This window comes from Odoribacter laneus YIT 12061 (assembly GCF_000243215.1).
Lineage (GTDB): Bacteria > Bacteroidota > Bacteroidia > Bacteroidales > Marinifilaceae > Culturomica > Culturomica lanea.
The window spans coordinates 71,005-180,090 of sequence record NZ_JH594597.1 but is presented as its reverse complement, the minus strand read 5'-3'; the positions used below and the strand labels follow the sequence as shown (position 1 = coordinate 180,090).

87 protein-coding genes and 3 tRNA genes are annotated in these 109,086 nt (G+C 40.5%); 47 read left to right on the top strand and 43 right to left on the bottom strand.

Annotated elements, in window-relative coordinates:
* The first annotated feature begins 273 nt into the window (after window positions 1-273).
* From HMPREF9449_RS13060 to scpA, 3 genes are all read left to right on the top strand, one after another.
* Entirely contained in the window at window positions 274-732 is a 459-nt protein-coding gene (locus tag HMPREF9449_RS13060) for a lipocalin family protein (protein ID WP_009137735.1), read from the top strand.
* A gap of 262 nt (window positions 733-994) precedes the next feature.
* Window positions 995-2,869 (top strand): methylmalonyl-CoA mutase family protein, encoded by a 1,875-nt coding sequence (locus tag HMPREF9449_RS13055; RefSeq protein ID WP_009137734.1) that lies wholly within the window; start codon window positions 995-997, stop codon window positions 2,867-2,869.
* A gap of 82 nt (window positions 2,870-2,951) precedes the next feature.
* The gene (scpA, locus tag HMPREF9449_RS13050) at window positions 2,952-5,108 is read left to right on the top strand and encodes a methylmalonyl-CoA mutase (protein WP_009137733.1); all 2,157 of its coding nucleotides are present in this window, start codon (window positions 2,952-2,954) and stop codon (window positions 5,106-5,108) included.
* Between the two features lie 241 nt (window positions 5,109-5,349).
* On the opposite strand, the gene HMPREF9449_RS13045 is transcribed toward scpA, so the two are convergent.
* Both HMPREF9449_RS13045 and HMPREF9449_RS13040 read right to left on the bottom strand, forming a co-directional pair.
* Entirely contained in the window at window positions 5,350-6,069 is a 720-nt protein-coding gene (locus HMPREF9449_RS13045; RefSeq protein WP_009137732.1) for a pirin family protein, read from the bottom strand.
* A gap of 190 nt (window positions 6,070-6,259) precedes the next feature.
* On the bottom strand, window positions 6,260-6,979 hold the full coding sequence (locus HMPREF9449_RS13040; RefSeq protein WP_009137731.1) for an RDD family protein: 720 nt from the start codon (window positions 6,977-6,979) through the stop codon (window positions 6,260-6,262).
* A 116-nt stretch (window positions 6,980-7,095) separates the two neighbouring features.
* Between HMPREF9449_RS13040 and HMPREF9449_RS13035 the strand changes: the two genes are divergently transcribed.
* The 6 genes from HMPREF9449_RS13035 to HMPREF9449_RS13010 are packed head-to-tail and all read left to right on the top strand — an operon-like array spanning window position 7,096 to window position 13,102.
* A complete protein-coding gene (locus tag HMPREF9449_RS13035; protein ID WP_009137730.1) occupies window positions 7,096-8,049 on the top strand; it encodes a stage II sporulation protein M in 954 nt (317 codons plus the stop codon).
* Window positions 8,036-8,872, top strand: a complete 837-nt coding sequence (locus tag HMPREF9449_RS13030) for a hypothetical protein (protein ID WP_009137729.1) — start codon at window positions 8,036-8,038, stop codon at window positions 8,870-8,872. The genes HMPREF9449_RS13035 and HMPREF9449_RS13030 overlap by 14 nt, the downstream gene beginning before the upstream one ends.
* Complete coding sequence (locus tag HMPREF9449_RS13025; protein WP_040611946.1) at window positions 8,862-9,575, top strand: hypothetical protein; 714 nt, start codon at window positions 8,862-8,864, stop codon at window positions 9,573-9,575. Before HMPREF9449_RS13030 ends, HMPREF9449_RS13025 begins: the two co-directional genes overlap by 11 nt.
* Entirely contained in the window at window positions 9,572-10,735 is a 1,164-nt protein-coding gene (locus HMPREF9449_RS13020) for a DUF4350 domain-containing protein (protein WP_009137727.1), read from the top strand. Before HMPREF9449_RS13025 ends, HMPREF9449_RS13020 begins: the two co-directional genes overlap by 4 nt.
* 3 nt (window positions 10,736-10,738) lie before the next feature.
* Entirely contained in the window at window positions 10,739-11,731 is a 993-nt protein-coding gene (locus HMPREF9449_RS13015; RefSeq protein ID WP_009137726.1) for an AAA family ATPase, read from the top strand.
* Between the two features lie 42 nt (window positions 11,732-11,773).
* Entirely contained in the window at window positions 11,774-13,102 is a 1,329-nt protein-coding gene (locus HMPREF9449_RS13010) for a DUF58 domain-containing protein (protein WP_009137725.1), read from the top strand.
* Here the strand turns inward: HMPREF9449_RS13010 and HMPREF9449_RS13005 are convergent.
* Both HMPREF9449_RS13005 and HMPREF9449_RS12995 read right to left on the bottom strand, forming a co-directional pair.
* The gene (locus tag HMPREF9449_RS13005) at window positions 13,095-14,396 is read right to left on the bottom strand and encodes an MFS transporter (protein WP_009137724.1); all 1,302 of its coding nucleotides are present in this window, start codon (window positions 14,394-14,396) and stop codon (window positions 13,095-13,097) included. The two genes, HMPREF9449_RS13010 and HMPREF9449_RS13005, sit on opposite strands and share 8 nt — an antisense overlap.
* Before the next feature lie 269 nt (window positions 14,397-14,665).
* Window positions 14,666-15,301, bottom strand: coding sequence for a lactate utilization protein (locus tag HMPREF9449_RS12995; protein ID WP_009137723.1), 636 nt, complete (start codon window positions 15,299-15,301; stop codon window positions 14,666-14,668).
* Between the two features lie 326 nt (window positions 15,302-15,627).
* On the opposite strand from HMPREF9449_RS12995, the gene HMPREF9449_RS12990 reads away from it, so the two are divergent.
* Genes HMPREF9449_RS12990 through HMPREF9449_RS12980 form a run of 3 tightly spaced genes read left to right on the top strand, consistent with a single transcriptional unit; the run spans window position 15,628 to window position 18,975 of the window.
* The gene (locus tag HMPREF9449_RS12990; RefSeq protein WP_009137722.1) at window positions 15,628-17,301 is read left to right on the top strand and encodes a SulP family inorganic anion transporter; all 1,674 of its coding nucleotides are present in this window, start codon (window positions 15,628-15,630) and stop codon (window positions 17,299-17,301) included.
* 3 nt (window positions 17,302-17,304) lie between these two features.
* Window positions 17,305-18,483: a porin gene (locus HMPREF9449_RS12985; RefSeq protein WP_009137721.1), complete on the top strand. Its 1,179-nt coding sequence runs from the start codon at window positions 17,305-17,307 to the stop codon at window positions 18,481-18,483.
* A gap of 45 nt (window positions 18,484-18,528) precedes the next feature.
* The gene (locus tag HMPREF9449_RS12980; protein ID WP_009137720.1) at window positions 18,529-18,975 is read left to right on the top strand and encodes a DUF2059 domain-containing protein; all 447 of its coding nucleotides are present in this window, start codon (window positions 18,529-18,531) and stop codon (window positions 18,973-18,975) included.
* 92 nt (window positions 18,976-19,067) lie between these two features.
* Here HMPREF9449_RS12980 and HMPREF9449_RS12975 read toward each other — a convergent pair whose 3' ends face one another.
* From HMPREF9449_RS12975 to HMPREF9449_RS12960, 4 genes are all read right to left on the bottom strand, one after another.
* A complete protein-coding gene (locus HMPREF9449_RS12975; protein ID WP_009137719.1) occupies window positions 19,068-21,191 on the bottom strand; it encodes a type IA DNA topoisomerase in 2,124 nt (707 codons plus the stop codon).
* Between the two features lie 82 nt (window positions 21,192-21,273).
* Window positions 21,274-21,642: a YccF domain-containing protein gene (locus HMPREF9449_RS12970; RefSeq protein WP_009137718.1), complete on the bottom strand. Its 369-nt coding sequence runs from the start codon at window positions 21,640-21,642 to the stop codon at window positions 21,274-21,276.
* An 80-nt stretch (window positions 21,643-21,722) separates the two neighbouring features.
* Entirely contained in the window at window positions 21,723-22,535 is an 813-nt protein-coding gene (gene tatC / locus HMPREF9449_RS12965) for a twin-arginine translocase subunit TatC (protein ID WP_009137717.1), read from the bottom strand.
* 15 nt (window positions 22,536-22,550) lie between these two features.
* Window positions 22,551-22,730 (bottom strand): Sec-independent protein translocase subunit TatA/TatB, encoded by a 180-nt coding sequence (locus tag HMPREF9449_RS12960; protein WP_009137716.1) that lies wholly within the window; start codon window positions 22,728-22,730, stop codon window positions 22,551-22,553.
* A 134-nt stretch (window positions 22,731-22,864) separates the two neighbouring features.
* On the opposite strand from HMPREF9449_RS12960, the gene HMPREF9449_RS12955 reads away from it, so the two are divergent.
* Window positions 22,865-24,283, top strand: coding sequence for an amidophosphoribosyltransferase (locus tag HMPREF9449_RS12955; RefSeq protein WP_009137715.1), 1,419 nt, complete (start codon window positions 22,865-22,867; stop codon window positions 24,281-24,283).
* A 137-nt stretch (window positions 24,284-24,420) separates the two neighbouring features.
* A complete protein-coding gene (locus HMPREF9449_RS12950) occupies window positions 24,421-27,519 on the top strand; it encodes a glycoside hydrolase family 2 TIM barrel-domain containing protein (RefSeq protein WP_009137714.1) in 3,099 nt (1,032 codons plus the stop codon).
* Between the two features lie 193 nt (window positions 27,520-27,712).
* Here the strand turns inward: HMPREF9449_RS12950 and cydB are convergent, their stop codons facing one another.
* From cydB to HMPREF9449_RS16295, 3 genes are all read right to left on the bottom strand, one after another.
* Window positions 27,713-28,831 (bottom strand): cytochrome d ubiquinol oxidase subunit II, encoded by a 1,119-nt coding sequence (cydB, locus tag HMPREF9449_RS12945; RefSeq protein WP_009137713.1) that lies wholly within the window; start codon window positions 28,829-28,831, stop codon window positions 27,713-27,715.
* A gap of 66 nt (window positions 28,832-28,897) precedes the next feature.
* Entirely contained in the window at window positions 28,898-30,448 is a 1,551-nt protein-coding gene (locus HMPREF9449_RS12940; protein WP_009137712.1) for a cytochrome ubiquinol oxidase subunit I, read from the bottom strand.
* Window positions 30,449-30,452: 4 nt separating this feature from the next.
* Window positions 30,453-30,644, bottom strand: coding sequence for a DUF4492 domain-containing protein (locus HMPREF9449_RS16295; RefSeq protein ID WP_261795518.1), 192 nt, complete (start codon window positions 30,642-30,644; stop codon window positions 30,453-30,455).
* 216 nt (window positions 30,645-30,860) lie between these two features.
* On the opposite strand from HMPREF9449_RS16295, the gene HMPREF9449_RS12935 reads away from it, so the two are divergent.
* Together HMPREF9449_RS12935 and HMPREF9449_RS12930 are read left to right on the top strand one after the other, a co-directional pair.
* Window positions 30,861-31,967 (top strand): AI-2E family transporter, encoded by a 1,107-nt coding sequence (locus HMPREF9449_RS12935; RefSeq protein ID WP_009137710.1) that lies wholly within the window; start codon window positions 30,861-30,863, stop codon window positions 31,965-31,967.
* Complete coding sequence (locus HMPREF9449_RS12930) at window positions 31,960-32,544, top strand: hypothetical protein (RefSeq protein ID WP_009137709.1); 585 nt, start codon at window positions 31,960-31,962, stop codon at window positions 32,542-32,544. Before HMPREF9449_RS12935 ends, HMPREF9449_RS12930 begins: the two co-directional genes overlap by 8 nt.
* A 70-nt stretch (window positions 32,545-32,614) precedes the next feature.
* Here the strand turns inward: HMPREF9449_RS12930 and HMPREF9449_RS12925 are convergent, their stop codons facing one another.
* The 3 genes from HMPREF9449_RS12925 to HMPREF9449_RS12915 all read right to left on the bottom strand — a co-directional run bounded on the left by HMPREF9449_RS12925 (window position 32,615) and on the right by HMPREF9449_RS12915 (window position 37,688).
* Window positions 32,615-34,090, bottom strand: a complete 1,476-nt coding sequence (locus HMPREF9449_RS12925) for a sulfatase family protein (RefSeq protein ID WP_232211440.1) — start codon at window positions 34,088-34,090, stop codon at window positions 32,615-32,617.
* 296 nt (window positions 34,091-34,386) lie between these two features.
* Window positions 34,387-36,777: an endopeptidase La gene (lon, locus tag HMPREF9449_RS12920; RefSeq protein WP_009137707.1), complete on the bottom strand. Its 2,391-nt coding sequence runs from the start codon at window positions 36,775-36,777 to the stop codon at window positions 34,387-34,389.
* 647 nt (window positions 36,778-37,424) lie between these two features.
* A complete protein-coding gene (locus HMPREF9449_RS12915; RefSeq protein WP_009137706.1) occupies window positions 37,425-37,688 on the bottom strand; it encodes a type B 50S ribosomal protein L31 in 264 nt (87 codons plus the stop codon).
* Between the two features lie 378 nt (window positions 37,689-38,066).
* Here HMPREF9449_RS12915 and HMPREF9449_RS12910 point away from each other — a divergent pair, with 378 nt between their 5' ends.
* From HMPREF9449_RS12910 to HMPREF9449_RS12890, 5 genes are all read left to right on the top strand, one after another.
* Window positions 38,067-39,497, top strand: coding sequence for a RapZ C-terminal domain-containing protein (locus tag HMPREF9449_RS12910; protein WP_009137705.1), 1,431 nt, complete (start codon window positions 38,067-38,069; stop codon window positions 39,495-39,497).
* Between the two features lie 83 nt (window positions 39,498-39,580).
* Window positions 39,581-40,324: a nucleotidyltransferase family protein gene (locus HMPREF9449_RS12905; protein ID WP_040612001.1), complete on the top strand. Its 744-nt coding sequence runs from the start codon at window positions 39,581-39,583 to the stop codon at window positions 40,322-40,324.
* On the top strand, window positions 40,312-41,112 hold the full coding sequence (pgeF, locus tag HMPREF9449_RS12900) for a peptidoglycan editing factor PgeF (protein ID WP_009137703.1): 801 nt from the start codon (window positions 40,312-40,314) through the stop codon (window positions 41,110-41,112). Before HMPREF9449_RS12905 ends, pgeF begins: the two co-directional genes overlap by 13 nt.
* A 32-nt stretch (window positions 41,113-41,144) precedes the next feature.
* Window positions 41,145-41,528: a CidA/LrgA family protein gene (locus HMPREF9449_RS12895; protein WP_009137702.1), complete on the top strand. Its 384-nt coding sequence runs from the start codon at window positions 41,145-41,147 to the stop codon at window positions 41,526-41,528.
* On the top strand, window positions 41,506-42,198 hold the full coding sequence (locus HMPREF9449_RS12890) for an LrgB family protein (RefSeq protein ID WP_009137701.1): 693 nt from the start codon (window positions 41,506-41,508) through the stop codon (window positions 42,196-42,198). The genes HMPREF9449_RS12895 and HMPREF9449_RS12890 overlap by 23 nt, the downstream gene beginning before the upstream one ends.
* 98 nt (window positions 42,199-42,296) lie before the next feature.
* Here HMPREF9449_RS12890 and HMPREF9449_RS12885 read toward each other — a convergent pair whose 3' ends face one another.
* From HMPREF9449_RS12885 to sppA, 3 genes are read right to left on the bottom strand one after another with little or no spacing between them, the layout of a single operon-like run.
* Complete coding sequence (locus HMPREF9449_RS12885) at window positions 42,297-43,112, bottom strand: purine-nucleoside phosphorylase (RefSeq protein WP_009137700.1); 816 nt, start codon at window positions 43,110-43,112, stop codon at window positions 42,297-42,299.
* A complete protein-coding gene (lpxK, locus tag HMPREF9449_RS12880) occupies window positions 43,093-44,142 on the bottom strand; it encodes a tetraacyldisaccharide 4'-kinase (protein ID WP_040611940.1) in 1,050 nt (349 codons plus the stop codon). The genes HMPREF9449_RS12885 and lpxK overlap by 20 nt, the downstream gene beginning before the upstream one ends.
* Window positions 44,143-44,170: 28 nt before the next feature.
* Complete coding sequence (gene sppA / locus HMPREF9449_RS12875) at window positions 44,171-45,967, bottom strand: signal peptide peptidase SppA (RefSeq protein WP_009137698.1); 1,797 nt, start codon at window positions 45,965-45,967, stop codon at window positions 44,171-44,173.
* Between the two features lie 345 nt (window positions 45,968-46,312).
* On the opposite strand from sppA, the gene murA reads away from it, so the two are divergent.
* Window positions 46,313-47,620, top strand: a complete 1,308-nt coding sequence (gene murA / locus HMPREF9449_RS12870; RefSeq protein ID WP_009137697.1) for a UDP-N-acetylglucosamine 1-carboxyvinyltransferase — start codon at window positions 46,313-46,315, stop codon at window positions 47,618-47,620.
* A 230-nt stretch (window positions 47,621-47,850) separates the two neighbouring features.
* Window positions 47,851-48,831, top strand: coding sequence for an IS30-like element IS4351 family transposase (locus tag HMPREF9449_RS12865; protein ID WP_009136301.1), 981 nt, complete (start codon window positions 47,851-47,853; stop codon window positions 48,829-48,831).
* 34 nt (window positions 48,832-48,865) lie between these two features.
* Here the strand turns inward: HMPREF9449_RS12865 and folK are convergent, their stop codons facing one another.
* From folK to HMPREF9449_RS12845, 4 genes are all read right to left on the bottom strand, one after another.
* Complete coding sequence (gene folK, locus HMPREF9449_RS12860) at window positions 48,866-49,354, bottom strand: 2-amino-4-hydroxy-6-hydroxymethyldihydropteridine diphosphokinase (RefSeq protein WP_009137696.1); 489 nt, start codon at window positions 49,352-49,354, stop codon at window positions 48,866-48,868.
* Window positions 49,355-49,387: 33 nt separating this feature from the next.
* Window positions 49,388-50,059 carry a DUF4290 domain-containing protein gene (locus tag HMPREF9449_RS12855; protein ID WP_009137695.1) on the bottom strand — a complete coding sequence of 224 codons (672 nt, stop codon included), beginning with the start codon at window positions 50,057-50,059 and terminating at the stop codon, window positions 49,388-49,390.
* Window positions 50,060-50,239: 180 nt separating this feature from the next.
* Window positions 50,240-52,504 carry an ATP-dependent helicase gene (locus HMPREF9449_RS12850; protein ID WP_009137694.1) on the bottom strand — a complete coding sequence of 755 codons (2,265 nt, stop codon included), beginning with the start codon at window positions 52,502-52,504 and terminating at the stop codon, window positions 50,240-50,242.
* Between the two features lie 111 nt (window positions 52,505-52,615).
* Entirely contained in the window at window positions 52,616-55,036 is a 2,421-nt protein-coding gene (locus HMPREF9449_RS12845) for a TonB-dependent receptor (protein ID WP_009137693.1), read from the bottom strand.
* 198 nt (window positions 55,037-55,234) lie between these two features.
* On the opposite strand from HMPREF9449_RS12845, the gene HMPREF9449_RS16930 reads away from it, so the two are divergent.
* Together HMPREF9449_RS16930 and HMPREF9449_RS12840 are read left to right on the top strand one after the other, a co-directional pair.
* Window positions 55,235-55,369 (top strand): hypothetical protein, encoded by a 135-nt coding sequence (locus HMPREF9449_RS16930; RefSeq protein ID WP_261795515.1) that lies wholly within the window; start codon window positions 55,235-55,237, stop codon window positions 55,367-55,369.
* A gap of 183 nt (window positions 55,370-55,552) precedes the next feature.
* Window positions 55,553-55,637 (top strand) — tRNA-Leu (locus HMPREF9449_RS12840).
* A gap of 691 nt (window positions 55,638-56,328) precedes the next feature.
* Here HMPREF9449_RS12840 and HMPREF9449_RS12835 read toward each other — a convergent pair.
* A complete protein-coding gene (locus HMPREF9449_RS12835; protein WP_009137692.1) occupies window positions 56,329-57,459 on the bottom strand; it encodes an acyltransferase family protein in 1,131 nt (376 codons plus the stop codon).
* A 661-nt stretch (window positions 57,460-58,120) separates the two neighbouring features.
* Here HMPREF9449_RS12835 and HMPREF9449_RS12830 point away from each other — a divergent pair.
* Complete coding sequence (locus HMPREF9449_RS12830) at window positions 58,121-60,430, top strand: ABC transporter permease (RefSeq protein WP_009137691.1); 2,310 nt, start codon at window positions 58,121-58,123, stop codon at window positions 60,428-60,430.
* Between the two features lie 75 nt (window positions 60,431-60,505).
* Here the strand turns inward: HMPREF9449_RS12830 and HMPREF9449_RS12825 are convergent, their stop codons facing one another.
* Genes HMPREF9449_RS12825 through HMPREF9449_RS12805 form a run of 5 tightly spaced genes read right to left on the bottom strand, consistent with a single transcriptional unit; the run spans window position 60,506 to window position 64,869 of the window.
* Entirely contained in the window at window positions 60,506-61,234 is a 729-nt protein-coding gene (locus HMPREF9449_RS12825; RefSeq protein WP_261795517.1) for a phosphoadenylyl-sulfate reductase, read from the bottom strand.
* Between the two features lie 46 nt (window positions 61,235-61,280).
* Window positions 61,281-62,159, bottom strand: a complete 879-nt coding sequence (locus HMPREF9449_RS12820; protein ID WP_009137689.1) for a phosphate ABC transporter ATP-binding protein — start codon at window positions 62,157-62,159, stop codon at window positions 61,281-61,283.
* Complete coding sequence (locus tag HMPREF9449_RS12815) at window positions 62,156-62,998, bottom strand: PstA family ABC transporter permease (protein ID WP_009137688.1); 843 nt, start codon at window positions 62,996-62,998, stop codon at window positions 62,156-62,158. Before HMPREF9449_RS12815 ends, HMPREF9449_RS12820 begins: the two co-directional genes overlap by 4 nt.
* Window positions 62,999-63,003: 5 nt before the next feature.
* Window positions 63,004-63,894, bottom strand: a complete 891-nt coding sequence (pstC, locus tag HMPREF9449_RS12810) for a phosphate ABC transporter permease subunit PstC (RefSeq protein WP_009137687.1) — start codon at window positions 63,892-63,894, stop codon at window positions 63,004-63,006.
* Between the two features lie 15 nt (window positions 63,895-63,909).
* On the bottom strand, window positions 63,910-64,869 hold the full coding sequence (locus HMPREF9449_RS12805) for a PstS family phosphate ABC transporter substrate-binding protein (RefSeq protein ID WP_009137686.1): 960 nt from the start codon (window positions 64,867-64,869) through the stop codon (window positions 63,910-63,912).
* Between the two features lie 510 nt (window positions 64,870-65,379).
* Between HMPREF9449_RS12805 and HMPREF9449_RS12800 the strand changes: the two genes are divergently transcribed.
* Window positions 65,380-65,982, top strand: coding sequence for an HAD family hydrolase (locus HMPREF9449_RS12800; protein WP_009137685.1), 603 nt, complete (start codon window positions 65,380-65,382; stop codon window positions 65,980-65,982).
* A 19-nt stretch (window positions 65,983-66,001) separates the two neighbouring features.
* Here the strand turns inward: HMPREF9449_RS12800 and HMPREF9449_RS12795 are convergent, their stop codons facing one another.
* Both HMPREF9449_RS12795 and HMPREF9449_RS12790 read right to left on the bottom strand, forming a co-directional pair.
* The gene (locus HMPREF9449_RS12795) at window positions 66,002-66,973 is read right to left on the bottom strand and encodes a polysaccharide biosynthesis protein (RefSeq protein WP_009137684.1); all 972 of its coding nucleotides are present in this window, start codon (window positions 66,971-66,973) and stop codon (window positions 66,002-66,004) included.
* A 34-nt stretch (window positions 66,974-67,007) separates the two neighbouring features.
* Complete coding sequence (locus tag HMPREF9449_RS12790) at window positions 67,008-68,357, bottom strand: MATE family efflux transporter (RefSeq protein ID WP_040611997.1); 1,350 nt, start codon at window positions 68,355-68,357, stop codon at window positions 67,008-67,010.
* Window positions 68,358-68,686: 329 nt separating this feature from the next.
* Between HMPREF9449_RS12790 and HMPREF9449_RS12785 the strand changes: the two genes are divergently transcribed.
* The 3 genes from HMPREF9449_RS12785 to mtnA all read left to right on the top strand — a co-directional run bounded on the left by HMPREF9449_RS12785 (window position 68,687) and on the right by mtnA (window position 72,042).
* A complete protein-coding gene (locus HMPREF9449_RS12785) occupies window positions 68,687-70,018 on the top strand; it encodes a S28 family serine protease (RefSeq protein ID WP_009137682.1) in 1,332 nt (443 codons plus the stop codon).
* A gap of 303 nt (window positions 70,019-70,321) precedes the next feature.
* On the top strand, window positions 70,322-70,999 hold the full coding sequence (locus HMPREF9449_RS12780) for a class II aldolase/adducin family protein (RefSeq protein WP_009137681.1): 678 nt from the start codon (window positions 70,322-70,324) through the stop codon (window positions 70,997-70,999).
* The gene (gene mtnA, locus HMPREF9449_RS12775; RefSeq protein ID WP_009137680.1) at window positions 70,996-72,042 is read left to right on the top strand and encodes an S-methyl-5-thioribose-1-phosphate isomerase; all 1,047 of its coding nucleotides are present in this window, start codon (window positions 70,996-70,998) and stop codon (window positions 72,040-72,042) included. The genes HMPREF9449_RS12780 and mtnA overlap by 4 nt, the downstream gene beginning before the upstream one ends.
* Window positions 72,043-72,045: 3 nt before the next feature.
* On the opposite strand, the gene HMPREF9449_RS12770 is transcribed toward mtnA, so the two are convergent.
* Complete coding sequence (locus tag HMPREF9449_RS12770; protein WP_009137679.1) at window positions 72,046-73,278, bottom strand: 3-deoxy-D-manno-octulosonic acid transferase; 1,233 nt, start codon at window positions 73,276-73,278, stop codon at window positions 72,046-72,048.
* Window positions 73,279-73,469: 191 nt separating this feature from the next.
* On the opposite strand from HMPREF9449_RS12770, the gene HMPREF9449_RS12765 reads away from it, so the two are divergent.
* Entirely contained in the window at window positions 73,470-74,072 is a 603-nt protein-coding gene (locus tag HMPREF9449_RS12765) for a hypothetical protein (RefSeq protein ID WP_009137678.1), read from the top strand.
* A 316-nt stretch (window positions 74,073-74,388) separates the two neighbouring features.
* Window positions 74,389-75,675: a methionine adenosyltransferase gene (gene metK / locus HMPREF9449_RS12760; RefSeq protein ID WP_009137677.1), complete on the top strand. Its 1,287-nt coding sequence runs from the start codon at window positions 74,389-74,391 to the stop codon at window positions 75,673-75,675.
* 150 nt (window positions 75,676-75,825) lie between these two features.
* On the opposite strand, the gene HMPREF9449_RS12755 is transcribed toward metK, so the two are convergent.
* Window positions 75,826-76,533 carry a zinc metallopeptidase gene (locus HMPREF9449_RS12755; protein WP_009137676.1) on the bottom strand — a complete coding sequence of 236 codons (708 nt, stop codon included), beginning with the start codon at window positions 76,531-76,533 and terminating at the stop codon, window positions 75,826-75,828.
* A 200-nt stretch (window positions 76,534-76,733) separates the two neighbouring features.
* On the opposite strand from HMPREF9449_RS12755, the gene HMPREF9449_RS12750 reads away from it, so the two are divergent.
* Window positions 76,734-78,092 carry a sigma-54-dependent transcriptional regulator gene (locus HMPREF9449_RS12750; protein WP_009137675.1) on the top strand — a complete coding sequence of 453 codons (1,359 nt, stop codon included), beginning with the start codon at window positions 76,734-76,736 and terminating at the stop codon, window positions 78,090-78,092.
* Between the two features lie 151 nt (window positions 78,093-78,243).
* Window positions 78,244-78,450, top strand: a complete 207-nt coding sequence (locus HMPREF9449_RS12745; RefSeq protein ID WP_040611933.1) for a hypothetical protein — start codon at window positions 78,244-78,246, stop codon at window positions 78,448-78,450.
* 57 nt (window positions 78,451-78,507) lie between these two features.
* Here HMPREF9449_RS12745 and HMPREF9449_RS12740 read toward each other — a convergent pair whose 3' ends face one another.
* The 8 genes from HMPREF9449_RS12740 to HMPREF9449_RS12700 all read right to left on the bottom strand — a co-directional run bounded on the left by HMPREF9449_RS12740 (window position 78,508) and on the right by HMPREF9449_RS12700 (window position 88,920).
* Window positions 78,508-79,398 (bottom strand): FimB/Mfa2 family fimbrial subunit, encoded by an 891-nt coding sequence (locus HMPREF9449_RS12740; RefSeq protein ID WP_009137674.1) that lies wholly within the window; start codon window positions 79,396-79,398, stop codon window positions 78,508-78,510.
* Window positions 79,399-79,400: 2 nt separating this feature from the next.
* A complete protein-coding gene (locus tag HMPREF9449_RS12735) occupies window positions 79,401-80,648 on the bottom strand; it encodes a hypothetical protein (RefSeq protein WP_009137673.1) in 1,248 nt (415 codons plus the stop codon).
* A gap of 11 nt (window positions 80,649-80,659) precedes the next feature.
* The gene (locus HMPREF9449_RS12730) at window positions 80,660-81,757 is read right to left on the bottom strand and encodes a DUF5031 domain-containing protein (RefSeq protein WP_009137672.1); all 1,098 of its coding nucleotides are present in this window, start codon (window positions 81,755-81,757) and stop codon (window positions 80,660-80,662) included.
* A gap of 12 nt (window positions 81,758-81,769) precedes the next feature.
* Window positions 81,770-82,741 carry a hypothetical protein gene (locus tag HMPREF9449_RS12725; protein ID WP_147640193.1) on the bottom strand — a complete coding sequence of 324 codons (972 nt, stop codon included), beginning with the start codon at window positions 82,739-82,741 and terminating at the stop codon, window positions 81,770-81,772.
* 97 nt (window positions 82,742-82,838) lie between these two features.
* Window positions 82,839-83,975: a hypothetical protein gene (locus HMPREF9449_RS12720; RefSeq protein WP_009137670.1), complete on the bottom strand. Its 1,137-nt coding sequence runs from the start codon at window positions 83,973-83,975 to the stop codon at window positions 82,839-82,841.
* Between the two features lie 34 nt (window positions 83,976-84,009).
* The gene (locus tag HMPREF9449_RS12715) at window positions 84,010-85,434 is read right to left on the bottom strand and encodes an OmpA family protein (protein ID WP_009137669.1); all 1,425 of its coding nucleotides are present in this window, start codon (window positions 85,432-85,434) and stop codon (window positions 84,010-84,012) included.
* An 11-nt stretch (window positions 85,435-85,445) separates the two neighbouring features.
* Window positions 85,446-86,000, bottom strand: a complete 555-nt coding sequence (locus tag HMPREF9449_RS12710; protein ID WP_009137668.1) for a DUF3575 domain-containing protein — start codon at window positions 85,998-86,000, stop codon at window positions 85,446-85,448.
* Between the two features lie 1,285 nt (window positions 86,001-87,285).
* The gene (locus HMPREF9449_RS12700; RefSeq protein ID WP_009137665.1) at window positions 87,286-88,920 is read right to left on the bottom strand and encodes an LruC domain-containing protein; all 1,635 of its coding nucleotides are present in this window, start codon (window positions 88,918-88,920) and stop codon (window positions 87,286-87,288) included.
* A gap of 423 nt (window positions 88,921-89,343) precedes the next feature.
* Between HMPREF9449_RS12700 and kdpF the strand changes: the two genes are divergently transcribed.
* The 12 genes from kdpF to clpB all read left to right on the top strand — a co-directional run bounded on the left by kdpF (window position 89,344) and on the right by clpB (window position 105,198).
* Entirely contained in the window at window positions 89,344-89,424 is an 81-nt protein-coding gene (gene kdpF, locus HMPREF9449_RS17050) for a K(+)-transporting ATPase subunit F (RefSeq protein WP_071987207.1), read from the top strand.
* Between the two features lie 68 nt (window positions 89,425-89,492).
* Window positions 89,493-91,190, top strand: coding sequence for a potassium-transporting ATPase subunit KdpA (kdpA, locus tag HMPREF9449_RS12695; protein ID WP_009137663.1), 1,698 nt, complete (start codon window positions 89,493-89,495; stop codon window positions 91,188-91,190).
* A gap of 50 nt (window positions 91,191-91,240) precedes the next feature.
* The gene (gene kdpB, locus HMPREF9449_RS12690) at window positions 91,241-93,280 is read left to right on the top strand and encodes a potassium-transporting ATPase subunit KdpB (RefSeq protein WP_009137662.1); all 2,040 of its coding nucleotides are present in this window, start codon (window positions 91,241-91,243) and stop codon (window positions 93,278-93,280) included.
* Window positions 93,281-93,356: 76 nt separating this feature from the next.
* A complete protein-coding gene (locus tag HMPREF9449_RS12685) occupies window positions 93,357-93,938 on the top strand; it encodes a K(+)-transporting ATPase subunit C (protein ID WP_009137661.1) in 582 nt (193 codons plus the stop codon).
* Window positions 93,939-94,042: 104 nt separating this feature from the next.
* Window positions 94,043-94,783 carry a hypothetical protein gene (locus HMPREF9449_RS12680; protein WP_009137660.1) on the top strand — a complete coding sequence of 247 codons (741 nt, stop codon included), beginning with the start codon at window positions 94,043-94,045 and terminating at the stop codon, window positions 94,781-94,783.
* Window positions 94,784-95,189: 406 nt separating this feature from the next.
* Window positions 95,190-96,317, top strand: a complete 1,128-nt coding sequence (locus HMPREF9449_RS12675; RefSeq protein WP_009137659.1) for a hypothetical protein — start codon at window positions 95,190-95,192, stop codon at window positions 96,315-96,317.
* A gap of 77 nt (window positions 96,318-96,394) precedes the next feature.
* Entirely contained in the window at window positions 96,395-98,113 is a 1,719-nt protein-coding gene (locus HMPREF9449_RS12670; protein WP_009137658.1) for a sensor histidine kinase, read from the top strand.
* Between the two features lie 164 nt (window positions 98,114-98,277).
* Window positions 98,278-100,434: an elongation factor G gene (locus HMPREF9449_RS12665; protein WP_009137657.1), complete on the top strand. Its 2,157-nt coding sequence runs from the start codon at window positions 98,278-98,280 to the stop codon at window positions 100,432-100,434.
* Between the two features lie 218 nt (window positions 100,435-100,652).
* Window positions 100,653-100,868 carry a hypothetical protein gene (locus tag HMPREF9449_RS12660; RefSeq protein ID WP_009137656.1) on the top strand — a complete coding sequence of 72 codons (216 nt, stop codon included), beginning with the start codon at window positions 100,653-100,655 and terminating at the stop codon, window positions 100,866-100,868.
* Window positions 100,869-100,883: 15 nt separating this feature from the next.
* Window positions 100,884-101,609: a 16S rRNA (uracil(1498)-N(3))-methyltransferase gene (locus HMPREF9449_RS12655; protein ID WP_009137655.1), complete on the top strand. Its 726-nt coding sequence runs from the start codon at window positions 100,884-100,886 to the stop codon at window positions 101,607-101,609.
* Window positions 101,610-101,680: 71 nt separating this feature from the next.
* A complete protein-coding gene (locus tag HMPREF9449_RS15980; protein WP_009137654.1) occupies window positions 101,681-102,343 on the top strand; it encodes a DUF4159 domain-containing protein in 663 nt (220 codons plus the stop codon).
* A 263-nt stretch (window positions 102,344-102,606) separates the two neighbouring features.
* Window positions 102,607-105,198 carry an ATP-dependent chaperone ClpB gene (gene clpB / locus HMPREF9449_RS12645; RefSeq protein ID WP_009137653.1) on the top strand — a complete coding sequence of 864 codons (2,592 nt, stop codon included), beginning with the start codon at window positions 102,607-102,609 and terminating at the stop codon, window positions 105,196-105,198.
* 84 nt (window positions 105,199-105,282) lie between these two features.
* On the opposite strand, the gene HMPREF9449_RS12640 is transcribed toward clpB, so the two are convergent.
* The gene (locus HMPREF9449_RS12640; protein ID WP_009137652.1) at window positions 105,283-106,272 is read right to left on the bottom strand and encodes an aldo/keto reductase; all 990 of its coding nucleotides are present in this window, start codon (window positions 106,270-106,272) and stop codon (window positions 105,283-105,285) included.
* A 3-nt stretch (window positions 106,273-106,275) separates the two neighbouring features.
* The gene (locus HMPREF9449_RS12635; protein ID WP_009137651.1) at window positions 106,276-107,550 is read right to left on the bottom strand and encodes an anaerobic sulfatase maturase; all 1,275 of its coding nucleotides are present in this window, start codon (window positions 107,548-107,550) and stop codon (window positions 106,276-106,278) included.
* Between the two features lie 280 nt (window positions 107,551-107,830).
* Between HMPREF9449_RS12635 and HMPREF9449_RS12630 the strand changes: the two genes are divergently transcribed.
* Window positions 107,831-108,376 carry a carboxymuconolactone decarboxylase family protein gene (locus HMPREF9449_RS12630; protein WP_009137650.1) on the top strand — a complete coding sequence of 182 codons (546 nt, stop codon included), beginning with the start codon at window positions 107,831-107,833 and terminating at the stop codon, window positions 108,374-108,376.
* Window positions 108,377-108,854: 478 nt separating this feature from the next.
* Here the strand turns inward: HMPREF9449_RS12630 and HMPREF9449_RS12625 are convergent.
* Together HMPREF9449_RS12625 and HMPREF9449_RS12620 are read right to left on the bottom strand one after the other, a co-directional pair.
* A tRNA-Leu gene (locus HMPREF9449_RS12625) sits at window positions 108,855-108,939 on the bottom strand.
* Between the two features lie 15 nt (window positions 108,940-108,954).
* Window positions 108,955-109,027, bottom strand: a tRNA-Gly gene (locus HMPREF9449_RS12620).
* Window positions 109,028-109,086: the final 59 nt, after the last annotated feature.

Sequence of the window (109,086 nt, the reverse complement as noted above, 5' to 3'; positions counted from 1 at the left end):
GAACGTTTTTTATAGTTGAAATTTGAATGATAAAAAGAAAAGACAACTTTTTTGAAAAAAAGAAAGCAATCATATTATTCCTTCATACAATGCTTATAATCAGTTCGTTTTTATATACATTTATACTCACTGTTATTATAAAAATTTATCCTTTCAATCTATCTTTTTTGGCTTTTAACACACTAATAAAACGTTCGTTAATATGTGTGAATCGGAAGTATTAATAACTTCTTTTTAATTTTTACGTACATAGGAAAAAATCTTTTAGCGCATATGACGAATAATATTGATAACAGAACTGTTGCAAGGCTTGATCTGAAGCGTTACATGGGGAAGTGGTATGAAATTGCCCGTTTTAATCATCGTTTTGAAAGAGGAATGGATGGAGTGACGGCTGAATATAGTTTACAGGAAGATGGGAAAATAAAAGTATTGAATCGGGGTTGGAAAAAAGGGGCTTGGCATCTTATCAAAGGAAAAGCCAAATTACCGGATAAATCTCAGCCCGGAAAGTTGAGAGTTTCTTTTTTCCCTTTTATTTATAGTGATTATTATGTCATGGAATTGGATGAGGAGCATTATTCTTATGCTATTGTAGGCAGTTCTTCGGATAAATATTTATGGATATTGAGTCGGACGAAGGAATTGAGTGGAAATTTATTGACCGACTTATTGACTAGAATTCGGGAACGTGGTTATGATACCGAGAAATTAATTTTTGTCATTCAATAGATTTTTAAAAATTTACAGTTAATCATTCGAATTTATCAAATATACAGAAGAAGCTGTTCGGGGAGAACAGCTTTTTTTATGAGAAGATTTTAACAGGAAGAAGGAGAGAGAGATGTTTATCTGGTTGAGAAATAAAAATTTGGAGGTTGGAGTCAAACGTTGTAAATAAGGAAAAAAGGCACTAAATAATTTTTTTAATCCTTTAAAAGACTTAAATTTGTTCGTTTTTTACAATAAACAGTTACAGTTAAATATATAAATTATGGCAGAAAATGTAAATCAGAAGCTTTTCAGTGAGTTTGCGCCTAACACTATGCAGGAGTGGGTGGACAAAGTTACTGTCGACCTGAAAGGGGCCGATTTCAATAAAAAGCTCGTATGGAGAACCAATGAGGGTTTTAATGTTCAGCCGATGTATCGGTTAGAAAACATGAAAGACCTTAAAAATCTCGAGTGTTTGCCGGGAGAGTTCCCGTTTGTAAGAGGCAATAAAAAGGATAACAATGATTGGTATGTGCGGCAGGATATCCGGGTAGAAGACATTGCCGAAGCCAATAAGAAAGCATTAGACGTATTAAACAGAGGAGTAAATTCGTTAGGATTTGTTTTCACGGGTTGTCGTGAGTTTTCAAAAGCTGATATGGAGGCTTTGTTGAAAGATATCTGTTTAGAATGTGTCGAAATCAATTTTGTGTGCGAATGTAAAAAATGCTCTATTGTAGATGCGTTTATGGCGGTAGTGGAAGAACGGGGAATTGATCCGGAAAAGATACAGGGAGGTATAAATATCGATCCGTTGACAAATTTGACTTTAAAGGGAAAGATTTGTTGTGAGAATCCTTTTGGTGCTCCTCTGGAAAACACCAAAAAAATGGCTGCTTATAAAAATTTCAAGACCATAGAAGTAGGAGGATATGTATTCAATAATTCCGGTGCTTCTATTGTACAGGAGTTGGGATTTAGTTTGGCTGCAGGAGTAGAGTATCTGGATAAGTTGACAGAAGCTGGAATGAGTGTAAATGAGATTGCTCCCCGCATTCGTTTCCATTTTGCTACGAGTTCCAAATATTTTATGGAAATTGCTAAATTACGGGCAGCCCGTTATTTATGGGCTCATATTGTAAAAGCTTACAATCCTTGTTGTGATTCTGTTTGTAAAATGAATACACATGCAGAAACTTCAGAATGGAATAAGACTGTGTATGATCCGAATGTGAATATGTTGCGTACACAGACAGAAACAATGTCTGCCGTATTGGGTGGGGTCGATTCTTTTACAGTACATCCGTACGATGATATTTATGAATGTGAACCTTCTGAATTAGGCGAACGTGTTGCCCGCAATCAGCAATTGTTACTGAAAGAAGAGTCACATTTTGCCCGTATCGTAGATGTGGCCGGAGGTTCTTATTATATTGAAGAGCTGACGGAAAATATAGCTGAAGCTGCCTGGAAATTATTTTTACAGGTACAAGAAGAAGGCGGTTATATAGAAGCTTTCAAGAAAGGTTTTATTCAAGCTGCTGTAAAAGCAACGGCTCAAGCCAGAGATTTGGCGATTGCTCAGCGGAAAGAGAATTTTGTGGGCACCAATCAGTTCCCCAATTTCAATGAAAAGATAGAAAAAGCGATTTGTTCTTGTGTGTTAGAACCAGAAGATCACGCTGTCGAAGGGGCTACAGTAGAAACCTTAAAACCTTATCGGGGTACACAGGCGTTTGAAGCATTGCGTTTAAAAACGGATATGTATGCTGCTAAGAACGGTCGTCCCGTAGTATATATGTTCCCGATGGGAAATCTGGCTATGCGGAAGGCAAGGGCTCAGTTTGCCTGCAACTTTTTCGCTTGTGCCGGATTCCAGGTAGTGGATAACAATGGTTTTAAAACCGTAGACGAAGGTGTAAAAGCTTGTTTGGATAACAAAGCCGCTATTGTAGTACTTTGTAGTGCTGACGATGAATATGCCGGATTTGCTCCTGAAGCTTTTGAGCGACTCAAAGATAAAGCGATTATCGTAGTAGCCGGTAATCCGGAAAGCCGTCCTGAATTGGAAGCCAAAGGATTGACCAATTATATACACGTAAAGAATAATGTGTTAGAAGAATTGAGCGGCTATCAGCAAAAATTAGGTATTTAATAATGAACGAGTAAAGAAAGGGGACGGGAAGAAATTCTACTTTAAACCCTCTGATTTCTATCACTCTTTAGATTTAAAATATATGAAACCAAATTTCAAAAATATAGATATTAAGGCGTCTCAAAAGGCTTCCCTTTCAGCTGAAGAATGGGAAAAGGCCAATCATATCGCCAAAAACTGGACGACGCCGGAATTAATACCCGTTAAGCCGGTATATACGGCTGAAGATTTGAAAGGAATGGAACATCTGGATTATGTTGCCGGTATTCCTCCTTATTTACGCGGTCCGTATTCTGCTATGTATCCTTTACGTCCTTGGACCATCCGTCAGTATGCAGGATTTTCGACTGCTGAAGAATCCAATGCCTTTTATCGCCGGAACTTGGCTGCGGGGCAAAAAGGATTGTCTGTGGCATTCGACTTAGCAACGCACCGTGGCTATGACTCGGATCATCCGCGTGTGATCGGGGATGTTGGAAAAGCGGGTGTAGCTGTGGACTCTATTCTGGATATGAAGATTCTGTTCGATCAGATTCCATTGGATAAGATGTCTGTTTCTATGACTATGAACGGGGCCGTATTGCCTGTATTAGCTTTCTACATCGTAGCCGGTTTGGAACAAGGTGCAACCTTGGATCAGTTGTCCGGAACCATTCAGAATGATATTCTAAAGGAATTCATGGTGCGGAATACTTATATTTATCCGCCTAAGTTTTCGATGAAAATTATAGCTGATATCTTTGAGTATACTTCTAAAAACATGCCGAAATTCAATTCGATTTCGATTTCCGGTTACCATATGCAGGAAGCCGGAGCAACAGCCGACATTGAATTGGCTTATACCTTGGCTGATGGTTTGGAATACTTACGGGCTGGAGTAAATGCCGGTATGGATATCGATGCATTTGCTCCTCGTTTGTCTTTCTTCTGGGCTATTGGTATGAACCATTTTATGGAAATTGCCAAGATGAGAGCCGGGAGATTGTTATGGGCGAAAATTGTAAAACAGTTTAATCCGAAAAATCCGAAATCTTTAGCGTTACGTACGCATTCACAGACTTCCGGTTGGTCTTTGACCGAGCAGGATCCGTTCAATAATGTAGGACGTACCTGTATCGAAGCTATGGGAGCTGCTTTAGGACATACACAGAGCTTGCATACCAATGCTTTGGATGAAGCAATTGCTTTACCGACCGATTTCTCTGCCCGTATTGCCCGTAACACCCAGATTTATATTCAGGAAGAATCAACCATTTGTAAGGCTATCGATCCTTGGGCAGGTTCTTATTATGTAGAAAATCTGACCAATGAACTTGTACATAAAGCTTGGGAACATATCCAGGAAATTGAAAAATTAGGGGGTATGGCCAAGGCGATAGAATCCGGAATTCCGAAATTACGTATTGAAGAAGCTGCAGCTCGTACGCAGGCTCGGATTGATAGCGGAGAGCAGACGATTGTCGGTACCAATAAGTATCGTTTGGACAAAGAAGATCCGATCGATATTCTGGAAATTGACAATACAGCTGTACGCGAAGCTCAGATTGCCCGCTTGAAGGAATTGAAAGCTAACCGGAATCAGGCTGAAGTGGAAGCAGCTCTGGATGCTATCACAAAATGTGTGGAAACAGGAGAAGGGAATTTGTTGGAATTAGCCGTAGATGCTGCAAAGAAACGTGCTTCTCTGGGAGAAATTTCCTATGCATGTGAAAAAGTTGTTGGACGTTATAAAGCTGTAATCAGAACTGTGAGCGGAGTATATTCAAGTGTAGCTAACGAAGATGCTGACTTCAAGAAAGCAAAAGAAATGGCCGACGAATTTGCAGAATTAACAGGTCGTCGTCCGCGTATTATGATCGCTAAAATGGGACAGGACGGACACGACCGGGGAGCAAAAGTTGTGGCTACGGGATATGCCGATATGGGCTTTGACGTAGATATGGGTCCTTTGTTCCAGACTCCGGCAGAAACAGCTAAACAAGCTGTAGAGAACGATGTGCATGTTATCGGGGTTTCTTCTTTGGCGGCCGGTCATAAAACCTTGGTTCCTGCTGTTATCGAAGAATTGAAGAAACTGGGACGGGAAGATATTCTGGTATATGTAGGAGGAGTTATTCCTCATCAGGATTATCAATTCTTGTTCGATGCCGGCGCAATTGCTGTGTTCGGCCCCGGAACGAAGGTTTCGAAGAGCGCTATTCAAGTGCTGGAGATCTTGCTTCAGTTAGCTAAAAAATAGTTTTTGCTAGAAACGAAGTAAAAGAAAATGAATGTCCAAAAAGGTGAAATTTTGCCTTTTTGGCATTCAATATTCCTTGAGGAACGGATTTGCATTCTATTGATAGTTGGGACGAAAATCCCTGATAGATAGTTATTTATCAGAAATTTTTGTCCCAACTGTCAATTTCTGAAAAGAGCACAGAATATTAGAAAAATAAAGCTTTACTTTCTGAAACGGCCTTAAGGGATGAAGCCGTTACTTAGTGGACGGCGGGAACTTCAATAAAAAGGACTTTTGAGTCTTCTTTCACTTCAATGCCAAAAGTTTGGGTGTCGTATATCCCTTGTCCATCCCGTTTGCCTAAAAAGGAACCTTCTACGATAACAGCCCCTTCGATAACGAAAACATACACTCCGAAACTATGGGAAGATTTGAAGTGATAGGTATGACGGGTATTTTTAGTGAGTTCTCCTATAGAAAACCAAGCCTGCTGATAAATCCATAATTCTTTTTCTTTACCGGGGTAGGGAGATATAATTTCTGTAATTTCATTTCGTCGGATGATATCGTTGATCCGAGCCGTTTCGTAACGGGAGGTCACATTCATTCTGTCGGGGATTACCCAGATTTGTAAAAAATCGGTATTTTTATCGTTACTGGCATTGTATTCGCTATGCAATATCCCTGTACCTGCACTCATTACTTGAATTTCTCCCTGATGCAGTACGGTCGTATTTCCCATATTGTCCCGATGCTTTAAGGCGCCACTTAGAGGGATGGATACGATTTCCATGTTCCGGTGAGGATGCATATCAAAACCTGTACCGGGATCGATGGAATCGTCGTTTAGTACTCGTAAAGCTCCGAAATTGACGCGTTGCGGATCGTAATAATCTGCAAAACTGAAAGTGTGAGAAGTGCGTAACCAGCCGTGATTGAAATGTCCCCGGGTATCCGCTTTGTGTAATACTGTTTTCATAATTTGTTTTATTTCGTTTAGTCGTATAAAATTATGGATTACCCAGTCACCGGACAATTATAAAGACTTATTATTTGTTAAACAAAAGAAGGAAAAACCGGGAAGAATCCCTAAAGATTGTAAACAAATCAAAGAGAAGGACAGGTTTCCAAAATAGGTTTTCTACAATCTTATCTTTGAAATTTGTTGTTTATTCCTGGGCCAAATGATAATAATCTTTCAAAATGGTTTTTATGAAAGTCTGGTTATCCATAGGGGAAGAAATGCCGGTGACTTCTTTTATTTTTTTAGCCAGCGGATCCAGTAGTTTAAAATCCAGACTGCGGTTAACTTCGGCTATTACTTCATTTATAATCCGTATATCCCGATCGGACAACAGGCTGACTTGCGGAAATACAACCGTATATTCGGCAGGAGTTGCATGACGGGTTAAGTCCTGTAAACTAACGGGGTTTTTCTGCCGGATAACTGTTGTGCCGGCTGCCAGGTCGCCGATTCTTTGCGTATGCTTTGTAAGGACAATCGAAAGAAGAGCTGTCACCCCACTGGTAAGAGTGATGTCGATTAATCGAAAAACCCAGCGTAGCATATAATCCCAAAAGCTTACCTTTTTCCCGTCTAAGCGGACAACTTGTAGACGAAAAGCCATCTTTCCGATACTTTTCCCATGGAAAAATAATTCGCAAAGCAGGTGATACAGGGGGAGGAGACTGAGTAGGATAATAAAAAATACAACACTGCCTGTACTTCCCTGACTGATACTCACTCCCAGTCCTCCTATAAGAGCGAAAAGAAGCGATAGAGAACCTAAAATAAGGAAATCCAGAAGGGTAGCCAGTATACGGGGACCTACACCTGCCAGCTCATAGTCGATGCCGACATTTTGTACAGTATTGACAGATATTTTCATGGGAAATGGAATTGTGTCCTGCAAACATATTATTTTTTGATAAAATAATCTATTTTTGTTATTAAAAATACATTTGTCCGGGATGAACGAATGAGCTACTAATTCTTTTCTGTCCAATGAAAGAAGCAAAATTTATAGCAAAAAATAAACAGAGATGGAGTGAAATAGAGAGAAAAGGACCCGAATATACGGATGAATTAGCATCTGATTTTATAGAATTATCGGATGATCTTTCTTATGCACGAACGTTTTACCCGGGAAGCCCTACAGAAAAATACCTCAACCAATTAATGGCCCGTTTCCAGACGAGGATTTATCATTATCGCTCAGAGAGAAAAAAGGGGTTGTTGGCTTTTTGGAAAGAAGATTTTCCGCTTTTACTTTTCAAAGAGAGAAAAACGATGCTTTTTGTATTATTGTTTTTCATTGTTTCTGTTATCGTCGGATGGTTTTCTGCTGGCCATGAAGTATCTTTTGTCCGTTTTATTTTAGGAGATGTTTATGTCAATCGGACGTTGGATAATATTGCGGCGGGAACTCCTATGGGAATATATAATTCGGGCGAGGAGTGGGAGATGTTTTGGGAAATTACACTCAATAATATACGGGTGTCTTTCATTGCTTTTGTTTTTGGAGTCTTTTTTTCTGTAGGAGCTTTGTGGATTTTGTTTTCCAATGGCGTTATGTTAGGAGCTTTTCAATATTTTTTTTATGCTCAGGGATTATTTCTGCATTCCGCTTCCTCGATCTGGGCGCATGGAACTTTTGAGATTACTTCCATTGTGATTGCCGGAGGAGCAGGAGTAATTATCGGAAATAGTTTTTTATTTCCCGGTACTTATACCCGTATTCAATCCTTTAAAAAGGGAGCTTTAAAAGGGATTCAGATTGTCGTGGGATTAATTCCTTTTTTTATCTTAGCCGGGGGAATAGAAAGTTTTATTACCCGTTATGCAGATTCTTATCCGGCGGTGGGGTTCGGGTGTGTTTCCCTGTCATTTATCGGTGTTTTAGGCTATTTCGGACTTTACCCGTTTTTGGTAAATAAAAGAAAACATGGAAAAAATTGATTTATATCAACGGCGGAGTTTCGGGGATTTGTTAACGGATACTTTTGTTTTTATCAAGCAGGAGTTTAAATCGTTTTTAATATGTTTTTGTTACCTAGCATTACCTGTTTTGGGGATGGATGTTTTGATTAAAAGTACTTTTTTACGGGATCTTATTTTTTATTCAGAGGGAAAATCCGCAGCAGATATATTTAATTTTAACGGCAATATCCTTTGGAGTTATTTTTTTAATCTTGTAGTCGTCTATTGGATAATGTTGACAACTTTATCTTATATACGGGTATACCAGGAGAAATGTGAAACAGGAGACAAGAATCGGATAAGCGTCCGGGAAGTGTGGATTGTCATGAGGCGTAAAGGACTTTCTTTAGGGATATGGGGAATCGGTTATGTATGTATAAGCTTAGTGGCTACTTTATTTCTCATTATCCCCGGGATTTATTTTTTTATTACCCTGACTTTCGGAGGTTATTTGATTGTCATGGCCGACAGAAAAATAAAGGAAGGTTTCTCGCTTTCTTTTATTGGGGGAGAGTGGTGGAGTACTTTTGGGTATGGAATCATTCTCAATCTGATCATCAGTCTTCTGTCTTATATTTTTTTGATCCCTACTTGGGTTTTATATATTCCCAGTTTGGTGACAGGAAATCCGGAAAATAATTATATAGCTTCCGCTTTTTTGTTGTTAGCCTCTTTGGGGCAGAATTTTTTGTACACGATTTATTTTATAGGTATAAGCTTGAAATTTTTCAGTATAAGGGAAGGACGTGAGCATCATTCTTTGTATAAGAAAATCAATAGTATCGGTGAAAATGCAATTTAAGCGAGGCATAAAGATGGTTTTACAATACGGCAGTGGACTGTTGATTTTCTGCAGTATTGTTATTCCTTTATCGGCAGAACCGGTAAGGGATTCGCTCTATGAAGTACGTTCGCCGGGAAATATTTTTATCGAAAAATTCCGTTCTGAGCCGGCCTTTGATTATACAGAAGTAGTGGAAGAGAATGCTTGGAGAGCTCGCTTTATTCGTTGGCTTTCAGACCTTCTCGGAGGTGCTTCTGCTGAAACTACGGCAGATATTTTAGGATTTTTATTCAAAATAATAGCTGTGGGTTGTGTCTTTTTTGCCCTGTATCTGATGATAAAAACGGGAATAATAGCTCCTTGGGGACAGAAGAAGAAAAAATTTAAAAGGGAATCCGTGGATACTTTGGTACTTTCCGATTCGGATAGGTATCGGAAACTTTTAGGGGAAGCTTTGAAAATGCGGGATTATAAAAGCGCTGTGAGGATTCATTATTTAAATGTGCTCTATCTGTTGAATGAAAAAGAATTGATACATTGGGATATATATAAAACGAATGCTTCTTATATCCGGGAAATTCCATCGGAAAAAAGGGAAGCTTTTCGCAATCTTTCTTATGTTTTTGATTGCGTATGTTATGGGAATTTTGAAATAGATGAGGAAGTTTATCGGAAGACCCGGCATTACTTCCTGGATTTTGAAAAGGAGGTGGGGGCATGAAATTGAAAATTTACCTTTATCTTGTTCTGATGGGAAGTTTCGTTTTGTTCTATATCTGGTATGAAACGAATCGTCCGGCAACGATTGACTGGAGGGAAACTTTTTCCGTCAACGACAAAATACCTTTTGGTACTTATATTGTCAGTAAGAGTTTGCCTTATCTTTTTCCGGAAGGGAAAATTGAAATTTCACGCAGTCCGGTGCCCGAACGATTAGAATATATGGATACGCTTTGTCCTTCTGCTTATATATTTGTCAATTATGGATTTCAAACAGATCCGGTGGAAATGAAGTATTTACTTGATTTTGTAGAGAAAGGGAACTATATGTTTATTGCCGCTTTACAAATGCCTGATACTTTACTTTCCTTATTTCACTTGAAGGGAAAGAGTAATTTTGAGGAACAGAAACATCAGCTGAAGGTGGATACAACGGGTTGGCAGTATTTATTCCGTAAAAAGTTTTTTGCTTATTTTGAACCTCAGGAAGGATTTGGGGGGAAGATTTTGGGTACGGTGACGGAAAAGGATTACCCGGATTTTGTTCAGGTAAATTATGGCCGGGGAAAGATTTTCCTGAATCTGAATCCGCATGCTTTTACGAATTATCATATCCTGGGGGCAGGAGAAGGGAAATATTATTACAAGGCATTATCGTGTTTACCCAAGGAAGTAAATGTGATATGGGACGAATACAAAATTTCTGGTCCGGAAGGGGGAGAAAGCCCGTTTCGGGTGATTCTTCGCTATCCAGCTTTAAAAGAGGCCTGGTATTTATTATTGGTAAGCGGAATTTTGTATTTGCTGTTCCGTTTTAAGCGGGAACAACGGGCTATGCCTGTCATCCGGCCGCCGGAAAATAAGTCGTTGGAGTTTATTTCGGCTATCAGTTCCTTGTATTATAAACAACGGGATCATTACCGGATAGCTTTAAAACAGATAGCGTTTTTTCTGGATAGAATAGCTATAAAATATAAACTGGATACAGAAAAACTGGATGAACGATTGGTGGAGCAACTAGCCCAGCGATCCGGAAGAGAAGAAGGGAAAGTAAAGCAATTGATACAGCTGATTTCCGTTATCCGGGAGACAAAGCAGGTCAGTGAAATGAGATTAAAAGAATTGGTAAGTTTAGTGGAATTATTTAATGATAAAAAATAAAGTATGGAAACGCAGACGGAAGAACTAAAAATAAACTTTGAATCCCGGATTGATTTTACAAATTTGAAAGATAAACTGGATTCTTTGCGCAGGGAGATTGGGAGGATAATTATCGGTCAGCAGGAATGGGTTGATTTACTTTTGACGGCTATATTGGCGGATGGACATGTATTGGTAGAAGGGGTGCCGGGAGTAGCCAAGACTTTGATGGCGAAAGTTCTGGCACGCTTGATCGACGCTGATTTTTGCCGCATCCAGTTTACGCCGGATCTGATGCCTAGCGACGTGTTGGGAACTTCGGTATTTATGCCGTCGACGGGGCAATTTGAATATCGGAAAGGACCTGTCTTTACGAATATATTATTGGTAGATGAAATCAATCGTTCCCCAGCAAAGACTCAGGCGGCATTGTTTGAAGTGATGGAGGAAAGACAAATAACAAACGATGGGCGAGAATATCGGATGGATTATCCTTTTCTGGTTATAGCGACTCAAAATCCGGTAGAGCATGAAGGAACTTATCGTTTGCCGGAAGCGCAACTGGATCGGTTTATTTTTAAGATTTCTGTCGGATATCCGACTTTCGAGGAAGAAATGCAGGTGCTTCGTCTGCACGATTCGGGAGAGATTATGGATTGGGAAAAATTGTCTCCTGTTTTGGGGATAGAAGAGCTGGAAGAATTGAGGAGACAAATTATGCAAGTCCGGGTAGATGAAAAAATCAAAGCTTATATCGTCCGGTTGGTGGAGATGACCCGGGAAAGCGGATGGCTTTATCTGGGAGCATCTCCCCGGGCTTCCCTTGCATTAATGAAAGGAGCGAAAGCTTATGCCGCCCTTCAGGGAAGGGATTTTGTAGTACCTGAAGATATTATTCGGCTGGCTCAGCCTGTTTTCCGGCATCGGATACAATTGTCGGCGGAAAGGGAACTGGAAGGGATTTCGGTCGATCAGGTGATTACACAGTTGGCCGCGAAAGTAGAAGTACCTCGGTGAAATGAGGTATAAAAAAGAGAACTTATTTAAATTCAGTAGATTGTGAGGATATTTCGGGAATTATATTTGCCGTCGCGTTTTTTTATCTTTTGTATCATCGGGGTGTTTGCTCTGGTAATGGCTTTTATTTTTCCTGTTCTTTACTGGGGAGTGTGGGGGATAATAGGAATAGTAGGGATAGGAGTAGTCATGGATATTTTATTGCTGTTTACGACAAAAGAAGCTATTCTGGGCCGTCGAAAGTTGGCAGAGAAGTTTTCGAACGGGGAGGACAATGAAGTGAAAATTGTTTTACAGAATCGTTATCCTTGGCGGGTATATTTACGGATTTTGGATGAAATCCCTATTCCTTTTCAGATACGTACGCTGACGAAAAGGTGTAAAATGGAGAGCCAGGGAGAAAAAGTCATCTGTTATCCTCTCCGGCCTGTAAAAAGAGGAGAATATGAATTTGGGAAAATTCAGGTATTTGCTGCTACTTTCTGGGGATTCGCCGAGCGTCGTTTTTCTTTGGGGGAAGAAACGAAAATTGTCGTTTATCCGGCTTTTGCAGAAATGAGAAAATATGAACTCATGGCGATTGGAGCCAGGCAACATCCCGGAGATAAACAAGTTCGGCCGGTGGGAGCGAGCACGTCTTTTGATCAGATAAAACCCTATGTGGTCGGGGATGATCCGCGGAGGGTCAATTGGAAGGCTACAGCAAAGTGCAATCGTTTAATGGTCAATTCTTATACAGATGAAAAAGCGCAGTCTGTTTATTGTTTACTGGATAAAGGCCGTACGATGCAATTCCCTTTCCGGGAGATGACAATGCTGGATTATGCTATAAATGCTGTTTTGGCTCTAACGGATGTAATATTGAAGAAAGGAGACTGGGCAGGTTTATATACTTTTTCAAATACTTCTGATATTTTTATAAAATCGGACAACCGGGGAGGTCAATTGAGACGGATCAACGAAGCTCTTTATAACCAGCAGACTTATTTTCTGGAATCGGATTTCGAACAAATGTATATAGCGGTTAACCGTTTTGTACAGACTCGTAGTTTATTGGTTTTGTTTACCAATTTTGAAAGCATGGCCGGTTTGGAGAGGCGGTTGCCCCTATTGCGCAAGTTAACCCGTCAGCATTTGCTCTTGGTCGTATTATTTGAGAATGCCGAAATCCGGGAGGTGGCAGAAGAGACGGCAGAAAGTGTATATGACATTTATTTTCATACTCTGGCACTGGAATTTACGGTGGAAAAAGAGCGCATCGTGCGGGTTTTAAGGCAGCAAGGGATTCCAGCTTTATTGTGTCGTCCGGAAGACTTATCGGTAGGCGTGATCAATGCTTATCTGAAGTTGAAAGAAAAAAATGTCATTTAGCGGGTGGGCTTGATTTTTTAATTCCTTTTCCCAACAATAGGGGACCACTGTATTTGTAGATCAGTGGTCTATAGTATTCAAATGTGATGCTGGCAAGAATACATACAATTCCGGCCAGAAGGATGATAGCCGGTAAACGGGTGTATTTTTCCAAATAACCTAATGCCATACACCCCAAAGGAGAGATACCTGTGAAGGTCATGGCCAGGTAGCCCATTACCCGCCCCCGTTTGTCTTCATCTGCCAAAGCCTGTAATAAACTGTTGATAGTCGCAACGGTCATGATAATAGAGAATCCGGCCGGAATAAGTATGAGGGCTGCTAGAAGCGGACTGTGGATAAAAGCTAACGAACTTAAAGAGATGCCCAATAGGAAAGTATGAATCGTAATGAGCTTTTCCAGTCCCACCATGGTTTTACGGGCGGCTAAACCGAGGGCTGCCATCAGGGAGCCCAGGCCGATACAGGATAACATATAGCCCAGCATTTCGCTTTCTCCGTTTAAAATATCTTTCACATAGGCGGGAATGAAGGTCACAAGCGGTAGCCCGAAGAAACTGACAATACTCATCAATAGCAGGAGAGAGCGAATGGGGAGATGTCCGGTTACATATAGAAATCCTTCGTTGAGATCGGTCAGTACAGGCGGATGTGTTTTTCGGGAATGCCGGGGAGGTAAATGCATATTTAGCAAAGCGATAATGACTCCCAGATAACTGATCCCGTTGATGAAAAAACAAAAAGCTTCTCCGGCTATGCCGATGATGATTCCGCCGATAGCCGGTCCGATAAGCCTGGAGCCGTTGATAATCGTCGAATGAAGGGCGATGGCGTTGTTTAGATGTTCAGGAGCGACTAAACCCGGATAAAATGCCTGCCGGGCTGGATTATCCAAAGCGTTGATTAATCCTAGGGCTAAACTGAGAGCCATGAGGTGCCAGATTTCGATTACTCCGCTAAAGGTTAACCAAGCCAGTAATAATGCTTGTAAGGCAGATAGGGACTGGGTGAAAAGTAAAATGCTGTGTCTGTTGAACCGATCGACAAAGACACTGGCAAAAGGAGTGATCAGGAGTATGGGAATTTGAGCCATAAATGTAATTCCCGCCAAGAATAAGACCGAGCCTGTCAGTTTATAAGCCAGCCAACTCATGGCAATTTGTTGTATCCAGGTACCCACTAAAGACACACACATTCCTCCGAAATAAAGTCTGAAATTACGGAACTTTAAAGAAACCAGAATACGGTCGGCAAATTCTTTGGATTTGTGAAATAGTTCTCGTTTTTTCTTCATCTTTATCTTTCCTGTCGGTTTTGTGTTTCTCCTTTTGAATAAGGAGTAGAAATGAGATTGTCCAGAAGGATAAGTTTTCCTTTTGAGAAGACAGATGTTTCCTTGGGGAGCGGATTCGTACGATGCTGCCGAGAGGGAGGAGCGTTCCTCGTCCGTATTTGTTTATCAGGACCGTAAGTTTCCCTCAAAATTTGAAAGGCTTTGCTGATCAGGCTTAAAGAGCCTTTCATCTGTCCTAAAAATTCTTTTGGAGCATTCTCTTGAATTCTTTATAATCCTAATTCTTGATGAATCAAAATAATTTTTATCCTTCCCGCCGGCCAAGATTTTTCCGTGATTGTCCAGGTATTGCATATGCGGTGCGGACTACGGCAATCCATACAAGTGCCGGTTTTCCGGCAAGGGGTATTAAACCCTTGGTGACGCAGAATGTTTTGAGGGGCTGTCCACGTACGAATACGTTGCATGGCTGCTTCTATATCCGGAACAATTTTGTTGACACCGATAAAGAGCACGACATTTTTCGGTCCGAAAGTAATGCCACCCACACGATTTCCAATCATGTCCAAATTGACTAATTGTCCTTTCTGGGTCACGGCATTTGTGCCTGCGAGGAATAAATCCGCCAGAAGGGCCTGACGACGCCAATATACTTTTTGGGTACGGCTCATGCCTGCTCCAAAAGTCCGGATCAGCGCCACTTCCGGATTTTTCTCCAAGTCATCCAATACATGAGTAGATTGCAGCGTCTGGGAATCCCCCCAACTTACCGTTGCCGGCTGCAGTTGTGTATATATTTCGTTGAGGAAAATGGTCCGGGCTTCTTCCGGATCAGAAGCTGAAAAAACTTCAAAATTATTATTTTTTAAAACTTTTATTGTACCTTCTATAATAGAAATGTCCATAGGTTTAATTTTCAGACAAAGGTAATGAACAGATTTTAGAGAAAAAAACGGAAATATAAAAATCTGATTCCCTTGCGAAAGAAGCATAAATGCCCTGTAAAAACTCCATCAACCGCAAACACAAGCTAAGCTGAATAGAGAAGTAAAGGACAGATTTTGTTTTTTAGTCTGCTTTCCGTTTTGTTTTTTCGGACGTTTCCTATTTAAAAAGGAGAGGATAAATCCGATTTTTTGAAGTATAGAAGATTATATTTAAATAATTTTTAACTATTTTTGCGAATTGTTTTTCTAACAGGAAAGAATGTGCTAATTAGTGTCGTTTTAATATGAAGAAAAGACTTGATTTTCAGCCTAAATTGTTTACGATTTGGAAAAATTATTCGAAAGAAAAATTTTTCACAGATTTAATGGCGGGTATTATTGTCGGTATTGTAGCCTTACCCTTGGCTATTGCCTTTGGTATAGCTTCCGGAGTTAGTCCGGAACAAGGGTTGATTACAGCTATAATAGCCGGGTTTATTGTCTCTTTTTTAGGAGGGAGTAATGTACAGATCGGGGGACCGACGGGGGCATTTATTGTAGTCGTATATGGTATCATCAGTAAATTTGGGATAGAAGGATTAGCTATTGCAACGGTATTAGCTGGTATCTTTTTGTTGTTGATGGGAGTATTGAAATTGGGAACGGTTATCCGTTTTATCCCTTATCCGATTATTGTTGGATTTACAAGTGGAATTGCCTTGACGATTTTCACGACCCAGATCAAGGATTTATTCGGATTGCAAATGGCGGAAATGCCTGCTGATTTTCTGCCCAAGTGGGGAGCTTATTTTCGGAATGCGGGGAGTGTACATGGGGCATCCGCTTTAGTAGGGATAGCGAGTATACTGTTGATTGTGATAACTCCTAAATTTTTCAAGAAGATACCGGGATCTTTACTGGCTATTGTTGTAATGACAGCTGTCGTTTATGTCTTGAAAAACTATATGGGGGTGACGGGAATTGAAACGATAGGGGATCGTTTTCAGATAAAAGCGGCTTTGCCTCAACCTACCTTGCTGGCTATCAATATGGAAACCATTCATTTTTTATTTCCGGCTGCTTTTACAATTGCTATTTTAGGAGCTATTGAATCCTTGCTTTCGGCTACAGTGGCGGATGGGGTGACAGGAGATAAGCACAATTCCAATACAGAGCTGATAGCACAGGGAGTGGCTAATATAGTCGTACCTTTCTTTGGAGGAATTCCTGCTACGGGAGCTATAGCCCGTACTATGACGAATATCAATAATGGGGGACGCAGTCCGATTGCAGGGATTATCCATGCGGTTGTATTGTTGCTTATTTTATTATTTCTGGGACCGTTGACCCAGCATATTCCGATGGCTTGTTTGGCCGGGGTTCTTGTCATTGTGGCTTATAATATGAGCGAATGGCGGACTTTCCGTTCTTTACTCCGGAATTCCCGTTCGGATGTGATTGTATTGCTGACAACTTTTTTATTGACAGTAATATTTGATTTGACAATCGCCATTGAGGTCGGTCTTTTATTGGCGATGCTTTTGTTTATGAAGCGAATGAGTGAGGTTACGAAGGTATCTGTCGTAAAAGATGAGGTGGATCTTTCTGCGGAAGGTGAAATTTACCACGAGGAGGAAAAACTAAATTTAAAAAAAGGAATAGAAGTATATGAAATCGATGGACCTTTCTTCTTCGGAATTGCAAATAAATTTGATGAATGTATGAAAATATTGGGTGATCATCCCCAAGTCCGGATTATCCGGATGCGTAAAGTGCCTTTTATGGATACGACAGGTTTGCATAATTTAGAAAGTCTTTATCGTTTGTCAGAAAAGGAAAAGATACGGGTGGTGCTTTCGGGAGTGAATGAGGCTGTCCGGAAAGTTTTGGAGAAATCGGGCTTAGCAGACAGGATAGGAGAAGAAAATATCTGTAGTAATATCCAGGAAGCTGTCCAAAAAGCGAACAGTTATATATAAAGGATGGAAACAGATCGAATGAAAAATGGTGTCGGGAGGAGAACGTTAATACTTTTTTTAGGTTTGTTTCTTCTTCTTTTTCCTTTACAAATAATAGCTCAGGCTTTTGTCAAATCGTCTACGGGGGATTTCGAATGGAAAATGACGGGGAGAGCTTTATTTGACGGAGGCATATTTTTCAGTGATTCTAGCCGATTGGGAAATGGGATGGTCATTTCGGACGTACGGTTGGGGACCAGTGTCCGTTTTTTGAAAAATTGGGAGGGGAAGATTGAATTGGGGTATAGAGACAGCAAGGTATCGCTGAAAGATATATATGTGGCTTACCGGAGAGGCGATCATATGTTGAAAGTAGGACATTATTTTGAACATTGGGGATTGGATTATCGCTTAGGGTCTCTTCGTTTCCGTCTGATGACCATGTCCGTGACCGATGCTGTTTTCGGAGATAAACGTAAAGTAGGGTTTAGTTACATTTATAACAGTCGTGCGATCACCACTTCGGCGGGTTTTTTCAGCGACGGGGATACGGACAATGTCAAAAGCCTGGATGAAGGTTATGTAATTGCAGCTCAGTTTATCGGCCGGCCGCTGTACGACGAAGAAAAACTTGTGCATTTGGGAATAGGGGTGAGATACAGTGAACACGATAAAGCCGAGCGGGAAGAGATTAGTTTTAAAGGGGGTGCTCCCACAGAGGTTTTGAGTAAAAATGAAAATGTGTTTGTACGAACGAGAATAACAAATATGATTAATCAGTGGCGATTCGGTGCAGATGTCATTTTGTTTTATCGGGGCACGTATTTGCAGAGCGAGTGTCTGGCTGCTCATGTCAATCGTGCCGGGGGAGAAAATTATACCGGCAAAGGTGTTTATGTTCAAATGGGATATTTAGTATGGGGAAATAAGCAATATAAGTATGATCGTTCGCAGGGTGGGGTATCCAACCCGGATCCTAAAAATCTGGAGTTGCTTTTCCGTTATAATGTGACGGACCTAAACGATCGGCAGGCGGGTATTTGGGGAGGTAAAGAACAGGATATCACTTTGGGGATCAATTACTTTATCAACAAATATATTGGAGTAAAATTAAATTATACGCATATGTGGACAGATTCTCATGCGGTAGGGGGGAAAGAAAAATTTGATTTTATTCAGGGACGTTTCCAATTTAGTTTTTAAAACCGGGAAGAAATCCGGCCATTATAAATTTTAATAATAAACATTATGAAAAAAATTTTAGTATGTATGATTTTGGTTCTGGGAGTAACGTTGGGAATCAAATGTTCTGAACCGAAAGATTATAAGGCGACGTTGAAAGAAATGCTGGTGGTTTCCGGTAGTGATAAGACTTTCGAAATGGTTGTGCCTCAAATGATCGAGATGATGAAACCGCAGCTGCCGCAGGTGCCGGGAGAATTTTGGGAGGAAATGGAAAAAGAGATGAAAAACACGGCTTTTAACGATTTAGTGGATATGTTGGTTCCCATCTATCAGGAGTATTTAACGCAGGAAGATTTGGAAGAAGTGATTAAATTTTATCAGTCTCCGGCAGGAAAAAAACTCGGGTCTTCTGCTCCCCATATCAGTATGGCAACTATGCAGGCCGGACAACAATGGGGTATGAAATTGGGACAGAAAATTCAGGCTAAATTGCAGGAAAAAGGATATTAAGAAAAAGCTTATTTAGAAACTCCAGTCCGGAAAATACTGATATTCCCGAACCGGAGTTTCTTTTTTGTATTCAGGAAAAGTACAGTAATTTGTCAGGTCTTTTCTTTTTTATTACTTTTTTCAAAATATACCTTGTATGTGGGATCTAATTTTAATACTCCCGATTCGGCCATTCCGGACGAATCCTTAAAACCGTTGAGTATACCGGTTTCCCCTTTCCGGACAAGCGTTTCCACTTGTTTTTGAGTCAGCTTTTTTCCTGCTATTTCAATGGGAATCAGAAAATCACAGGATTTCTTATACAAGGAGCAACCCCAGGCTGTCTTTCCTTTTAATACAGTGCCTTTTCCGCATTTGGGACAGAGGAGGGGAGAGGATTCTTTTAGGGACTTGGTTGTATTTTTCTTCTTGGCTGTATCCTCCGTTTTTGCTTCTTCTTGTGGAGTGGCAATGGTCTTAGCGGAAGAGTGCTTGACGAAATGAATAATTTCATTAACCATATTTTTCAACTCTTCCATAAATCCGCTTATTTCATATTTCCCGTCCTCGATCATCCGGAGTTTTCTTTCCCATTGCCCGGTTAACTCGGCGGATTTCAACAGTTCGTTCTGAATGGTATGGATCAATTCGATACCGGTTGGAGTGGCCAGCAGTCGCTTTTTGTCTTTGCGGATATAATGTCTTTTTTGTAAAGTTTCAATAATACCGGCCCGGGTAGAGGGACGTCCGATGCCGTTTTCTTTCATCAGGTCGCGTAATTCTTCGTCTTCTATTTGTTTCCCAGCTGTTTCCATTGCCCGCAGTAAGTCCGCTTCTGTGTAATATTTGGGAGGCTGGGTTTCCTTTTCCAGTATTTCCGGGCTATGGGGACCCTGTTCTCCTTTTTCGTAAGCAGGTAATACATTTTCCTCGTTTTGCTTGTCGGTTACAGTTCCGAAGACGACCCGCCAAGCCGGTTGGAGGATTTGTTTGCCTGTCGCTTTAAAGTCTTCTTCTCCGATTTTGGCTAATACTAGGGTATTGGCAATTTCACAATCCGGGTAAAAAGCGGCGATAAAATGGCGGGCAACCAGATCATATACCCGTTTTTCATCCGGAGTCATGTCGTAGGAAAATACTCCGGTTGGAATGATAGCGTGGTGATCTGTGATTTTTTTATCATTGAAAACTTTAGGCGACTTTTTGATTTTTGCTCCTGACAGAAGAGGTGCTACCAAATCTGCATAGGGCTTCAAGCCCTTTAATATGCCCGAAATTTTCGGATATTGATCGTTGGGAAGAAAATAGGTATCCACACGGGGATAGGTCGTTAATTTCTTTTCGTATAACGATTGTATAATTTTTAGGGTATGATCGGCTGTAAAAGCATATTTCCGGTTGCATTCTACCTGTAATAAGGTCAGGTCGAATAATTTTGGAGGGCTCTCCATAGCCTTTTTACGTTCTACGCTGATAATTTCCAGATTCAGCGGGAGAATTTGTTGTAAAAGGGCTTCGGCCTCTTCCTTTTTGTTAAAGCGTCCCCGTAGACAAGAAAATAAACCGCCCCGGTAATTCGTGCGTATTTCCCAATAAGTTTCCGGTTTAAAATTTTCAATCGCTTTTTGCCTTTCCACTACAAGTGCCAGCGTGGGAGTTTGTACCCGCCCGATAGAAAGTACATTCTTTCCGTCTCCATATTTTAGGGTATAAGCACGGGTTGCATTCATTCCCAACAACCAATCGCCTATAGCACGGGCGGAACCGGCTGCATATAACGTATCGAAATCCCGGGCGTCCATTAACTTTTCAAATCCTTCCCGGATAGCTTCTTCTGTCAATGAGGAGATCCAGAGCCTTTTTACCGGAACTTGGCATTTTGCTTTTGTCAGGACCCAGCGTTGGATGAGTTCTCCTTCTTGTCCGGCATCCCCGCAATTCACGATTAATTCTGCTTTGGCCACTAACTCTTCTATGATTGCGAATTGTTTTTTTATGCCTTCCTCATCAATTAGTTTGATCCGGAATTTAGAAGGGATCATCGGTAAGGTGTTTAAGTTCCAGGTCTTCCACTTTTCCGTATATTCATGGGGTTCCTGTAGACTGCAAAGATGCCCGAAAGTCCAGGTAACGCAATAGCCGTTTCCCTCCAGGTAGCCATTATGACGCGTAGTAGCTCCCAAAACCTGGGCTATTTCTTTTGCTACGCTTGGTTTTTCAGCTATACACATTTTCATGGTGCTACGGGCTTTAAATAATAAACAAAGATAAGACTAATTCGGCAAAGTCCCATCGGAGAAAAAGTGATCTGAATTCTTTTTATTTTACGTCGTGTCCGAAAGGGGTGAGGGCGAGTCCTGCCAATTTAAAATGCTGTAAACCAAACGGAATGCCCAAAATGGTTATGCAAAAAAGTATACCGAAACCGATATGGGATAAAAATATCCATACTCCTCCGACAAAAAACCAAAGGATATTCATAATAACGGAAAGACAGCCATGAGCTTCTGTTTTGGAAACGATCTGACTTCCGAAAGGCCAAAGTGCCAGTATTCCTAATTTTAGCGTTTGCAAACCGAAAGGAATTCCGATAATCGTCAGGCATAAAAGAATACTGGAAATAAAATATTCTATTGCAATAAAAATTCCTCCGAAGACAAGCCATATAATATTACCTATAATTTTCATAACTGTTGTTTTATATGATCAAAGATAAGGAGAAAAGTTGAAAATAGAAACTGCCCCGGTGACGGGAGAAGGTGTCGTTTTTATTCCGTCAGTTTTCTTTTTTTCGCTTTAATGGCTTTGTTTACTACGACTATACTCAATTCATAGAGCATGTACATGGGAATAGCCAGCAAGAACATGCTGAACAAATCGGCTGGGGTAATAATCGCGGCGATAATGAGGATAATTACAAAAGCGTGCCGGCGGTATTTTTTCAAATGTCCGCTGTTGATTAAGCCGATTTTTGCCATAAAATAAGCCAGTATAGGGATTTCGAAGACGGCTCCCATGGCGATAGATAACATGGTAAATGTAGAAATATAAGAGGAAAGTGTTATTTTATTTTCCACGATTTCACTTACCTGATAAGTTCCCAGGAAGCGGAAAGAAAGGGGAAATATAGCATAATAATTCAACAATATTCCGCAGAAAAAAAGCAAAAATGCAGCCACGAGGGTACGGGTTGAATATTTTCGTTCGTTTTCATAAAGGGCTGGTTTGATAAATCCGAACAATTGATAAATGATGTAAGGAGAGGCGATAATCAGGCCTGCATAAAAGGCAACGCTCATGTGGACGACAAATTGTGACGACAGATTAATGCTAATTAAATCTACATGAAAATCTCCCGGGCAGATAGAGGGAATTTTTACCCAATCGGCTAACTGGCACAACGCCCGGTAAGTAATAAAATCGGAGCGCTGGGGAGCAAAGATAATATCGAAAAGAATTTTCTTGTTGACAAAGGCGAGAACTGCGAAAACACTGGCAAACAAAGCGATACGAAAAATTACCTTTCTGAGTTCTTCTAAATGATCCCAAAAAGTCATATTCTTTTCTTTTGCATCGTCCATAAAGTCCTTTGCTGCTTATTTTTCCTTATCAGAATTCCCTTTCAGATCCTCTTCGATGCCATTCATCCCGTCTTTAAAGCTTTTAACGCCTTTCCCCAACCCTTTCATTAATTCAGGAATTTTTTTACCGCCAAAAAATAATAACACCACCAGTACAATAATGACAATTTCAGATGTTCCGATCATCAGTACCATATTCATAAATCTTTTATCTTCTTTGCACAAAGATAGGGAACTATTTTAAAAAAGAAAATTAAAAGTTCAAATTAACGGTGTTTTTATTCTAGGGGATTTTTATAATTTTGCGGGGAATCATTAATAAGATATATATGAGCGGATTTTTTGGTTGTGTATCGCGTAAAGAATGCGTTGCAGATGTTTTTTACGGAACAGATTATCATTCTCACCTCGGAACTAAAAAGGCAGGTATGGCTTTTTATAACGGACAGGATTTTGTCCGGTCAATTCATAGTATTGAGAGTGCTTATTTCAGAAATAAGTTTGAACCGGAATTGGAAAGATTTAGAGATTCTTATTTGGGGATAGGGGTGATTAGTGATATGGAATCACAACCGATTACAGTAACTTCTCACCTGGGACGTTTTTCGGTCGTCACTGTAGGACGGATTGACAATATAGAGGAAATTACGCAGGAGTTGCTGGAAGAAAAGATTCATTTCGCTGAGTTATCGGGTTCTTCGATCAATCCAACGGAAATTGTGAGTATTTTAATAAATAAAGGGGAATCTTTTAAAGAGGGGATAGAGATTGTATATCGTAAAATTAAAGGTTCTTGTTCTTTTTTGGTGTTGACGGACAGTTGTATTTATGCGGCCCGGGATAAATTTGGGCGTACTCCTGTCATTATCGGAAAGAATGAATACGGTTATGTGGTGGCCAGTGAAAGTTCTTCGTTTACGAATTTAGGCTATACAATTGTCCGGGACTTAGGTCCCCAGGAAACGGTCCGGGTATCCAAGGACGGTTTTACTTCTATTATTGCTCCCGGTAACCGGAAACAAATTTGTTCTTTTTTGTGGGTTTATTATGGGTATCCGTCGGCTTATTATGAAGGGATCAATGTCGAAGACGCTCGTTATCGCTGTGGGGCGGCCATGGCGATGCGGGATAATCTGAAGGCTGATTTTGCTGCTGGTATTCCGGATTCAGGTGTAGGACATGCCATCGGTTATTCGAACGCCAAAGGAATTCCTTATAAACGTCCGTTTGTAAAATATACTCCCACTTGGCCCCGTAGTTTTATGCCTCAGAATCAATCCATGCGGGATTTAGTTGCAAAGATGAAATTACTACCAAATGAAGCTTTTACGCGTGGGGCCAGAATTGTTTTTCTCGACGATTCCATTGTAAGAGGAACTCAACTGAAAGACAATGTCGTAAAATTGAGGGAATGCGGAGTAAAAGAAGTGCACATCCGGATCGCCTGTCCTCCTCTGATCTATCCGTGTCGTTTTTTAAATTTTTCGACTTCCCGCTCGACTTTCGACTTATTCGCCCGGCGGGTAATCCGGGATTTGGAAGGGACTTCCGAATTGACGGAAGAAATGCTTAAACCTTATGCAGATCCGGATTCAGAGCAATACAAAGCTATGGTAAAGACGATGTGTGAGCATTTGCAATTGGATTCTTTACAATTCCAGCGTTTGGATGACTTGGTAAAAGCGATTGGACTTCCAAAAGATCAGCTTTGCACGCATTGTTGGGATAATACCAGTTATATGGAATAAACGACAGAGAAGGAGTTGCAGCATTCGGGGAAAAAGCTCAGGTGCTTTGAGTCTTTCTGATGGATGCTTATGGGGAGAGCATTATTTATTATTTTTGATCCGGTTTAGTTTCATTTTGCATTAAAAATAAATTGTGTATGAAAAAATTGTTTTTAGGTTTAAGTCTGATTTTGTCGTTGACAACGTTTGCGCAGAAAAAAGAGTGGCTTGACCCGGGAGTGAATGCGATCAACCGGGCACCGATGAGAACTGCTTATTTCGCTTATCCTTGTGAAAAATGTGCTGCTGTAGGTGTAAAAGAAGAGGCATCAAATTTTATGTCTTTAAACGGGAAGTGGAAATTTAATTGGGTAAAAGATTTGACAGATCGGCCGGTAAATTTTTATAAAACAGATTTTGAAGACAAAAATTGGGTTGATTTTCCGGTTCCCGGTATTTGGGAACTTAACGGTTACGGGGATCCGTTATACCGGAATGCTGGCTATGCCTGGTCCAATCAGTTCCGGCCTAATCCGCCCCTGGTAGAGACTAAAAATAATCATGTCGGTTCTTATCGGAAAACAATCGTTTTGCCTTCCGGTTGGAAAGGGCAGCAGGTATATTTACACGTCGGTTCTGCTACCTCTAATTTATACGTATGGGTAAACGGGCAGTTTGTCGGATACAGCGAAGATAGTAAAATGGCAGCGGAGTTTGACATTACAAAATATCTGAAGCCTGGAGAAAATCTGATTGCCATGCAGATTTATCGCTGGTGTGATGGAAGTTATTTAGAAGATCAGGATTTTTGGCGTTTGTCCGGTATTGCCCGGGAAGTTTATTTATATGCCCGTCATCCCGTTCATATTGAAGATTTGTTTATCGTACCGGATTTAGATGCTGCTTATAAAGACGGGCAATTAAATATTACGGCTACGTTGAATCGCAAGGCTTCTGTAGAAGCCGTCTTTGAATTGTTTGATCCCGAGGGGAAATCGTTGATGCAGACAACAATTCGTCCGGACAGTAAAGGACAGATAGCGGCGGTACTGCAGGTGAATGAGCCTTTAAAATGGACAGCAGAAACGCCGGTTCTTTATACGCTGAATACTGTTTTGAAAGATCGTAAAGGAACTGTGTTAGAGGTTATTCCCCAAAAAGTCGGTTTCCGTAAAATTGAATTGGACCAGAAAGCCGGGCAAATCCTGGTGAATGGTAAACCGGTTTTATTCAAGGGCGCTGACCGGCATGAAATAGATCCCTTAACCGGTTATTTGGTAACGAAGGAGCGGATGCTGGAAGATATCCGGATCATGAAGGAAAATAACCTCAATGCTGTACGGACCTGTCACTATCCGGATGCTCCTCTTTGGTATGAGTTATGCGATGAATATGGAATTTATGTCGTTTGTGAAGCGAATATTGAATCGCACGGAATGGGATACGGTGAAAAGACATTAGCTAAAAATCCTTCCTATGCACAGGCTCATCTGGAGAGAAACCAGAGAATGGTGGAAGCTTTTAAAAATCATCCTTCTATTATCTTTTGGTCGTTGGGCAATGAAGCCGGAGACGGTCCTAACTTTGAAGCTTGTTATAAATGGATTAAAGAGAGAGATAATAGCCGGGCTGTGCAATATGAACAAGCTGGCAGAAAGCCCCATACGGACATTGTATGTCCGATGTATGCGGATTTGAAATGGATGGAAAATTATGCCAAAGACGAACAGCAATATCGTCCTTTAATTCAGTGCGAATATGCTCATGCGATGGGAAATTCTCAGGGAGGATTCAAAGAATATTGGGATTTGATCCGTCGGTATCCGAAATTGCAGGGCGGTTTTATCTGGGATTTTGTCGATCAGGCTTTTCGCGCTTATACGAAAGATGGAAAAATGATTTATGCTTATGGAGGAGATTATAATCCTTACGATGCTTCTGATAATAATTTCAATTGTAACGGTTTGATTAGTCCCGACCGGGTGCCTAATCCCCATATGTATGAAGTGCAAAAAGTATATCAGTCTATAGGAACCACACCTGTAGATCTTCGGAAAGGGGAAGTAAAGGTATATAATGAAAATTTCTTTACCGATTTATCTGACACTTATCTGGAATGGCAATTGGTGAAGGATGGGGTTGTCATCCGGCAGGGAGTTGTTGATAATTTAAAAATAGGGCCTCAAGAGACCCAGTTGGTTCATTTGGGATATCAGGAATCGGACATACCGGAGGGACAGGAAATATTGTTAAATGTAAATTATAAACTGAAACAGCATAAACCATTATTGGAAGCGGGGCATGTGGTGGCCAAGGAACAGTTAGCGATAAAAGAATACGATGCTTTCTGTGCAGATATCCGGGATGGGAAAACGAAGGTTGATATTTATGAGGATATTGTACATATCGTGTTACAAGGAGAAGAAGTGACCGCTATTTTCAATAAAAATTCAGGTTGGTTGGAGCGGATTTCCTTAAATGGATTAGAGATGTTGGAAGCCGGTTTTGCTTTGCGCCCGAATTTTTGGAGAGCTCCTACTGATAATGATATGGGAGCTAATCTGCAACGGAAATTCGCCGCTTGGAAAAATCCGGAAATGAAGAAAAAGGATATGAAAGTAGAGGCGAAGGGGAAAAATGCTTTGGTAACTGTTGTCTATGATTTACCTGATTTGTCGGCAGTTTTGACCCTGACCTACGAAATGAACGCTGGGGGGGAGATAAAGGTAAAAGAGGACATGAGCGTGGATAAATCAAAAGAAAAAATGCCACATTTATTCCGTTTCGGAATGCAATTGGTTATGCCGCAACATTTTGACCGCATCGATTATTATGGCAGGGGGCCGGTGGAAAATTATGCAGACCGCAAATATTCCCAGCATATCGGACATTATCGTCAACTGGTAAAAGACCAATATTATCCTTATATCCGGCCTCAGGAATCCGGGACAAAAACAGACATCCGATGGTGGAAAGTTTTAGATATAGACGGAAGAGGTCTTCTGATTCGTTCCGATAATCCGTTTTCTGCTTCCGCCTTGAATTTTTTACAGGAAGATTTGGATGATGGGCTTCATAAGGAACAGAGACATTCCGGAGAACTGGAACCCAGGAAATTGACGGCAGTGTCTTTCGATCTCCGGCAGATGGGCTTGGGGTGTATCAACAGTTGGGGAGCTTGGCCATTACCGTCCTATGTATTACCTTATGACAATTATACCTTTAATTTTGTACTTAGCCCGGTACGGAAAAGATAAGGAGTTGCCGGAGAAGTTTGCTCTTAGACAAATGACAGAGGTCATTTTTTAAGTCGTTGAACATTATAGCATTTCTCTATTCTGCTCGGAAGGGAACACAGATCGTCCCCCAAAGTAAAATTTACCTTGGGGGACGACTTTATTTATCTGCTTCTCTCAGGAAGTGTTATTTCCACTCCAAAAGAATGTATATTCAATATTTGTGTTCTGTGTCCTTTATTTCCTGTATGCTCATCGGCTTTCGGGTCATAGCCCGCCATACATACCAGATGTAAAGGATGATAAAGGGAATAATCAGGGAAACATACGACATGGCCTTCAAAGTATATTCCGAAGAAGACGCATTGTAGATGGTCAGAGAAGAAGCCGGATCCGTATAGGAAGGATAAAAGGCTGTATTATTGAAGCCTGCCAGGATAAAAAGGGCCAGGACAGTTAAAATTGTTCCCGGAGCTGCAAACCATATTCCTTTTTTCCATTGGGGGCGGGCCAATGTTTTGAAAATACCGAAGAGTACAGCTATTACTCCCAGGATAAAGAGCAAGGTATTGACAGGCATTTCGAGCAGATTGTAAAAATATTTATAGGGAACCGCTCCTACGCTTCCGTTCTGAAGAATTCCGTATCCGTCTCCTGTCAGGATAAATGCCAGAAATAGCAGAAAGGTGATTAAAAAGGGGATGGTATTATACCACAGTTGTTTCCGGCATCTGATCTGAAGGTTGTCGTCCTCTAAGTTGGTGATAAAATAAAGACAGGCCATGGTCCGGGCCAGGAAAAAAACGGCGAATGCCAGCAGATAATTGGTAAAAACAAAGAGGGCATCTAAGCCTCTCCAGGGAGTTAGCCATTCCACCTGATGTAAAGGACTGAGGCGAAAAGGGGAGCCTGTGAAAAAAGTTGCGACAGCGGCTCCAAGCAAAAGTGGCCCGGCATATCCATTGATCATCAGAAACACTTCATACGTACGGCTTCCTAAAAAATTACGGGGTTTACTGCGGTATTCGAAAGAGACAGCCTGAAATACGAAACAGAAGAGGATGAGCATCCATACCACATAAGCTCCTCCGAAACTTGTAGCGTAAAACAAAGGAAAGCTGGCGAAAAACGCCCCTCCGAAGACAACCAGAGTTGTAAAAGTAAGTTCCCATTTATGACCTAAACTGTTCACAATCAGGTCGCGTTCTTCTTTGGTCTTTCCTAGCGTATAAAGCATACTTTGTCCGCCTTGGACAAATAAGAGAAATACCAGAGCTCCACCCAGAATAGAGATCAGTATCCACCAATAATGTTGCAAAATATATAATGACATAATCTTGAATTTTTAAAATGATTCTTATCCGTTTTTGAGATTTATTTCTCCCGTATTCTTTTGTATTTATCCCATTTTAGGACCCTTTTTTATCTGAGCTACCATAATTCCTATTTCAGCGATCAGCAGTACTGTAAAGAGGATAGCAAACATCCAGAAGGTGGTGACGACCCAGCCGGATGCAATACGGGTAATGGCAACATTCACCGGCATCAGGTTTTGTACAATCCAGGGCTGGCGTCCTACTTCCGCAACGATCCAGCCGCATTGCGAAGCGATGTAGGCTAAGGGGATACAGGCAATAGCCAGATAAGGTATAAATCTGAATTTTTCAAATTTTCGTTTTTTGGCATACCACCAGCTCAAAATAAATAAAGCCACAAATAACATTCCCAGTCCTACCATAATGCGGAAACTGTAGAAAACCAAGGGAACAGGTGGGATGGCGTCGTAAGGAGATTCCAGATAACCATAACCGATATCCCCGTAATTTTCTTTTAATATCTGAAGAGAACTGTCTGCTTTTTCCTGGTTTTGTTCCTGAATGGCTTGTTTATAAGAGGTCAGCGCTTCGATAGCTTTGTTCCCGTTAGCCATACGTTGTTCTATCGAAGGATAAGTAATTCCTTCGTAAGAGGTATATCCGTCCAATATATTCTGTATCCCGGGGACATAGGCATCGGGATCCCTGTAACTCATAAAAGATAATAATTTAGGGATAGCAATGCCGTATCGGGTTGTTTTCATACGCGTGCTTGGTAAAGACGGATCTTCTGCAAGGAAGCCGATCACTGTGAGCCCCACTCCGTTTCCTCCTTCGTTCAGTCCTTCCATGGCTGCTAATTTCATAGGTTGGGTATGGGTGACGTCCTGTGCACTGGTATCTCCAGTGAATATAGTTGCTAAAATACTCAGTATACCGAATACCGAGCCCAGTAAAATACTTTTGCGGGCAAATTCCAGATTCCGTTTTTTCAATATAAACCAGGCACTGACTCCGACAACAAAGCAAGCGGAAAGTGTATAAGCTGAAGTGACGGTATGGAAAAATTTATTCATGGCCGTAGGGGAAAACAATACTTCCCAGAAATTGTCCATTTCATTGCGAGCGGTCAGCGGATTGAATTCTGTTCCTACCGGGTTTTGCATCCAGGCGTTTGCGACTAAAATCCAGAGAGCCGAGATGTTTGCTCCTAAAAAGACCATCCAGGTGGAAAAAAGATGAAATTTTTTACTTACTTTATTCCAGCCTAAAAACATTACGGCAAAAAAAGTCGCTTCCAGGAAAAATGCGAATAAGCCTTCTATTGCTAAAGGAGCTCCGAAGATGTCACCCACAAACCAGGAATAATTAGACCAGTTCGAGCCAAATTGGAATTCCAGAATTAAACCTGTTGCGATACCGATGGCGAAATTGATGGCAAATAATTTCATCCAGAACTTTGTAGCGTGCAGCCATTCTTCTTTACCGGTTCTGACCCACATCGTTTCCATAACAGCCAGTAAAAAAGAAAGTCCTAAGGTGAGCGGGACAAACATGTAATGGTAAATGGCTGTCATGGCAAATTGCCAGCGAGACCATTCAACTAGGGTTGTAGAAGAAATTTCGTATAACATAGATTTAAGGTTTAGTAATTAATTCGTTTAAAACGTGGTTACTCTTTTCTTCATCTGTTGTATAATGAGTATTGAGATAATTAGGCATAAAGCATAACTTGAGGACCAAAAACATAATGAGCAGTTTGCAAACAATAATAATACAGAGAATACGTGCCCATCGGGGCATGTTGCGTAAACCGTCGTAATATAACATCCAGGCGCGTCTTAGCATAGCAATTTTTTCTCTATTTAAAACGAAATAAAGTTATGAAAGTTTTTGAAAAATATCTATTTTTTTAAATTTGAATTAATTTAGTTTTTTATGTCTTGATATTTCTTTATTTTTGACCATCTAAGTCATCATGACAGAACAACTTCTGAAGCAGAAAAAGAGAGAGAAAAGGAGATCAGCTGGATTAAAAAGGGGATTATGAATAATTTCGGTAAATATTTTTTGGGTTTTATCGGTTTAGTCTTTGTGGGATTGTTTTGCTGGTATTTTTCTTCCATCATAGCTTATGTACTCATTGCTGCTGTTATTTCTTTTTTAGGCAGGCCGATTATCGATCTTTTGGGGAAGGTAAAAATCCGGGGAAAAGAATTGCACAATGGGATAAAAGCCGCTTTGGCATTGCTGGCTCTGTGGACTCTTTTTATATTTTTTATGGTGACCATCATCCCGTTGGTGACGCATGAATTCCAGAATATCGGGAATATCAGTGTAGATAATGTGATGAGTAAATTAGAATCTCCGGTAGATGATATTTCCAGGGTATTGAAACGATACGGACTGATTGAAATGGACGATGATATGGAAAAATCCATTTCCAATAGTCTGAGTTCTTTGGTAAGTGTCACTCGTATAAAAACGATATTTGGTTCTTTGGCTAACACCATTAGTGATATTTTTGTGGCTTTGTTTTCCATTACTTTTATTTCTTTCTTTTTTTTAAAGGACAGTCGTTTGTTTAGCGGGATGGTTTTAGCCTTATTGCCGGCTAAGTATGAAGAAGGAGGACGGAATGCTCTGGATTCCATACAGAAGTTACTGGTCCGTTATTTTGTCGGTATATTGTTTGAAGTATTGGGGGTAATGACATTGAATACGCTGGGGTTATGGATGGTGGGCTTGAGTTTTTCAAATGCCCTTGTCATTGGATTGGTTTCCGGGGTATTGAATGTGATTCCTTACATTGGACCGATTATCGGTGTAGTTTTTGGCGTGGTAGTGGGGATTGTGTTGCATATTGATCTGCCCTTTTATACGGATTTATTGCCCTTATTGGTTTATATGGTGATTGCGATGTTGATTACGCAATTGATCGATAATGTGGTGTTTCAGCCTTTTATTTACGGGAACAGTGTGCATGCTCATCCGTTGGAAATATTTCTGGTGATTTTGTTGGCGGGGAATTTGGCAGGTATTCCCGGAATGATCTTGGCTATTCCTTCTTATACTGTACTCCGGGTAATTTTAAGAGAATTTTTTAATAAGTATAGATTAGTCAAAAAAATAACGCAAAGTCTGGATGAATAGGGGAATTCTTGGCATATTGTTGCTTTTGAGTACTCTGACAGCTTCTGCTCAGTATGGAGGGGATTGGGTCGTTGGCGGACGGGTCAATTACGTAGGGGGAGGAAAGATTGTAACGCCGGACCGCGGAAGGGTTAACACAGGATTTACTTTAAAAGTAGCTCCTTCCCTGGCTTATTTTATCCGTAATGGAATAGCATTGGGCGTGATCACCAGTTACGAATTTATGAAAGACAGCCAAGGGCATCAACATACCGGAGAGGTTCTACCTTTTTTACGATATGATGTGGGAGGGGGGAGTGTTCGTTTTTTTATGCAATTGGAAAGTGGTTGCGGATGGGGAAAAAGTCGTATGAAAGAGGGTGCGGACGGGAAACATTTTCTGTGGACTACTAATCTGAAGCCGGGTTTATTTATCCGTATAACGGATCATTGGGCAGCGGAAGCTACGTTTAGTTGTCTTCAATACAAACATGTAAAAGCTACGGATTTGGATTCAGGAGAATCTGTCGTACGAGATAAATGGGATTTTACTTGGCTGGATATCAGCTTTGGAGTAGCCGCTATTTTAAAATTGTAATTTTTGTTTTTAAATGGTTGTCATTTTTCCTCCGGGATTTCAGGTCCCGGAGGAGATGATATGTTTCGTATCAATTGTTTTTCTCTTTTTCCAATTGTAATATTTTGTGGAGGGCATCCACTTTCTTTTGGTATTTGGGAGCCAGGTTCTTTTTTTCACCTTTGTCTTTTGTCAGGTTGTATAATTGTGGTTCTTTACTGTTTCCTAGTTCGGTGTTGGTCAGTTTACTGTAAGTTGGTCCGTTACTGGGAACAATGTATTTCCAGTTTTCAAAAAGGATAGACAATGTGCCTGCTGATTCGATAAGGTATTCTCGGCCTTTAGGGTCCTCCCCTAAAAAGGCGGGAAGATGATTTTGGCTGTCGGGAGCGGCTTCCCGGGGCAAGGAGGTTTGTAGAAGAGAAGCAAAGGAGGCGATCAGGTCGATGTGGGAAACCAGGGCGTCGGAGATGTTTCCTGCTTTTATTTTTCCGGGCCAATAGAGGATCATCGGAATGCGGGTACCGGCTTCAAAAGCACTGTATTTTCCTCCCCGGAAGGGGCCCCAGGGTCGGTGATCTCCTAAAAGTTCTACCGCTTGATCTTGGTAGCCATCGTCGACAACAGGTCCGTTGTCGCTGGTGATAATGACAATTGTGTTTTCTGTAAGGCCCTGTTCTTCCAGGGTTCGGGAAATCTCCCCTACGCTCCAGTCGAATTGAAGCAATACATCCCCTCTGGGACCCATTCCGCTTTTACCTCTGAAACGGGGATGAGGGACCCGGGGAACATGAGCATCGTTCGTCCCGAAATACAGGAAAAAAGGATGATCTTTGTTTTCCTGAATGAATTTTACAGCGTGCTCAGTAATACTATCGGCAATATTTTCGTCTTTCCAAAGTGCTTTTTTCCCTCCTTTCATATAACCGATGCGTCCGATTCCGTTTACGATGGCTTGATTGTGTCCGTGGTTGGGACTTGCTTTCATTACGGTTAGCATTTCGGGATGATCTTTTGCAAGCGGTTCGCCGGGGAAAGGAGTTTTGTAACTGACGGCAATCGGGTCGTTGGGATCCAGGTTGACAACTCTTTGGTTTTCTACAAAGACACAGGGAACCCGGTCGCCCGTAGCTGCCATAAGATAAGAATAGTCGAATCCGATATCAGCCGGTCCTGGGCTAATAAAGCCGTTCCAGTCTTGTGTTCCGGTTTTATCTCCCAGTCCCAGATGCCATTTTCCTACAGCTGCGGTGGTATATCCGCAAGATTGAAATAAGTCGGCCAGTGTATATTGTTCGGGCCGGATAATCATGCCGGCGTCTCCCGGCGCAATACCGGTATCGTTTCGTCTCCAGGCATAGTGGCCGGTTAGTAAAGAATAACGGGCCGGAGTACTGGTAGAAGCTACTGCATGGGCATTTGTAAAACGCAGCCCCTGATGGGCTAAAGCATCTACATGGGGAGTATGAATCGTTTTTTCGCCGTTACAACTTAAATCTCCGTATCCGATATCATCGCCCAGAATAATCACTACATTCGGACGCTGTGGAGCTGTTTCCTGGGCCATTATAGCAGGATGAGATGAACAGGCGGTGGTGAATAGCAATAAATGTTTGAGTGTATTCATGACAGCAAATTAAATAAAGTAAGGTGAACAAAAAAATTGACTGATATTATAAATGGTAAAAAGCTTTGTTCAGCGGGATAAAGATCGGGAATTAATTTTTTCTGTACAATGCCGGAAGATGAAATTTGGGTAAATTTGGATTTCTCAGGGTAGGGTATAATCCCGTACGATTGTTGTATCGGTCAGGGAGAAAAGGAAGGAACAAAAAATCCCGGGCTTTATGACCCGGGACTTATTTAAATTAAAGCGATTTTCAGCACCTCTTCAATCGTGTCTACATAGTGGAATTTCAATCCTTTCAGATATTCTTTCTTTATGTCTTCTATGTCTTTTTGATTTTCGCTACAGAGGATGATTTCTTTAATGCCAGCTCGTTTGGCGGCCAAGATTTTTTCTCGTATTCCTCCTACCGGCAATACTTTTCCTCTCAACGTAATTTCTCCCGTCATAGCGATCGCTTTTTTCACTTTTCTTCCCGTAAGAGAAGAAACCAAAGACGTAACCATGGTAATCCCTGCGGAAGGACCGTCTTTGGGAACAGCTCCTGCTGGAACGTGTACGTGGATATCCTTGTTGTCGAAAATGTTTTCATCAATTCCGATCTCTTTGGTATGCGATTTAATATATTCCAAAGCCAAAGTTGCGGATTCTTTCATGACGTCTCCCAAATTCCCCGTTAAAGAGAGTTGTCCTTTTCCTTTGCTATAACTGGACTCGATAAACAGGATTTCTCCTCCTACGGCTGTCCAGGCAAGTCCGGTTACTACTCCCGGTAGATCATTCCCTTGGTATTCTTCCCGGGAAAAAATGGGGGAACCCAGATATTCTTTTATTTTATTGGTATCCAACGTCAGGTGGAATTTTTTATTCATGGCCACCTTACGGGCGATTTGCCGGATAATTTTGGCAATGAGTTTATCCAGACTTCTCACGCCGGATTCACGGGTGTATTTTTCGATAATCACGTCGATAATTTCATCCGGGAATTCGACATGATCTTTGCTTACCCCATGATTTTCTAGTTGCTTGGGTATCAGATGCCGTTTGGCTATTTCCCTTTTTTCTTCGAGCAGGTAACCACTTACTTCGATGATTTCCATACGGTCCCTCAAGGGAGGAGCGATGGTAGAAATATCGTTAGCTGTTGCAATAAACATAACTTTGGACAAGTCATAGTCTATATCCAGAAAATTATCGTGGAAATTGGTGTTTTGTTCCGGGTCCAAAACTTCCAGCAAAGCAGATTGAGGATCTCCGCGGAAATCATTTCCCACTTTATCTATTTCGTCCAGGATAAAAACCGGATTGGATGTACCGGCTTTTTTAATACTTTGGATGATACGTCCCGGCATGGCACCGATATACGTTTTTCGGTGACCCCGGATTTCCGATTCGTCATGCAGTCCTCCTAACGACATACGGACAAACTCCCGCCCGATAGCTTTTGCTACGGATTTACCTAAAGACGTTTTTCCTACTCCCGGAGGTCCATACAGACAGAGAATGGGGGATTTCATATCGGCTTTTAATTTTAAAACAGCCAGATATTCCAGTATCCTGTCCTTGACTTTTTCCAATCCATAATGATCTGCATCCAGAATTTCTTTTGCATGATCCAAGTCCAGATTGTCCTTGGAATAATGATTCCAGGGTAAGTCAATCAGCTCCCTCAGATAGTTCGATTGTACGGAATAATCCGGAGAAGCGGGATTCAAGCGTTTCAGTTTATTGAGTTCTTTTTCAAAAATTTCTTTTACAGAATCGCTCCATTCTTTTTGTTTCCCTTTTTCCTCCAGTTCTTTAATTTCTTCATCTACAGGATTCCCGCCTAATTCATCCTGAATGGTTTTCATCTGCTGATGTAAGAAATACTCTCTTTGCTGTTTATCGATATCTATTTTTACTTTTTTCTGGATATCGTTTTTCAATTCCAATAAACTGACTTGTTTACTGAGAATTTCCAGCAATTTGATTGCCCGCTGCTTCAGACTGTCGATTTCCAGTAATTCCTGCTTACTTCTGTATTCCACATCTGTATTGGAAGATATGAAATTGATCAGAAACAGCATACTTTCGATATTTTTTAAGGCAAAGCCGGCTTCGTTTGGAATATGACTGGAATACTTGACAATTTTGGTTGCCATCTCTTTTAAAGATTCGGCAATAGCATTGTATTCCGGATCGTTTTCCGGCATACGTTCTTCTTGCTTGAGTATGATTTTACCTACATGATAGGGATCGTCATACAGAATATCTTCCAGTAAAAAACGCTTTTTCCCTTGAATGATAGCCGTGGTAGTACCATCCGGCATTTCCAGTATTTTCAAAATAGAAGCGATTGTACCGATTTTAAACAAATCATCCATTGTCGGATTTTCCGTATTGGTATCCTTTTGCGCAATGACACCGATAAGTGCGCTTTGCTTGTATGCATACCGGATTAGTTTTAGCGATTTATCTCTGCCGATATTTATCGGAATAACTACTCCCGGAAATAAAACCGTATTCCGAAGCGGTAAAATTGGCAGTGTGTCAGGTATGTTGAGGTTGTCGTTCAATAATTCTTTTTCATCGCCCAGTATCGGTAAAAACTCAGAAGATTCCTCTGTAATCTCATCCAACAGCATGTTTCTGAAATCTATTTTATTCATTTAATCTCTCCTTCTCAATTTTAGTTATTACAGAATTTATAGATAATACAACTGACATTTTGTCAATATAGCACATATATAAGTTGTTCCTTTATATAAGACAATTCCCGTGCCAAAGTTCTGTTTTTATAAGAAGTACGTTGGATAGAAAAAAATGTGAGGGAATGACCTTTATATTTTTAAAGTCAGGACAATCGGTCGTTTTCGTCCTTCATGAGCATTCTCTTATTTCCGGCCGGGGTCAGTTTTTGGGCTCTCTCGTAACTGTGTCGGTCTGAAGATAGCTATCGACAAGGATAGAAATGGATAATAATTTTGATTTATTTCGCCGCTTCTTGTTTTTGATTGTGGCGATACAAGAGGTGTAGTTCCTTATCAATCATGTATTGGGGTTTTAGTGGGAGTAATTTTAGGAGCGGTTATCGAGAGAGGTAGGCGATTATACTTTGATCGGTTTACTTGTAATTGCAGCTCTGACTAGGCTTGTAGGAAGAGTGGCAAGGAGAAATTAGATCAGGCGTAGAGGAAGTTGAAATAACAAAACTTTTGCCGGAAAAGCAGGATACAAAAAAGCCGGCCGGAAATTTTTACTTTTCGGCCGGCTTTTTTATTTTTTGGAATACTTATTTTTTTCTGTTTTCCATATGAGTTTTGTACCGGTTCATAAATTTGTCCACACGACCAGCGGTGTCAACCAATTTAATTTTACCTGTATAGAACGGATGTGAAGAATTGGAAATTTCCAATTTCACCAGCGGATATTCGATACCGTCGATCTCAATCGTTTCTTTTGTTGCAGCGGTTGATTTGGTAATAGTAGTCGTTCCATTAGACATATCTTTAAACGCTACTAATCTGTAATTTTCAGGATGTATGCCCTTTTTCATTTCGTATGTGAATTTTATTATTATTTCTTCTATTAACGGCTTGCAAAGATAGCTCATTCATTATAAATTACAAAGAAAATGGAAAATAATTTTATGCCGGAGAAAAGAAGAATAGAATTTTATAGGTTAATTTTTAGGGCAATGGGGAGAGGACTTATCAAGCTTATGGGATCTGATGCATAAGAAAAAAACGATCGAAATTTCATTTTCCGGTCGCTCTCTTTCCCCCTTTTATATTATCAGTGGTTTTTCTAGGAACATTCTAGTTCCATCGTTCTGTCTTCTTCGTATTTTATATCCTCTGAAAGTTTTCTTTTGGGTGTAATCTTGTGTAGGGGAGTTAAAAGTATTATTTTTAACTCCAAATAAAGTAGGGCGATGATTCCAGAACTAAATAGATTATTTGAGGAGATAACCGGAGAAAAAGTACAGGAAATAACAGTATTTCCCTCTTCCGGTTCGAACCGGAAGTATTTCAGATTAAAGAGTTGGCATTTTACCCGTATTGGCGTATGGGGAGCCTCCCCGGAAGAAAACCGGGCTTTTGTTTATTTGTCAGCACATCTGCGTAAACAGGGATTACCGGTACCGGAGGTATATGAACATACGGACGATTATATGTATTATGTGCAGGAGGATTTGGGGGATACTCTTTTGTTTGATGCCTTGGAAGGAGGACGGAAGAGCGGAGAATTCAGTCGACAGGAATGTCTTTTTTTACAGCAAACCATCCGGTTACTGCCGGTTTTGCAGTTTAAGGGGGCAGAAACTCTCGATTTCAGTCGTTGTTATCCTCGTCCTGAGTTCGACCGACGATCGGTGTTTTGGGATCTCAATTATTTTAAATATTGTTTTTTGAAAGCTACCGGAATCGAGTTTTCAGAAGATAAGTTGGAAGATGATTTTGATAAATTGGCGGATACTTTACTGGAGGAACCTTTTTATACTTTTATGTACCGGGATTTTCAAGCCAGAAATGTGATGTTAAAGGAAGGAACTCCTTTTTTTATCGATTTTCAGGGAGGCCGGAAAGGCCCTCTTTATTATGATGTGGCCTCTTTTTTGTGGCAGGCGAAAGCCAATTATCCGGAGATGTTACGTGCGGCATTACTGGACGATTATTTAGAGGCATTACAGGCTTTTATGCCTGTGGATCCGGAAGCTTTTAAGAAACGGCTTCGGTATTTTGTATTATTTCGGTCCTTACAAGTATTAGGGGCCTATGGCTTCCGGGGATATTTTGAAAAGAAACGGCATTTTCTGGAGAGTGTACCTTTTGCGATTTCTAATTTAAGAAATTTGTTGGAGGAAGGCTTTCCTGAATATCCTTATTTAGATAAAACGCTGAGAGATTTGTGTGACCGGGACGAAAATGTGGGAAAAAAAGAAGAACGGGGATTGACGGTACAGGTGTATAGCTTTTCGTATCGGAAGGGAATCCCTGAAGATTTTTCCGGAAACGGAGGGGGATTTGTTTTTGATTGCCGGGCCATACATAATCCCGGGAAATATGAGGCTTATAAATGTCTGACAGGCTTGGATGAACCGGTTATCCGTTTTTTAGAAGAAGACGGAGAAGTTCTTCGTTTTATGGAATCTGTATATGCTTTGGTGGACGCTTCGGTTGAACGGTACCGGCAAAGAGGTTTTACCAGTCTTATGGTCTGTTTCGGCTGTACGGGCGGACAACACCGGTCGGTATATTGTGCTCAACATTTAGCTGAATATGTGTACCGGAAGTGGGGAGTCAATGTGCACTTGTTGCACCGGGAAAGAGAAATTGAACAGCAATTTAAAGTGCTGTTATAAAACTTCCTTAGGCCTTGGCACATCCGAGAATGTGATTGGGAAAGGCAGGTTCTAGAGAATTATTGAAAGAAAATCATAATCGTATGAAAGCTATGATATTTGCAGCCGGTTTGGGGACCCGATTAAAGCCTCTGACCGATAGTTGTCCCAAGGCATTGGTAGAAGTGGGTGGCAGACCGATGTTGGAGCATTTGATTCATAAGTTAAAAGCAGCCGGTGTGGATCATATCGTGATGAATATCCATCATTGGGGACAGCAGATCATCGATTTTTTGAAGGCTCATGAAAATTTCGGGGTTCGGATAGATCTTTCGGACGAAAGAGGAAAGTTGCTGGATACAGGGGGAGGGATAAAGAAAGCTTGTCCTTTTCTGGAAGGAGAAGAGCCCTTTTTGGTTCATAATGTCGACGTAGCTTCGGATCTGGATTTAAAAGCTTTTTGGAAGGAGCATTGTACTTCGGGAGCATTGGCTTCTTTGTTGCTTGGACAGAGGAATACAACCCGTTATCTTTTGTTTGACGAGCAAAATTGCTTGAAAGGCTGGAAAAATTGTCAAACAGGAGAGTTTAAGTTTTGTGATAAAGACGTTCGGGCAACAGATTACCGTTCGTTTGCATTTAATGGTATTCATGTATTGTCGCCGGAAATTTTTCAACGGATGAAGGATTGGGAAGGTAAATTTTCGATTATCGATTTTTATTTATCTATAGCTGCTGATACGAACATACGGGGATGTTATAAACCGGCAGTAAAGTGGATGGATATGGGTAAACCTGAAGCATTGGAAAAAGCTGCTTCTCTATTCGAGGAAGAATGGAAAAAATAAATCATATATTATTCCCTTTTTATCGTTTTGAAAATTTATCCGCTTGCAGGGGGATTTTGCATTTTGTGTCTACGGCTGCCGGGAATATTGGTTATCCGGACGGAGAGCCCTCGGATCGGATGCTTGTCGCTCGCCGGAGATTGGCTGTTGCTGTCGGTTTTCGTCCGGAAGCCTTGTGTTTGGGACAGCAGGTGCATTCCGATCATATCGTGGAGGTAAAGCGGCAGGATGCTGGCCGGGGAGCTATGGACCGGGAGAGTCGTTTCCCGGAAACCGACGCTTTGGTAACAAAGGAGACGGGTGTTTGTCTGATGGTCTTGGCAGCTGATTGTGTCCCTATCCTTTTGTGTGATCCTGTCAAAAAAGTAGTAGCGGCTGTGCATGCCGGTTGGAAAGGAACATTGGCCGGAATTGTTGAGAAAACGGCGACTGTCATGCAAGACAGATTCAACTGTTGTGCTGCCGATATCAGGGCTGGAATCGGTCCTTCTATTGGGAAATGTTGTTTTGAGGTCGGACCGGAAGTGGCTGTTTTATTTCAGCAAAAATGGAAAAGCTTTCCCGGGATTCTCGGACCCGTAAATTCTTTGGGAAAATGTCATATTGATTTGTGGGAAATCAACCGGAGGCAACTTTTAGCTGTGGGTATAAGGGAAGAATATATTGAGGTGGCCGGTTTATGTACGAAATGTCATTCCGAAGAATTTTTTTCTTACCGTCGGAGCGGTAACGATGCCGGACGTTTTGGAGCGGGAATTATGTTGTTAGGAGATAACGAAGGGGAATAAACATTATTTTTGCAGCTTCAAAAGGGTAAATCATGTTATCGGGTATATTTATTGTATTGTTGTTTTATGCTTTGGGCGAATTTGTAGCCTGGCTGATTCACGGATTTGTTCCCGGGAGTGTCATTGGTATGGTCTTGTTGTTTACGGCTTTGTGTCTGAAATGGGTAAAACCGGGACAAATAAAGCCTGTGGCCCGGTTCTTGTGTGATAATATGGCTCTTTTTTTTATTCCTGCCGGGGTTGGTATTGTAAATGCCTTGGATATTTTATCGAAATATTGGCAGGTGATATTAGTGGCCTGCGCGGTAAGTACGGTGATCATTATTGTGATCGTCGCTTTTATACAGCAGTGCTTTGAAAAAAGAGAAAAGTCAATGAAAAGAAAGCGGATATATGGAAAAAATTCTGAATACTGAAATATTTATTTTAACATTGGTTGTGGGCATTTACCTTGTTTCCGTTTGGTTTTATCGTCGAACGAAATTAGCTTTTTTGCATCCTTTATTGATTTCTATCCCTGTATTAGCTGTCCTGATCCGCTTTTTGGGTATATCTTATGAATCTTTTGAACAGGGAAGTCGGATAATCAGTTTTTTGTTGGGACCGACCGTTGTCGTATTGGGTTATTTGTTGTATGAACAATTGAGTCTGTTGAGGGAAAATGTGGTTTCTATCGTAACTTCTGTTTTTGTAGGATGTGTCATCGGTATTTTCAGTGTCATTTATATTGCCCGTTATTTAGGAGCTGACCCTGTGCTGATTGCTTCTATAGAGCCGAAATCAGTCACCACTCCGATTGCTATGAGTATTGCCGAGAAAGCCGGAGGAGTTCCTTCTATTGCTGCGATTGTGGTGATTTTAGTGGGTATTTTCGGAGGTATTGTAGGACCTTTTATTTTAGAAAAGCTGGGAATCAAAAGTAAAATTGCTAAAGGTTTGGCCCTCGGATCAGCTGCTCATGCGTTGGGAACGGCCCGGGCCATGGAACTAGGTGCTGTTGAAGGAGCTATCAGCGGTTTGGCCATTGGAGTAATGGGAATTATGACTGCAATCCTCGTTCCGGTTATAGAATGGATGATGCGATAGGTTTTGAACTGGAAGATAGCACGATAAAAATATCGTTGAGAATACGGTATCAGTGGTCGATACACGAACTCTCAACGATGATTTCCCTCCTCGGGGAATTATAAGCTGGAAATAATTTCTTTAAACAAAGCTGTCATTCGGGGCTGAGCGGTATTACCGATGTCCTGTACTTCTTCGTGATCTGTTTTTATCAATTCCGGAGAAGCGGTACTATTGGTAATGACGGACATTCCGAAACATTCCATGTTCATGTGACGGGCAACGATGATTTCGGGAACAGTGGACATTCCGACGGCATCTCCGCCGATGATCCGGATCCAATTGTATTCTGCCGGCGTTTCGAAAGAAGGTCCCTGTAATCCTGCATATACGCCTTTCCTCAATTGAATACCTAATTTCTCTCCGGCTCCTTCAGCCAGACGGATCAAATCCGGACTATAAGCATTTGTCATACCCGGAAACCGAGGTCCCAATTCATCGATATTTTTACCTCTTAATGGATGTTCCGGGAAAAGATTTATGTGATCGGTAATAATCATTAAATCTCCTGCCAGGAAAGTTGTGTTTACTCCTCCGGCTGCATTGGAGACAAATAAACGGGACACCCCCAATTGATGCAATACCCGGATGGGGAAAGTAACCTCCTGCATAGAATAACCTTCGTAAAAATGAAATCTGCCTTGCATAGCGATTACATTTTTACCTCCGAATTTTCCGATAAGTAAGTTTCCTTTGTGACCTTGTACTGTCGAAACAGGAAAATGAGGGATAGCAGCATAAGGAATAGTATGTTTTACCTCTATGGATTTTCCAAGCTCACCCAGGCCGGTTCCCAAGATGATACCGATGGAGCAGGTTTCTTTTTCCAGAAAACGCGAGATATAAGCTGCACTTTCATTTATTTTTTGTAACATAGTCTTTCAATTCATTTAATAAAACATCTTGTTTATTTAAAAATACCGGTTCTACGGGTATGTAAAATATTTTCTTTTTTAGGTTTTCAGGTAAATCCCAGGATTTTAAACGCATCAGATCCTTCTCGGTTGTAAATAAATATTTATCCCGGTAGGGAATATTTTCGAAGCTTGTACAAATTTCTGAAATATCCCTGGAAGTGAAATGATGATGGTCCGGGTATCTCAGTTCTTTGATTTGAGGCGTGAATTTTTTAAGATGCTCTATATAAGGTGTGGGGTTAGCAATGCCTGTGAGACAAAGGATATAAGAATTTTTATCCAGATGAAGCGGAGTCTCCTGAGCATTTATGTCGCGAATCGGACCGTATTGCTGATGTGTGAAAAATAATTGTTGATAAGGCTTTATCTTCAGATGCTTAAAGAGAATTCTTTTTTCGATAGGAGTCAGAGTTGGCGGACATTTGCTGACTATAATATAATCGGCTCTTTTCAATCCCTTTGGCGTTTCTCTTAATCGGCCTGCTGGTAACAGACAATCTTTAAACACCGGTCGGTTGTAATCTACTAGTACAATGTTTTTACCGGCTTTTACAGAACGGTGCTGAAATGCATCATCTAGAATGATCACTTCCGGTCTTTCAGGTAAAGCTAATAGGTGTTCGATTCCCCTCACCCGGTTTTCGTCTACGGCTACGATGACTTTGGGAAATTTATGTTTGATTTGTAGAGGTTCGTCTCCGATTTCTTCTGCATTGGAATGGGGAGTAGCCAGTTGAAAACCGGATGTTTGGCGTTTATACCCCCGGCTCAGACAAGCTACCCGAAAATCGTTCTGAAGCCTGGATAAAAGATATTCCGTATGCGGGGTTTTTCCGGTTCCTCCGACGGTAATATTACCGACACAGATTACCGGGATATTGAATTCTTTCGATTTCAGTATCCCTGTGTTAAATAGGAAGTTCCGGATTCCTACCCCTATACCGTATAAAAAACTCAACGGTGATAATATAATTTTTATAAAAATCATCGCATACGGTTTGTGTACCTGACGGTGTTTAATTTATATCAATATCATAAGGTATTCTGGTGATTAATCCTTCAGGCATATTCAGTGTATTTTGTAATTGCCGGAAGGTTTCGTAATAATCTCCCAATTCGTTTTTGAGTATATTTGTTTTTATAGAAGCAGAAAAACTATTCAGCAATTCTTGCATGAAATCTTTTTCTGTCGGGTATTCTACGATTCTGTAATCGCTCACTTTTGCTTTCTGAGCAGCAATTTGTATCGCATCGTCCAGTCCTCCCAAAACGTCCACCAAACCTACTTTCACGGCATCTTTTCCTGTCCAAACCCGTCCTTGAGCTATTTCATGCACTTCGTCCCGGGTCATATGTCTGCCTTGAGCTACTCTGTTCAAAAAGGTTTCATATCCTTTTTCAATGTATTTTTGTAAGACATTTTTTTCATAGGGGGTCAAAGGACGGTTACTGATCGGCAACGGGAGAGGATAACCTCCACCGAAGTCGCTGTGTTCATTTGTTTTGACAACGCTGCTGGTAATGCCCATTTTGTCTTTGATAAGTTTTTCTCCCGAGAAAAACTGGCCGTAGATTCCGATAGATCCGGTAAGTGTCATGGGGTCGGCTACAATCGTATCGGCTGCACAAGAAATGTAATATCCGCCGGAAGCTGCAACATTTCCCATAGAAACGATGACGGGTTTGACCTGAGTAGCCAAAGATACTTCACGCCAGATGATATCGGAAGTTAAAGCACTTCCTCCCGGTGAATTTACACGCAAAACAATTGCCTTGACATTTTGATCTTCCCGCGCTTTTCGTATGGTCTCTGCCAATTCAGGGCCAATCGTTTTTTCGGTCTGTTCAAATAAGATTTCACCACTGGCATAGATGATGGCAATCTTTTCTTTGACGAATTTTGTAGAACTCGGACTGGCTTTTCGATAGTCTGAAAGCTTGATGAAATTTAGCTTATCTTTTTCTTTTCGTCCGCATTTTTCTTTTAACAGTGCAAGCACCTGATCTTCGTAAAGGACACCGTCAAAGAGACCGTAGGCTTTTTCTTCCAGAGGCGAACGGAACTCCACCTGATCGGCCAGAGAATTTAAACTGTCAACCGAAATAGAACGGGTGTTGGAAATACCCTGTAGGAGGGTACCCCATAAAGAATGCAGGTATACTTCAATCTGTTCCCGGTTTGAAGCGCTCATTTCTGTTTGAGTAAAGGGTTCTACGGCTGATTTGTATTTTCCTACTTTTACAATATCCACTTTTATGCCGATTTTGTCCAGCATATCTTTGTAAAAAAAGGTGGTTCCTCCCATACCCATTAACATGAGGGGCGTTTCCGGATTGACAAAAATACTGTCTGCTACCGTAGCCAGATAATAGCTTTTTTGGCTATATCCCATATTGGCATAACTGTAAATAAATTTTCCGCTTTTTTTAAAATCTTTCAGAGCTTCCCGGATTTCTTCCGTAGTGGCCAATCCTCCAAAGTTACTCTGAATATCTGTCAGGTCTAAATATATACCTTGGATGCGGGGATCCCGGCTGGCTTTTTCTATATTTTTCAAAATATCATTTAATCCTAACGATATCCCTGGTTTGAAAGAAAATAAACTGAAATCACTAAACGGATTGTTCGAGCTCCTGTCGGGGATTGCATTATTCAATTGGATGCGAAGAATACTGTTTTCTTTGACATCCACTACTTGTTCGCCTAGTTTCGAAAGCGTACCGATAATGGCGAAACCGATCAGTAAAAGGATAAAATTTACAATAATAACTCCGACGATGGTAGCGAGAGTATATTTTAGAAAGCTTTTCATAAAGATTTATTTTAGTGATATCTATTTAAATATAAACTTGTTCGTTTTTTAGAAGTATAAAGTTCAGGTGTATGGAATATTTTGTCTGTGCAAAGAACAAAATAATAACACATTATTTGCAAAAGTAGCCATATAATTCATTTAACACAATATTACAGGGAGGTATTTTTGTTTTTACTTTGTTTTTTAATAGCTTTACCAACGCACAGGAATTGGATCTTCAATAGTTGTGTAATCAGATGTTCGGATAGTAGAGTTTCCCAAGGAAGAGTATGGTGAATGGAATAAGAAGCAATTGAATGTCCGGATAGATTTAGATATGGATTTGATAAACAATTTAGCAAAATGAGCCGATTTGTTATTACCGGAGGTAAAAGATTAAAGGGAGGACTTTGCCCACAAGGGGCTAAAAATGAGGCATTACAAGTGATTTGTGCGGCATTATTGACCCAGGAAGAAGTGATTATTACGAATGTGCCTGAGATTCTGGATGTATTGAAACTGATCGAGTTAGTAGAGGGAATGGGTGTAAAAGTGGAGCGGTTGGCTCGTGGGGAATTTGCTTTTTGCGCTTCTGATATAGATTTCCGTTATTTTGAGACCGAAGATTTTTATAATAAAGCGGTCAGTTTAAGGGGATCAATTATGATTTTAGGGCCGCTGCTTGCTATACACGGAAGCGGAGTTATTCCGAAACCCGGAGGAGATAAGATCGGGCGTCGCCGCCTGGATACTCATTTTCTGGGTTTTGAACGATTGGGAGCTACGTTCGAATACGATGCTCTAAACGGTTGTTTTAAAGCTTTTGCTACTAAGCTGAAAGGGAATTATATGTTGCTGGATGAAGCTTCTGTTACAGGTACCGCTAATATTATCATGGCCGCTGTTTTGGCAGAAGGGGTGACAACTATTTATAATGCCGCTTGCGAACCTTATATTCAGCAACTTTGTCTGATGTTGAATTCAATGGGAGCTAAGATTTCGGGTATCGCTTCCAATTTATTGACAATTGAAGGGGTAAAGAAATTGCACGGTTGCCGGCATCGTTGTCTGCCGGATATGATTGAAGTGGGTAGTTATATCGGATTGGCTGCTATGACCCGTTCCGAGATAACCATTAAGAATGTCAATATCCGCCAACTGGGTCTTATCCCGGATGCTTTTCGGAAATTGGGGGTAAGGGTTGAAGAACGGGACGACGATCTTTATATTCCCCGTCAGGAACATTATATGATTGAAGATTTTATCGACGGTTCTATTCTGACGGTGTCAGATGCTCCCTGGCCTGGGCTGACTCCTGATTTATTAAGTGTATTTTTAGTGGTAGCTACTCAGGCGAAAGGAAGTGTGTTAATCCACCAGAAAATGTTTGAAAGCCGTTTATTTTTTGTCGATAAATTGATTGATATGGGGGCAAAAATTATTTTGTGCGACCCTCACCGGGCTACTGTAATCGGACAAAATCACGAATCTCAGTTACGGGCAACTAAAATGACCTCTCCGGATATTCGGGCAGGAATCGCCTTGTTGATTGCTGCTTTGTCGGCTAAAGGCGTCAGCTCTATTCATAATATCGATCAGATCGACCGGGGATATGAAAATATCGATGTAAAACTGAATGCTATCGGAGCGGATATAAAAAGATATATGTGATTTTTAATGAGGGTATTCCGGATTTAAAAGCGAGATGATACTCAATCGTCTGAATTTAAATTTCTTGAGTTCAACTTATAAATGCAACTTTTTGGGTGCGGATAATAAGCAATAAAAACATTTATTTTTCAGAGAGGAAAGAGAGACAATGTCCCCCTTTCTCTCACTCTGAATGGATAAAGTTTGCTATCTTTGCTTTAATTGTCCGTCCAAAGAAAAAAAAGTTGCAGATGAGCAAACATATAACCGAGGAACAAAGGTATGCAATTTCTATGATGTTGCAAATACCGATGAGCAAAAAAGCAATAGCGGAAGCTATCGGAGTAGATAAAAGCACTGTTTACAGGGAGATAAAGCGCAATTGCGACGCCCGAAGTGGTAGCTATAGCATGGAGCTTGCCCAGCGAAAAGCAGACAGGCGCAAGCAGCAAAAACATCGCAAGGAAGTGCTTACACCGGCAATGAGAAAACGGATAATAAAGCTGTTGAAGAAAGGATTCAGCCCGGAGCAGATTGTCGGCAGGAGCCGCTTGGAGGGAATTGCGATGGTATCTCACGAAACGATATATCGCTGGATTTGGGAGGATAAGCGGCGGGGTGGCAAACTGCACAAATATCTTCGCAGACAAGGTCGCAGGTATGCCAAACGTGGTTCTAAAAATGCAGGGCGAGGATTTATCCCAGGCAGGGTGGATATTGATGAGCGTCCCGAGATAGTGGAACTGAAGGAGAGATTTGGTGATTTAGAGATAGATACAATTATTGGTAAGAACCACAAAGGTGCCATTCTTACCATTAACGACAGAGCAACAAGCAGGGTCTGGATACGCAAGTTGTCGGGAAAAGAAGCCATCCCGGTAGCTAAGATTGCAGTATGGGCACTGCGGAAAGTGAAAAACTTAATACACACAATTACGGCTGACAATGGAAAGGAGTTTGCAAAGCACGAGGAAATTGCGCAAAAATTGGAAATAAAATTCTATTTTTGCAAACCATACCACTCATGGGAACGTGGTGCCAATGAAAACACCAACGGGCTTATCAGGCAGTATATCCCAAAGGGTAAGGACTTTAGTGAAGTAACCAACAAACAGATTAAGTGGATTGAAAATAAACTCAATAATCGACCTCGTAAAAGACTTGGATACCTCACGCCAAACGAAATATTTAAACAAATTATTAATCAGAATTCTGTTGCATTTGCAAGTTGAATTCAGCTTTTTCGACCCGGATGTTTCTGTTTTTTTACATTTCTATTTTTTTGACGCTTAGTTTATCTGGACTCTGAATCAAAAGTTCTGAAATTTTCCGGTGAAGAAGCGGATGTTCAAAATGAGGCATGATTTCGTTGAGGGGAACAAGTACGAAATTACGTTCGGCTAAGCGTGGATGGGGAACGATGAGCTCAGGAGTGTGAATGAGAAGAGAATCGCAGAATAGAATGTCAATGTCAATGGTCCGCGATTCGTATTGTTGTCCTGAGTGCCTGACACGTCCTAATTGTTTTTCTATTTCCAAGGCTTTTGTCAGAAAATTTTCAGGATCCAGCCGGCTGTTAAATACAACGACACGGTTTAGAAAGGTCTCTGCACAGCTAAATCCCCAAGGCTCCGTCTCGTAATAGGAAGATGCCTTTAATACAGGTCCTGCTGTACCAACTAAACGGCGTATGGCTTCTTCAATCCATTGCCTTTTCTGACCGGTATTACTTCCGAGAATAACTGTGATTTCCATAAAGAGCGGAGGATAAAATACTATTTTATCCGTTTAATACTGTTTTTTATGATAGGAGTGATTGTTGTTGGAATTGTTGTTCTCTCTCTTGGCGTTTTTGGAATTGTTGTTTTTATTCAGTATCGGTTTGTTGGAACTGGGTTTGCTCTTCTTTTGAAGTAAGTCCTTGGAATGAGAGAGGGTCATACCTTCCGGTAAAATGACCGTACTGCCGTAGTATGTATTGATATCGTTGTAAATTTGTTCGTCTTCTACACTATCCTTATTCCAGGTAAGAAAGGATTTTTTCATGTGATTAGCGGTCAGTACAATTAAAGCTCTTTTTTGTTCCAGATCTTCTGTCTCTTTTATTTTTTCAATTAATTTTTCAACGAGCTTTCCGTAATGTCTGAATTTGATATGATTTGTATTGTACTTTAATTTTTCTGGCTTTTCATTGATTTTTTCCAGAGAAGGTAAGGGATAAGGAGCATCTATATCTAATTGAAATTCCGACATAATTGCCAAATGATCCCATAATTTATGCCTGAAATCCGGAACATCCCGTAAATGAGGATAAAGATTACCCATTACGTCGATGACTGTACGGGCTGCCCTGTTCCGCTCCTCTCTATCTTGTATGGTTCTGATGTGATCCACCATTTTTTGTATGTTTCTGCCGTATTCAGGAAGAAGTAATTTTTTCTTTTGGGTATTATATTCCATTCTTAAGGATTATTTAAAAGCCACTCAATTTTATATTTGATGAAGATATTTGGGCCTCATTACAATTTTTTGTGTTTTTTTCGGAAAAACTCCGGGAAAGTTTCGTCATATTTGCCGGAGAGCATCTTTATCAGGATTGTGCGACAAAGATAAATTTTTTTACTTATTATCCGATAATAATTAATCTTCTTGTATGAATAATTTTGCAAATTTTAACAATAAAGTTTTTGTACCTTCTTTATTGAAGAACATTTTTGCTTTTTTATTCACTCCGAGACCTTCCAGCGAGAGTACTTTCCCTGTTCCGAAGGTAGGATGAAAAAGGATCATACCTGGTATTACGGAATTTGGCTCAATAGGTTTGAGTTTTGATGAGCCTATGTCCGGAAGGGGAGTAGTGTGTACCGGAGCCAATGTTTCAGAAACGGGTTTCCGGAAAGGGGAAGTAGTTTTGAAATTGAAAGGAGAAGTTTCTTGCCGGGGGGCAATAAAACCATCCAGAAAGTGGGGGTCGATTTCTGCAATAAAGCGGGAAGGCCGGGTAGAAATAATTTGTCCGTTGCGGTAACGGGTGGTGGCATAGGACATCACTACTTTTTTTTCTGCCCGTGTCAAGGCGACATAAAAGAGGCGCCTTTCCTCTTCCAATGCCTGTGGATTGCTGGCACATTGCTGGGCTGGGAAAAGTTCTTCTTCGATGCCTGTAATAAATACGTTGGGAAATTCCAGGCCTTTGGCTGCATGAATGGTCATTAAGGTAACTTTGTTGTCGTCGCCCGGTTTTTCAGTGTCCTGATCTGTCAATAAAGCTACTCCTTCCAAAAATGTGGCCAGTTTGTCACTAAAGCCTTCTTTATAAGCGGTTTCACTGAAATCCTTAATGGCATTTAAAAGTTCCTGGATGTTTTCTTTACGGGAAACACCTTCCGGGGTACTGTCATTGGAAAGATCGTCTGTAATTCCTGAACTTTGAACAATTGTACAGGCCACATCATAAGCATTTTCTTCCTGACTTCTTTCTGCAAATTTTTCGATTAAAAGCCGGAAGTTATTTAGTTTCGTAAGACTGGAATTGTTGAATGAACCGGCTACTTTTTCCAGATTACACAATACTGTCCACATGCTGACACGGTGTTGCTGGGCAATCTCCCGGATCTTGTCGATGGTCGTATCTCCGATTCCTCGTCGGGGATAGTTGATGATTCTTTTGAAAGCTTCTTCGTCGTTCTGATTGACAGATAGGCGGAAATAAGCTAATAAATCTTTTATTTCTTTGCGTTGATAAAAGGATTGTCCACCGTATATTTTATAAGGAATATTGCGTTTTCTCAAAGCTTCTTCCAGGATACGGGACTGGGCGTTCGTCCGGTAGAGAATGGCAAAGTCACTGTATTCTTCTTGTTCATAATTGGCCATTTTAAATATTTCGTTTGTGACTTGGAATCCTTCTTCTTTATCGGAAAGGGCGCGGAGGACCTTTATCTTTTCCCCTTCTTCGTTTTCAGAAAAAATGCGTTTGGGGATTTGTTCTTTGTTTTTACTGATGATACTGTTGGCAGCATTGACAATCGTAGTTGTCGAACGGTAGTTTTGTTCCAGTTTAAAGATTTTAAAATCCGGATAATCGTTCCGGAAATTCAATATATTTTCAATACGGGCTCCCCGGAAAGAGTAAATACTCTGTGCATCGTCTCCCACCACGCAGATATTGTGATGACTTTCCGATAACTTTTTAATAATGAGGTATTGAGAATAATTGGTATCTTGGTATTCATCTACCAGAATATATCGGAATTTCTGCTGATATTTGGCCAATACTTCCGGAAAATCACGGAATAAAATATTCGTTTGTAGCAGTAAATCGTCAAAGTCCATCGTATCGCTTTGTTTACACCGCATTTGGTAATGCTTGTAAATTTCTGCAATCATAGGCTTGCGGGCAGCAGCATCCGCATTTGTGATCCGCGAGGATTGGGCATAGGCCTGCGCGACAATCAGATTGTTTTTCGCCATGGAAATCCGGCCCAATACATCGTTGGGTTTGTAAACTTTATCGTCCAGTTTGAGATCTTTGACAATCGCCTTTATCAGGTTTTTAGAATCTTGAGTGTCGTATATGGTAAAATTGGACGTATAACCTAACTTATCGGCTTCGAAACGAAGTATTTTGGAAAAAATTGAGTGGAAAGTCCCCATCCAGAGATTAGAAGCATTTTCTGCACCGACCAACTGGGAAATTCGTTTTTGCATTTCCCGGGCCGCCTTGTTTGTAAAAGTCAAAGCCAAAATATGATAAGCAGGAATTCCTTTGCTCAAAAGATGGGCAATTCGGTAGGTCAATACCCGGGTTTTTCCGGAACCTGCACCGGCAATTACTAAAGCCGGCCCTTCCGTATGGAGAACAGCTTCTCTTTGATTATCATTTAATTCGTGCAAAAAATCCACAGTGTATACAGATAAGTTAATTAAGTTTGTATCCGGTTGTAAAATTAAGAATTAATCCTCAACCTCACAACGAAGCGTTTGAAGAACTTCTGGAAGAGAAATATTTTGTGCTTAAAAATCGATGATAATCCCTACAGAAGGCAGAATTGTCCCTCCGATTTCATTTTTGATATAACGCATTTGATAATAACCTTCCCGGTCCGGATTTTTTATGTAGTTCCCTTGCTTATCTTTTTCCGGCACAAGTAAAGGGGGACCTTGGGATTTGTAATGATAGATGTTTTGAATGTCTGCGTATAGAATAAGAGACCATTTCCGGAAAAAGAAACTTTTGTCTACCCGCATATCCAATTGATGAAAGGCAGGTAATCTTTCGGAATTAAAACGGCTGAAGTCGTAATAAGGCTGCCGCTTGGCGTCCCAGGCCGGAATAGAAGAGGTCATTTCTATATCCCAGGGCGTATAGGGCGCTTTCCCAACATAACGCCATTTCAAACCGACGTCCCAGTTTTGCTTGAATTTGCGGCTGGCCGTTAAGGTAAAAATGTGACGATTGTCCCAGTTACTGGGGATGTAAGTGGATAAGGAACGTAAATTATGGTCTAATTTTTTGAACTCGCTATAGTAGAAAGTATAAGCTGCAGAAGCTATGATTCCGTAAAATTCTTGAGTGCGGAGCATACATTCTATACCGTAGCTTCTTCCTTCTCCTACCGGTTTGACCGGTTCGTCTCCCACTGCTACATAATCTGTCCCTTTATTGGCCAGACAAACAGAGTCGAGAAGGGAAACAGGGTAGTGGTCGTATGTTTTGTAGAAACCTTCTACTGTAATCCGGGTAAGGGGGGTGGGGCGGAATTCTATGCCCGCAACATAATGGTTAGAGCCGATGTATCTTAATTTGTGCCTTTTATTAATCAGTTCCCCTTGTTCATCCGCATACCCCATTGTCGTGTAGGAGGGGAGTTGGTAATACCTTCCTGTATTGAAGTGGAGAAACCATTTGGGGTGCAAAGCATACGATAGAGAAAGACGGGGAGAGATTTGCCGGAATATGTTTTGAGTAGATGCAGCATAATGAGTCGCATCTCCCCGGAGCCCGAAAGATAAGGTGAATTTTTCCTCGCCGAATGTTTTTACAACTTGTCCGAAAAAGGACCATTTCCAGAGATTTAATCGCCGGTTATAATCGATATTTTGAGATTGATTCTGGTAGTAGAGGACCCGGAACGTAGAATTCCGGTAGGTGGCATATTCTATGCCAACGCCTGCCGTGAGCCGGAAATGAGAAGATATCTGCCGTTTATGTTCAAAACGAAATTTATTTTCCGCTTCTCCGGAATTATAATCGACTAATTTGGGTAGTTTTTTATCGTTAAAGCTGTATTTCTCCACTTTATTTTTTAGCTCACTGCGACTGATTACCCAGAGATTTTGCCAGCTGTTTCCGTACTGTTTGTAAACAGCCCCTAAAGTATAACTCCATTGCCGGCTTTCAGGTAACCAACCCAGAATGTATTCTTGATTGTCATCCGGATGATTTATTTTTTTATTGAGCCGGTTTATATCATATCCCCCAATACCTAATAAAATAAATTCATTCTTTTGATTAAACCGGGTTGCCGTTTTGAATTGGAAATCATTGTATACGGGTAAAAAGGGAAGCCCGATAAAGCTGAAAAGCATTTTCAGATAACTCCGCCGCGCCGATAAAAGGAAAGTTGTGGTAGGAGTGAGAGGACCATCTAAAGAAAGACCGTAATCTGTGGCTCCAAGGGTAGCCCTGACTTTGACCCGGTCCGGGTTACCGGTTGTTTGTTGAAAATCGAGTAGGGAACTGAGTAAATTTCCCCGGGAAGCGGGAAATGCTCCCGCATAAAAATTGACTTCTTTGACAAAATCTACATTTATAATACTCACTACCCCGCCAGAGGCGCCTTGGGTAGCAAAATGGTTGAGAGTGGGCAACTCTACGTCGTCCAAGTAAAACCGGTTTTCGGAGGGCCCCCCGCCTCGGACAATAAAATCGTTTCGGAAAGCCGGAGAAGAAAGCACTCCCGGCATGGATTGGAGTACTTTTGAAATATCCCGGTTCCCGCCCGGGTTCTTTTCAATTTCAGAAATACCGATTCGTTGTACAGATAGAGGAGATTCGGCCGTTTTTCGGTAAGGGCTTGCTTTTACTGTAACTTGCTCCAAAGAGACCGGTAATTCTTCCAACCCGATTTCTACCTCTCTTTTAAAAGCAGTGTTAACCATATATTCTTCTGATAAAATTGTTTTGTAACCGACACAGCTTATTTCCAACCGAATGTATCCGGGTGATATGCTGTCTATTTCAAAATAACCTTTTGTGTCGGTAGCCGTTCCGAGGGCAGAAGAATATACCTGGACATTGGCAAAAGGGATTCCCTGGTTGTTTTTCAAATCGTAAACACGTCCCTTGAGGCTTCCTTTCGGTTGTGAAAAGGAAGAGAAACCTATTAAAAGGAAAAAAACGACCGATGGCAAAAAACGGGAAACAGCTTTCATATTTTACTTATTAGATAAAATCATAGTATTAACATCCGGATACATTTACGAATCGATAGGTATATAAGCCCCTGCTCCTCTCGAGGAAAAGGGATAAAAAAAGATCTGTCTGATATTTTTCATTATTGTTCCGGTATAAAATTTATTTTAAAGTAGCCCTAACAATATGGCTAATCGTTCATACAAAAATATTAAAATATGGTTGTTAAAAAGCTTTCCGGAAGAGAGAAAAATAAATTTATCAAAGGATATCCCCGCGAATCGAAAATAGGAAAAAAATCAGCCAAAGTTTCGACGGGATTTTTAATAAATTCGATTGCAATAGCTAAATAAATAATCCCCCGTCGGTAAAGTCCTCAGGGGGAATCATTTTTGAACATGAGTATTGAACATTAAGAACAATGATTCATACGAAGGAACGTTTAAAAAGGATACATTTTACCGAAATAAATTAAAAAAATTAGAGGAGGATTTGCAATTATTCCAAAAATATCTACCTTTGCAGCCGAGTTCTTTGCTCAGGTGGCGGAATTGGTAGACGCGCTGGACTCAAAATCCAGTGTCCTCAACAGACGTGCGGGTTCGATTCCCGCTCTGAGTACTAACGGAGTTTCTGATGTCAGAGACTCCGTTTTTATTTTTAATCTCTTTCCAGCTTCCCTTTTGAAAACAAATCTATCCGAAATTCCTATTTTAAAAATTTTCAAGCAAAAATTTTCACAAGCTTGAACATAAATAATTCCTGGGAATGTAATCCTTGAAGACGAGGAAAATATCCTTACGGCTCAAGCAAAATCCCTTATCATTTTACACAGTAGGGACGTGCCCTAATGTGTAATTTCCCCTTCTTATTACTCTTAAGAAATTTAGATGAGGATTGTATTCAGGCAAGTCCCTGTTTTTCGCAAAAAAGGTCCGTCCCTCTGGGGGGAAATTTAAGAGGACAAAGGAGGAGAGAAAGCAGTTAAAGAGTGGTGATACGAATGTCCTGTTCTTGGAGTATGATCCAACTCTATCCGGTTATAGTTTAGGAAATATCTCTTTAGTCAAATGTAATGTTTTATCTTTTAAAGTTCGTATTTCTCTGATTGAAAGAAAGTTTCTCTTTCAAAAAGTTCGTTTTATCCTTTTCTGTCTATACAGGAGAGCTTTTGAATATTGGCTATGCAAAATAATTAAATTTACAATCGCCTTTTCTTCACAATTCCGCCGACAAGAAATTTGGCTTAATTCGTTATAACTATATAGCCGGGAATTTTCGATAGAAATTCCTGTCGGGAGTATAGTGGTAATTACTTTTGGGTATGCAAAAGATGTTTGGTTAAAAATTTGCGTACAGGTTCATCGTATAGTCTTAAGCACAGATAAGCTAAAATAATACTTCCGATAACAACTGCTAAAGCTCCCGGTAAAGATTGTACGAAAGTGAGATGCTCATTTTTTACCCAGGCATAGTACAAATAAATGAAAGGATAATGTACCATATACAGTGGGTAGGATATATCGCCTAAAAATTTACATATTCGGGTAGTGAGTTTGTCTGTTGTTTTTCCCGATGCACCCAAATAGACAATAAGGGGAAAAAGGATGGCAAAACAGAGGGTGTCGTATAAGCCGTTCATCCATAAATTTTCGCTTCCGCCGATTCTGGGTACTGCCAATAAAATAACAACAGAGAGGCTACATATCCAGAAAACTCCTTTTATAAAAATCGGTTTAAATAGGCGGGATAGCAACAATCCTGCCGAAAATGAAAATAGTAAACGCAGGGAACCGCCGAGTATATTCTCTCCTGTCAGAGAGAAGCCGGCGCATATATCGCCATAGGGGCCCCAAATGGCAAACCCTGCCAATCCGCAGCCAGCCAGCACAACCCATATAGAAAGAACTTTTGTGGAAAGTTTATGGATAAAAAATGCATATAAGATGTTGCCAATATATTCATAAAATAGAGACCAACTTGGACCATTCAGAGGGAACATTTCAGTTACTCCACGGATTTCGAAACCGGGTGTTGCCGGAATCAGACAAGCATTCATTAATGTGGCAATCAATAGCATGGTCACCGATACTTTTGATACATCCCAAACAGAGCAACCCTGAAAGTAGAACATAATCGCTCCGATTATTGCTCCGATAACGACCATCGGATGCAAACGGATAAATCTACGTTTGATAAAGTCTTTTATGGGCATCGTTTTCCAGCGGTCGTCATAAGCATAACCGATAACAAAGCCGGAGAGGATGAAGAAGAAATCCACCGCCAGGTATCCGTGGTTGATTTGCTGATCTATATGACTACTCGCATAGGCTTCAAAAATGTGAAACCATAAAACCATTAAAGCTGCAACTCCACGTAATCCATCAAGTATGTTATAATGCGGTTTGGTATCTGTAAATGCGGCAGATGAAATTTTTAGCATCTGTTTGTATTTATAGTTTTGAATTCATTTTTGTCTTTCACACATGCGGAATAATTTTTTCGGTATTTTCCCTTTATAAGTTTGCAAAAGTATAAAATTAATCTAAAAAGCAAATAAGGCTTGATTTGATTTCGCTTCTTTGCCTTTGCTTGCCGTCTATCAGGGGGTGTGTACCTTCCGCTGTTCTTTGCTATTTCAGCTTTTCAAAATCTGATCGATTGTCATTTCTCTGTAGAAATCATACGTTCTAAAACTTTTGCCGGCAGTCAAAAACAATTCAGTCCTGTGTACGTCTAAAAATCAATTATTCAATCAATTACTCTTCTAATTACACATTAGGGACGTGCCCTAGTGTGTCATTTTTCCTATTTAAAAATTTGACTTCTCTTATTCCGTTAACTTTATAAATATTTATATTCTGGTATAAAAAATACAGCCAATCGAATGAAAATTTAATAATTATATTCCTTTTCTTTTACGTTCTTAACCGACAAGAAATTCAAATTCTTCTCTTTTTAAAGAGAGTAAAAAAATTAGACAAGAATGTCAAAAAAATATACATTTTGTTTGAATAAAACGAGAATTTATATTTTGATATACAGGTAGTTATTTGATATGGCATAAGAATTGTAAAAAATATTTACACTTATACTTATTATATATGATGTATTTTTCTGATTTTCGACTTTTTTTTCGGAGTTTATTCCGAAATAAACTATACACTGTTATTACAGTATTCGGTTTTGCTGTATCTCTGACTTTCGTTCTTTTATTGAGCATGTATATTCAACAGGAATTATCAGTAGACGATTTCCATGAAAATAAAGAACGGATTTTTCGCATGACAGGGGAAGAGGGAGCGACATGGGGAGCTTGTGTAGGAGATCAACTTCAGAGTGTTTTTCCTGAAATAGAGGCGTATACTCGTATTTATAAAAGTTATAGCGCTTATGCAGAAGGGAGAAGTGGAGGAAAATTGCCGCTTCGTGTTCTGTATGTAGACACAACTTTTTGGAATATGTTTACTTTTCCTTTGATAGAAGGACGTCATTTTAATGCGCGTAATGAGATTGTATTGAGTGTTTCTTTTGCACGTAAGATATTCGGGGAAGAATCTCCTTTGGGAAAAGGATTGACTATAGGTAGGCTGTCGAGGTATACGGTCGTAGGGATAATGCCTGATTTATCAGAGAATACCCATTTTGACCCCTGTGATATTGTTGCAGATTTTACTTGTTTACCGGAGAATTGGATCAGTCATAACAATAGTGCATCTTTTGCTTTATATTTATTGGAAAAGCCTGGATGCGATTTATCATCCAAAATACCAGCCATGTTGACGCAACTGAAAAAAGATTTCTGGATGTATAAAGATCATTACCGGAAGGACTTATTCTTGGAATCTTTGAAAGAAGTGTATTGGAGTACTTTTTCCACTTCATTTACACATCATAATAGCTGGACATTTATAGGTGTATTGACAGCTATTATCGTTGTGATTTTGATTTTAGCCCTGATTAATTACAATAATTTATCGATAGCCCGTGCCGGATTCCGGGCGAAAGAATCAGCTATAAAAAAATTGTTAGGGAGCAATAATAAGGTTTTATTCAGGCAGTATATAATAGAATCAATGATTTTATGCTTTATCGCTTTCGGATTTTGCTGTTGCTTGGCTTCCGTTGTATTACCTTGGTTTAATGATATTCTGGAAACTCATCTTGTCATAAGCCGTTATTTTACATTTTTCAATTTTATGGGATTGTTGATAGCTATGGGAATAATTGGATTGATTGCTGGAGTGGGGCCCGCTTGGCTGACGTCCCGTTTTTGCCCTGTAGAAGTAATGAAAGGAAGTTTTCGTAAGAGAACTAAAAATGTGTATGGTAAAATATTGATCTCTTTTCAGTATTGCATGGCTATTATTTTGATTATTTGTACGTTAGTGATCTGGAAACAGACGAATTTTATGAAGAATTATGATTTGGGTTTTACGAAAGACAACTTGGTGTGGTTAGAAAGTAAAATTCAGGCTAGCCAGAAAGAAGCATTAAGAAATGAACTGTCCCGGATTCCAGGAGTAGAAAAGATGTCTTATGCTTATGGTACTCCTTTGGATGGAGGAGATAATAATACGATAACCGATTATGCTGGTACAGGGAAGCTGGTTAGTTTGCAACGTTTTGAAGTCGACGAGCATTTTTTCGATTTGTTTGATTTGCAGATAATTCCTACCGGTGTGGCTTATACTCCCCAGGGTATTTGGTTAAATGAAGCTGCTGCTAAAGCTATTGGAACAGAAGCTTTACCTCAGGAGATCATGTTTTTTGACGAAAAACTTCCAGTATTGGGTATTATTAAAAATTTCCATATTCGGAATCTGAATTATCAAATGAGTCCTTTGATTGTTTTTCGTTTAGAGCCTGAACTTAGTTTTTCAAAAGTGTTGATAAAAATATCTTCTGAAAATCAGGCTGCAACTTTTGATCAAATCAAAAAAACATATACTCGTTTTATTGAAGGAATTCCTTTTGAATCAGGTTTTGTAGACCAGACGATCAATAGTTGGTATGAATCGAATGCACGAACTGCTCGATTAGTCGGCTTTTTTTCCATAGTGGCAATTGTATTGAGCATGATGGGAATTTTGGCAATGGCGACTTATTTTATTCAACAACGAGTAAAAGAAATCGGAATCCGCCGGGTAAACGGAGCTACTGTCAGAGAGATTCTTGGGATGCTTATAAGTGGTTTTATAAAATGGGTGGTCTTGGCTTTTATCGTAGCCTGTCCCGTAGCTTGCTATCTGATGAATCGTTGGTTACAGGAGTTTCCATACCGGACTGAGCTCAGTTGGTGGGTATTTGCACTGGCGGGAAGTGTCGCTTTTGCAGTAGCTCTTTTGATGGTAGGAGGGCAAAGTGTTAAAGTAGCTTGTGAGAACCCTGTGAAATCCTTACAAAAGGAATGAGAATGTTGGGTGGAGTAGCTACCGGGTGGAAAATTTTTACACATTAGGGCACGTCCCTAATGTGTAAAAGGGAGATTACCAACGTTTGTGAAGGCCGCATTCTTTGTGGTCGGGGGATTCCCACCACCATCTGCCGGCTCGTATATTTTCTCCGGGTTCAATGGAACGGGTGCAAGGTTCGCAGCCGATACTGGGATAGCCCTGGTCATGCAGGCGGTTGTAAGGAATTTGGTTTTGATGGATGTATTCCCACACCTGTTGTTCTGTCCAATCCATCAAAGGATTAAATTTAATGAGGTTGTTTACTTCGTCCCATTCCACTAATTGCAGGTTGTGGCGGGTGACGGATTGCTCTTTTCGAAGTCCGCAGATCCAAGCTTCCAATCCTTGAAAAGCTCTTTTAAGAGGTTCTAATTTCCGGATGCGGCAACAGAGCTGACGTTTTTCTATACTGTCGTAAAATGAGTTGATACCGTCGCGGTTGACCATTTCTTCCACCAGCTTGTAGTCCGGGAAAAAAACCTGAATAGAAATAGCATATTTTTTATTCGTTCTATCCAATAAACGGAGGGTTTCCGGAAACAAGCGACCGGTGTCTAAGGTGAAGATTTTGGCTTTGGGATTTATTTCGGTCAGCATCGCTGTTAAAATCTGATCTTCCGGGCCGAGGCTGGAAGCCAGGGCGATTTTGTCTTCGTAATAATTTAACAGGAATTGCAGCATTTCTTGGGGGGAAGCTGTAGCAAACCGTTCATTTAAGGAGGCTATAAATTCTTGTCTTTCCATTTGGTATTTTTTCTGGATAATTTGCTTTATGAGGGGGTAAATAATAAATATTTGGTGTAGAGAGTTAACTAAAAGCTCCGCTAAGGTAGTTTTTCGTTAATTCGTGCCGGGGATGATTAAATACTTGTTCAGCTTCTCCGGCCTCAATGATTTCTCCCAGATACATAAAGACGACATAGTCTGCAATCCGCAAAGCTTGCCGCAGGGTATGGGTAACGAGAATGATCGAATAGTCTTGTTTGAGTTTTACAAAAAGTTCCTCTATGGTTTTACTAGACAAAGGATCCAGGGCACTTGTCGCTTCGTCGGCCAGGATAAACTGAGGTTCGACGGCCAGACTGCGAGCCAGACAAAGGCGTTGTTGCTGACCGATAGAAAGGCGTACTGCCGGAGTATGCAAGCGGTCTTTTACTTCTTCCCAGAGACCGGCTGCACAGAGATAATGCTCTACGATCAGATTGAGTTTCCGGCGGTTGCGGATTCCGTGTATACGGCAGCCATAAGCGATATTGTCGTAAATAGACATGGGAAGCGGGCAGGGGCGTTGAGAAATCAGTCCCATTTTCCGGCGGAATGAAGTAATATCCGTGCCGCTACTGATGATATCCTCTCCGTTTACCAAAACTTTCCCTTCGATACGAACGCCTTCTACATTGTCAATCAAACGATTAAAAGTCTTCAATAAGGTTGATTTCCCGCATCCGGAAGGACCGATGATGCAGGTGATTTTTTTGTCTGGAATACGTACGTTGATATCTTTCAGAATATGTTGATCTTTGATATAAATATTCAGCTTTTCTACTGCTATTTCAGAATCTCCTTCCGGACGGATAAATTTATAATCGGGTCGGAATAATTTTATTTTCCGGCCTGGTATTTTTTCTCCTGATTTTTCTATCCGTAATTCTGAAGGTGTCTGTAAAGCAGATAAAAAATTTTTCATTGTAATTTGTTTTTTGAAAAACGATTTGTAATAAAACGTCCGGCTATACTGAGGATTAATACGATCAGCGTAAGTACCAATGCTGCGGCATAGGCTCTATCTTGTACTTCTTTCACTGGGCTGCTTAACTGGAAAAAGACGGCCAAGGGAAGAGTAGCTGCAGGTTGGGAAAGAGAGGTCGGAATACTGTCTGTATAACCTGCTGTGAACATAACTGCTGCAGCGTCTCCGATTGCCCGTCCGACGGAGAGCAATGTGGCGGTTGCGATACCGGGGGCAATTTGGCGTAGGACCACTCTCATCGATTCGTAACGGGTTGCGCCTAAAGAATAAGTTGTATCCAGAATATCCCGGGGAAATTCCCGGGCAATTTCGTCCATGGAACGAATAAAAATAGGGATGATGAGTAAAGTAATGACGATGATACCTCCGGCCAGGGAAGTACGCAGCCCTAGGTAAATCATGATGGTAAATCCGAAAGCTCCGTATACGATAGAAGGAATTCCGAAAAGGATATCATAAGCCAATCGGGCGATATAAGCGAATTTGGATTTTTTTTTCAGATAAACGTTTAAATAAAAGACGACGGGGATACTGATCAAAAGTCCCAATATTGTCGAAGCGCCTACGATATACAAGGAGCCGACGATCGCATTTAAAAAACCGCCTTCTTTTCCAATATAGAAACCTCCGCCCGGTAGTTTCGTAATCATATCCCAGCTCATTGCTCCCCACCCCCGGGAAGCGATTGTCCATATAATGCTGATTACGAATCCGAAGACTACCAAAGTAGCGACGATCATCAGGAATCTAAAAATCTTTTCCTCAAAAAATTTCATGTTTATCAATTAAACGTTTTTTCCAAGCGGTATAAAACGACCCGGGATATCACATTAAAAAATAAAACGACTACAAATAAAATCAGTGCGGCGAACATCAAGGCTGCTTCATATAGGGGAAGTGAAAGCATCTCTCCGTAGTTATTTGCAATCAAGGCTGGTATCGGATAACAACTGTCCAATAAAGAGCGGGGAACTTCCGGTAAATTACCGCATACCATTAGTACTGCTATTGTTTCTCCTAAGGCGCGGGAAATAGCAAGGACGACTGCAGCTAAAATGCCTGGCATGGTTTTACGGATAATGACAAATTTTGTCGTTTGCCATTTGGTGGCCCCTAAAGAGAGAGAAGCTTCCCTGAATTCTGCCGGTACGGAAGAAAAAATTTCAATAAATAGGCTGACCAGTAAAGGTAAAATCATAATTCCCAGTACAATACCCCCGGCCAATACGGTATAACCAGTAGAGAAATCCACAAAATGGGGAGCTAGCTTATTCGAAATCCAGGGAACAATCAATAATGTACCCCATACTCCGTATATGACAGAAGGCAGGGCCGCTAAGATATCCAAAGCGGGAAAGACATATTTTCGTACATAAGATTTGGCATATTCGGTAAGAAATACAGCCGTAAGCAATGCAATAGGTAAAGCCATTGCTACGGCAATTCCTGTTACCCAAATCGTTCCCATGATAAAAGGCAGAAATCCAAACTGTCCTTTCATCGGTTTCCAGTTCGCAGAGAACAATAATTCTTTTAAAGTATGTTCTTCAAAAACGGGAGCCGATTTTAAATACAAACCGATTCCCATTACAAATACCAGAAGTAATGAAATGACGGTCAGAAAAAACATGACCCCACTAGCTGTTCTATCTTTCAGTATCCGAATATTCATTCCAGAACGACCTGTTTATTGCTTGAGCTGGGCTAATCCTTTTTCCAGTTTTTCGGATGATAATCCGATATAGCCTGCCGGGACATTATATTTTTGTCCTTCTGTCAATATGAACTTTAGAAAAGCGATGACTTCCGGTTTGGTGGGTATCCCGTTGGAAACCAGGTAAAGATCTCTGGCAGGAGGGGAAGGATAACGATCTTCGGCAATAGCTTGTATCAGCTGGTCTTTGGTATCATAAAATAATTCTTCCGGATCGATTTTCCCATTTGCGTTTACGTCCAACGGTAAAACTAATATTCCCGGATTGGGTTTACGGGTTTTTTCGTCATAGGCATAAGAAATATTATTTAATCCGATGCCTAAAATATCTTTCTGTATGGCCATTGCTACTCCGGGATCGCCGAATACAGCGGTTCCGTTCAGGTCTTCTTGCTTTTTCTCCATCCACAACGCCCAGGTTTCCGCTGCCCCGCAGGCATCCGAACGGGTATAGACGTGTACAGGAGTTTCTCCCGGCTTACCTGTCAATTGTTCCCAGTTTGTATATTCGTCGGTAATCCATAATTTCTTTGCTGCTTCCTGTGTAAGACCGGTTTGCAGAAGATCTTTTATAACCGGATTATTTTCATTGATGGTGGGGATAACGGCATCTTTTGCCACTGCAAAGCCAATAGCTCCTTTTTCCAGTTCCGGGGGATATACTTCCCGGGAAACCATACCCAGATCCACTACTTTTGCCAGGGCATCCGTCATTCCTTTTCCTGCCCCTCCCGCCGAGATATCGATCCGGACATTCGGATTTAATTTTTTGAATTCTTCAGCCCATTTTACAACTAGAGGGTATAAAGCAAATGCACCGGACAACGTGATTTCCCCTTGTAAGCCTCCTTTCTTATTCGCTTTAGAGCCACAGGAACCGACGCCTACACTGATGCCGATCAATATGCAAACTGACACGATTAAATTTCTCATATATCTCTGTTTTAATTCTGCTATTTGAATTTATCCGTTTGTTTTATGCAAAACTTTACTCCATCCAGTACTTTGTTGTCAGGCGTGCGGATAAGTTCTTTTTTCAATTTTATTTTTATAACGGATAAAAAACATTTAATTCTTATCTTATTTTTCAGAAATCTGTTTTTATACATACGCTTTCAGAAGAGATGTGGGTATAATTGACTAAAAATCAATCAATTAACTTTTCATACTCCCCCGATTATTCTATTTTACAAAAATGCATTTTAAAAAATCATTAACAAATACGTTTTTATACGTATTCAAAGCCTTGAAAAGAACCTACTCGGGGAAGATACAATTTCTACTTCTACTGAATGATTCAGTTTGCTCCAATTAGGAATCGTTGAAAACATAACGAAAAGGGAAAAACAAATCTTTAAAATATAAAAAGGAAATCAGGGGATTCTATTAATTTTGCAGATAAATACGGATTTAAGCGTAAAATTGTTTTTAACTTTGAATGGGATGAAAAATGTAATTTTTGATTTGGGTGGAGTAGTTTTGGAGTGGAGTCCGAAAAAGATTGAGAAAGAATTTAAAGGAGATTTGAATTTGCCGCAAAAACTTTTTCAAAATCGTTTCTTCCAGGACTATTGGATAGAATTTGACCGGGGGATGGTAACGGAGGAACAGATTATCCTTCAAATGGCTGAGCTTTCCGGTTATACTGTTGTACAGTGCCGGGAGTTCGTTGAATTTATAAAACATTCATTGACCGATATTCCGCAAACGGTCACCTTGATCAAACGACTCTCGAAATTAGGATATAAATTATATTGTCTGTCGAATATGTCTGTCGAATTTTACGATTACTTAAAAGGGAGGGAAGTGTTCCGGTATTTTGACGGACAGATCATTTCTGGTTTAGTGAAACAGGTAAAACCGGATCGGGCAATATATTGCACATTACTCGACACCTATGATTTAAAAGCGGAAGAATCTCTTTTTATAGATGATTTAAAAGCGAATATAGAAGCGGCTTCTGTTTTAGGTTTTCATACGGTATTGTTTCAGGATCGTTCAAAAGGCTACGAAGAGATCAATTCTATATTGAAATTGAAGCCTTGAGAAATTTTGATCCGATAATTTACATGCTTTTAATCATTTGTTTGATTTCTGCTACAGTGTATTGATTAGGGTTATTTTCGGAATTGAATTCAAATTCTGGAGAAACCGGAAGAGCTGAATAATGTTGGCAGTATTTTGCCGTATCTGCATAGGGGGGTACGATAATGTAACTGTCGTTCGTTTCAATCGTACGGAAAGAATCGTAGCGGGTGACCATCGTTTCGTATAGTTTTTCACCCGGGCGCAATCCGATTTGCTTTAAAGCTGCTTTTTCGTCGACAGCTTTGGCGATTGTCAGAATGTTGTATGACTTTATTTTGGGAGCAATGATTTCCCCTCCTATACTTCTTCGGAGAGCTTGAAAGGCTATTTTGACACATTCTTCCGGAGTGGCTAAAAAACGTGTCATCCGAAAATCTGTAATGGGTAGGATACCTTCTTCCTGGGCTTTTTTGATAAAAAATGGAATGACTGTGCCTTGTGAACCTAACATATTTCCATAGCGAATTATACTGGTTTTTAAAGGGGCATAACGTTGGTTGGCATCGATAAATAATTTGTCCGACAACATTTTAGTGGCGCCATACACATTATTTACCAAGGAAGCCATATCGGTAGAAAGGGCAAGTATTTGCCTGACCCGATGGGTAGAAGCTGCTTCTATCAAATTTTGCGCTCCTATCACATTGCTTTGAATAGCCTGCCAGGGGTTTGCTTCCGCTTCTCCGGCAATGCGTATCGCTGCCGTATGGATAATGAGATCGATATTTTTACAGGCTTCGTTTACGTCTTGGGGATTTCCCATATCTCCGCAGATAAAGCGAAGGGGGTGATGGGCGAAGCGTTCGGCCATTTGAAGTTGCTTTTGCGGATCTCGTGAAAAAATGACGATTTCTCGAATATGCGGATAGGCCTGTAAAGCCAGTGCTGTAAATTTTTGTCCGAATGAACCGGTTCCTCCGGTGATAAGTATGGATTTATCGTTTAGCATTGTAAAGTCTTAATGTTGATAATAAAGGTAAATTTTATGGTTTTTTATTAACTTGACGGGTAATATAGTAAAAGCGGGCACACAGCATGAGTCCGGTCAGTGTCAGACCAACGGGATAACCCAACCATACACCTGTAATTCCCCATTTGAGAACAAACCCGCATATATAGCAGACGGGCAGTGCAATGAGAAAATAGCCGATAAATGAAATAATAGCCATAGATACGACATCTCCCATTCCCCGTAACGCATTGGCATACGTAATTTGCAGGGAATCGCCGAATTGAAAAGCTAAAAGCAGGAACATAAGGACCGATACCACCTGCAGGACTTCTGCTGAATCTGTAAACAAATGGCCGATGCTATGGCGGGAAAACAGGAATAAACAGGAAGCAAGGAAAGCCAGGCAGAGGATAATGTGATAACCTGCGGCCGTTGTAGCCCGGACATTGCGGATGTCTCCTTTTCCGAAAAAATTACTTACCCGGACAGAAATAGCAGCGCCCACTCCGTAGTAAATCATAAAACCCAAAGTAGAGATAGCTACGACAACCTGGTGTGCTGCCAGTGCTATACTGCCCAGCCAACCGATCATGATGCCCGTAACACTGAACAATCCATTTTCTAAGCCCATCTGCAGACCCACCATCCAGCCCATTTTGTTCAGCGAAAAAATATCTGTCCGGTTGTAATGACTCCGTTTATAGCCTACAAGATAGCGGCGATAGGCAAGATGACGGTAGAACAGGACGGCAAAGGCCAGGAACATGAGTATCCGGGACAATAAGGTCGAAATACCTGCACCGACCACTCCCAGTGGCGTAATTCCTAATTTCCCGTATATCAGTATATAATTACCGATAATATTCAATACATTCGCGGATATCATAATATACATAGGAGTCCGGGTATCTGTGATTCCATCGGAAAACTGCTTGAAGGAATTGAATAACATGACAAAAATCAAGGAAACCAGTTGCAATAAAAAATAAGGACGAATCAGGGGAAGAAGTTCTGCCGGTTGCCCCATTTTTTCAATATTCAGATAAAAAATCCACATCAGCAAGGTGAGAAATACTCCCATACAGCCGTTTACCAGCAAACTATTGCGTAATAATTGCCCGATTTTGAATTTGTCCTTTTTACCGAAAAACTGGCCGACCAAAGGGGTCAGTCCGTAGGAAAACCCAAGTCCGAATAAAATCGGAATATTGAATGCACTGTTCACGAAGGAAGCGGCTGCCAGATCGGAAGTAGCGTAATGACCCACCATGATATTATCGGCCAATCCTACGATGACAATCCCCAATTGCCCGATTACGATAGGTATTCCTAATCGGATAATGGCTGTATAATGTTCTTTGAAACGGCTAAAATATTTCATATAGCAAACTTCTGTTTCATAAAAGTAAGACGGCTCCAGCTGTAACCGGCCTTTCTTTTCAGGAGTTCTTTTGTTCGACGATGCAAATATCCGTTTATAAAATGATTTTACCAAATTATGATTTACTGTAAATGAACTGCTGTCTTGTTTACGTTTCAGAAACGGTGTGAAAAATCCGGCTTTGGACCTATCGGTAAAAGGACATAGGCTCCTATTTGTAAACAAAATAGCAGTTGTTTCGAGAACAAATGTTGTCCTTCTATAAACTTTATAAACCTCATGTATATTCTGATTAAATTTTATATCTTGCGACTTTAAATTTTACAGAGATGATGAAGAGAACTATTGTTAGTTTATTGTTTTTAGCCCTTGGTTCTTATATGGCTTGGGGGCAGAGTGGCATTTTGGAAAAATTACAGCAAATTAAAGAAATCAGTGACATTAAAAAGATGGATATTGATTCTTTTGATGAATATTATGAATTTTGGTATGAACAGCCCATCGACCATTCTCGTCCGGAAGGCGGGAAATTTAAGCAGAGAGTTTTATTGGGGCATAAAAATAAACCCAAAGCCCCGGTTATTGTAGAACTGCAAGGGTATAATATCTGGTCGCCGAAGGCAGGAGAGCTGGCTCAATTGTTAAATGGTAACCAGTTGACCATTGAGCATCGTTTTTTCGACCGGAGTGTACCTCAGGGGGGAATTCCTTGGGAATATCTGACTATAAAACAGGCTGCTACCGACCAACATGAAATTATTCAGGCTATCAGGAAAAATATTTATCCGGAAGTAAAATGGGTATCTACCGGTATTAGTAAGGGGGGGCAGACGACCATTTTCCACCGTTATTTTTATCCTGAAGATGTGGATGTCAGTGTGCCTTATGTGGCTCCTTTAAATTTGAAATATGTAGATCCTCGGCTGGCTAAGTTTTTAGAGAAAGCGGGTACTTCAAAAGTTGGCTTCGGAAAATTCCTGTTCGGGAACGATGAAAGAAATACTTGTCATTGGGATATAAAAGATTTCCAGAACTTATGTTTCCAGAAAATCGACAGCTTAATTCCGATGGTGGAAGAATATGCTCAGGAAAAAAATTATACTTTTGAAACGGTTGGAGGGATCCGGCGGGCTGTTCAATTGATGATACTGGAATATCCTTTTGCTTTTTGGCAATGGGGGCATAAATGTTCCAATATTCCTTTGGCAGAAGATGGTATAGAAGCTATTTATACTAATTTGATGGAGGTATCCGGACCTTCCTTTTTCGAGGATAAAAACATTGTCCAGCAACAGCCTTTTTTCTATGCTGCTTTGACAGAAATCGGGATGTACGATTACAAAGTTAAGCCTTTTAAAAAGTACTTGCCGGATAAGGAAGACATAACTTTTGTCTTTACAATGCCCAAAGGGATAGAACAAAAACCTTTCAATGAACAGCAAATGAAGGACATTAATCGGTGGCTGCAGACAGATGCGGAAAAAATGTTGTTTATTTACGGAGGTATGGATCCTTGGGGAGCTACGGCTGTAGATCTGAAAGAAAATAGTAAATGTAGAAAATATGTGAAGGCAGATATGGACCACACTTGCCGCATAAAACATTTTGAAGAAATTACTAGGCAGGACATTATAGAAACATTGAAATCTTGGTTAAAATAAGACATTTGCTAGTGTTGTTCAAAAGTGCTTTTTCCCGTAAGGGATTTTGTCGCTGATGAATAATGGTTTGTACTACTTTGGTTTTAACGGGGGATATCCGTTGGCGAAATGTTGTTCTCTTTCTGATAGGTTATTTTCCTCTGCCCTTACAGAAAAGAACTTTTTAGGATGGGAATAGAGCGGCTTATCTTTAGCCGTTTTATGATTTCTTCGGCAGAGGGAGGGTAAAAAGAGAGGGTTTCGCCTAAATTTTATAACTTCATTTTGATAAGCTTACGTATAAAGAGGACGAAGACTGGAAAAATGGAAGAATCAATTCACATCGATCTATTTTATGCAGAAAAAACGGAACAGCTGAAGCGGTTGGTATGTGATATAGGAAAGAGAATGTGGGAAAGAGGATATGTAGATGGAAACGGGGGAAATATCAGTGTCCGTTTGAGTAAGGAATGCGTACTTTGTACGCCGACTTATATGTCTAAAGGACGTATGCAGCCTTCGGATTTATGTATGGTCGATCTCGGGGGAAAGCAACTTGCGGGTGATCGCCGGATTACCAGTGAAATCAAAACTCATTTGGCTATTTTGCGCAAAAATGCAAATGCAGGCGGTTGTGTACATGCTCATCCGCCTTATACCACTTCTTATGCTGTTTGCGGTCAATTGCCTCCCTTGGGGGCGATGGCGGAAGCGGAGATTTTTTTAGGAGATATCGGTTTAGTACCCTATGCTACTCCTGGATCTCCTCTGATTGTACAGTATGTGGAAGAATTATCGGTCGGCCGGACAGCTCTTTTGATGCAGGGGCATGGGGCAATCACTTGGGCAGCAAGCGTAGAGGAGGCCTATTGGAAAATGGAAAATCTGGAAACCTATTGCGAGATTATGCATTTGGTCGCTTGCCGGAAAGATACACTTGTCCCTTTTACATTGGAGCAGCGGCGTGAATTATCTGCTCTCCGGAAAAAATTCGAATCATGAATGCGCTTTTTGATATCCTTACGGTAAGGATGGATTATGACCATAAAGTTTTGGTGATCATCGACCAGACTCAATTACCGGGAAAAGAAGTTTATTTGGAATTGCGGACTCCTGAGGAAATATGGGAAGCTATTTATTTATTGAAAGTAAGGGGAGCTCCTGCTATTGGAATTGCAGTTGCTTATGGACTTGCCTTATGTGCAGAAAGAATTCAGGGGGAAGATTTCGGGACTTTTTTCCGGCAGTTTACTATGCTGAAAAATTATTTAGCCGGATCTCGTCCGACAGCTGTAAATTTATTCACTGCTTTGGAGAGACTGGAAAAATGTGTGTTGGCTCATCGGCAAGAGCCGCTGGAAAAAATAAAACAGGAGCTTTGGAGAGAAGCTGAGGCTATTCGGAAAGAAGATGCCGCAGCCTGCCGGCGTATAGGGGAATGGGGATTGAGTTTGTTACAGCCGGGAATGGGGATCCTCACCCATTGTAATGCCGGACATTTGGCCGTGTCGGAATATGGGACGGCTTTGGCTCCTATCTATTTGGGACAGGAAAAGGGATATCACTTTATTGTATATGCAGATGAGACTCGTCCTTTGTTGCAAGGAGCCCGTTTGACGGCCTATGAACTGCAGAAGGCGGGAGTGGACGTGACTTTACTATGCGATAATATGGCTTCCCGTTTGATGGCAGAGGGTAAAATTCAGGCCGTGTTGGTGGGATGCGATCGGGTAGCTGCCAATGGGGATACGGCAAATAAAATCGGAACCTCCGGAGTCGCCATTTTGGCTAATTACTACCGTATTCCTTTTTATGTTTTAGGTCCTACTTCTACCATCGACGCAACTTGTCCGGATCAGAACTCTATTACCATAGAAGAGCGGCCTGCTGAAGAAGTGACGGAGAAATGGTATGCTCATCGGATGGCTCCCCGGGGAATAAAAGTATATAATCCGGCTTTTGACGTGACCGATCATCGGTTAATCACAGCCATCGTGACAGAGCAAGGTATATTTTATCCTCCTTTTGATTTCAGTCGTTTGTAAAGATTAGTTTTTTGAAGTGATGTACTGGATAATGATTTCAGTAGCGCCCAACTGACTGTTTACGTATTCCAAGGCTTTATGACCTGCCGCTTCGGCTATTTGCGGCTGTCCGATTAAACGATCCAGTAATTCTTGCAGCTGTTCCTTCTTTTGGATACTGAAAGCTCCGCCGGTTTGGAGGAGGTGTACGGCCTCCTTAAATTTTTGATATTTGGGACCAAAGATAACAGGTATACCGTATACGGCTGCTTCCAGCGTATTGTGAATACCTACTCCGAAACCTCCGCCGATATAAGCTATCCGGCCATAGCGATAAAGGGAAGACAGTAAGCCGATGCAATCGATAATTAGCACCTCGGCACTGGAAATATCCGCTTTCTCATCTGTATATCGCCAAATCCGTTTTTGACATTTTTCCAGAATGGCTTTAATGTGATTTTCTCCTATTTCATGAGGCACTAATATCCATTTATAATTACCTGTATAAGTGTTGATGTAATCTAAAAGCAGTGTTTCGTCGGGAGGCCATGTACTTCCGCATATCACAGCCGGAGAACCGTTTAAAAATTTTTCTACTTTCCCAATTTCCTTCGCGTTGGTTGCAATCTGTTTTACCCGGTCGAAACGGGTGTCTCCTGTCTGCTGGACGGAATGAATGCCGATTTCGGACAACAAGCGGACAGATTCTGCATCTTGTACAAAAAGACGGGTAAAAAAATGTAACATTTTTCGGTGCAAGCCACCCCATTTTTTAAAAAAAGGCTGCTCTTTCCTGAAAATTGCTGAGAATAAATAAATGGGGATATTTTGTTTGTATAATTCCGCCAGGTAATTGTACCAAAATTCATATTTGATGAATAAAGCTGCGTCGGGCTTAAAATGATTGATAAAAAAGCGGGCATTTGAAGGAGTATCTGCCGGAAGATATAGGATATAGTCGGCTCCTGTATAATTTTTCCGGATTTCATAACCGGAGGGAGAAAAGAACGTCAGTAAAATACGGGTGTGGGGTTCCGCTTTTTTTAAAGCTTCCATAACAGGCCTTCCTTGTTCGAATTCCCCCAAAGAAGCCGCATGAAACCAGACAAGCCGTTCTTTATCCCGGGGGATTTGTTTTATTTTTTCCCGTATCCTTTTCCTTCCTTTTATCCATAAAGCTGCTTTTTCATTAAAAGGGGCTGCAAGCCGGATAACTGCCGTGTAAATTAAAATGCCGATATAATATCCCCACGCCATAATTTAAGTTTTGCGCCAAAGGTAAGGAATTTGTCGGGATAATCATAGTTTGTTAAAAACAGATAAAGATGGGAGAGATAAATTTTCTTAATTAAAATTGGTTTTTTTTATAAAAAAATCCTTATCTTTCCCACAATTTTATAGAAATATGAAACTATAATTAGAATACTTACTCTTAAATTTTTATTATTATGGAAATAAATGCTAATGTGTGGAAAAGTTCTACTTCGAAAGTTTTTAATGGCGTATTATTGTTTTCTCTTTCCGGTATTGTCGGAGGAATTGTAGCTGCTATTGCTGCATTTTCTGGTAGCCTGGGAGCTGCTTTATGGGTAGCTGTATTAGCTGGTTTAGCTACTATTTTAGGCTATGTATTATACATCATGGGACTTGGACAATTTCAAAGTGTTTTAGAACCGCAGGATGCTGCTGCTGTTTCTAAAGTAAAAACGGCTGCTATTTTGTTAATTATAGGAGCAGGTGTTTCTATCATTCTTTCTCTTGTTCCTTTCTTAGGCACTGTTGTAGGAAGTATTATCAGTGGTATTTTGAACATTATCGGTTGTATTTTATGCGTAATGGCATTTTCTACCCTGAAAAAATCGACAACATTCCCGGCAAGTGCCAGAGGCGGAGTTTCTAGCCTTTATACAGCTTACCTGTTGAATTTGATCGGTTATATTTTAATGATAACTGTGATTTTGGCAATTGTTACTCCGATTTTAAATTTGATTGCGTTCATTCTGATTTTGATTGGTTGGTCGAACGTCAAGAATGCAGACCCGACGAAATAATAGAATTTATTGAAATATAAAAGAGGATGTCCAAAAGGTGAAACTTTACCTTGTCGGACATCCTTTTTTTGTGTCGTGAACGTTTTTTTCCCCGGTCTGCTAATTAATTGTGTAATACTTTTTCTTTTTTCTTTTTATTGTCGTATTTTTGCGACGTTAATTGTGGAAGGATTTGGCTGATTGCAACCACGGGAAAAAATTGCTAAAACGCATACAGTTTGTGTATTCAACCATCCATAGCCTTTCCTGTTTTATTAATTTATAATTGATGAATTGAAATTGTGTTTCAATACTCAATGAACAAATGGATTAAATTATGGGCTATTTATTTACTTCAGAATCCGTATCGGAAGGACATCCGGATAAAGTGGCAGATCAGATTTCCGATGCGATCTTAGACAAGATTATCGCTTATGATCCGGATGCAAAAGTGGCTTGTGAAACTTTGGTAACTACCGGTCAGACGGTGATTGCAGGAGAGATTAAGACAAATACTTATGTAGATGTACAACAGATTGCCCGGGAGGTAATCAATGAAATCGGCTATACCAAGAGTGAGTATATGTTCGACGGAAATAGTTGTGGGGTTTTCAGTGCTATTCATGAGCAATCGCCGGATATTAACCGGGGGGTTGTACGGGAAGATCCGATGGAACAGGGAGCCGGAGATCAAGGTATGATGTTTGGCTACGCTTGTAACGAAACGGATAATTATATGCCTTTGTCTTTGGAACTGGCTCATTTACTATTGAGTGAGTTAGCACAGATAAGAAAGGAGGGGCAGTTGATGGGTTATTTGCGTCCGGATTCAAAATCTCAGGTGACCATCCAATACGGGGATAATGGGAAGCCTCTGCGGATTCATACGATTGTTATCTCCACTCAGCACGATGATTTTATCCGGCCGGCAAACGAAACGCCCGAAGCTCAGTTGAAAGCGGATAAAGCTATGGTCGAATGGATCAAAAAAGATATCGTGGATATTTTATTACCCCGGATAAAAGCAAAATTGCCGAAACGGGTGCAGGCTTTGTTGGATAAAGACCTGATCCTTTACGTAAATCCTACCGGAAAATTTGTTATCGGAGGTCCTCATGGCGATACAGGCTTAACGGGACGAAAAATTATCGTAGATACTTATGGTGGAAAAGGGGCTCATGGAGGAGGTGCTTTTTCGGGAAAAGATCCTTCGAAAGTCGATCGCTCTGCAGCGTATGCGGCCCGGCATATTGCAAAAAATATGGTCGCTGCTGGGATCGCGGACGAAATTTTGATTCAGATTTCTTATGCTATCGGAATAGCAAAACCTGTCGGTATATTTGTAAACACTTACGGCACGGCTAAAGTAAATTTATCGGATGAGGAGATTGCCCGGAAAGTAGGAGAAATTTTTGATCTGCGTCCTAAGGCCATTGAAGAACGTTTGAAATTGAGGAATCCGATTTATCGGGAGACTGCAGCCTATGGACATATGGGACGTACTCCACAGGTGGTGAAGAAGGTATTTACTTCTTGCTATTGGCCTCCTTTAGAAAAAGAAGTGGAACTTTTTACCTGGGAAAAACTGGATTATATCGATCAGATTAAGCAAGCTTTTAAATGAGAAGTACTTACGTCAAAATTAGGGGTACATTTCAGGAATATGCCAAGTTGCAATCGAGAAGTTTGCAAGATGATTAATTGAGTCGGGGACTTATCATGAGAAAAAATGCTGCCGGAAACTTCGGCAGCATTTTTTTAGGGGGGGAGAAAGTTAATTTCTTCTTCCCAAGTAGATCATAATGTAATAAAGTAAGGTGGCTAAAGAAGAAAGGGCTGCAATGACATAAGTATAAGCTGCCCACTTCAAAGCATCGAAAGCATAAGCTTGGGTTTCATAAGTGGTGATTCCCGAATTTCTCAGCCAGGCTAATGCCCGGTGACTGGCATCAATTTCTACCGGTAAAGTGATAAAACTGAAAAGCGTCATCGCGGCGAAAAGTATAATTCCTGCCAGTAGTAGCTGGGGAAAAGTATTAACCAGTAATATGCCTGCCAGCAATATCCATTGAACCCAATGGGAAGCAAAACTGACTACCGGTACCAAGGCCGAACGTAGTTTCAACATACTGTATGCTTTGGCATGTTGAACGGCATGTCCGCATTCATGGGCTGCCACTGCGGCAGCTGCTATACTGTTTCCGTAATAGACGTCTTTGCTCAGATTTATTGTCTTGTCTACAGGATTGTAATGATCGGTTAACTGACCTTCTACACTACCGATTTTTACTCCGCTAATTCCGTTGTCCCGAAGCATTTTCTCCACGACATCCCTCCCGGTCATGCCATTCGCTGTCGGTATTTTTGAATATTTGACAAAACGACTTTTAAGTTGATGGCTAATCAGCCAGCTAATCAGGGTGAATCCAATAAAAATAATCCAGATCCACATATTACCTGCAAACATTGTTGTATGTTCCATTTCTAATTTGATTAATATTGTTGTTTTTCAAAATACAAAAAATATACCAGTTTCTTCAAATATACGATGAATGTCGTTAATAGAGATGGCTTTTGAATAATTTAACAATTACTGACAAAATGCTGTTCTGGAAATGAGGAAAAAAGAGAGAGTTGCTTTCTAGGGAGTTATTTTTATCTTTGTAAGGCAAACAAAAAAATATGGGAAAAGTTTTAATTATAGACGATGAGAATCAATTGAGAAAACTCTTGTCTCGCATTATCGGCTTGGAAGGGTATGAGGTATTACAAGCAGATAGCTGTAAGTCGGGTATGAAGCAATTGGTAGGGGCAGACCCTGAAGTAGTGTTATGTGATGTGTGTTTGCCGGATGGGAGTGGAGTGGATTTGGTCATGGAGATGAAAAAGATAAACCCTTTGGTTGAAATCATTATGCTTACGGCTCATGGAAATATTCCGGATGGAGTACAAGCGATTAAAAACGGCGCTTTCGATTATATCACTAAAGGGGACGACAATAACAAAATTATCCCTCTTCTCAGTATGGCTATGGAAAAAGCAAAAGCGGCTCGTAAAGTACAGCGATTAGAAGAAAATACAGGTAAAAGATATTCATTTGACAGTATATTGGGGAAATCCCGCTCGCTAAAAGAGGTCGTGGAATTGGCTAAAAAAGTATCCGGTACAGATGTGCCTGTCTTACTGACAGGAGAAACCGGTACTGGAAAGGAAGTATTTGCACAGGCTATTCATGATAACAGTTCCCGCAGGCAGAAATCTTTTGTGGCGATCAACTGTTCTTCTTTTACAAAGGAATTATTGGAGAGTGAAATGTTTGGTCATAAAGCCGGAGCTTTTACCGGGGCGGTAAAAGATAAAAAAGGTTTATTTGAAGAAGCAGACAAAGGCACTATTTTTCTGGACGAAATCGGAGAGATGGCGTTTGATTTGCAGGCGAAACTTTTACGTATTCTGGAAACAGGAGAGTTTATTAAGCTTGGAGATACCAAACTTACGAAAGTGAATGTAAGGGTAATTGCTGCTACTAACCGGGATCTGCAGAAAGAGATTGCCGAAGAGCATTTCCGGGAAGATTTGTTTTACCGTTTGTCCGTTTTTCAGATCCATTTACCACCTTTGAGGGAACGTGTAGAGGATATTGCAGGTTATGTGAATGTATTTGTGAAGGGGTTTGAGAAAAAAGTAGGGAAACAAATCCAATCTATCGAACCCGCTTATATAGAAGCTTTGAAAAGGCATCCCTGGAAAGGGAATGTCAGAGAACTTAGAAATGTAGTGGAACGGAGTATGATTATTGTAGAAGGCAATTGTTTGACTGTAAACGATTTGCCTGTTGAAATCCAAAATGCACAAGCTATTCAGACGGGTGAACCTACTTTTTCCGATTTTGAGTTAGCGAATATGGAGCGAAAACACATCATAAAAGTTTTGCAATATACAGCTGGTAATAAAACAGAGGCTGCCCGCTTAATGCGCATAGGACTCACTACTTTATACCGGAAAATTGAAGAATACGATATAAATATCGAAAATTTATAGTGGATTTATCAGAAATTGTCTTTTCTGAAATTTTTATTTTCTTTTCAGTAAAAAAGGGGATGCCATTTTATCTTAATTAGGGTAAAGAAATGGTTTTTATCTGATTCTTACTTTTTTCGTGGGTGGTTCTTGATTTTGCAGAAGTAGACTGATGGCCTGTCATGCAGGTTTGCAAGTGGCACAGGAGGAAGGGCAACGAGTAGCTGGAACCTCAAGCGGTACGACTATTGCTACGGGGACAACCTCTAGGTATAAAATTGCGTCCGTATACTATCCCTTACTTATCAACCGCATATTGACAGATAGGGCTGAAAAGAATTTTGATGCGTTGCCCTTGCCTCTTTGGAAGGAGAAATAAGTAGAATTTGTCTAAAGAATTGCTTTGACATTAAAACGTCCTGGAGCATTCGTGAGATTAGGGCACTTCTATTTCTCCGCCATTGATGAGGTCTTCCCAAAGGGTATCTACTTTGATTTCGAAAGAAAGGTTGCCATTTGAAAATTCAATCAGTAATTCGACTAATTGATTTCGGACAATATTCAACGGCTCCTTGGCGACTTCATCATAAACGGCCACATTGCCCGAATCTTTGAATAGTTTGAGTCTGAAAGTAGCAGGCGAACCCTTGGTTGTCGGAAAAACACCTATCGACATACCCGGGTCTCTGCTTCCCGTAAGTATATTCATCGGAAACCGCCGGATGACATCTATACTTTGTGTATATCCATCGATACCCAGGTTACTGTTAACTCCATGGATCGTCACTTCTGCCTCCTGAATGTCTGTGGGCAGATTTCTGAAAGAAAGATGAATAACACCTTCCAATCTTCTGAGTTTCGCTTGGAATTTTTCTGTACAGTTACAATTCAACGTGAATTCCAGGTTAGTGGCAAAAAGGTCTTTCATCTTATCGACTCCCGGATACGAAATGTTCCTATCGCCAGGAATATGGAAATCTCCTTTCAGAAGGGTAGGGTCACTGTTTGCAATCACAACCATTTCATAATTTCCAAAGTCCAGGTCCGGAAGGAAAATCGTAAAATAAGGTTGCGAAGCCATGCTGACATCTGAAATAGTTGTGTCCATCACGTATTTATGATCTTTGTATAGAACACAATTCAAAACCTGAATCCTTTGATTGAAAATTTCTTCAGCGTCTTCCGTGGGAGCAGCTGAGTTAGTCTGAAACTTTTCAACATACAAGTCTATCCGCACATTTCCTGTCGGGCACTCTTTCAATGTCTCTTTTACACAACTTGTCAATGTGACAAGCATGAGTAATATACCGGTTAATTGTGTTTTCATTACTAATAATTATTTTTTGATGCTGTTGGATTTAATTCAAAATAAGGATGAAACAGATCCTTAGCATCCGGATCATTTACTAATCTCAGATAATATCCTACTTCATCTTTTTCATTTTTATAAGTGGAATCTCTTCCTACAACTTCGTATATAGTTTGTAAGATACTGTTAGGTTTTAATACAAATGATTGTGTAAAATCATCCGGTAATTTATAGACAGGGGAATATCCATTTGCTTGGCCAGTAATTCTTAATGAGGTCAAAGTAATTGGAATACCTTCCGGTTTAGTGTCATCTGTCAGGATAAACGGAAATGCATATGTTGGAAAGGAGCCCGTTATGACAGGAGGATTCGTACCAAAGGTCATGTGATAGATCCGGTGATCTTTTTCGGATTCAAATCTGTTTGCTCCGTCGCTCATGTACATGATCAGGCGGGTATATGTGGAATCAATGTGATAATGGGGGCGTCCCAAAATGTCCAGACCATCGCAAAACGGAGTTTCTGAGGTTGTTTCAAGATGAGCGAGGACGTCGTATTGCGTACTGAAAAAGTCAATATCACTTATACTATCTTCTGGCAGATGTTCTTTTAGTAAATACCTAAAACGCGACACTTTGCGGGTAACATTTATACGTGTCGGGCGAGTTGGTCCGGAGTTTTCCAGGTGATCATTTTTACCAACTGTAAACTCGATTGAACCTGAAAAGACTTCATCCTTAATTGTTTGAGCATTATCAGAAGATACGCTTAGTTTGTAAGCCGGTGCAAGGATATCGTCTTTCCCGATGGTTTCATTGTTGGAAACGACCTGTCCAATTTTTAAAGTGTTCAAGAAGGTTAAATTATAGTCCGCATTCAGAAAAAGTCCTATTTTATATTTTCCCGGTCGTAATTCAACAGAGATAGGAGGCAAAGTGGTATTGTTTCGGATGATATAGGGACTCCATGAATTCGAGTTAAAGCTAGAAAATAGGATGGTATCTATCACCCATTTCTGATTTGTCCATTTGATAATAATGGCTCTGTAACGAGGGTTAATGATAGTCTTTATAGTATCCAGGCCAGCACGGCTCATGGGTTCAAGAGTTGTGGCATAATCCGTTAGGCCAGGGATTTCCGTTTGAAAAACAACTGTTGTCTTCCCATTTTTCCCCCCGATTTCCGTGGGTGTAATTTCGTCAATCTGGTCCTTTTCACATGCCCAGGTACAGGCAATCAGGCTGATATAGAAGAATAATTTTTTCATTTTTATAGTTGTTAATAGATCATATCCCATTGAGTGAAAATATTTGTGTTGTGGTCGACATGAATATCGATAATGCGGTTACATCTGATCCCTGCACTGTTGACTGTATAGGTATTGACTTCTATAGGAAGTCCTGCCGTTGCTTCTGCAGGAATCCGGAGCTCAAGCTGCCGTTGCTCATAACAATTGGCGGTATGCGGGACGATTAAGTTATCACATGTCGGTGTCGTGTCGTAATAATACATTTTCAGAACTGCCCGGACATTGTTATTAGCTGGTAAAAAACAATATCCCTTGAACTTTCCGCCTGCTGTTGCTCCTCCGGCCAAAGTATCCAGTTGCCCGTTAGGAATTTCAATTCCGAATCTGTCGTTAAGTGCCACATTGATTTCTTGTTTAAACTCTTCATTATTGCTTGTTTCGGGTTGCAGGGTATTGCCTTCTCCGAAAGAAAGGGAGGTTGTATAACCTGTATAAGTGATATCAATTTTGTAAATCCGGTCGAAGATCGAGTAGATGCCGGTTAGGTCGATAGGAATTGGATTGGTGATATCATTTCCTATCTTGAAAAAACGAAATTCCATTTGTCCGACCATTCTGCTCAGTTCTCCGCGAACAGAATCGTTTGTTAGCAGTTCGTCGCCTGAAATATCTTTCACTTGGTAATAATTATGTAGAGACAATTTGGGCGACAATATTCCGATGCGTATATCTTCCCAATTGTCTCCCGTGGCGGGTGGATTGTTTAAGGTGTTCTTGTAAACTTGGATTTCAGGTGTAGTGCCGGGTGTGGCCACAAATAGAAAACGATAATCTTTTTCCCTTAATTCACTGTTACGGAATTTCAGTCGGGAATCATTCTGCAGAGGGTTTTTTAATTCTTCCATGATATAGGTATCCGAAGAACCTTTGGCATGTGAAAAAAGGTAAAGTGAATATTTTAAATCTGCCAGAGAGGGCTTAGGGTCTTTAAAGTTGATTGCCACGGGCATTCCTTCTGGGGCTAATGCCGGAATAGGCGTTACCACTTCTTCTTTTACACATGAACTGACTATACTGCCAACAATTAACAGGATAGAGATCCGGGATATATATTGTATCGTTTTCATTTTTGATCTGTATTAATTAACTTGGTCGTCCCATATATCTTTAATGCCTTCAATTTCTCTATTCATTTCTCTGGTATCAGCTTCTACATTTATAAAATTCCAGTCATTGGTCACCCAAATTGTGATGATGAATTGTTGGTTGCGTTGAAGATTGCTTGTGACAGTAGAAGTCAGGACAGGTTGCGGGCTATTGGTTGCCGGTTCCAATGTAATCCGGGCGGTTATTTCTCCATTATTCTCAGCTGGAAAAAAGAAAGGGCCTTTGAATACGGCAAATCCTTCTGTTGTCAAGGTATCGGGGGCAGAAAGGTCGAAGTCGGAAAGGATTTCTCCTTGCCCTGTTGATACAGCGTTTACAGTAGTTGCTGTACCTGTCTGTTGGAGATTCATTTTTATGCTGCTGAGGGATTGGAGTATATTTTTATTGTTCTCATAAGCGATGGGAAGATAATGGCCATCGTCTGTTTTTTGCCCTCTTTTTATATAGAGCAAAGTCTGGCAGACAGCCCTCTGTAAGGTACACTTTATTGTGGAGGAGGCTGTGATATGGTAGATTGAATCTGCATGGGTTTCTGGTAAAAACAATTCATCTGCGGGTAAAATAAGTCCCTCATTATCCGGATCCTGCTGGGATAGGAATTTCAGTTCATTGAAAGGGGTTTCGTTGGGAAATAATTCCGGAGATAAAAGAGTGTTTTGCCCATAATGGAGTGCAAAAAGAAATTGATAGTTTCCGATAGGTAATTCTGTTGTCAGTTGTCCGTTTCCCGTCCAACCTGTATTCAGGGTTTTTTGATAAAGAAATACATGATTAAATTCCCTGAAAACAGCTATAGAGTAGGGGATATTATTTGCTCTTGTAAAGGTGACCCGCTGAAATCCGGCTTGGGTAACAGGTTGTAAAAGTGTTTCCTCTCCTGAAGTAGAACATGCTCCCAGGATAGAAATACATGCCAGATAAATAATCATTTTTACTTTCATCATTTTCTCTCTTAAAATAATTGGTAAGTCAGGGAAAAACCGGAAGGGAAGAAGGGGTTGTCCAAAAAGTTCTTTTTGGACAACTTCTTCTTTAATTTTTTTAACTGGCTTCTCCATCAACGATATGTGAACCTTCCCAAGCTTCCTTTACTCCGATTTCAAATGCAACTTCTGTATTGAAAAAATCTCCCCGGAGTACGTAAAGTTTGACCATGGTCACTTTATTCCTGGATAAAGGAACATTTTCAATATCGATACTTCTTTCATAAACATGGTTTCCTGCTTCTTTTCCGGAAGTAACAGTTAAAGTCAGGTTGGTCGTAGTCGTTGTTGAAGAGAAGGGGAAAACATAAGGCCCATAGGCATAATGCCCTCCTTTCATAATATCTTTCACCCCAACATTGTCAAAATCATAAGGAATTTCTCCTGTACTCTCCCCAATGGTACTTCCGGTGGTATTACTTCCGTCACTTATTACTTGATTAACGACTGTGAAAGATGTGGGCATGGTTGGTCCTGCCACCACTCCTCCGTCCATCAATCTTACGCTGGGTGTTACTCCCTCTAAATCCAGGACAATAGAGGCAACGGAATGTTTTCCAAAAACATCGTCGCCTTCAATTTCCTTATACGTACCGTCGGTCTCTTTGGTTGCGCGTACAAACAGGACATCTACACGTGAAATGGCACGTTTAATCGTGGCCGTAACTACATTTTGAGTACCAGTGTGTGTGCCCAGTGTATCAGATGAAATATTGGCGTTTTCCCGCAGGTAGATGGCTGGCAATGTACCTATATGCGTTGCTGTCAGACTGTTACTTAAGGCAGGTTTACTGCTCAAGTCCGTCAAGGTGACATTGGCATCTGATGTTTTGGGAAGTCCGTAGGAAGGAATAAATTTATAGACGCCTACAGGAAGTTGTGCTGTACCGTTGAACTGCCGGTTCGTTTCATCGTAAGAGATACTCTGGAAATTGACATCATCCAGGTACATGTAATCCGTGCCATTATGACGGAAGGCTAGGACTCTGAAAAGGTTGGTCGGAAATTTTTCTCCCGCACGTGTCAATAGACCATTGCTGAAAGCAGGTGCTTTTGTAGAGAAATTGATCGTAACCATTTCTTTCGGTAGGAAAGTCGTGTCTCCATCTGTCGTCAGTGCGACATCGTCTTTGTTACAGGCAGAGAGTGCGACAGCTGCCGTAAACAATAATAGGTTGAATTTTGTCTTTTTCATTTTTTAGTTTTTAAGGTTATGTTAGTAGATCAGATTATTGAATAGACTGTGTCCTTTCGAGGTTGTTTAGGTTCTGAATGCTTTCCTGGCAACCGTTTGCACAGGCCTCTTTAAAACATTGTATTGCTTCAGGGATATTTCCTTCTAGTTGGAACAACACTCCTCGGTTATTCACTGTTTCTTTCGTATTTCCTGCTTGCGACAGATACGCTTTGGCATGGGCCATGTCGTTTTGCTGCAAAGCAACAGCGGCGGCGTTATTATTGGCTGCTGCATTGTTCGGATATAGACGGACCGTGGTGAAAATAATTTCGTTAAATTCAGGAGATCCCTGAGGATAGGTTTGACAGAGTGAATATAATTCTGCTGGACTGAGCTTTTCCGGATGTGTGCGGTACACTGTTTTTAGCTCTTCTGAAGTAAGTGGGGCAGCGTGATAGTTTACCCGGTATTCCACTTTTCTGAGGAAAGGATAAACTTGTCGCAACAAACGGTTATAAGTGACACTTTTGTCCAGGCGGCGCAAGCGGTTATCCTTGGCATCTGGATCCGGTGTATTATCGATGATGTCAACGACTTCCTTTTTATACTTAAGGTTGGAAGAATCAACCCAGTGGCGTACTCCCTGCCAGTCTTCTGGCACTGTATCTGTGGCGATCAGATTGCCCGTAATGTCGTGTTTTCTAAGGATATATTCTTTGACGGCATTCGCCCGCCTTCCTGCCAATCGGGCGTTGTAGGTATATTTGCCTTCCGGAGAAGCATAACCTGTCAGGGCAATTTGCTGAATCTTACCAGGCTGTTTCCGTAAGATGCTTTCTATAGAATGGTCCATCCTGCCTAATGCTGTTGCATTGTTCATGAAGTCGGGTAGGATGACGGCCTGATCCCAGGGAAAATGAACGTATAAAGTTAAGGTATCTTTCTGCTGCTGGTCGATTACCGGAATGATAAAAGCTACCTGCGGAGGATTGGCAATATAATTTAATGGCATAGAGGCTAATATTTTATGACAGTCTGCACATCCGTATACGTTTTGCAGCAATTCCAATTGTCCCCCATACATCCATTCTTCTAAAGGAAGTTGCTGGCGATAGGTAAATAACAGTTGCCCCTTTCCTCCAGGATAGAGGGTTGCATAAGGTACCGGAAAATTTTCTTCTTTTCCATAAAGCCTCATTTTCCGTTGATTTGCCTTGTCCCTGGTTTTGCCCGGAAAAAGAAGAAAGGGTAGGGATAAAGTGTCTTGTCCTTTGGTAATTACCGGAGTAACGATCAATTCGTCATTGGCAGGTACTTCCAGCGAAGAATAATCAATGGTGAATTCAACGGACAACCGGCCGTTTTCTTTGACTAACCGGGAATCTGTCACTTTCAATTGATAGGGTGCATATTGTTCAGCCAGGATGGGATTCATTCCTAGCAAAAATGTAACGATAAAAAGATGTATCTTTTTCATATTTACCAGCCTTATTTAATGATGTATATAATCGTGATGCCTGCTTTTGTCGGTCCCCAGTAATTGTGATGTTCTGATCTGATTTTTTTACCGCATGATGCGATCGGATATTTACTGTCATATAATCTGGCATATCCTACTCCGATGGTAGCTTCCAAGTTCCACCTGGTATTGATAATCCACTGGTAACCGTATGAAATACCTCCTCCGTATAAATGCCCTTGGTAACGATTGTGGCGCATATTGTCATTGAAAAACAAACCGCCTACATTATATGTTGCATAATGCCCGTGAATACCGAGAAAATGCCCGTTGAATCTTTCACAGAACCAATAGCGGATTTCAGGTTGGATCAGCCAGTGTTTCAGTCGATATTTATTGAATTTCCACGGATTGTAATTCCCGGAAATATCCATGGTCATTTTTTTCCCCATGCCAAATTCAATACCCAGATTAAACGTTGTCGTGGCATCATACAACAGGTTGGATTTGGCTGCGAATTTCTGGCCATATGATAAGGTTACTGTTACCATAGCCAGGATCAGAAGTATCCAGAATTTCTTCATTCTTTTTGCTTTAATGGTTAAAATACGATCTCTTCCCAGATGGAAATGCTGTTTCTTTATAACGCCTTGTTTGTAGCTAGGTTATTGTGTTTTAGTTTCTTACAAAATAGAAATACTTTAAGGTTTAAATTATACTTACTCAAAAAATAATAGCAGATATTTTATTATTAAACGTTATAGGACTCTGTTCTTTCCATAGTAAAAAAAATAGGTAATGAAATTGTAGTATGTTGATAAACAATGAGTAAGGTAATTGTTAAAAAAGTTTTTAATGAGGAATATCAAGTTTTGTTGGTTTATAAAAAATATAAATTAATTCTGATTGATTTTGTGTAAAATAAATTATTTCATGAGGGAAGGCCGGCTTGTAGATAAATAAAAAATAAAATAATATAACACTAAGAATATGTCTGTTATGGCTATTTCCAGTTTGTTAATAATGAAAATATTACATGAATATAAAATTAATAAATTTTTTACCGTTTAATTCGCTGTATATCATGTTATTGTATAAATTAAAGATATTTCAATCGTTTTAATATTTACTCATTGTCTCTTGAACGATCCACTAGTTATTTTTATATAAGAGGAGGATAGGGATAGAAGTACACTGATCATACGAATCATTCCGATAGGGAAAGTAATTTCTGATTTATGTCCTTGGTTTATACGATGACGAAGGTCGATATGCTGCTCAAGATAGGGGCAGCGGAGAGGGGATGTTTGTTGGAGGGAGTGCTGAGTAATGTTTTGACTTTCCTGCCGATATTTCGTTTCCCAGAAACTTATCAGATAAGTAATGAAGAGGCAAATAAGATGAGGTTAGATTTTTCTATTTTCACAGGGATAGGGTTATGCCTTAGGATGAAAATTGTGTTTGAGCAAGGGTTCGGTTCGTTGATAATGAAGGAAAAACCTCCCCAAAGGATGTATTTTCGAGAAAAAAGGATTTCGGTTTATAAGAGAATCAAAAAGTATAGTATCAAGGGAGCCTTCGTATAAGATGCACCTTAAAAACAGTAATTTATTTTATGACTGTGCTTTACGGCACTGGATTTTGTTGTTAGAGCTTGCGGTATTGGTTCCACCTGAATTCCGACTCCAATTTCTATTCTTTAATGTAACCTTATTTTGCCTTTTTCAGGTGAATGGGAATAAATCCCTTCTTCTAAAAATGAGGTTTAAAAGTGAACTTAACGACTGTTAAAAAATAAAACAGGCTATTCGGCAATATCAAAATCTTACATTACCGAATAGCCTCTTTCCTGCTCCAATATATCTTGTTTTACCGCTGGAACGTCTTGGTGGCGTTTTTCGGCGTTTTATACCAGTCACTGGTACGTGGACCTCCATTAGCATTTTGGAGAAAATAGTAACAAGCATCTATGCTATTTCCTTCTGAACACCAGAGAAATTTCCAGTTTGCGTCTTCCGGGTCACTGATAGGAATTTCCAATACATAAGGATAAACCCCGGTATTATAATTGGTGTCGAAAATATAATTTGTCCCGTTATACAGATAGGGTTTGATATCTCCATATAACGTATAGCTGGCGGATTGTTCCAAATCTGTATATTGTTGTTCTGGTCGTACATTTTCATATCCCTTAAGGCCCTTCAGGAAAGGAGAATAGCTATTTCCTACCTTAAATCCGAATTCATTTTCGTATAAAGCTCCTTTAGCTAATAATTTAGCAATAACCTGTTTCGCTTTATTAGAAGTTTTATAATAATCAATAATTTTATATTCAATGACTGCGTCGTTAAAATCGAAATCTCCCTGAGTCGGATAATTATCTTCAAACAGATAGAGCCCTGTCGTTGTTTTATATTCGTCTATCACAGGAGGATCAATAGGTTCACTGGGGTTAATAGCGAGCGGATTGCTTTCCAAAAGACATAACATATCATTATAATCTCCGTCGTATTTTGCTTCGGTAATGCTTCGGTTTTCCATTCCTAAGATATTTCCTTCAAAAGTTCCTTCTTGGATATGGCGGATAAAACCGTTGGCTATGTATTGATTTTCTATTTTGAATGACCCTTTGCCATCTAAGTATTTAAGCGTAAAATTATTTACTTTTTCATTGAGGTGGGGAGTTGTAAACTGAATTTTACTGTTTCCGTAATAAACGAAACCGATACTCATCCCTTTTTCGAATGTCCCTAATTTGTATTTTTTATAGGAAGAAATGCCCCCGGAACTGAGTTCTTCTTTGGTATAGAATATGTAATGGTTTTTCTTTTCAATGTCCGAGTAAGGTATAGCTTGGATCTGTCCGTCTACCAATCCGAAAAATGAACAGTCTTCTTTTTCTAAAGAATTTTGTTTATCGCTATTGTAAGTATAAAACCAAATTTTTCCGTAAAGTCCTCCCTGCCGGCTTCCTCCATCACCAATGAAAGTCATCCATACATCGGCTTCTTTGAAATTCCCCGTACTTCCCGTTTCTGCGATCACCAAGTCGGTGCATTTGAATAAATTTTCACCTCTCACATTGTTGGTCGCTTCCGGAAAATAAGAACTGTTAATTGCCGCCAACACATTTTCATCTATGCTTTGGGAAGCAGAACTTCTGCTTGTCGCATTGATCAGGATATCTTTTACTGAAGATTCATACATTTTTCCGTTTCCGAGGATGTATAATTCTTCTACGTCTTTTGGCACTTGAAGCGAGGTGTTTATTGGCGTTTTTCCCATCAAAGCCGGTTGTTTTACTAAACTCCCTTCTTCATAAGGATATTGGTAATAAACAGCATATACTTGTCCGTCCTGAGGAGAGGTAATGTTTACCTTGATTTCTTTTCGGTTACTGAAAGAATTTACGTATTCCTGCAGATTTTCGTCGCTATAGAGATTTTTATTGTCAACGCATGCTCCTAAAATAAAGAGACATAATACGATTAGAAATGATTTCATGATATGGAATTTAAATACTATACAAAAGTATGAAATAATTAATTAGATGTGCTCTATTTGTTTATAAAAAATCAGGGATCAGCATAGATTTCATAATAAATTATAAATATTCTACGATGGATATCGGTTGCAGTTTGTTTGGGATTCCGTTTACTATTTTGAAAAAAGACCTTTTCATTTTGAAAAGGTCGGTTTTTGGCCCTATTTGAAAGGAAATAAGCTAAAAATCAGATTCAGAAGGATTTATTTTAAGTTGATAAACCGGGGCACGCCATTGGTATAAAAGAGAAAGTAAAATTAATTAAATCTAAAAACTATGGAAATTTTATCTTTTATTTTTTTATGTGCAGTCGGAGTGCTGTGTTATTGGTTTTTTTTCAAGTGCGTGGATTGGTTTGAAAAAATTTAAAAAATCTTAAAATCATGTTTACAGTATTGTTTATTCTGAGTGTAGTAATGTTTGGGTATTTGATGTATGTATTGATCAGACCCGAAGAATTTTAGTCGTTCCGGATTATCGGTTTGTGTTTTCATGGGAGGAGACTGGTAAGCTGAAATTAAAAAATAGAAAAATGAATACAGAAATTTTAGGTAGTGTATTACAGGTTGTAGCGATGGTGGTTTTAGCCTATCCACTGGGTCGTTATATGGCAAAAGTGTATAAAGGGGAACGTACCTGGTCGGATTTTATGGCCCCTATTGAAAAATGGATTTATAAGTTGTGTGGAATCAATCCCCAGGAAGAAATGAATTGGAAAAAGTTTTTGGTTGCTTTGCTTACCATTAACGTATTTTGGTTTTTCTGGGGAATGATTTTGTTGGTATGTCAGGGGTGCTTGCCTCTTAATCCGGACGGAAATGCCGGACAAACCCCTGATCTGGCCTTTAATACGTGTATCAGTTTTATGGTAAATTGTAATTTACAGCATTACAGTGGGGAAAGTGGTTTAACTTATTTTACCCAGTTGTTTGTCATTATGCTGTTTCAGTTTATCACGGCAGCTACCGGTATGGCAGCTTTAGCTGGAATTTTTAAAGCGATGGCTACCCGTAGCGGGAAGCAGATCGGTAATTTCTGGAATCTTTTGGTAAAGAGTTGTACCCGTATCTTATTGCCTTTATCGTTGATTGTTGGTTTTATATTAATTCTGAATGGTACCCCCATGGGGTTTGACGGAAAGATGGAGTTGACGACCCTTGAAGGTGCTCGGCAGTCTGTTTCTCAAGGGCCGGCTGCAGCTATCGTACCGATTAAGCAATTGGGTACAAACGGCGGAGGTTATTTCGGGGTCAATTCTGCACATCCTTTGGAAAATCCTACTTTCTTGACTAACATGGTAGAATGTTGGTCTATTCTAATCCTGCCGATGGCTATGGTATTCGCTCTCGGATTTTATTTAAAGCGGAAAAAGTTAGCCTATACGATCTTCGGGGTGATGTTGTTTGCTTATCTGTTAGGGGTTGTGGGAGCCCATTATTATGAGATGAACGGGAACCCCAGAATCGATGAAATGGGTATTGCTCAGAATAGAGGGGCGATGGAAGGGAAGGAAATCCGTCTGGGATCGGCGGCCACAGCCTTATGGAGTCAGACGACTACCGTGACATCCAATGGCTCGGTCAATGGGATGCACGATAGTGTTATGCCGTTGACAGGTATGATGACAATGTTAAATATGATGATCAATAGTTGGTTTGGAGGTGTAGGGGTAGGTTTTATGAATTATTATACTTTTATCATTATTGCTGTGTTTATCAGCGGGCTGATGGTAGGACGTACCCCGGAATTTTTAGGAAAAAAAGTAGAGGCCCGGGAAATGAAAATTGCCATGATTGTTGCTTTGGCTCATCCTTTTATCATTCTGGTGGGAACAGGTATTGCCAGTTATTTAGCAGTCCATCAGCCGGAATTGGCCGGGGCTTGGTTAAATAATCCTTCTTTTCACGGCTTGAGTGAAATGTTGTATGAATATACTTCTGCTGCTGCTAATAATGGTTCCGGTTTTGAAGGGCTGGGAGACAACACTTATTTTTGGAATTTTACCACTGGCTTGGTGTTAATTTTGGGGCGTTATTTGCCGATTGTAGGACAGGTCGCTATTGCCGGTTTGTTAGCTTCTAAAAAGTTCATACCGGAAAGTGCAGGTACTTTGAAAACGGATACAGGGACATTTGCGGTTATGACATTTGCTGTCATTCTGATTGTAGCTGCATTGTCTTTCTTCCCGGCTCTTACCTTAGGACCTATTGCAGAGTATTTGAGTTTGTAAAATTTATAAAGGTATCAGTTGATTTTCAGCTGAATAATGAAGATAGAAAGATGAAAAATAATAGATCGACTTCTTTGTTTCCAAAGGAGCTAGTGATAGAAAGTTTAAAACAGTCGTTTGTGAAATTGAATCCATGGACAATGTTTCGGAATCCGGTGATGTTTACAGTGGAAATCTGTACACTGATGATGTTAATTGTAACGGTATATGCAGCAGTGACCGGAGATGTTAATCAAGGTTCGGTAGGATATAATATTGCTGTTTTCCTGATTCTTTTTGTTACCTTACTTTTCGCCAATTTCGCTGAAGCTATTGCTGAAGCTCGTGGGAAAGCTCAGGCCGATAGTTTGCGGAAAACCCGGGAGGAAACTCCGGCTAAATTAGTCTTGAATAATTTGATAAAAGTCGTAAGCAGTTCTCAGTTAAAAAAAGGAGATGTTTTTGAATGTGAAGCTGGAGATATTATTCCTGCAGACGGAGAGATTATAGAAGGGTTGGCTTCTATCGATGAAAGTGCTATTACAGGAGAGAGTGCGCCGGTAATCCGAGAAGCCGGTGGAGATAAAAGTTCTGTGACAGGAGGTACGAAAGTACTTTCGGATCGGATCCGGGTAAAAGTGACTACACAACCGGGAGAGTCTTTTCTGGACAAGATGATCGCTTTAGTCGAAGGAGCTTCCCGGCAAAAAACTCCCAATGAAATCGCATTGACGATTTTGTTAGCTGGTTTTACTCTGGTGTTTGTCATTGTATGCGTTACGCTGAAGCCTTTCGGAGATTATACAGGAACGAATATTACAATCGCTGCATTTCTTTCTTTATTCGTTTGTTTAATACCGACGACGATCGGAGGTTTGCTTTCTGCTATCGGCATAGCCGGTATGGATCGGGCTTTAAGAGCCAATGTGATTACGAAATCCGGTAAAGCTGTCGAGACGGCTGGGGATATTGATACCCTCTTGTTGGATAAGACGGGGACAATAACCCTTGGAAACCGGAAAGCGACTCATTTTTATCCGGTACAGGGGATAAAGGACCGGGAATTTATTCAGGTATGCTTGATGGCCTCTTTGGCAGATGAAACCCCGGAAGGAAAATCTATTGTAGAACTGGGACGTGAGCATGGTTTCCGGATGCGGGATTTGCAAACGGTAGGAGCTAAGATGATTAAGTTTACGGCAGAGACAAAGTGTTCCGGAGTGGATTTGGCCGATGGGAGCCGGATTCGGAAAGGTGCTTTCGATGCTATTCGTAAACTGACAGAAGCCGCTGGGCATATTTTCCCGACAGAGGCGGGAAAAATAGTTAAATCCATTAGTAACGAAGGGGGTACGCCTTTGGTTGTTGCTGTGAATGAAAATGTAATCGGAGTGATCGGATTGCAGGATATTATCAAACCCGGGATTCAGGAACGTTTTGAACGGTTGCGTAAAATGGGGGTAAAGACCGTAATGGTAACGGGAGATAATCCTTTGACGGCAAAATATATTGCAGAAAAAGCCGGGGTCGACGATTTTATTGCCGAAGCAAAACCGGAAGATAAGATGGAATACATTAAAAAGGAACAACAACATGGGAAATTGGTTGCGATGATGGGAGATGGGACAAATGATGCTCCGGCTTTGGCACAGGCTGACGTAGGCGTCGCCATGAATAGCGGTACCCAGGCAGCTAAAGAAGCCGGGAATATGGTGGATCTGGATAATGACCCGACCAAATTGATCGAAATTGTAGAAATCGGGAAACAATTACTGATGACGCGTGGTACGTTGACTACTTTCAGTATAGCGAATGATGTAGCGAAATATTTTGCCATTGTTCCGGCTTTGTTTATGACCTCTGTTCCGGTATTAGGAGCCTTGAATATCATGGGATTAAACAGTCCGGAAAGTGCTATCCTATCTGCCGTTATTTTTAATGCTATCATCATCCCTCTCCTCATTCCTTTAGCTTTGAGAGGAGTGAAATATAAACCCATAGGAGCTTCTGCTCTTTTAAGACGTAATTTGTTAATATATGGTTTGGGAGGTGTGATTGCTCCTTTCGTGGGGATTAAGTTAATAGATATGGTGATCAGTTTGTTTATGTAAGTTTGAGTAAAAGAAAAGATAACATTGGAAGTAGGTGGAATTTGTAAGTCTCCTGCTTCTTATAAATTAAGTAAATATGAAAAATTTATTGAAAGCTTTCAAGCTAACTTTAGCATTCTGTGTTCTTTTCAGCGTGCTTTATATATTCGTCCTTTGGGTATTTGCCAGAATTGCCGGACCGAACGGTGGGAATGCTGAGGTCGTAGTCGTAGATGGAAAAGTCGTGGGTGCAGCTAATGTCGGACAGGCATTTACGAAAGATGTTTATTTCTGGGGACGTCCTTCTTGTGCGGGGGACGGATACGATGCTTCCAGTTCTGCCGGTAGCAATAAAGGTGCAACCAATCCGGAATACCTTCAGGAAGTGGAATCCCGGATCGATACTTTTCTGGTAAAACATCCTTACTTACAACGGTCTGAGATACCGGCCGAAATGGTGACGGCTAGCGGAAGCGGGCTCGACCCGGAGATTTCGAAAGCTGGGGCTTATGTACAGATCAAACGGGTAGCGCAGGCCCGGGGAATGAGTGAAGAAAAGGTAAAAGAAGTCGTGGATCAATATGTAAAAGGACCTTTACTCGGTTTATTTGGTCCGGCTTCCCGGGTAAATGTGCTGAAACTGAATGTCGCTTTGGACGAAATACAAAAAGAAAATTAGAAATAGAGTGTAACAATAGTAATTATCAACTTTTTCGGACTTTAGTACAAGAAGACTAAAGTCCGGAATAAGGAAGATGTGTGCAAATTTAAATAAATGAAATGATGAAAAGAGTATTAAAGACAGGAATTGTTATCATGGGAATCGCTTTCCTGGTCCCCTCTTTAAAAGCTCAGGAAAAAAAAGGCGTTTCTTTTCAGGTGAGCGGAGATGTCGTTAGCTCTTACGTATGGAGGGGAGCTTATAATGCAGGAGCAAGCGTACAACCGACTCTCGGTATGAGCATTGGGAATTTTTCTTTCACGGCCTGGGGGTCTAAAGAAATTAGCGATACTCATAAAGAAATTGATTTGACGGCTGCTTATTCTTTTGGAAAATTCGGTATTGCAGTGACTGATTATTGGTGGGATGGAGAAAAAATCGGAAATGAACATGCGGAAGAAACGAATAATAACTATTTTCATTTCGATAATCATATAACAGCTCATTATATAGAGGCGGGATTGAATTATAAAATTTCAGAAAACTTCTCGTTGAGTATAGCTTGGAATACTATGTTTTGGGGAGCAGATAAAAAAGGAAATGGAGATCAGAATTATTCTTCCTATGTGGAGCTGAATTATCCTTTTGAAGTGAAGGGAATTGCTTTAAATGCTACATTGGGCATTTCTCCTTATGATAGTGACTTATACGGAGTAAGTAGTTTTGCTGTGTGTAATTTGGCATTGGGAGCAACAAAAGACATTAAAATTTCTTCTTCTTTTTCATTACCTCTCTTTGCAAAATTGATATTCGATCCGGCACATGAAGATACCCATATGGTATTAGGATTTACTTTAAGATAACTTTAAGTTTAATATTTCGTTTTGGGTTAAAACTCAGCAGAAATGTACCCGGAGATTCGTCCGATATCTCGAAGGAGAAAGAGGTGAATTTCCCGAGTACATTTTCGTTTTAGCATATCCTTTGTGTAATGAAAAGATCCCCCGGGGAAAGAGGCGTCAAATATTTATTTCGAATAGTTGTAATATTGTCAGGAGAAGGGGCTATTTTTTTCATTTTGAAAAACTTTAGGGGAAATAAAAAGCAAGGTTTGCTAATAATTGATTGATTGTTAGAGATATATTTCTGGTGATTTATTTCTGGCATGTATTTAGCTGTGTGTAGGATGGGGTTATGTCGCATTAGTCGGTTGGGCTGTCCGGACATTTTTATTTTAAAGTACTTAAACAGTCGGATGAATTTTGAAATATGGATAAAGAACAAAGTGTACAGCATTTTTTAGATTTGATAAAACGTTCGCGTCGGGGGAAATTTAAAATATACATCGGCATGATTGCTGGGGTGGGCAAAACCTACCGGATGTTACAGGAAGCTCATCAATTACTGGAGAGCGGAATAGATGTGCAGGTCGGTTATATCGAAACGCATGGACGGGTTAATACGGAGAAACAATTGGAAGGACTTCCCGTCATTCCCCGGCGCAAAGTTTTTTATAAAGGAAAAGAGCTGGAGGAGATGGACTTACAGGCGATTTTGCATCTTCATCCGGAGATCGTGTTGGTAGATGAGCTGGCTCACACGAATATTGAAGGGAGTAAAAATGAAAAACGCTGGCAGGATGTACTCGATTTATTGGATGCTGGGATCAATGTCATCAGCGCTGTCAATATTCAGCACATTGAAAGTTTGAATGAAGAAGTACAGGATATTGCTGGTATAGAAGTGAAAGAACGAATCCCGGATAGTGTTTTGGAACAAGCAGATGAAGTGGTCAATATCGATCTGACAGCAGAAGAACTTGTTACTCGTTTGAAAGCGGGAAATATTTATAAACCGGAAAAGATTCAAATTGCACTGGATAATTTTTTTAAATCAGAGAATATCCTGCAACTTCGGGAATTAGCTTTAAAAGAAGTGGCTTTACGGGTGGAAAAAAAAGTGGAGAACGAAGTCATTGACAATGTAGGAGTGCGTCATGAAAAGTTTTTGGCCTGTATCAGTAGCGCTGAAAAAACGCCCCGGCGGATAATCCGAAAAACGGCCCGTTTAGCGACGCATTATAATTGCAAATTTGCTGTGCTTTATGTACAGACACCCCGGGAAAATGCAGATCGGATTCCCTTGGCCAATCAGCGCTATTTGCTGAATCATCTTAAATTGGCATCTGAGTTGAGAGGCGAAGTGATACAGATACAATCAGAAAATGTAATTGATAGCATTATTCAGGTATGCAAAGAACGACAAATCAGTACTGTCTGTATGGGAAAACCGGATTTTAGTTTTTGGAATATTTTTCGGAAAGCCTTGCGTTACCGGAAATTAGTCAACCATTTGGCCTTATTAAATATAGATTTAATTATATTGGCAGCCCGGTAAGGGAGGGGAAGAAAGAAAAATATTTTTCTCCTGAAAGGAAATATAAATATGTATAAAAGTGGAGGCAAGACAGAGTTATGAAATTAAAGACGAAATTGACCTATGGGATCGGGATATTGTTTGCGATGATAGTAGCATTGGGCTTATTGTCTGTAAAATATATCAGTAATTTATCTGCTGATACCCGGAATATTCTGGCGGATAATTATAAGTCGCTGGATTATGCAAAAAAAATGTTGTACGCTTTGGAAAATATACAGGCAGATACGACGAATAGGCAGATATTTATAGAAAATCTGGAACGGCAGCAACGGAACATTACGGAAATAGATGAAGAGGATGCGACAGTGAAATTAGCGCGACATTTCGAAAAATATAAACAAGATCTGAATCCCGTAAATTTACAGCATCTACGTCAGGATTTACACGATATTATGAGTTTGAATATGGCCTCTATCCATCGGAAAAGTGAGGTGGCGGCTCGTACTGCCGATCGGGCTATGATGTGGGTGTATTTGGTTGATATATCTTGTATTCTTGTTGCTTTGATATTATTAGTAGTTTTTCCCAGGAGGTTGGTAAGGCCGATACAGGAACTGACTGACGGAATTATGGAAATTGCTAACCGGAACTACGATAAACGCTTGCATTTTTCTTCTACTGAGGAATTTGGAAAGGTAGCCCTCTCTTTTAATAATATGGCAGAAAAGTTGACGGAATATCGCCGGAGTACTTTGGCGGACTTGCTGACGGCCAAAAAATATGTCGAGGCTGTTGTAAATAGTATACACGAGCCGATTATCGGATTGGATAAGCATCGCAAAGTGTTGTTTGTCAACGATGAAGCTTTGTCTGTATTGAATTTAACCCGGGAGAATATCTTGGGAAAACAAGCTGACGAAGTGGCCTTGAAGAATGATTTGCTGAGGCGTTTGGTTCGTGAATTGGTACAGCCAAATGAAAAACGGGAACCTTTGAAAATTTATGCAGACAATAAAGAGAGCTATTTTCAGGCGAATTACCTTGAGATGCGTGTGGCTCATACGGGGGAATCGGAACAACAGTATGTCGGGGATGTCATACTATTAAAAAACATTACTGAATTTAAAGAATTGGATTCTGCGAAAACTGTTTTTATTTCTATTATTTCCCACGAGTTGAAAACACCGATTTCTGCAATATTGATGAGTTTAAAATTGCTGGAAGACAAGAGAGTGGGGGCCTTGAATGAAGAACAACAAGCCTTGTCTCAGAGCATTCGGGAAAATAGCGATCGGCTTCTCAGTATAACAGGGGAATTATTGAAAATGACACAAGTAGAAACGGGTAAGCTCCAGCTGAGTCCGAAAATTACAAAGCCGATTGAATTGATCAATTATGCGATCAATGCAACACGTATGCTGGCTGAACGGTTTGGCTGTAACATAGAGGTGGATTATCCGGAAGAGAAGATGCCTAAATTATTTATAGACAGTGAAAAAATTGCATGGGTTGTAACGAATTTATTGTCCAATGCAATTCACTATTCGAAAGAGAACTCCCGTATTATTGTGGGGGCAAAAAAGAGAGAAGGGTGGTTAGATATCTATGTACAGGATTTCGGAAAGGGAATAGATCCCCGCTATCATCGGAGTATTTTTGAACGTTATTTCAGAGTGCCGGGAACCAAGGTGCAGGGCAGCGGATTGGGATTGGCTATTTCTAAGGATTTTATGGAAGCTCACGGAGGATGCATTCGGGTAGAGAGTGAGGTGGGAAAAGGAAGTCGGTTTATCATTTCTTTTCCGATTCGGTAGAATCCTTTAGTTTTATGTTAAAATTCAGAAGGTTGCATTTCTAGTGCAACCTTCTGCCGTTTATAACCCTGGGCTTTCTTGTTTTTTTCAAAAATTGTGTTTAATTTGTGAACCGTTTTAAAACGTTTGAAACGTAAAATTATAATAACTTAAAACTGATTACCATGAAAACCTATAGTCCTAACGAGATTAAAAATATCGCTATTGTAGGGAGTGCTGGTTCCGGTAAGACCACACTTGCTGAGGCGATGATGTATGAGGGCGGGGTCATCCCGCGCAGAGGTAGCGTAAGTGCTAAAAATACTTCCTCTGATTACCGGCCCGTTGAACAGGAGTATGGTTCTTCGGTATTTCCGGCTGTTTTATATGCAGAATGGAAAGACCAGAAGTTGAATTTTATTGATACTCCGGGGGCTGATGATTTTGTCGGAGGTGTTATCTCTGCGCTGGAAGTTGCGGATACAGCAGTTATGGTGGTGAATGCAGTAAAAGGAATCGAAGTCGGAACAGAAATTATAAGCCGTCATGCCAAACGGATGAATAAACCTATGATTTTTATTATCAATCAATTGGATCATGAAAAGGCTAACTTTGAACAGACGATAGAGCATGCGCGGGCCTCTTTCGGTCCCAAAGTTGTGCAGGTGCAATATCCTGTCAATCAGGGAAATGAGTTCAATATGGTCGTGGATGTTTTGAAGATGGAGATGTATAAATGGAAACCGGAAGGAGGAAAACCCGAGGTATTGCCTATTCCGGATTCGGAAAAAGAAAAAGCGGACGAATTACACAATGCTTTAATCGAAGCTGCTGCCGAGAATGATGAGAAGTTGATGGAATTGTATTTTGAAAAAGGAAGTTTGTCAGAAGATGAAATGCGGGCTGGGATCCGGGCCGGTTTGATTGCGCGGGATATGTTTCCTGTTTTCTGTGTGTCTGCAGAAAAAGATATGTGTGTAAGGCGGTTTATGGAATTTTTGGTCAATGTTGCCCCGAGTGCTGCTGTAATGCCTGGAACGGAGACAATTGACGGGCGCTTGGTTCCTTATGATGCTGCCGGACCAGCTTCTATATTTATTTTTGCTACTTCTATAGAGCCTCATTTAGGGGAAATCAATTACTTTAAAGTAATGTCGGGTACCTTGAAGGAAGGGGACGATCTCACCAATATGACAAATAATACAAAGGAACGCTTTTCTCAACTCTTTGCAGCAGCAGGAAAGAACCGGACAAAAATAACCGAAATGAAAGCCGGCGATATCGGGGCTACGGTGAAATTGAAGAATACGAAAAACGGAGATACTTTAAATGAAAAGGACTGTGATTATCAATTCCCTGGTTTTAAATATCCCGAACCCCGCTTCCGTACTGCCGTGAAAGCTGTCAATAAGAACGATGACGAAAAAGTGGCAGAAGTTTTGAACCGGATGCATGAAGAAGATCCTTCTTTACTGGTTGAATATTCGAAGGAACTGAAGCAGCTGATCCTGTCGGGACAAGGAGAGTTCCATTTGAATACAATGAAATGGCGTATTGAGCACAATGATAAATTGCCGATAGAATTTATTGCTCCAAAGATTCCGTATCGGGAAACGATTACAAAGTATGCTCAGGCAGATTACCGTCATAAAAAACAATCCGGAGGTGCAGGACAATTCGGAGAAGTACATATGGTCATCGAACCTTATACAGAAGGAATGCCGGAACCGACTTCTTATAAAATCGGAGGGGTGGACAGTAAAATGTCGGTGAAAGGAAAAGAAGTATACGATCTGCCTTGGGGAGGGAAATTGGTATTTTACAATTGTATCGTGGGGGGAGTCATCGAGGCTCGTTTTATGCCGGCTATTTTAAAAGGAATCATGGAGAAAATGGAAGAAGGCCCGCTTACCGGATCTTATGCCAGAGATATCCGGGTATGTATCTATGACGGAAAAATGCACCCGGTTGATTCAAATGAAATTTCTTTCCGTTTAGCAGGAAGACATGCTTTTAGTGAAGCTTTTAAAAATGCCGGACCTAAAGTATTGGAACCTATTTATGATGTAGAAGTGTTGGTGCCGGAAGAAGATATGGGAGATGTCATGAGCGATTTACAGACCCGTCGGGCTGTCATTATGGGTATGGATGCTGATAGCGGTTTCCAAAAGATTATAGCCAAAGTACCTCTAAAAGAAATGCAGCGCTATTCTACAGCCCTGAGCTCGATTACAGGAGGGCGTGCTACTTTCGGTATGAAATTTGCCGGTTATGAAAAAGTACCGGCTGAAATTCAGGACGAGCTTTTGAAAGCTTATCACGAAGCCGAAGAGGACGAATAAAAATCCTACAAAATGCCGCTTACGAGCGGCATTTTTTATGCCTACCGGCAATATTTCGGAAAACAATTCGAAGCTGTCGGAGAAGGAAATTGTTTTTAATTTTGTTTTTATTTATACCTTTGTTTATCGATTGGTGATAGTGAATTTGTAGGTGAAAAGTTGTTCGGTGAGTGGCGTGAAAACGATTGAATAATCAGCACCTAAATTGCCTCAAGAGGATGAAAAAGGTTAGTATATTTTTAATTTTATATCTGTTTCTTGTCTATTTTATGCTAGTGACGGTTTTTTGTTATCAAATGGGAAAGACCGGTACGCTGACGGAGGCATTCGAGGGTTTGTGGAAGGCTACTCAATCTCTTATTCCGGTTTTTATAGGAGTGGGGATCGCTTTATGGAAAGATCGGTCTGAAAAAAAACATAAAGTGAATTTGTAAACGAATAGAAGAAATATGCATTTATTTTATACTCCTGATATAGAAGGAGAGATATATCGGTTGAATCCGGAAGAATCAAAACACTGTATAAAAGTATTGCGTTTAGAAGAGGGAGATACTGTTGCTTTAGTAGACGGGAGAGGTGGTTTTTATTCGGGGATCATTACAGTGGCGAATGTAAAAGGATGTCAGGTAAAAGTCACCGCCTGTACCCGGCAGTATGAAAAACGGCCGTTTTGTCTGCATATAGCAATCGCTCCTACAAAAAATATAGAACGGACGGAATGGTTTCTGGAGAAGTGTACGGAGATAGGAATAGACGAGTTCACACCCATAGCGGCTGCTCATTCCGAACGGAGAGTAGTGAAAGAAGAGCGCTTGGAAAAGGTCATCGTGGCTGCGATGAAACAGTCGTTAAAGGCTTATCTGCCGGTTTTACATCCGATGATGCGTTTTCAGGAATTTCTTGTGAACTGTCAGTATAAACATAAGTTTATTGCTCATTGTCAGCCTGGTACCAAAAAACGGCTGGATGAAGTATATACGGCAGGTGAAGATGCCGTCATCTTGATCGGCCCGGAGGGAGATTTCTCAGAAGAGGAAGTGGCGGAGGCTGCAAAATATGGGTTTGTTTCTATAACATTAGGTCCGAGTCGTTTACGTACGGAGACCGCTGGTGTGGTGGCTTGCCATAGTATAAATTTCCTCAATGAACAACAAGGGAGATTTGTAGAGTTGTGAATGTTTGCAAAGCCGGACAGAAGAGTGAAAGACAGAATTTTATTTAATAAAGTCTTCAATTCGTTTGATTGATGGAAGATATTTTGAAAATATTATTGGTCGTTGCATTATTTGCATTTATACCCCGGTGGATATGGGGACAAAAGACCAAACAGAAAATTGCTTTACTGAAACAAAAGGGAATTGAAAATGAGAAAGTGAAAGGATACTGGATCCATTTGATTTCTTTTTATAATAAAAATCTGGGTTCTGATTTTGCACGTATTCCTGTTTGGGTGGATACTGCTGATAGGATTATTTTTGAATATCCCTTTGTTTATGCAGAAAGTGAGGGGACTCCTGTTTTTTCTCCCGGAGAAATACATAATTTGCAAGAATATACCGAGGCTGGAGGCTTTTTGCAAATTCATAATACAGTCGGAAAAAGTGAGGATTTTTCCCCGGTACTGAGTAAATTATTTCCTCAGGAAAAACAAATAAAGATAGGCTGGGAGCATCCGATTTTTAATCAGAGTTATAAATTTCCGGAAGATTTTCCTTGTTTACAACAATTGTATAAAAATGCTCCGCCAGTTTGGGGAATTATAAAGGAAGAGCGTTTATGTATATTTTATGAGGAATTTAAAACAGAAGCAGTACAAAAGCAGAATGGTGAAACTTTTAATATACAGCCTGTTTCGGAGGAAATTCGAAAAATAGAAGCGAATATAGTGAACTATGCGTTTTCGAATTAATGTTTTTCCTCTTATACGGATCAGCTCTTGGAAAATCTTTTTAACCCCCTAAAAATCCAATGACGGTTTTAAAATTTATTCCTGTCTTGAGAAAAAGATAGGAAAAAAATGCATACGAAGAATAGAAAAAGACATTTTGACATTATTTGGGGGATATTTGTGTCAAAATGTCTGTAAAACTGTAAAAATTTCTTTGAAACTTTTTAGAGGTGGATTCGGTATAAGTTTTGTACGCTGTCTACAACAGAAAGGAGTACGAGATTATGAATACAGATAATTATACTATTAAGTCGCAAGAGGCATTGCAAAAAGCGGTGCAGCTTGCTCAAGCAAAAGGCCAACAAGCCATTGAAACAGGACATCTGTTAAAGGCGGTTGTAGAGGTTGGAGAAAATGTGACCCATTTTATTTTTAATAAATTAGGCGTCAACAGTAATAATTTATTATCGGCCTTGGATCGGATTATTGATACCTATCCACGCGTTTCGGGGGGAGAGGTTTATCTTTCGTCGGATGCCAACAGAGTCTTAGAGAAAGCTACTCGTTTTGCCAGTGAGATGGGAGATCAGTATATTTCCTTGGAGCATATTTTACTAGGACTTTTGGAGGGGAGGGATCAGGTCGCTCAATTGATGAAGGATAGTGGAATGACGGAAAAGGAGACCAAGGCTGCAATTGGTGAGTTGCGGAAGGGTTCGAAGGTGAATTCGCAGTCAGCGGAGTCTACCTATGATTCGTTGGGACGATTTGCGATCAATTTGAATGAAAGAGCCCGGAATGGAAAACTGGATCCGGTTATCGGGCGGGATGATGAAATTCGGCGGGTGTTACAGATCCTTTCGCGGCGTACGAAAAACAACCCTATATTAATCGGGGAACCGGGAGTAGGAAAAACGGCGATTGCTGAAGGTTTAGCCCAGCGGATTGTAAATGGAGATGTACCTTCTAACCTGGCTTCCAAACAAATTTATTCGTTGGATATGGGGGCTTTAATTGCCGGAGCAAAATACAAAGGGGAGTTTGAAGAACGGCTAAAGGCAGTGGTAAATGAAGTAATTTCCTCGGAAGGAGAGATTATATTGTTTATCGATGAGATTCATACGTTGGTTGGAGCCGGGAAGTCCGACGGCGCTATGGATGCGGCTAATATTTTAAAGCCGGCTTTAGCCCGTGGGGATTTGAGGGCAATTGGGGCTACTACCTTGAATGAATATCAGAAATATTTTGAACAGGATAAAGCTTTAGAGCGGCGGTTTCAAAAAGTCATGATTGACGAACCGGATGTAATGAGCGCCATCAGTATTATGAGGGGATTGAAGGAAAGATATGAAAATCACCATAAAGTGAGGATTACAGATGATGCAATTATTGCTTCGGTAGAATTATCTCATCGGTATATTTCCGATCGTTTTTTGCCCGATAAGGCTATTGACTTAGTCGATGAAGCGGCTGCCCGTCTTCGCTTGGAGATGAATTCTGTACCGGAGGAAATTGATGAATTGGACCGGAAAATCCAGCAATTGCAGATTGAAAAAGAAGCCTTGAAGCGGGAAGGGAGCAGTAAGAAGCTGGACGATATTAAAAAAGAATTGGCAGACCTGACGGAGGAACGGACCAAATTAAGGGCCCAATGGGAATCGGAACGTTCATTAATTGATGAGATACAGAAAAATAAAGATGCGATAGAACAATATAAGTTTGAAGCGACGCGGGCTGAACGGGATGGAGATTACGGAAAGGTAGCGGAGCTGCGTTATGGAAAAATCAAAGAAGCGGAAGGCCGTATAGAAGAGGTGAAACAAAAGCTTGCCGACATGAAAAACGGAGAATCTTTGATCCGGGAAGAAGTGACGGCTGACGATATCGCTACGGTAGTATCAAAATGGACAGGTATACCGGTGAATCGAATGATGCAGAGTGAACGGCAAAAATTGCTCTCTCTGGAGCAAGAATTACACCGGCGGGTGGTAGGACAAGATGTCGCTATTGCTGCCTTGGCTGATGCCGTGAGACGGAACCGGGCCGGTCTGCAAGATGCCAAACGACCGATAGGATCTTTTATTTTCCTGGGGACGACAGGGGTAGGGAAAACAGAATTGGCAAAGGCTTTGGCCGAATTTTTGTTTGACGATGAAAGTCAGATGACCCGTATCGATATGTCTGAATATCAGGAAAGACATTCTGTCTCCCGTTTGATTGGAGCGCCTCCTGGATATGTCGGTTATGATGAAGGCGGTCAACTGACAGAAGCTGTGAGACGTAAACCTTATTCCGTCATTTTGTTGGATGAAATCGAAAAGGCTCATCCGGATGTATTTAATATTTTGTTGCAGGTGTTGGATGACGGCCGTTTGACGGATAACAAAGGGCGGGTTGTCGATTTTAAGAATACTATTATTATTATGACTTCCAATATTGGTGCTCATATCATTCAGGAAAAACTGAAGGATTTGAACGAAAAGAACCGGGATGAAATAGTGGAGAAAACCAATGCCGAGGTGTATGAGATGCTGAAACAGACTATTCGTCCGGAATTTCTCAATCGTATCGACGAGGTAATCATGTTTACCCCTCTGCAGAAAAATGAAATTGTAGATATTGTCCGGTTACAAATCAATGGTGTCAATAAAATGTTGGCCAATAACGGCATTTTATTGGAAGTTACGGATAAAGCTGTCGAATGGATTGCTAACGAAGGATATGATCCTCAGTTTGGTGCACGGCCGGTAAAACGGATTATACAACGGACTTTACTGAACGATTTGTCAAAGCAGATCTTATCGGAAAAAGTATCCAAAGACAATCATATCGTAGTGGATGTGAAAAATAACGAGATTGTTTTCCGGAATAAATAATAGTATAAAGCCAGAAAATCAATTTTAAAAATAGTAATAAAAACGAGAAAAGGGGGATATCCATTTTGGATAGCCCCTTTTTCGTTATAATATTTGTCGGATAGATTCGAGTTCGGAGCTGGAAAATTCGGTGTTTGCGATGGCTTTTAGGTTATTCAGTAATTGATCTACAGAACTGACCCCAATAATTACACTAGTCACCCTATCGTTATGAAGTAACCATGCCAGAGCCATTTCCGCTAAAGTTTGTCCGCGTTGCTGGGCGATTATACTTAAGTGGCGGACTTTGTGGAGCACGGTTTCTGTTACTTGTTCTTTTTGTAAAAAACCGGTGGATTTTGCTGCGCGGGAATCGGGACTAATTCCTTGAAGATAACGATTGCTCAATAAGCCTTGTGCCAGAGGAGAAAAAGCAATCATCCCCATGTGAAGATCGTGTATGGTTTCCAGAAGTCCATCTTCTATGTGTCGGTCAAACAGAGAGTAGCGGTCCTGGTGGATCAGGCAGGGTGTTCCTGCTTCTTTCAATAAAGCTGCTGCTTTTCGTGTTTGCGGGACATCGTATTTGGAGATACCTGTATAGAGCGCTTTTCCTTGTTTGACGATATCGGAAAGGGCACCCATCGTCTCTTCCAAGGGAGTAGTGGGATCGGGACGATGGGAATAAAAGATGTCGACATACTCTACTCCCATGCGCTTTAAGCTTTGGTCTATGCTGGCCATGAGGTGTTTCCGGCTTCCCCATTGCCCGTAAGGACCGGCCCACATTTCGTGCCCGGCTTTGGTTGAAATAAGAATTTCATCCCGGTAAGGTTTCAAGCCTTTTTTTAAAATCCGTCCGAAATTTTCCTCGGCTGCACCAGGAGGCGGTCCATAGTTATTGGCCAAATCAAAGTGAGTGATTCCGTGATCGAAGGCGGTATAAATGATTTGACTGAAATGATCAAATCGATCGACCTCTCCGAAATTATGCCAGAGCCCCAGAGAAAGGGCAGGAAGTAGTAGTCCACTTTTTCCGCAACGATGGTAGGACATGTGCTGATATCTGTTAGGGGCAGCTTTATATGTTTCCATATATTAGATTTTGTGCTTAAACTTTTTCATAATATTGGCCGGAGGACGTTGGTGACGGAGTTCATTCGCCATAAATTCAAACTGTTTTTGAGTATGCCGGAAAAACATCTGAAATCCTTGGCAAAGGCAAGAGATGTATTCTCCGGCTTCATTTTTTACGAACCGGTTTTTGGGACAGTCCCCTCCGCACATAGGTAAAAATTCGCAAGCCCGGCATTGTGCCGAGAGCGTGTCTTGCTTCCGTTGTTCAAAGAAAAGCTGTTTGTCGCTTTTTACCATTTCAGCAAGAGATAAATTCGTTGTATTTCCGATATGATTTTCCGGGAAAACGAAGTGGTCACAACAGTATACATCGCCGTTGTGTTCGATGGCGGGCGAACAACCACAAAACGGTGCCATCGAACAAAGAGAAGGGGCTTGGCCGATATAAGCGGCCAAGGTATTGTCGAAATAATTGATAAAGAATTCTCCCACATCTTTTTTTACCCATAAATCAAAGATGCGACAGAGAAAATTTCCCCAATCTATTGCACTTACATTCTCCTGCATAACAGCTGTCTCTTTTTTGTAAGTGTTGCTGACAACCGACAAAGGTTCGTGCTCATCCAGAGCAATTCTTTCGGCAATCGGGGAAAATTGCATAAAACGACTTCCTGTACTTTTCAGAAATTCGTATATAAGAGCAGGCTGTTTACTATTAGAAGCGTTTACAACAGACATGGTGTTGAATTCTACCTCATATTCGTGAAATAGTTCTATGCATTTCATCACTTTTTCCCAGGATCCCTGTCCGTTTATAAAACGTCGGTGATTATCGTGAAATTTTTGTGGTCCGTCTAAGGACAACCCACATAGAAAATGATGAGAAGCTAAGAATTCGGCCCATTTATCGTTGATCAAAGTACCATTGGTCTGAAAAGAATTGGCAATTTCTTTTCCGTCTGCATATTTCTGCTGAAGATCCACGATTTTTTGAAAATAGTCTATTCCTAATAACGTCGGTTCGCCTCCGTGCCATATGAATTCGATTCGTTTCTGCGGTTGTGAAGTAATTACGTCGCGGATCAGTTTTTCCAAGACTTGTTCGTTCATGCGAAATCCTTGCAGGCTAAATTTTTTATCCGGATAAAGGGCGTTTTTGTCCAGGTAGTAACAATAGTCACAGTCTAAATTGCAAACAGGACCGACACATTTAACCATTACAGAAAAATTCCGTTGAACTTTTTCGCGTTCTTGTTCAAATAAAAAAGAAGCTGTTTGTCGCCTGTCTGTATTCATGCCCCAATCGTTTGTCCAAAAATAATAAAAAACTCCTTGCCGTAGGCAAGGAGGGACACAAAATTCTTCATGAAATTGTGCTATCAGATTAGGTTAGTTTAGTTGCGAGTCACAGCAAATCAAACGAGAACCTTTGCGAAAGGTTTCATATCTGACCGGATTTTTTGGAAAATAAATCGATATTACCGGAACATTCAGGGATATAGATAACTTTATGAGAAAATAAGCGTAAATAAAAGCTATAGGAAATTCTGATAAATGAAGTATAAATAATAGAAGGATGGATAAGTTTAAGATTCCTCAAGATGAAAAAATCCCCGAACAAAATCAACGGATTTTAGATGAATTAAAAATGGCTTTCGGATTTATTCCCAATGTGTATGCCTTTATTGCTTATTCTCCTGTCGCTTTAAAGAGTTATTTACATTTTACCCGGGAGAAAACTTCTCTGACCGACAAGGAAGCAGAAGCTATTTATTTGGCAACCAGCCAGGTGAATGAATGTCTCTATTGTCTGAGTGCTCATACTTTTATGGCGAAAGCGATCGGATTTACAGAAGAACAAATTATTGAACTCAGAAAAGGGAAAGTTACCTTCGATTCCCGCTTAAACGTATTGACTGCTTTGACCCGGGAAATTGTAGAAAAACGTGGTAAAATCGGAGAGGAAAATCTGAAAAACTTTTATGCTGCCGGGTATAAAAATGAAAATCTGGTAGATGTGATATTACTGATTTCTCAGGTAATGGTGACTAATTTTGTCAATAATATTACCCATAATAAAATCGATTTTCCCGAAGCTCCGGCTTTTGAAAATGAGAGTTAGGCTGTGAGAAAAATTATTTGAAGGGTATCCCAAAAGTAAAAAATAACATTAGAAAATAAATGTTCTTCTCAGAAACGAATCAGTTTATTATGGATTGCTATGCATAATGTTACAATAAACAAATAGAAACTAAAAGACTTTGCTTCTATCCTTCCCGATACTTTTTTCCCGTATTTTTATTAATTACACATTAGGGACGTGCCCTAATGTGTAAAAATAGTATTTGAACAATTCTTCACAAAAATGTTGTTAAGGGAGGTCAAACATTTTGAGAAATACAATAAAGTGTTGTTGTTTTGGGGGATATTCTCAGTGAGTTATAGAGGAGAGGAGGTGTATTTATTGAAAATTACACATTAGGGCACGTCCCTAATGTGTAATGATAGTGTTTCAAAAAGTATATTTGAGGGTATCTTTTTAGGTGTATGTGAACAATAAAAAAGGAGTTAGATAATCTAACTCCTTAATTTTCAAGCTGTACTCGAGGCGGGACTTGAACCCGCACAGCCGCAATGGCCACAGGATTTTAAGTCCTGCGTGTCTACCAGTTCCACCACTCGAGCATCCTCTTTCGAGAGAGCGAAAAACGGGACTCGAACCCGCGACCCCGACCTTGGCAAGGTCGTGCTCTACCAACTGAGCTATTTTCGCATTTCGATGAGTTCAGTTTTAGAATCGTTTCCTTGCCAAGGTCGGAAATTTATATTTCT

Bases quoted from the DNA above. Each gene is read 5' to 3' on its own strand.
- HMPREF9449_RS13005 (WP_009137724.1), bottom strand. From the start codon at position 14,396: ATGAAGAAAAAACGAGAACTATTTCACAAATCCAAAGAATTTGCCGAC.
- pstC (WP_009137687.1), bottom strand. From the start codon at position 63,894: ATGAATATTCGGATACTGAAAGATAGAACAGCTAGTGGGGTCATGTTT.
- HMPREF9449_RS12995 (WP_009137723.1), bottom strand. From the start codon at position 15,301: ATGGACATTTCTATTATAGAAGGTACAATAAAAGTTTTAAAAAATAAT.
- HMPREF9449_RS13035 (WP_009137730.1), top strand. From the start codon at position 7,096: ATGAAAGAAGCAAAATTTATAGCAAAAAATAAACAGAGATGGAGTGAA.
- HMPREF9449_RS12955 (WP_009137715.1), top strand. From the start codon at position 22,865: ATGAGCGGATTTTTTGGTTGTGTATCGCGTAAAGAATGCGTTGCAGAT.
- HMPREF9449_RS12960 (WP_009137716.1), bottom strand. From the start codon at position 22,730: ATGGTACTGATGATCGGAACATCTGAAATTGTCATTATTGTACTGGTG.
- HMPREF9449_RS12975 (WP_009137719.1), bottom strand. From the start codon at position 21,191: ATGAAAATGTGTATAGCTGAAAAACCAAGCGTAGCAAAAGAAATAGCC.
- HMPREF9449_RS12795 (WP_009137684.1), bottom strand. From the start codon at position 66,973: ATGCTAAACGATAAATCCATACTTATCACCGGAGGAACCGGTTCATTC.
- HMPREF9449_RS12800 (WP_009137685.1), top strand. From the start codon at position 65,380: ATGAAAAATGTAATTTTTGATTTGGGTGGAGTAGTTTTGGAGTGGAGT.
- HMPREF9449_RS15980 (WP_009137654.1), top strand. From the start codon at position 101,681: ATGGAAGATATTTTGAAAATATTATTGGTCGTTGCATTATTTGCATTT.
- lpxK (WP_040611940.1), bottom strand. From the start codon at position 44,142: ATGATTTTTATAAAAATTATATTATCACCGTTGAGTTTTTTATACGGT.
- HMPREF9449_RS12935 (WP_009137710.1), top strand. From the start codon at position 30,861: ATGAATAATTTCGGTAAATATTTTTTGGGTTTTATCGGTTTAGTCTTT.
- kdpA (WP_009137663.1), top strand. From the start codon at position 89,493: ATGAATACAGAAATTTTAGGTAGTGTATTACAGGTTGTAGCGATGGTG.
- HMPREF9449_RS12740 (WP_009137674.1), bottom strand. From the start codon at position 79,398: ATGAAAACACAATTAACCGGTATATTACTCATGCTTGTCACATTGACA.
- HMPREF9449_RS12830 (WP_009137691.1), top strand. From the start codon at position 58,121: ATGATGTATTTTTCTGATTTTCGACTTTTTTTTCGGAGTTTATTCCGA.
- HMPREF9449_RS12730 (WP_009137672.1), bottom strand. From the start codon at position 81,757: ATGAAAACGATACAATATATATCCCGGATCTCTATCCTGTTAATTGTT.
- HMPREF9449_RS13025 (WP_040611946.1), top strand. From the start codon at position 8,862: ATGCAATTTAAGCGAGGCATAAAGATGGTTTTACAATACGGCAGTGGA.
- HMPREF9449_RS16295 (WP_261795518.1), bottom strand. From the start codon at position 30,644: ATGTTATATTACGACGGTTTACGCAACATGCCCCGATGGGCACGTATT.
- lon (WP_009137707.1), bottom strand. From the start codon at position 36,777: ATGCTGTTGGATGAGATTACAGAGGAATCTTCTGAGTTTTTACCGATA.
- HMPREF9449_RS16930 (WP_261795515.1), top strand. From the start codon at position 55,235: ATGGTTGTTAAAAAGCTTTCCGGAAGAGAGAAAAATAAATTTATCAAA.
- HMPREF9449_RS12635 (WP_009137651.1), bottom strand. From the start codon at position 107,550: ATGAATACAGACAGGCGACAAACAGCTTCTTTTTTATTTGAACAAGAA.
- HMPREF9449_RS12640 (WP_009137652.1), bottom strand. From the start codon at position 106,272: ATGGAAACATATAAAGCTGCCCCTAACAGATATCAGCACATGTCCTAC.
- HMPREF9449_RS12910 (WP_009137705.1), top strand. From the start codon at position 38,067: ATGATTCCAGAACTAAATAGATTATTTGAGGAGATAACCGGAGAAAAA.
- kdpF (WP_071987207.1), top strand. From the start codon at position 89,344: ATGTTTACAGTATTGTTTATTCTGAGTGTAGTAATGTTTGGGTATTTG.
- HMPREF9449_RS12720 (WP_009137670.1), bottom strand. From the start codon at position 83,975: ATGAAAAAGACAAAATTCAACCTATTATTGTTTACGGCAGCTGTCGCA.
- HMPREF9449_RS12725 (WP_147640193.1), bottom strand. From the start codon at position 82,741: ATGATGAAAGTAAAAATGATTATTTATCTGGCATGTATTTCTATCCTG.
- HMPREF9449_RS13045 (WP_009137732.1), bottom strand. From the start codon at position 6,069: ATGAAAACAGTATTACACAAAGCGGATACCCGGGGACATTTCAATCAC.
- HMPREF9449_RS12675 (WP_009137659.1), top strand. From the start codon at position 95,190: ATGGATAAAGAACAAAGTGTACAGCATTTTTTAGATTTGATAAAACGT.
- HMPREF9449_RS12670 (WP_009137658.1), top strand. From the start codon at position 96,395: ATGAAATTAAAGACGAAATTGACCTATGGGATCGGGATATTGTTTGCG.
- HMPREF9449_RS12885 (WP_009137700.1), bottom strand. From the start codon at position 43,112: ATGTTACAAAAAATAAATGAAAGTGCAGCTTATATCTCGCGTTTTCTG.
- HMPREF9449_RS12680 (WP_009137660.1), top strand. From the start codon at position 94,043: ATGAAAAGAGTATTAAAGACAGGAATTGTTATCATGGGAATCGCTTTC.
- HMPREF9449_RS12915 (WP_009137706.1), bottom strand. From the start codon at position 37,688: ATGAAAAAGGGCATACATCCTGAAAATTACAGATTAGTAGCGTTTAAA.
- HMPREF9449_RS12990 (WP_009137722.1), top strand. From the start codon at position 15,628: ATGAAGAAAAGACTTGATTTTCAGCCTAAATTGTTTACGATTTGGAAA.
- HMPREF9449_RS12780 (WP_009137681.1), top strand. From the start codon at position 70,322: ATGGAAGAATCAATTCACATCGATCTATTTTATGCAGAAAAAACGGAA.
- HMPREF9449_RS12660 (WP_009137656.1), top strand. From the start codon at position 100,653: ATGAAAAAGGTTAGTATATTTTTAATTTTATATCTGTTTCTTGTCTAT.
- HMPREF9449_RS12790 (WP_040611997.1), bottom strand. From the start codon at position 68,357: ATGAAATATTTTAGCCGTTTCAAAGAACATTATACAGCCATTATCCGA.
- HMPREF9449_RS12895 (WP_009137702.1), top strand. From the start codon at position 41,145: ATGTTATCGGGTATATTTATTGTATTGTTGTTTTATGCTTTGGGCGAA.
- kdpB (WP_009137662.1), top strand. From the start codon at position 91,241: ATGAAAAATAATAGATCGACTTCTTTGTTTCCAAAGGAGCTAGTGATA.
- HMPREF9449_RS12655 (WP_009137655.1), top strand. From the start codon at position 100,884: ATGCATTTATTTTATACTCCTGATATAGAAGGAGAGATATATCGGTTG.
- HMPREF9449_RS12905 (WP_040612001.1), top strand. From the start codon at position 39,581: ATGAAAGCTATGATATTTGCAGCCGGTTTGGGGACCCGATTAAAGCCT.
- HMPREF9449_RS12765 (WP_009137678.1), top strand. From the start codon at position 73,470: ATGGAAATAAATGCTAATGTGTGGAAAAGTTCTACTTCGAAAGTTTTT.
- HMPREF9449_RS12985 (WP_009137721.1), top strand. From the start codon at position 17,305: ATGGAAACAGATCGAATGAAAAATGGTGTCGGGAGGAGAACGTTAATA.
- HMPREF9449_RS12785 (WP_009137682.1), top strand. From the start codon at position 68,687: ATGATGAAGAGAACTATTGTTAGTTTATTGTTTTTAGCCCTTGGTTCT.
- HMPREF9449_RS12710 (WP_009137668.1), bottom strand. From the start codon at position 86,000: ATGAAGAAATTCTGGATACTTCTGATCCTGGCTATGGTAACAGTAACC.
- HMPREF9449_RS12950 (WP_009137714.1), top strand. From the start codon at position 24,421: ATGAAAAAATTGTTTTTAGGTTTAAGTCTGATTTTGTCGTTGACAACG.
- pgeF (WP_009137703.1), top strand. From the start codon at position 40,312: ATGGAAAAAATAAATCATATATTATTCCCTTTTTATCGTTTTGAAAAT.
- HMPREF9449_RS13055 (WP_009137734.1), top strand. From the start codon at position 995: ATGGCAGAAAATGTAAATCAGAAGCTTTTCAGTGAGTTTGCGCCTAAC.
- HMPREF9449_RS13060 (WP_009137735.1), top strand. From the start codon at position 274: ATGACGAATAATATTGATAACAGAACTGTTGCAAGGCTTGATCTGAAG.
- HMPREF9449_RS12700 (WP_009137665.1), bottom strand. From the start codon at position 88,920: ATGAAATCATTTCTAATCGTATTATGTCTCTTTATTTTAGGAGCATGC.
- HMPREF9449_RS12755 (WP_009137676.1), bottom strand. From the start codon at position 76,533: ATGGAACATACAACAATGTTTGCAGGTAATATGTGGATCTGGATTATT.
- HMPREF9449_RS12735 (WP_009137673.1), bottom strand. From the start codon at position 80,648: ATGAAAAAATTATTCTTCTATATCAGCCTGATTGCCTGTACCTGGGCA.
- sppA (WP_009137698.1), bottom strand. From the start codon at position 45,967: ATGAAAAGCTTTCTAAAATATACTCTCGCTACCATCGTCGGAGTTATT.
- HMPREF9449_RS12665 (WP_009137657.1), top strand. From the start codon at position 98,278: ATGAAAACCTATAGTCCTAACGAGATTAAAAATATCGCTATTGTAGGG.
- HMPREF9449_RS12715 (WP_009137669.1), bottom strand. From the start codon at position 85,434: ATGAAAAAGATACATCTTTTTATCGTTACATTTTTGCTAGGAATGAAT.
- HMPREF9449_RS12745 (WP_040611933.1), top strand. From the start codon at position 78,244: ATGGCCTGTCATGCAGGTTTGCAAGTGGCACAGGAGGAAGGGCAACGA.
- scpA (WP_009137733.1), top strand. From the start codon at position 2,952: ATGAAACCAAATTTCAAAAATATAGATATTAAGGCGTCTCAAAAGGCT.
- HMPREF9449_RS12855 (WP_009137695.1), bottom strand. From the start codon at position 50,059: ATGGAATATAATACCCAAAAGAAAAAATTACTTCTTCCTGAATACGGC.
- HMPREF9449_RS12980 (WP_009137720.1), top strand. From the start codon at position 18,529: ATGAAAAAAATTTTAGTATGTATGATTTTGGTTCTGGGAGTAACGTTG.
- HMPREF9449_RS12925 (WP_232211440.1), bottom strand. From the start codon at position 34,090: ATGGCCCAGGAAACAGCTCCACAGCGTCCGAATGTAGTGATTATTCTG.
- HMPREF9449_RS12685 (WP_009137661.1), top strand. From the start codon at position 93,357: ATGAAAAATTTATTGAAAGCTTTCAAGCTAACTTTAGCATTCTGTGTT.
- HMPREF9449_RS12890 (WP_009137701.1), top strand. From the start codon at position 41,506: ATGGAAAAAATTCTGAATACTGAAATATTTATTTTAACATTGGTTGTG.
- HMPREF9449_RS12970 (WP_009137718.1), bottom strand. From the start codon at position 21,642: ATGAAAATTATAGGTAATATTATATGGCTTGTCTTCGGAGGAATTTTT.
- HMPREF9449_RS12750 (WP_009137675.1), top strand. From the start codon at position 76,734: ATGGGAAAAGTTTTAATTATAGACGATGAGAATCAATTGAGAAAACTC.
- HMPREF9449_RS12865 (WP_009136301.1), top strand. From the start codon at position 47,851: ATGAGCAAACATATAACCGAGGAACAAAGGTATGCAATTTCTATGATG.
- HMPREF9449_RS12835 (WP_009137692.1), bottom strand. From the start codon at position 57,459: ATGCTAAAAATTTCATCTGCCGCATTTACAGATACCAAACCGCATTAT.
- tatC (WP_009137717.1), bottom strand. From the start codon at position 22,535: ATGGACGATGCAAAAGAAAAGAATATGACTTTTTGGGATCATTTAGAA.
- HMPREF9449_RS12940 (WP_009137712.1), bottom strand. From the start codon at position 30,448: ATGTTATACGAAATTTCTTCTACAACCCTAGTTGAATGGTCTCGCTGG.
- HMPREF9449_RS13030 (WP_009137729.1), top strand. From the start codon at position 8,036: ATGGAAAAAATTGATTTATATCAACGGCGGAGTTTCGGGGATTTGTTA.
- clpB (WP_009137653.1), top strand. From the start codon at position 102,607: ATGAATACAGATAATTATACTATTAAGTCGCAAGAGGCATTGCAAAAA.
- HMPREF9449_RS12820 (WP_009137689.1), bottom strand. From the start codon at position 62,159: ATGAAAAATTTTTTATCTGCTTTACAGACACCTTCAGAATTACGGATA.
- metK (WP_009137677.1), top strand. From the start codon at position 74,389: ATGGGCTATTTATTTACTTCAGAATCCGTATCGGAAGGACATCCGGAT.
- cydB (WP_009137713.1), bottom strand. From the start codon at position 28,831: ATGTCATTATATATTTTGCAACATTATTGGTGGATACTGATCTCTATT.
- HMPREF9449_RS13040 (WP_009137731.1), bottom strand. From the start codon at position 6,979: ATGAAAATATCTGTCAATACTGTACAAAATGTCGGCATCGACTATGAG.
- mtnA (WP_009137680.1), top strand. From the start codon at position 70,996: ATGAATGCGCTTTTTGATATCCTTACGGTAAGGATGGATTATGACCAT.
- HMPREF9449_RS12815 (WP_009137688.1), bottom strand. From the start codon at position 62,998: ATGAAATTTTTTGAGGAAAAGATTTTTAGATTCCTGATGATCGTCGCT.
- HMPREF9449_RS12930 (WP_009137709.1), top strand. From the start codon at position 31,960: ATGAATAGGGGAATTCTTGGCATATTGTTGCTTTTGAGTACTCTGACA.
- HMPREF9449_RS13020 (WP_009137727.1), top strand. From the start codon at position 9,572: ATGAAATTGAAAATTTACCTTTATCTTGTTCTGATGGGAAGTTTCGTT.
- HMPREF9449_RS12805 (WP_009137686.1), bottom strand. From the start codon at position 64,869: ATGAGAAATTTAATCGTGTCAGTTTGCATATTGATCGGCATCAGTGTA.
- HMPREF9449_RS12770 (WP_009137679.1), bottom strand. From the start codon at position 73,278: ATGGCGTGGGGATATTATATCGGCATTTTAATTTACACGGCAGTTATC.
- murA (WP_009137697.1), top strand. From the start codon at position 46,313: ATGAGCCGATTTGTTATTACCGGAGGTAAAAGATTAAAGGGAGGACTT.
- HMPREF9449_RS12630 (WP_009137650.1), top strand. From the start codon at position 107,831: ATGGATAAGTTTAAGATTCCTCAAGATGAAAAAATCCCCGAACAAAAT.
- HMPREF9449_RS13015 (WP_009137726.1), top strand. From the start codon at position 10,739: ATGGAAACGCAGACGGAAGAACTAAAAATAAACTTTGAATCCCGGATT.
- HMPREF9449_RS12845 (WP_009137693.1), bottom strand. From the start codon at position 55,036: ATGAAAGCTGTTTCCCGTTTTTTGCCATCGGTCGTTTTTTTCCTTTTA.
- folK (WP_009137696.1), bottom strand. From the start codon at position 49,354: ATGGAAATCACAGTTATTCTCGGAAGTAATACCGGTCAGAAAAGGCAA.